Genomic DNA, 115,343 nt, shown 5'->3' on the forward strand with positions numbered 1-115,343 from the left:
CGCAAATGGTCAACTTCGACGTGCTCGGCGCGGTGAATTTCCGCAAGGGCTGCTATCCCGGCCAGGAAGTGGTCGCGCGCAGCCAGTATCGCGGCACGATCAAGCGGCGCACGTCGCTCGCCAACGTGGCCGGCGAACTGGAAACGGTGCAGGCCGGCGCGGAACTGTTTCACTCGGACGATCCGGGCCAGCCGTGCGGCATGGTCGTGAATGCGGCATCGGCGCAGGACGGCGGAGTCGATCTGCTGGTCGAGATCAAGCTCGCGGCGCTGGCAAGCGGCTCGGTGCATCTGGGCGCGGCCCAGGGCTCCGCGCTGCGGTTCCTGGCGCTGCCGTACGGGTTGCCAACCGAGGTTTAAAGCAGAGGAACGAGAGAGAGCGGCGCGGTCAGGCGCCGCTTTTTTCTGGCCTCTTCGACGCCATCGCCCCACCGGGAGACGCCCCCCGATGTGCCTGATCGTTTTCGACTGGCGGCCCGACGCGCTCGACGGCCCGCTCCTCACGCTCGCCGCGAATCGCGACGAATTCTTTCGCCGCACGGCTGAGCCGATCGGCTGGTGGCGCGACGCGCCAGGCGTGCTGGCCGGCCGCGATCTGCTGGGCGGCGGCACGTGGCTCGGCATGTCGCGCGACGGCCGTTTCGCCGCACTGACCAACTACCGCGCGCCGCATGAAATGCGCGCCGACGCGCCCACGCGCGGCACGCTGGTTAGCGATTGGCTCAACGGCTCGCCGCCTGGCTCCGTCAACTCGACCCACGCAACGCCGCTCGAGTATCTGCACCACGTCGCCCGCACCGGCGACATTTACAACGGCTTCAACCTGCTGGTCGGCGACTGGACGCGCCGCGAACTCGGCTGGTATTGCAACCGCTCGAACATCGCGCCCACCTTGCTTGCGCCCGGCACGCACGGCATTTCGAACGCGGTGCTCGATACGCCGTGGCCGAAGCTGGTCAACAAGCGCGCCGAACTGGGCGCGCTGCTCGCCCGCGACTCGATGCCGCTGCTCGAACGTCTGATCGATCTGATGCGCGATCCGCGCCTTGCCCGCGACGACGAATTGCCGTCCACCGGCATTCCGCTCGAACGTGAACGGGCGTTGTCGGCGGCGTTCATCGAGACGCCGGAATACGGCACGCGCGGCACCACCGCGTTGCGCGTGGTCGCGCATGGCGACGTGATCGGCGTGGCCGTCGCCGAGCGCAGCGACGACAACGGCTCGCACCGGATCGTGCGCCCCGGCGACTTCGAGCGCAGTTTCGCGTTCAACGTGGAACGCGAGATTCGCGCCGACGAGACGGTCTAGGCGCGGCAGCGATTACTCGTCCCCAAATGCCCCGCGCAATGCCGCCGCGGCATCCGCATGCGCGTGCGCGACCTCGGGCACGAAGCCGCCCATCTTGAAGAACTCGTGGATCATGCCCGCGTAGCGCCGCAGCGTGACGCGGTTGCCCGCCGCCAGCAATTTTTCCGCGTACTCATCGCCTTCATCGCTGAGCGGATCGTATTCGGCGGTCGCGATCCAGGCCGGCGCGAGGCCGCCGAAAGCGGGCGCGCCGCGCGTGCCGTCGAGCGGCGCGAAACGCCAGTCGTCGCGATCGCTCGTGTCGCGCACGTACTGGTTGAAGAACCATTGAATCGTCTCGCCCGACAGCAGAAAGCCGCTGGCGAGGCGCGAGTGCGAATCGGTTTGCTGATAGCCGGTCACGCCGGGATAGATCAGCAATTGCAGCGCGAGCGCGATGCCGGCGTCGCGCGCGAGCACCGCGCAGACCGTCGCGAGCGTGCCGCCCGCGCTATCGCCGCCCACCGCGAGGCGCTTCGCATCCATGCCATGTTCCGCGGCATGCGCGTGCAGCCACGTCAAGGCGTCGAAAGCGTCCTCGACGGCGGTCGGAAACTTGTGCTCCGGCGCGAGCCGGTAATCCACCGACAGCACCGCGCACCGGCCGTCGCGCGCGAACATCCGGCACAGCGCGTCGTGCGTATCGACGCTGCCGATCGTGAAGCCGCCGCCGTGGTAATACACCAGCGCCGGCGCGGGCTCGGCCCAGCTCGGCTCGTCCGCGTGATAGAGACGCGCGCGAATCGCGGCGCCGTCGCGCGTCGGCACGTGCAGGTCTTCCACGGAGAACATCGGCGCGCTCGCGATGTCCAGAATCGACGCGCTTTTCTCATACGAGGCGCGCGCCTGTTGCGCGGTCAGTTCGTGCAGTTGCGGGCGCTTCGCGCGCACGATCATGTCGAGCACCCGCTCGATCGTTGGATTCAACGGCATGGTGCGTTAACTGGCGCGTGACCGCCGAGGATTGAAAAGAGCGCCGATGATGCCATGAACGCCTAGCCCACGCTCTTCACTTCCGGCTTCAACGACATCGGATCGGTGGGAGCGCGTAATTGCTCGATGTCCTCGTGACGCAGCTTCACCGTCGCCATGATGCCGGGGTGCGTGACGATGTAGAAACGCCGCGCGGCGATCGCGTCGAACGTGATGTCGGCGACGTCGGCCGCGCTCAGTTTGCCCGCCTGCACCGCGCGATGCAGTTGCTTGCCGGCGGCGATCTGCGAGCGCGTCGGGCGGCTGTCGTTGCGCAGATCCGCGGGCCGCGCGCGTTCGGCATCGGCGATGCCGGTCGGAACGAAGGCCGGACACAGCAGCGAACAGCCGACCAGACCGTTCGACGCCTGCCCCCCTTGCACCAGTTGCAGATCGTGATAGAGCGTCTCCGTCAGCGACACGACAGCGTGCTTCGACGCGTTGTAGGCGCCCATCGCGGGCGGCGACAGCAAGCCCGCGACGGACGCCGTGTTGACGATATGCGCGGGCTCGTTCTGCGCGAGCATGATCGGCGTGAAGACCCGCACGCCGTGCGCGACACCCATCACGTTGACGCCGAACACCCAGGCCCAGTCGTTCGCCGAGCTTTCCCACACAAAGCCGCCGGAGCCGACCCCGGCGTTATTGAACAGCAGATGGACCTTGCCGAAGGCGTCGAGCGCAGCTTGCGCAAGCGCTTCGACCTGTGCCGCGCTGGAGACGTCGGTCGGCACGCCGAGCGCCTGCGCGCCGGCGGCACGCAGTGCATCGACGGTTTGCCGAAGCGCTTCGGGGTTCACGTCGGCGAGCACCAGCTTCATGCCGAGCGCCGCGCCCTTCTGCGCGAACGCGCGGCCGAAACCGCTTGCCGCGCCGGTGATCACCGCCACCTTGCCTGCGAATTCGAACATCATGAAACTCCTGGTGTGATCGGCGGTGCTTGCATCCGCAGCGTAAGCGGTGAGCGGTGAGCCATGAGCCGCGATCAGATCAGCTTGACCAACTGCTTGCCGAAGTTCCTGCCCTTCAGCAGACCGATGAACGCCTCGGGCGCGGCGTCGAGCCCTTGCGCGATGGTCTCGCGGTATTGCAGCTTCTTCTGCGCGACCAGCGTGCCGAGTTGCTTGAGCGCCTCGGGCCACACATCCAGATGCTCGGTGACGATGAAGCCTTGCACCAGCAGCCGCTGCGTGAGGATCAGCGACGGATGCCTGAGCGGTACCGGCTGGCCGTCGTAGCCCGCGATATAACCGCACAGCGCGATGCGGCCGGACGGGTTCATGCGCGCGATCGTCGCCTCGAGCACTTCGCCGCCGACGTTCTCGAAGCAGCCATCCACGCCGCCGGGCGTCGCGGCCTTCAGGTCCTGATACAGATTGCCGGCCTTGTAGTCGACGCACGCATCGAAGCCGAGCGTCTCGATCACGTAGCGGCATTTGTCCGCGCCGCCCGCGATGCCGACCGCGCGCGCACCGGCCAGCTTCGCCAGTTGGCCGACCACGCTGCCGACCGCCCCGCTCGCCGCGCTGACCACCACCGTCTGCCCCGCTTGCGGCGCGAGGATGCGGTTCAGGCCGTACCACGCAGTGACGCCCGGCATGCCGACCGGGCCGAGATACGCGGACAGCGGCACGTGCGTGTCGTCGACCTTTTGCACGCCTTCGCCGTTCGAGGTGCCGTATTCCTGCCAGCCGAACATCGCGACGACCTTGTCGCCGACCGCGAACTTCGGATTCTTCGATTCCACCACCTCGCCCACCGTGCCGCCGATCATCACTTCGTTCAACGGCTGCGGCGGCGCGTACGACTTGCTGTCGTTCATGCGGCCGCGCATGTACGGATCGAGCGACAGGAAATGATTGCGCACGCGAATCTCGCCATCGGCGAGCGGAGCGAGCGGCGTTTCGACGAGCTTGAAGTTATCGGGCGTGACGGCGCCTTGCGGACGCGAAGCCAGTACGAATTGACGGTTGATCTGTGGCATGACGATCGTCTCCTAAGTTGCCGATGTGATCGGCGAATGATTCGAACGGCGTCCGCCGAAGCGCGGACCCGGAACGCTAGACGACGAACCGCGACGGACAAGCGCGGCGGCGAGCAAGCGCGGGGCTCGATCCCGGCACGCGCACGCCCGGCATCCGCCGGTCAGCCGTCGCTTGGACCGGGTTTCGCCGACGGGTCGCTGCGCAGACGCTGCCGCGTCACGTCGCGGCCCACGGCGAGGCGCCGCATGTATTTGAAGGTGCCGAGCGCCTTGGCGACGAAGTGGCCTTCGCTGTCGCGGATCTCGCCTTCGCAATAGGCCATCGTGGTCGAGCGGTGCAGCACGCGGCCGGTGGCGCGCAGTTCACCGCGGCCCGGCTGCATGAAATTGACCTTCATCTCGACCGTGACCACGCCGACGCCGTCGCCGGCCAGGCTGCGCGCGGCCATGGCGAGCGCGACGTCGGCCAGGGTCATCGTGACGCCGCCGTGCGCGACGTCCCACGTATTCATATGATCCGGCTGCAACGGCAGCGCGAGTTCGCTGACGCCGTCGGCCGCCGATAACAACCGCACGCCGAGCCGGTCGACGAACGGGCTCTCCGGCAGGGACGCGTTGCTCGCTTTGGATGAGGGCGAATCGGTCATCGCCGCGATCAGATTTCGTAATCGACAGCTTGACGCGCTTCGCGCACCGCGCCGACGAAGCCCTTGATCGCTTCGTGCGTGGGGTGGACCTGATAGGCGTCGAGCGCGGTTTTGTCGGCGAAATCGGAAACCAGCACGATGTCGTAGCTCGATTCGAGGCCCGGCGCCGCGATGCCGACCTCCAGCTTCAGAATGCCAGGGACGATGTCGCGGCAGCTTTCCAGCTTTTCCTTCAGCTTCAGCGCGTTTTCAGCGCGCGAGGCGCCCTCTGCGTGTTCTTTGAGTTTCCACATCACGATATGACGGATCATGGCATCACCTTGTTCGATTCGCTGCGTTGGGCTGCGAAGAGTTTGAATTTTGCATGCGCCGACAGGCGCGCGGCAGTGAGAAATGATAACCGCGATGGCGTTGCCGACGCGCGAGCACCATTGTCGCGTGTGGGTATATAGCCCGGATCACGGCGCATGCGTCGCCATTCGCACCGCCAAACGCCCTAACCTGCGCAGTGCTTCGTCGGCCAGATCGAGGTACGTGCTCGGTGAACTCAGTCGGATGAAATGATCGAAGCGTCCGGCGTTGAGGAACACCATGTCACGCAGCAGCGCGGCGTCGTGTCGATCAGCGCAACGCATGCGCGTACCGACGCGTTCGTCGTGCGGCCTTGGCACGCTGAAAACCCACGTCACGGTTCGATGCGTCAAGCCGTGCGGCATCTGGCGATGCCTCGTCGAAACAAGCTGCGGCGCGCGGCCTGAAACGCATCGTGGCGAGCAATACCGCCCGGTACAATGCATGCCTAACCCGCTTGCTTCGAGGTGCCGGTCATGTCCTTCCATCGCGCGCTGCTGCGCGGCCGTCCTGTTCTGCTGGCCATGCTCGCGGTTTTCATCACGCTGACGCTCAACGGTTGCGCGAGCCTGTTCGGCGATCCGTTGCGCGTGAACGTCGCCGGCATCGAGCCGCTCGACGGCCAAGGCTTCGAGATGCGCTTCAACGTCAAGCTGCGGGTGCAGAATCCGAACGAATCCGCGGTGAGCTTCAACGGCGTGTCGCTCGATCTCGAACTGAACGGCAAGCCGTTCGCGAGCGGTGTCAGCGATCAGGTCGGCACCGTGCCGCGCTTCGGCGAAACCGTCGTCGACGTGCCGCTCACGGTGCCGGCTTTCGCCGCGGTTCGCCAGGCCTTCGCGTTCGCGGGGGCCGCGCAGTCGGGGCAGTTTCCGTACGTTCTGCGCGGCAAGCTGGCGGGCGGCTTGACGGGCACGACGCGCTTCGTCGATCGAGGAACGCTGAGTCTGCCGACTACGGGAATGGCGTTGCCCTGATTGCCGGCAAGCCGCGCAGGCGGCGAATGCCGGACAACGACAACACGGCGTCCGCCTGCCGCCACCCGCGCCGCATCAAACCACTTCGAACAAACCCGCCGCGCCCTGCCCGCCGCCGATACACATCGTCACGACAACGAGCTTCGCACCGCGCCGCTTGCCTTCGATCAGCGCATGACCGGTCAGCCGCGCGCCCGACACGCCATACGGATGCCCAACCGCGATCGCGCCGCCGTTCACGTTCAGACGCTCATGCGGAATGCCGAGCTTGTCGGCGCAATACAGCACTTGCACCGCGAACGCTTCGTTCAATTCCCACAGATCGATATCCTCGACCTTCAAGCCCGCCTGCCTGAGCAGCTTCGGCACCGCGAACACCGGGCCGATGCCCATCTCGTCCGGCTCGCAACCGGCCACCGCGAAGCCGCGGAAAATGCCGAGCGGCTGCAAGCCCTCGCGTTCCGCGAGCTTCGCGTTCATCACGACGCAAGCCGATGCGCCATCCGAGAACTGGCTCGCATTGCCCGCGGTGATCACGCCGCCCGGCAGCGCGGTGCGAATCTTCGAGACGCCTTCGAGCGTGGTGTCGGCACGAATGCCTTCGTCGCCGCTGACGGTCACTTCCTTCGTGTAAAGACGGCCCGTTGCCTTGTCCGCGACGCCGGCGAGCACCGTCAACGGCACGATCTCCTCGTTGAACCGGCCGGCTTCGAGCGCGGCCGCGGCGCGCTGTTGCGAGCGCACGCCGTACTCGTCCTGGCGCTCCTTCGAAATCGAATAGCGCTTCGCGACGTTCTCGGCGGTCTGCAACATCGACCAGTAGATTTCCGGCTTGTTCTCGCTGAGCCAGCCGTCGGTGAGCATGTGCTGGTTCATCTCGTTCTGCACGCAGGAGATCGACTCCACGCCGCCCGCCACGAACACCTCGCCTTCACCGGCGATCACGCGTTGCGCGGCCAGCGCGATCGTTTGCAAACCGGACGAGCAGAAACGGTTCACCGTCATGCCCGGCACGCTGACCGGCAAACCCGCGCGCAAGGCGATCTGCCGCGCGATGTTCATGCCCGTCGCGCCCTCGGGGTTCGCGCAGCCCATGATCACGTCCTCGACGCGCGCCGGGTCCAGCTTCGCGCGCTCGACGGCGGCCCGCGTGACGTGGCCGCCGAGCGTCGCGCCGTGCGTCATGTTGAAACCGCCGCGCCATGATTTAGCGAGACCCGTGCGGGCGGTCGATACGATTACGGCGTCAGTCATGCAAGTCTCCTGCTTTCTGGTGTCGAGGGTGGCGCGCTCGCGCATCGCTGAAGCGCTGAAACGCCCCACCTCATTCATTCGCTCAAGCGGCTGGTTCGGCCGCGTTTCAGCCGCATTTTTCAGCCACGCTTTTCAGCCATTGAACCCACGGCCCTCGGCGGCGAGCCTGGCGATGCCCGGTGCCAGTTGCCAGGCATCGCCGTTCGGCTGCGCCGCATAGCGGCGAATCGCGCGCTCGACGTTGTAGAGGCCGAGCGTATCCGCATGGAGCATCGGGCCGCCGCGATAGATCGGAAAGCCGTAGCCGGTCAGATAGACCATGTCGATATCCGACGCCTTCGACGCGATGCCTTCCTCGAGAATCTTCGCGCCTTCGTTCACGAGCGCGAGCACGAGGCGCTCGACGATTTCCTCGTCGCCGATCTTGCGGCGCGCGACGCCGATTTCCTTCGAATACGCGACGATCATCTCGTCGACCACCTTCGACGGATACGCGGTGCGCTCGCCCGCCTTGTAGTCGTACCAGCCGCCGCCGGTCTTCTGCCCGAAGCGCCCGGTCTCGCACAGACGATCGGCGATCCGCGAGTAATGCATGCCGGGATGTTCCTGATAGCGGCGCCTGCGGATCGCCCAGCCGATATCGTTGCCGGCCAGGTCGCTCATGCGGAACGGGCCCATCGCGAAGCCGAACTTCTCGATGGCCTTGTCCACCTGCGCGGGCAGCGCGCCTTCCTCGAGCATGAAGAGCGCCTGGCGGATGTACTGCTCGATCATCCGGTTGCCGATGAAGCCGTCGCACACGCCCGAGACCACCGCGGTCTTTTTGATTTTTTTGGCGAGCTTCATGACGGTGGCGAGCACGTCCTTCGCCGTCTGCCTGCCGCGCACGACTTCGAGCAGCTTCATCACGTTGGCCGGGCTGAAGAAGTGCATGCCGACCACGTCTTGCGGACGCTTCGTAAAGGCCGCGATCTTGTCGAGGTCCAGCGTGGACGTATTCGACGCGAGGATCGCGCCGGCCTTGGCGACTTCATCGAGCCGACTGAACACCTGTTCCTTCACGCCGAGTTCCTCGAACACGGCTTCGACGATCAGGTCGGCGTTTTTCAGGTCGTCGTAGGACAGCGTGGGCGTGATCAATGCCATGCGCGCCTCGAGCGCCTCCGGTTCGAGCTTGCCCTTGCTGACGCTGGCTTCGTAGTTCTTGCGGATCGTCGCGAGTCCGCGGTCGAGCGCTTCCTGCCGCGTTTCCAGCAGCGTGACCGGAAAGCCCGCGTTGACGAAGTTCATCGCGATGCCGCCGCCCATCGTGCCGGCGCCGATCACGGCCACCTGTTCGATGTCGCGCACCGGCGTATCCGCTGGCACATCGGGAATCTTGCTCGCCGCGCGTTCGCCGAAGAACGCATGCCGCAACGCTCGGCTTTTCGGCGTCTGCACGAGCGCGACAAAGCATTCACGCTCGAACGCGAGGCCTTTGTCGAAGCCGTTCAGCACGCCGGCCTCGATCGCGTCGATGCACTTGTGCGGCGCCGGGAAGGGCTTGGCCGCCGCCGCGACGCTATTGCGCGCGAACTGGATGAAACCGGCTGCGTTCGGATGCGTGATCTGGCGTTCGCGCACCTTCGGATGCGGGCCTTCCTTCGCGCCGACCTTGCGCGCAAACGCGCACGCCGCCTCGGCCAGATCGCCTTCAACGAGTTCGTCGAACAGGCCCGAGCCGGCCAATGTGTCCGACAGCACCGTTGCGCCGGAGACGATCATGTTGAGCGCGGCCTCCAGGCCGATGGCGCGCGGCAGACGCTGCGTGCCGCCCGCGCCCGGCAGGATGCCGAGTTTCACCTCGGGCAGCGCGATCTGCGCGCCGCGCGCGGCGATGCGGTAATGCGCGCCGAGCGCCAGTTCCAGGCCGCCGCCCATCGCGACGCTGTGAATCGCCGCGACCACCGGCTTCGCGCTGCCCTCGACGGCCTTGATGACCGTGGCGAGCGTCGGCTCCCGGGTCGCTTTCGGCGTATTGAATTCGGTGATGTCGGCGCCGCCCGAAAAGGCCTTGCCCGCGCCCGTCAGCACGATCGCCGTGATGGCCGGATCGTTTTGCGCGCGCTCGATTCCCTCGACAATGCCGGCTCGCGTCGAAAGACCGAGGCCGTTCACCGGCGGATTGTTCAGCGTGATGACGGCCACGCCGTCACGGGTTGTGTAGTCCACTGCCATCTGCCTGCCTCCATGCGATCCATTCGATGAGCGACGCATGGGGCGCCGCCCGTCCGGTTCACTGAGCCGTTGCTCGACGCTCATTGTCGAACCAGCGGTCAAACCCAGTGTGCAAGTCTCCCGGCGTCAGCACGCAGAGTACACAGAAAAGCACGCCCGTTCAATTGGAAGGGGTTTCCCTGGCGAGCGGACAATCCTTCTCGTCCGCCAGCGCGGACGGCAGCACGTGGTCGCGGAAGAGGTCGCGCAGCTTCAGCTTCTGCAATTTGCCGGTGGCCGTATGCGGCAGTTCGTCGACGAACACGACGTCGTCCGGTATCCACCACTTCGCGACCTTGCCCTCGTAGAACGCGATCAGTTCCTCGCGTGTCACGTCGAAGCCCGGCCGCTTGACCACCACGAGCAACGGCCGCTCGGTCCACTTCGGATGCGCGCAGGCAATGCAGGCCGCCTCCGCCACCGCCGGATGCGCGATCGCGACGTTCTCGACATCGATCGAACTGATCCACTCGCCGCCGGACTTGATGACGTCCTTCGAGCGGTCCGTGATGTTCAGGAAGCTATCGCGGTCGATGGTGGCGACGTCGCCGGTCGGAAACCAGCCGTCCACCAGCGGCGAGTCGTCGCGGCGGAAATACCGGTCGATCACCCACGGCCCGCGCACGTACAGATCGCCGAACGCGACGCCGTCCCACGGCAGTTCCTGCCCGTCTTCGCCGACGATCTTCATATCGACGCCGTAAAGCACGTGCCCCTGCTTTTCGAGCAATTTGCGCTGCTCGGCGAGCGGCCGCTGGCTCTGCTCCCACGTCAGTTTCGACAAGGTGCCGAGCGGCGACATTTCGGTCATGCCCCATGCATGGATCACCTGCACGCCGTAGTCGTCCTCGAATGTGCGCAGCATGGCCGGCGGGCACGCGGAGCCGCCGATCACCGTGCGATTGAGCGACGAAAACCGCACGCCCGCCTCGCGCATGTAGTTCAGCAAGCCGAGCCACACGGTCGGCACGCCGGCCGAATAGGTGACGCGCTCGCTTTCCATCAATTCATACAGCGATTTGCCGTCGAGATCCTTGCCGGGAAACACGAGCTTCGCGCCGGTCAAGGGCGCGGCGTGCGGGATGCCCCATGCGTTCACATGGAACATCGGCACGACCGGCAGCACGGCGTCGCGCGCGGACAGGCTCATCGCATCGGGCAAGGACGCGCCGAACGCATGCAGCACCGTCGAGCGATGCGAATACAGCGCGCCCTTCGGATTGCCGGTGGTGCCGGACGTATAGCAAAGGTACGACGCCTGACGCTCGTCGAGAAGCGGCCATTCGAAGTTGCCGTCCTGCGCGGTGACCAGCGTTTCATAGCTGAGCGCGGGCGTTTGCATGACCGGCAGATGCGCTTCATCGGCGAGCGCGATCCAGCCGCGCACTTTCGGACACTGCGGCGCGAGCGTGTCGACGAGCGGCGCGAAGGTGGTGTCGAACAGCACGTAGGCGTCGTCGGCGTGATTGACGATGTAGGCGATCTGATCGGGAAAGAGCCGCGGGTTGATCGTGTGGCACACGGCGCCGAAGCCGGTCGTGCCGTAATACGCTTCCAGATGCCGGTAGCCGTTCCAGGCGAGTGTCGCGACTCGTTCGCCGGGCTCGACGCCGAGTGCGATCAACGCCTGCGCCAGTTGCTTCGCGCGCTTTTCGCAATCGCGGTAGGTGTAGCGATGCAGGTCGCCCTCGATGCGCCGCGACACGATTTCCGTGCCGCCGAAATGCCGCGCGGCATGCACGAGCAACGAGGATACGGTGAGCGGCACGTCCATCATCTGGCCAGGCAGCGGCGTCGTCATATAGAGAAGTCTCCTCGCCTTGTTTGCTTCAATGGGATGGCAGTTCGGGGAGCGCATGCGGCAAGCGCCGTTGGCGAAATCCGCCATGCAGGTTAAAGAGCCATGCGGCCGATAGCGGCCCGATAGCACGCCAGCCAGCAGCCCCGCGGGCGCGGACTTACAATATCGGTTAATCCAGAGGCGCTCAACATGTCGTTTTCCCCAAGCATTGCAGGGTTATCCGGGCCGTTGTCGGCCCTTTCCGACGCGCTCACCAGCACCGCTGAAAACGCCTTCGCGCGGCTCGGCAGCACGTTTCTGACGCGCCTGCCCGCGGCGCCGCTCAACGCGCCCTACGTGGTCGGATTCTCCGAGGAAACCGCCGCGCTGCTCGGTTTGGAACCGGGGCTCCAGAACGACCCCGGCTTCGCGGAACTGTTCTCCGGCAACGCCACGCGCGAGTGGCCCGCCGAAGCGTTGCCGTATGCGTCGGTGTATTCGGGGCATCAGTTCGGCGTGTGGGCCGGCCAACTCGGCGACGGCCGCGCGCTCGGTCTGGGCGAAGTCGAACACGACGGCCAACGCTTCGAGCTGCAACTCAAGGGCGCGGGCCGCACGCCGTATTCGCGCATGGGCGACGGCCGCGCGGTGCTGCGTTCGTCGATCCGCGAATTTCTGTGCTCGGAAGCGATGCATCACCTCGGCATTCCGACCACGCGCGCGCTGTGCGTGATCGGCTCCGATCAGCCGGTGCGGCGCGAGGAAGTGGAAACCGCGGCGGTGGTCACTCGGGTGTCGCCGAGTTTCGTGCGCTTCGGCCACTTCGAGCATTTCTATTCGAACGACCGCACCGACGCGCTGCGCGCGCTCGCCGATCACGTGATCGAGCGCTTCTATCCGCTTTGCCGCGAAGCCGACGATCCATACCTCGCGCTGCTCAATGAAGCGGTGCTGTCGAGCGCCGACCTGATGGTCGAATGGCAGGCCGTGGGCTTCTGCCACGGCGTGATGAATACCGACAACATGTCGATCCTCGGCCTCACGATCGACTACGGTCCGTTCGGTTTCATGGACGGCTTCGATGCCGGCTACATCTGCAATCACTCGGATTCGCAAGGCCGTTACGCGTACCGGATGCAGCCGCAGATCGCGTACTGGAATCTGTTCTGTCTCGCCCAGGGCCTGTTGCCGCTGCTGGGCGCCCAGCATGAGGAAAGCGTGCGCGGCGACAAGGCGATCGAAGACGCGCAGCGCGTGCTCGCCGGTTTCAAGGAACGTTTCGCGCCGGCGCTGGAGCGCCGTATGCGCGCCAAGCTCGGCCTCGAAGTGGAGCGCGAGGGAGACGACACGTTGATCAATCGCCTGTTCGAACTCATGCACGCGAACCGCGCGGATTTCACGCTGACGTTCCGCAATCTGGCGCGCCTGTCGAAGCACGACGCGAGCGGCGACGCCCCGGCGCGCGATCTGTTCCTCGACCGCGCGGCCTTCGATGTCTGGGCGAACGACTACCGCGCGCGGCTGTCCGAGGAAACACGCGACGACGCGGCGCGCGCCATTGCAATGAACCGTGTGAACCCCAAATTCGTACTTCGCAATCACCTGGCGGAAACGGCGATCCGCCGCGCGAAAGAGAAGGACTTTTCCGAAGTGGAGCGCCTTGCAGCGGTACTGCGCCGGCCGTTCGACGAACAGCCCGAGCATGAAGCGTATGCGGGGTTGCCGCCCGACTGGGCGAGTTCGCTGGAAGTCAGTTGCTCGTCGTGATGCGCGAAGCGAGCCGCACCCAAAACAAGCCCGAGACAGGAACCCGATCATGAACAATCCCGACGACCTCAAGACCGACGCCCCGGCCGTGCAGAAAGACGACGCCGAGTGGCGCAAGCAACTCTCCGACATCGAATATCAGGTGACGCGCCACGCCGCCACCGAGCGTCCCTTCACGGGCCGCTATCACGACCACTGGGAGCGCGGCATCTACGACTGCGTCTGTTGCGGCACGCCGCTGTTCGAATCCGATACCAAGTTCGACGCCGGCTGCGGCTGGCCCAGCTACTTCAAGCCGATCAACGGCGAAGTGATCGCCGAGAAAACCGACCGCTCGCACGGCATGCTGCGTATCGAAGTGCAATGCAAGAACTGCGGCGCGCATCTGGGCCACGTATTCGAAGACGGGCCCGCGCCCACCGGTCTGCGCTACTGCATCAATTCGGCTGCGCTACAATTCGAATCCAAGTAACGCAGCGCGGAGTTCGGCGCATGGCCGGACGGCGTCCGTGATCGAACGGGCGCCGGTTGCGAGACCTTCGCGTGTGCTTCGTGCGTGCGTCGCGTCTCGCGAACCGGTCGATCGGGTCGACCCGGCGCGGCCATCCCACGATGAACGGCAATGAACGCCGTTCGCCGGCCGCTGTGGCGGGTGGCTATCGCGGGCCGCTGCCTCACTTGCCATCGGGCGCTTCGCACCGCGTCCCTCGTTCTCCGACCCACTCTCCGATTTCCCGGCCAGACATGAAATTCCTGTTCGACCTGTTCCCGATCATCCTGTTCTTCGTCGCCTTCAAGGTATGGGGCATTTTCACGGCGACGGCAGTGGCGATCGCCGCCACGCTGGTGCAGATCGCGTGGGTGGCCTTCCGTCACCGCAAGGTCGATCCGATGCTGTGGGTGAGTCTCGGCGTCGTCACGGTGTTCGGCGGCGCGACGCTCGTGCTGCACAACGACACCTTCATCAAATGGAAGCCGACCGTGTTGTACTGGGCGTTTTCCGTCGTGCTGATCGTGTCGCAACTCGCGTTCAACAAGAACCTGATCGAAGCGATGATGGGCAAGCAGATCAGCTTGCCGCACGCGATCTGGGGCAAGCTGAACATCGTCTGGGCCATCTTTTTCGTGCTGCTGGGCCTGGTGAACCTGTTCGTCGCGTACAACTACACCACCGACCAATGGGTCAATTTCAAGCTGTTCGGCGCGACTGGCTGCCTCGTCGTGTTCATCGTCGGGCAGAGTTTGTGGCTCGCGAAATACATGAAGGAAGAGTGATAATGACCAGCGATGTTTTCATGCACGCCACCACCGCCGAGCGCGCCGCGCTGATCGAAGCACGCCTCAGCGCCGCGCTCGCGCCGGTCGCCTCGATCCAGATTACCGACGACAGCGCGCAGCATGCGGGCCACGCCGGCGCCTCCGCCGGCGGTCATTTCAGCGTCACGATCGTGGCTGCCGCATTCGCCGGCAAGGCCCGCGTGGCGCGGCATCGCATGGTGTATGATGCGCTGGCCGATGCCATGCAGCGCGGCATTCATGCCCTTGCAATCACGGCTTATACGCCCGAAGAATTCGCTTTGTTGTCCCGCTAGGAAAACTTCCGATGACCTTGAAGAAAACCCGCCTTTGGGTATTGCTGGCCGCATGTGCGGCCGCACCTGCATTCGCACAGAACATCGCCGTGGTGAACGGCACACCGATTCCCAAAGCACGCGCCGACGCGCTGATCGCTCAACTGGTTCATCAAGGCCAGCAAGACACGCCGCAACTGCAAATGGCCGTGCGCGAAGAACTGGTGAACCGCGAAATCCTGATGCAGGAAGCGCTGCGCCGCGGCCTGCCGAATCGGTCGGACATCAAGGCGCAAATCGCCGTCGCGCAACAAACCGTTGTGCTGCGCTCGCTGATCGAAGACTTCGTGAAGAAGAACACGCCGACGGACGCCGAAGTCACCGCGCGTTACAACACGCTGATCAAGGACGCGGGCGGCAAGGAATATCACCTGCACCACATCCTCGTGGAGAACGAGCAGCAGGCGAAGGATCTGATCGCGAAGATCAAGGGCGGCGCGAGCTTCGAAGACCTCGCAAAACAATTCTCGAAAGATCTGGGATCGGGCAAGAACGGCGGCGACCTCGACTGGTCGGATCCGAAGGCTTACGTGCCTGAATTCGCAGACGCGGCTACGCATCTGCAGAAAGGCCAGATGACCGACACGCCGGTGCATACGCAATTCGGCTGGCACATCATTCGTGTCGACGACACGCGCGACATCACGCCGCCGCCGCTCGAACAGGTGCGTCCGCAGATCGTGCAGCAGATCCAGCAGGAAAAGCTGCAGGCGTTTGAAGAAGGTTTGCGTAAGAACGCGAAGATTCAGTAAGCGCGTCGGGTGACGGTGAAGAACTGAGCATTAGCCTCGATAAGGCTGTTGGTTCTTCCGTTGAGTAGCGCTCCTCGATTGTGCCCAGGCCCCGGTTAGTCAACGACTGATCGGGGCTTTTTCATGTTCGGTCGCCCAGCCAGTCCTTGTCGTAGGCGAATGACCAGATTCCGCCTTCGTCGCTGACGACACCCACGCGCTGGCCATTCGCGAATGCCGCGAGCGTTCTAGCTGCCATGAGAAGTCCGTCGGCGATGGAGCGCCTTGGTGGCTAACACAGGGGGAATGTCCACGGAGACCTCCGCGTGGAGAGTGATGCCCAATTCGCCGAGAAGATGCAGCACCTTGCCTATCTGGGCTGTCGGCTTGCCCGCCTCGATATGCGTGATGAACTTGGGGGACAGGCCGGTGGCATTGGCGACGTCATCGCGCGTGAGCCCTTGCGCAAGCCGCGAAGCGCGCACGAGATCGCCTAACGCCGACATGCTGCCGATCAAAACGTCGGATGCGCGCACTCCGCTCTCCTGTGTATGTTCGTACCCGCTCGGTAACATTATGCCATGGGAATGCGCGTCGGCTCAGTTTCGTATCCGATCGGGTACGAAATGGGATGTTGGGTGATTCATCGAGCCGTTTCGTACCCGATCGGATACGAAGAGAACCTGCGAAGGCGCGCGCGTCGCGTTATGTACCCGAGCAGGTACGGATCGGACCGGCGGCAATCTTGCTCATTAGCGGCAAGAAACACCACAGATCAAGCCTGCGCGGCCCCAATCTGCGCCGCGGCATCGCAACGCCGTCTGGTGCGCGCTGCCGGCAAGGCCGTCGCGCGCACAGCGGCGACGGCCTTCGCTACATGATTAACCCAGCCAGCGGCGCGCGTTCTGGAATACGCGCATCCACGGACTCGCGTCCGTGCCGCCCTCGCCCCAACCTTCGGGATGCCAGCTCATCTGCACCGCGCGATGCACGCGCTCGGTGTGCGGCATCAGCACCGTGAAGCGGCCATCCGGCGTGGTGACCGACGTGATGCCGTTCGGCGAACCATTCGGGTTGAACGGATACTGCTCGGTCGCCTGACCGCGGTGATCGACATAACGCATCGCCACCGCCACCTTCGACACATCGCCTTGCTGCGAGAAGTCCGCATAGCCTTCGCCATGCGCGATCGCCACCGGAATGCGCGAGCCTTCCATGCCGGCGAAGAAGATCGACGGCGAAGCCTCGACCTCGACCAGCGAGAAGCGCGCTTCGAATTTCTCCGACTTGTTGCGCGTGAACTTCGGCCAGGCTTCGGCGCCCGGAATCATCGACGCGAGACTGCTCATCATCTGGCAGCCGTTGCAGATGCCCAGCGCGAAGGTGTCCTCGCGGCCGAAGAATGCGGCGAACATGTCGGCCAGTTGCGAGTTGAAGCGGATCGCTTTCGCCCAGCCCTCGCCGGCGCCGAGCGTGTCGCCGTATGAGAAGCCGCCGCATGCCACCGCACCGGCGAAATCCGCCAGGTTCGCGCGGCCCGATAGCAGATCGCTCATGTGCACGTCGTGCGCGTCGAAGCCGGCGCGGTCGAATGCATACGCCGTCTCCAGGTGCGAGTTCACGCCCTGCTCGCGCAGGATCGCGACGCGCGGACGCGCGCCCTTGCCAAGGAACGGCGCGGCGACGTCTTCAGCGGGATCGAACGTGAGAACCGGCGCAATGCCCGGATCGGCGGCATCCAGAAGCGCGTCGTATTCGGCATCGGCGCAAGCCGGGTTGTCGCGCAGACGCGCAATACGCCAGCTCACTTCACTCCACGTGCGATGCAGTTCGGTGCGCGGCGCTTCGTAAATCTTCTTCGCGTCGCGATAGATTTCGATCGTGTCGCGCTCGTTGATCTTGCCGATCACGTGCGAGCAGGCCGACAGCCCGTGTTCGCGCAAGGCGACCAGCACCGCGTCGCGGTCGGCCGCGCGCACCTGAATGACGGCGCCCAGTTCCTCGTTGAAGAGCGCGCGGATCGTGCGGTCTTCACGGCGGCCGCTCGTCTGCTTCGCCCAGTCTTTGGCGTCGCCGTAGTCGGATTCGTGGTGCGGATCGAGCACCAGCATGTCCACGTTCAGCGACACGCCGACATGCCCCGCGAACGCCATTTCGCAGACCGTCGCCCACAGGCCGCCGTCCGAGCGGTCGTGATACGCGAGCAGCTTGCCGTCGCTGTTGAGCGATTGGATCGCGTTGAAAAAGCGCTTCAGGTCCTCGGGATCGTCGACGTCCGGCACCGTGTCGCCAACCTGCTGCGTGACTTGCGCGAGGATACTGCCGCCCAGACGATGCTTGCCGCGGCCGAGATCGATCGCGATCAGCACGGAGTCGCCAGCATCGCTCGCGCGGCGCAGTTGCGGCGTGAGGTGGCGACGCACGTCCTCGACCGGCGCGAACGCCGAGATGATCAGCGAGACCGGCGCGACCACTTCCTTCGCCACGCCCTGGTCTTCCCACTTGGTGCGCATGGAGAGCGAATCCTTGCCCACCGGAATGCTGATGCCCAAGGCCGGGCACAGTTCCATGCCGATTGCCTTGACCGTCTCGTACAACGCGGCGTCTTCGCCCGGCGCGCCGCACGCGGCCATCCAGTTCGCCGACAGCTTGAGCTTGTCGAGCGACGCGATCGGCGCCGCCGCGACGTTGGTCACCGCCTCGCCCACCGCCATGCGGCCCGAGGCCGGCGCGTCGATCACGGCGAGCGGCGTGCGCTCGGCCATGGTCATCGCTTCGCCGCGGAAGCCCGCGTAGTCCATCGTGGTGATCGCGACGTCGGCGACCGGGACTTGCCACGGGCCGACCATCTGATCGCGCGCGGTCGTGCCGCCCACCGAGCGGTCGCCGATCGTGATGAGAAACGACTTGCTCGCCACCGTGGGGTGACGCAGCACGCTCACCGCGACCTCCGGCAACGCTATGCCCGTCACGTCCACCGGTTCGAGTTTCCGCTCGACGCGCCTGACGTCGCGATGCATGCGCGGCGCCTTGCCGAGCAGCACTTCCATCGGCATGTCGACCGGCTGATGCGCGGCGGCGTCCTTGAGTTCGGAGTCGATCACCTTCAACTGACGCTCGGCCGTGGCCGTGCCGACCACCGCGAACGGGCAGCGCTCGCGCTCGCACATCGCCTCGAAAGCCGGCAGATCGGCCGGCGCGATCGCCAGCACATAGCGCTCCTGGGCTTCGTTCGACCAGATTTCGCGCGGCGACAAGCCGCTCTCTTCCAACTGGATATTGCGCAGATTGAACACCGCGCCCTTGCCCGCGCCGTCCACGACTTCCGGAAACGCGTTCGACAAACCGCCCGCGCCCACGTCGTGAATGCTCAGAATGGGGTTCTTCTCGCCGAGCTGCCAGCACGCGTTGATGACTTCCTGCGCGCGCCGCTCGATTTCCGGATTGCCGCGCTGCACAGAGTCGAAGTCGAGTTCGGCGGTGTTGGTGCCGGTCGCCATCGAACTGGCCGCGCCGCCGCCCATGCCGATGCGCATGCCCGGCCCGCCGATCTGGATCAGCAGCGAGCCTTCCGGCAGATCGTGCTTGTGCGTGTGCTGATCGGAGATATTGCCGATGCCGCCCGCGATCATGATCGGCTTGTGATAACCGCGCACGAGACCCGCCACGTTCTGTTCGTAAGCGCGGAAATAACCGCCCAGATTCGGCCGGCCGAATTCGTTGTTGAACGCGGCGCCGCCGAGCGGCCCGTCGATCATGATTTGCAGCGGCGAGGCGATGCGGTCGGGACGGCCATACGCTTCGTACCTGTCGTGCGGATTGCGGTGCGCGAGCGGCTGGGCGGCGTCACGCGCGTTTTCCCACGCCTCGACGCCGTCCGGCAATTCGAGGTTCGACACCGTGAAGCCCGCGAGGCCCGCCTTCGGACGCGCGCCGCGGCCGGTCGCGCCTTCGTCGCGGATTTCGCCGCCCGCGCCCGTCGCGGCGCCGGGGAACGGCGAGATCGCGGTCGGGTGGTTGTGCGTTTCCACCTTCATCAGCGTGTGCGTGAGTTCGACGTTGCGGCGATAGTGCTCCGGCAACTCGTGCTCGCCCAGCTCAGCCGGCGTGCGCGGGAACCAGCGTTCGGCCATGCCGCCCGCCATGATCGCCGAGTTGTCCGAATACGCGACGATCGTGCCTTGCGGATTGAGCTTCTCGGTGTTGCGGATCATGTTGAACAGCGAGATGTCCTGCTTCTCGCCGTCGATCGTCCATTCCGCGTTGAAAATCTTGTGGCGGCAGTGCTCGCTGTTGGCCTGCGCGAACATCATCAGTTCGACGTCGGTCGGGTTGCGGCCGAGCCTCGTGAACGCGTCCACCAGGTAATCGATTTCGTCGTCGGCGAGCGCGAGGCCCAGTTCCGTGTTCGCCGCTTCCAGCGCGCCGCGGCCGTGGCCCAGCACGTCGACGGTTTGCAGCGGCTTGGCCGGCAGTTCGTCGAACAGATGCAGCGCGTGGTCGCGCGAAGGCGACACGCTTTCGGTCATGCGGTCGTGCAGCGCCGCGGCGACTGCCGCGCGGGCTTCGTCGGAGAGCGTTTTCTTGCCCAGCAGGCCGCTTTTCAGCGTGACCGTGTACTCGACGCCGCGCTCGATGCGGCGCACCTGCGTGAGACCGCACAGATGCGCGATGTCCGTTGCCTTGCTGGCCCACGGCGACACCGTGCCGAAGCGCGGCACCACGAGGAAGGTTTCGACCGCGCCACGCTCCTTGCCTTCCTCGAACGGATCGCCGTAGTGCATCAGCGCTTCGATCTTCGCGTGGTCTTCGGCGGACAGCGGCGTTTGCGCGTTGACGAAGTGCAGATATTGCCCGCGCACGCCGGTAATGTTGGCGTCGATGCGCGTGAGCGTTTCGAGCAGGCGGGTTTGACGGAAATCGGAAAGGGCCGAAGCGCCGGGGAAACACGAGAAGTGGGCCATGGACTTGACGTTGCGTCGCTAATGATGCCGATGAGTGATGCCGATGAGTCGCGCGTGCAGGCGACGTGAGGCGGAAAGGAAGTCCGGGATTATACCCCGGGAACGCGCTTCCAGCGGGCCTGACGGCATGGCGGCGCGGCCGGCGGCGTGGCCGGTCGGCGCGTTTGGCTGCTATCATTCGCCCTTTCATCAGATCGGCGCGAGCGGCGTGAGTCATGCCGGGCCGCGCGCCGCATGCCACGCTCGAGCGGCACGCGCAGTTTGGCGTCCCGCCGGCAACTCGAATCAGAACATGGATGTCATCGTCATTGGCGGCGGGATAGCAGGCGTCGCCACCGCTTACCAACTGCGCGCGGCCGGTCATCGGGTCTGCGTCGTGGAGCGCCACGCCACCGTCGCGCAGGGCGCCACCTATGGGCACAGCGGCATCGTGCTGCCCACTCCGCTCGACGTATGGTTCGGCCCGACCTTCATGGCGAGCCGTCAGAACGCCAGGAACGGCGTGGTCAACAAGGCCGGCTTCAACGGACCGGCGCGCCAGTTCGTCAAGCAGCTCGCGCGGCTCCAGGATCCGAACCCGTACGGCCATCAATACGGATTGCTGCGCCCGCTGATCGAGATGTCGCGTGAGACGCTGGCCGACATGGAAGCGCGCTTCGGGCTCGAGTTCGAGCAGGCGAGCGGCCTGCTTCATCTGGTGCGTTCGGCGCAGGAGTGGGAGCAGCTGCGGCCCGCGCTCGGTCTGCTGCGCCTGCACGAAATGCCGTACCACGAGCTCACGCCAGCCGAATGCGCGGCCTTCGAGCATTCCGTGCGAACCGAGCCGGAATTCGCCGGCGGCGTGCTGTTCGAGCATGAGCGCACGGCGAACTGCCCGCTTTTCACGAAGCTCGTCAAGCAGGTCCTCGACACCCAGGGCGGCGTGCAATTCATGCTGGGCTGCGAAGTTTCGGCGATCCGTCTGGAAGGCCAGCGCGCCGGCGTGGAACTGGCGCCGGGTCCCGGCGTGGCGTCGCGTTCACGCGAAGTCGACGTGATCAACGCCGACGCGGTCGTCGTCGCCGCCGGGCATGGCAGCTTGCCGCTGCTCGAACGCCTGGGGCTGCGGCTGCCGCTCTATCCGCTGCGCCTGCACACACTGGTCGCGCCGATCGCGCATGAGGAATGCGCGCCGCACGTGACGATCGTCGACACGGTCAAGCGGATCGTGATCAGCCGCATGAATCACCGCCTGCGGATCGCGGGCGGCGCGGTCTTGCAGAGCCCCGCCCTGCTCGACAAGCCGCTCGGCGAAGCGGTGACGAAGGAAGCGCTGGCGCTGCTCGGCCAAGCGACCCACGACTGGATTCCGGGCGCCGCCCGCATCTCGGCGGCCTTGCCGTGGGAAGGCGTCAAGCTGCTGTCGCCGGACGGCTTGCCGGTGATCGGCAACGCGCTGCATCCGCGGCTCTATGTGAACGCCGGCCACGGCCCCGCTGGCTGGGGCCTCGCATGCGGGTCGGGCAAGCTGATCGCCGACCTGATCACGGGCGGGACGCCAGAGCTACCCGTCGACACCCTCGCCGCGCTGCGCGCGGATCGGTTCAAGTAGGAGGCGGTGGGCGCCGCTGTGTTCACGCGCGGCGGAAAGAGGGGCGCCTGGCTGCGGTGAGGCGGCGGGCATCGGGCATCGGGCATCGGGCATCGGGCATCGGGCGTCGCGGGTCGCGGGTCGCGGGTCGCGGGTCGGGCATCGGACACCGGACACCGGACACCGGACACCGGGCATCGGGCATCGGGCATCGGGCATCGGGCATCGGGCATCGGACACCGGACATCGGACATCGGGCATCGGGATGCGTGCACGAGGCGGCACAACGCCAGGCAACCCCATCACGCATCGGCACCCCATAGGCACTACCATAGTGATTCCCGCAGCCTCCTCACCTCGCAACAGGTGCCCGCCCGCCTCCGCCATGACAGAAGCCGACCTCGCGCCGCCCACGCTCACCAGTCCGCACAACCGGGCGCTTCCTCTCCTCACGCTGACCGATCTGCGGATCGCCGAGGCCCAGGCGTCGGCGTCCCTGCCGCCTCATACGCTGATGTCGCGCGCGGGCAAATCCGCCGCGAGCTTTCTGAAGGAGCAGATCACCCGCGACACGTCGATCGGCAAATCGAAGCAGAAGGTCTGGCTCGTCGCGGGGCCGGGCAACAACGGCGGCGACGCCCTCGTTCTCGCGACCGAGCTGCACCAGGCCGGCATCGCCGTCGATCTGTGCATGCCGGTCGAGGTCAAGCCGGCCGACGCCCGCTGGGCGCTCGACACGGCCCGCGCCGCGGGCGTGCCGATCAGCGCGGCGCCGCCCGCCTCGCTCGACAGCTACACCTGGCTCGTGGACGGCATGTTCGGCATCGGCCTCACGCGTGAACTCGAAGGCGTGTTCGCGAGCCTCGCGCGGCAACTCTCGCAACGCGCGAAGGCCAGGCCGAGAAGAGGCGGCGTGCTCGCGCTCGACGTGCCGAGCGGCCTCGACAGCGACACCGGCACGATCGTCGGCAATGGCGACGGCGCCGCGGTCCACGCCACGCACACCATCACGTTCATCGGCGCGAAACCCGGCCTCTTCACCGCGCAAGGGCGCGACCTCGCCGGCGCGGTGACCGTGGCGCCGATCGGCGTCGATTGCAGCGCCCGCACGGCCGTCCAATTGAACGCGCCGGAACTCTTCGCCGCCTTTCTGCCACCGCGCGACTTCGCGACCAACAAGGGCAGCTTCGGCAGCCTCGCGGTGGTCGGCGGCGACACCGGCATGTGCGGCGCGCCGATCCTCGCCGCACGCGCGGCGCTCTACACCGGCGCGGGAAAAGTGCACGTCGCCATCCTGGGCGAAGGCGCGCCGCCCTACGATCCGCCGCATCCCGAACTGATGCTGCATGCCGTCGACGCGCTGCCGCTCGACAAGATGGACGCGCTCGCCGTCGGTTGCGGCATGGGGCATGGCGAGCGCGCCACGCGCGTCATGCACGACGTGCTGCCGCTCGACGTGCCCAAGCTGTTCGACGCCGACGCGCTGAATCTGCTCGCCAAAGACCCCTCGCTCGCCGCCGAGCTCACCGCGCGCGGCGTGCAAGGCGATCCGTGCATCCTCACGCCGCATCCGCTCGAAGCCGCGCGCCTGCTCGGCACCGACGCGCCGGGTGTGCAGCGCGACCGCCTCGCCGCGGCGCGCGCGCTGGCCGCGCGCTTCGCCAGCGTCGTCGTGCTGAAGGGCAGCGGCACCGTGATCGCGGCGCCGGACGGCCGCCTCACGATCAATCCCACCGGCAACGCGGCGCTGGCGACGGGCGGCACCGGCGACGTGCTGGGCGGCATCATCGGCGCGCTGCTCGCGCAGCATCTGCCGCGCTACGAAGCGGCCCTCGCGGGCGTCTATCTGCACGGCCTCGCCGCCGATACGCTGAGCGCGCAAGGCCACGGCCCGGCCGGTTTGACGGCGGGCGAACTGGCGCCGATGGTGCGGACCTTGCTGAACCGGCTGTTCTATCCGGCTACGAGCTGACCACGTCGATCCCGTCGCTTGCGCGGCCCGGCCAAACCGCTGTCAAACCGCTGCCACCCCGCTGCCACCTGTCACGCAACGCCGTTATACTGACCGACTGCGCCGCGGGTTGGATCCTTCGCGGGTTGCGGCGAAACTTCAACGGGCGGCTTCATCGCGAGGCTGCCGGCCCGAAGTTTCAGCGCAAGCCGCGGCGAACCGGCCGCGCGGCATCGCTCTAACAGCATCGTTGCATCATCCTCGGCAGCGCTTCACGCGCACGCCTTTCTTCGTGCCCCTTCGTTAGACGGACGCTATGACGCAGAACTCGCTCCCCTCCTGGTCCTCGCTGCAAACGCATTACGAAAGCATTCGCGATGCGCACCTGCGCGACTGGTTCGCCCCCGAGAACGACCCCGCCCCCACTCGCGCCGAGCGCTTCGCGTTCGCGGGCGGCGGTCTCGCAGCCGATTTCTCGAAGAACCGCATCACCGACGAAACCCTGAACCTACTCGTGCAGCTCGCGCGCGAAGCGGGCGTCGAACAGCGCCGCGACGCGATGTTCGCGGGTGAAGTCGTCAATCCCACCGAAGGCCGCGCCGCGCTGCACACGGCCTTGCGCGCCAGCGACCCGAACGCGCCGTTCCACGCGCAGGTACAGGCCGAGCGCGCGAAGATGGCCGCGTTCGCCGACCAGGTGCGCAGCGGCGCATGGACCGGCTATACCGGCAAGCGGATCCGCTACGTGGTGAACATCGGCATCGGCGGCTCGGACCTCGGGCCGAAGATGGTCGTGCACGCGCTGCAGCATCTGGCCACGCCCGACATCACCACGCACTTCGTATCGAACGTCGACGGCGCGGATCTCTACAACGTGATGCAGAAGATCGATCCCGAGGAAACGCTCGCGATCATCGTCTCCAAGACGTTCACCACGCTCGAAACCATGACCAACGCGCGCTCGCTGCGCGACTGGTTCGTTCAGAAGGGTTGCCCGGAAAATGCGCTGGCGAAGCACTTCGTCGGTGTGTCGGCCAATCCCGCGGAAGTGGTCAAGTTCGGCATCGCGAAAGAAAACGTGTTCGAGATGTGGGACTGGGTCGGCGGCCGTTATTCGCTGTGGTCGGCGGTGGGTCTGTCGATCATGATCGCGGTCGGCCCGCAACAGTTCGGCGAACTGCTCGCCGGCGCTAATGAAATGGATCAGCATTTCCGCGACGCGACGCTCGAAAAAAACCTTCCGGTGCTGCTCGGCATGCTCGGCATCTGGTATCGCAACTTCTTCGGCTCGCAAAGCTATCTGGTCGCGCCGTATTCGGAAGCGCTGCATTACCTGCCCTCATATCTGCAACAGCTCGAAATGGAGAGCAACGGCAAGTCGGCGCGTCTCGATGGCGCAACCGTCGACTATCCGACCTCCGCGGTGACGTGGGGCGAACCCGGCACGAACGGCCAGCATGCGTTCTTCCAGATGCTGCATCAAGGCCCGACAATCGTGCCGATCGACTTCATCGCGGTGCTGACGCCGGAGCATCCGCTCGCGAGCCATCATCCGAAGCTGCTGGCGAACTGCTTCGCGCAAAGCGAAGCATTGATGCTCGGCCGCACGCTCGAGGAAGCGACAAAAGTGGCCGGCGCGGATCAGCCGGAACTCGCGCCGCACCTGGTGTTTCCGGGCAACCGGCCGACCAGCACGCTGCTCGTCGAGGCGCTCACCGCGCGTTCGCTCGGCGCGTTGATCGCGTTGTATGAACATAAGGTGCTGGTGCAGGCGTCGGTCTGGAACATCAATCCGTTCGATCAATGGGGCGTCGAGTTGGGCAAGATTCTCGGCAAGGTGGTCGAGGCCGATCTGACCGCGGCAAGCGTCGATGAGAAGAAGCACGACTCGTCGACTTCGGCGTTGATCGCGCGGGCGCGCGCCGCGTTGAAGCGGTGACATCCAAGCAATGAGCGCGGGCGGCGCGCTTGCGTGGCGCCGCTGATGCGTGAGGCTTGTTCGATTGCACATTGCCGCGGTCGAGCAAGCCGGAACGACAAAGCGGGCTTTCGCGGCCCGCTTTTTTTGCGCTTTGCTCGCTTTGCTGTATCGAACGTTTTAGATCTTCAACGACGCGCCGCCCTGTCAGGCGAGCCGCCCCGCCTCGATCGTCACCGTGGTATCGCAGCGGCGCGCCAGTTCGACGTCGTGTGTGACGAGAATCAGCGTGGCGCCGTTCGCGCGGTTCATCTCGAACATCAGGTCGATCACCGCATGGCCGGTGGCCGCGTCGAGACTGCCGGTGGGCTCGTCCGCGAACAGGATCGCCGGATGCGTGACGAACGCGCGCGCCAGCGCGACGCGTTGCTGTTCGCCGCCCGAGAGCAGCTTCGGATAATGGCCGGTGCGCTGCCCGAGCCCGACCTGCTCCAGCAAGCCGCGCGCACGCGCCGCGGCCTCGCGCGTGCTGATGCCGCCTTGCAGTTCGAGCGGCAACGTGACGTTTTCGAGCGCGGTCAAATGCGGCATCAATTGAAACGACTGGAAGACGAAACCGACCGAGCCGCTGCGCAACGCCGCGCGCTGGTCTTCGTTCAATTCGGCGAGCTCGCGCCCGAGCAGCCGAACCGAGCCCGAGCTTGCGCTGTCCAATCCTGCGAGCAAGCCGAGCAGCGTAGACTTGCCCGACCCGGATGCACCGACGATCGCCACACTGCTGCCGGCATCGATAGCAAGATCGATGTTGTCGAGAATCGTCAGTTCGCCTGTTGCATCCTTAACCTTCTTGCACAAACCCCGCACTTCAATGACTGGATCAGTTTTGTTTAGCATGGTGAAGCGTAGGTTGAAAGTGCGCGCCATAGCGCTGACTACGGCATTCGGCTCGGCCGTCATGGCCGCCGCCCTGTGTTCGCTGCCCTTCGCGGCTCACGGCGCCAACACGCCCGAGCCCGCCAGGCCGGTGATCGTCGTACTCGGCGACAGCATCTCCGCCGAGTACGGCTTGCCCCGCGACACCGGCTGGGTCGCGTTGATGCGCAAACGCCTGAGCGAGGAGCGAATCGATTATAGCGTCGCCAATGCAAGCATCAGCGGCGACACCACCAGCGGCGGCAGGGCCCGCTTGCCGGCGCTCATGCAGCGCCTGAAGCCGAGCATCGTGATCGTCGAACTCGGCGCGAACGACGCCTTGCGCGGCGTACCGCTCGCCACCACCGAAGACAACCTGCGCACGATCATCGAGCAGGCTCAACAAGGTCACGCGAAGGTCGTGCTGGTCGGCATGTATGTGCCGCCCAATTACGGCCCCGACTACACGCAGAAGTTCCACGGCCTCTACGGGCAGTTATCGAAACAGCTTCGGGTGCCGCTCGTGCCGTTCATGCTCGCGGGCATCGCCGACAAGCCCGAGATGTTCCAGGCGGATCAACTGCATCCCACCGTGCAGGCACAACCAGTGCTACTCGATAACGTGTGGCCCGCCGTCAAGCCACTCCTTCGCACAAGTTCGCCGCACTGAACAGTCCGCTAACAACTTGTTTCCAGAACTTCGGGAACATGGATCGGTAAGGTCTATCTGACACCTTCAACTCCATGTAACCCGGCTCGTTTTTAGAGCGAATTCCTGAGGAGATAACGTGAAATACTTACCGTTAATCGCTTTGACCGTGGCAATTTCCGCCTGCGCCGCTCAACCGCCGGCGGGCGTCCAGTCAGTGGGCCAAAGCCAGCAGGCACCGAAGGCCGTCGCCACCTGCATCGCGCAGAAATGGGCTGACGGCTCGCAACAGCAGGTCGTGTCGCAAGACACGCTCGCCAACGATCAAGCCGTCGACGTCTATGTCCCCGGTCAACAGCCGCCGAATGGCGCAGCCGCGGTGGTGCGTCCTTCGTATTCCGGCAAGGGTTCGTGGGTCGGCTTCCGCGCGAGTGGCGCGGCGGGCAGCGATGCCACCAGCGCGATCAGCGCCTGCCTGTAACGCATCGGGCGTCGAGGCGTTTGAAGCAAACCGTTTGATGAGCTTTCATGCTCGGCAAAAAGAAAGCCCCGCATTTGCGGGGCTTTTCTTATTTCACGCGTTGCGGCCGGCTCATTCGCTGCTCGCCTGCGCGTTGCCGCTCTCCAGCGAACCGTAGAACTTCACCTTCGAGCGCGCGCGCAACGCTTCCAGATAAGCCTCTGCTTCAGACTGCGCGTCGACTTGCGCGATCTGCTGCTGTGCGGCGGCGAGGCGTTGCGGATCGATCGGTGCGCCCGCGACGACCGAGTTCACGCGATAGATCGCATAACCGTCGTCGCCGAGATCGACGCCCACGTAGGCCGGCAACTTTTGCGCATCCGCCTTGTAGATTGCACTCAATGCGACCGGCGGCATGCCCTGCGCGTCATTGCGCGAAACCTTCAGCGGCGACGAGAAGCCGGTGGTGGCCTTCGACTTTTCGAACTCGGCGAGCTTCGCGATGCCGTCCTTATGAGCGGCCTCGTTCGATTGAGCCGCGATCACCTTCTGACGCACGGTGTCCTTGACCGCGTCGAGCGCGGGCACGGCTGCGGCCTTGTAGTCGGTGACGCGCGCCGCGATCAGCGTGTTGCCGCCGACGTCGATGGCCTGCGTGTTGTTGCGCGCGGTCACCGCGTCGTTCGCGAACACCGCGGCGAGAAACTTCGCGTTGTTCAGCGGACTGTCAGGCGGCAGCTTCGGGTTCGGCTGCGGCGTGACGGTGGCCGTCTGCAATGGCAGCTTGTATTTGTCCGCGGCCGGTTGCAGGCTCTTCGCTTTTTCATAGACGATCGACGTGAAGCCTTCCGAGTCGTCGCTAAACGCCTTGGCCGCCTGCTGCGTCTTGAGCTCTTTCGCGATCTGTTCTTTCACTTCGTCGAACGGCTTCGTGACGGCCGGCTTCACGTCCGTCGCCTTGACGATGTGATAGCCGAAGTCGGTCTGCACGATGCCGCTGACTTCGTCTTTCTTCAGCGCGAACACGGCGTCGTCGAATGCCTGGCCGCCCGCGATCATGCCGCGGCTGAAGTAACCCAGGTCGCCGCCCTTCGAGGCCGAACCCGGATCCTGCGAATCCTGCTGTGCGATCTGCGCGAATTGATCCGGGTGCGCCTTGATCTGCGCGAGCAACGCCTCGGCTTTCTGTTTCGCCTTGGCCTTGTCGGCCGCGCTCGCATCCTTCGGCGCGGCGATCAGGATGTGGCTCGCGCGCACCTGGCCTTCCGTGCGGTAATGCGCGATGTTGTCCTCGTAGTACTTCTTCAGATCGGCGTCGCTCGGCTGCACCGAGGCCGCGAGATTTGCCGGCGACATCACGAGATACTGGATCGTGGCGGTGGCCGGCGTGGCGAAGTCGTTGCGATGCGCGTCGTAATAGGCTTGCAGTTGCGCGTCGGTGGGCTGCACCTTCGCCGCGTAGTCGCGCGGATGGAACGCGATGCCCTGCACTTCGCGCTGCTGTTCGGCGAGTTCGGTCAGATGCTGCGCGAGGGTTTTCGATGTGAAGGCGCTGCTCTGGATGCTGGCCGGCAACTGCTGCGTGGAGATGTCGTAGCGCACGCGTTCGTCGTACTGGTCGGGCGTCATGCCCTGCATGGCGAGCAACTGCTTGTAACGGTCCACGTCGATCGTGCCGTCGGGTTTCTTCAGCGACGAGATCACCGGATCGTTGAGCAATACGCGGCGCACGGCGTCGTCGGACGCGGTGAGGTGCAGGCGCTGCGTTTCGTCGACCAGCACGCGCTGCTCGATCAGGCCGTCGAGCATCTGACTGCGGCGCTCCGGCGTATCGAACGACTTCATGTCGAACTGTGCGCCGAGCATCTGCCGCGCGCGGTCGAGTTGCTGACGCATCGCGCTGTCGTATTCCGCGCGCGTGATCTTGTGACCGTTGACGCTCGCAACGTTTGCGCTTTCGTCAAAAAAGCCGCGGAAGCCTTGAATGCCCACAAAACCCAACCCCGGCACAATGACGAGGATGAGCATGAACATCATCAGGCGTTTGTGATTGCGGAAAAAATCGAGCATGCGTGAGTGCCAAAAACGGAACGCCCGATATTACAACAGCGGGCAATAAAAAAGGCGAACCGGAGTTCGCCTTTCGAGGATACTGGCGGAGTGGACGGGACTCGAACCCGCGACCCCCGGCGTGACAGGCCGGTATTCTAACCGACTGAACTACCACTCCTGATACTGCTCTACAAGAGCCCGTGATTTTGCCTCATCTGTCGCCACACCGCAACAGAAATCTGCCGAGCGGCCGACGCGAGCAAGCACCCAGGCACGCCCCGCATACATGACATTCACGCGCCCGCTGCCGTGCGAATCGAAGCCGGCCGGCACATGACGCGCGCCCGACCCGCTCGCGAAATCGACCGCGATCTCGTTGTGCAGCGCGGCAGTCCTGCCCTATGAGGACGGACCGATCAGCACGAAAAGCGGCACACGTGTCGCGCGAAACGCTGCATCACGCATGCTTCGCCCCGCTCCCTCTTTATATAAGTAGTCGGCCCAACGCCCTTCATGGGCGCTTCGTCATGCCTTCGTCCATGACTTCCGCCCGATTGTCCGCGACCCGTTAGCCACGCAAAGTGGTCGCTGCCGTTAAGCGCATCTCGCGCCGGACGCCACCCGACACCGGACAGGTCATTCGAATGGACATCTATCGCTTTGCGAAGCGTCTTCGCTTTCATGACGCATCGCGCGCCTCACAGTGTCACGCATCATACGATGGCGCGTCGCCCGGCGCGCTGCTCGCGCAACTGCGCGACGAATGCGAGGCGATGGCGCGTTATGCGTTGCACCACGGCCTGCCGGTCGCGCCCGAAACGATCGCGCTGTTGAGCGCGCTGATCGACGGCATGCCGTCCGATACGCGACCGGCTGTCTTGTCAGGCGCTTCATCGTCCACGGCACCGTCCACCGCACCGTCCAACGAAACCGCGAATGCCACACCGCGTCACTCCACCTCGGCACAGCACGCGCTCGCGTCGATCCACCGCAAACTCGCGGCGCTGATCGCGCCCGCCACGCCGCAAGCCGTCACGTTGCTGGATGAACAGCATCGCCTCGCCCGCCCGCTCGCGTGGCTCGGTCCGGTTCCGTTGATCCGCCTGCTGACCGTCGCGGCGATTTCGTTTCTGATCGCCGTCATCGCAACCGGGCTCTCGCCCGAGGTGTCCGCGGACAACGTCGAGCGCGGCTTTCTCGATTCGCACGGCACGCAGTTGCTGTGGAACGCGCTCTTCCTGCTGTTCTGCGCGGGACTCGGCGCGTCGTTCGCCACGCTGTTTCAGGCGCATCGCTATATCGCGGCGTCGACCTACGACCCGAAGTACGACGCGTCTTACGGCGCGCGGCTGATCCTCGGCGTGATCGCGGGGCTGATTCTGGTCGAGCTGCTGCCGCCGCGGCTCTTCGATCAAGGCGGCATGCACAGCTTCGGCAAACCCGCGCTCGCGATGCTCGGCGGTTTCTCGGCGACCGCCGTGCATCGGCTGCTGCAACGCCTCGTCGATACGCTCGACACGCTCGTGCGCGGCGATCGTTCCGCCGATGTCGACGCCGCGCTGCACACGCGCCGCGCCCAGGCCGCCAGCGAACGCACGCAATGGCAGAGCGAACTCGCCGCCAGTCTGCTCGATCTGCAGCAGTCGTTCGACAAGCCCGATTCCGCCGACACCGCTCGCCGGCGCCTTGCCGAACTCACGCGCGCGATGCTCGCCGGCGATCCGTTCAGCCCTTCATTCCGCCCCTCCTCCACGACATTCTCAAACGACACGGAGTAACCATGCTCTTCCTCTACAACCTGCCGGCCGCCGTGATGGGCATGCTGGTCGTCGGCGCCACGCTCGTTGCGGCGCTCGCCGGCTACCTGCTGTTTCGTCGCTGCTTTCCGATCCGGCTCGACGCCGAGCAGCGCGGCATGACGGTCGCGATGATGTCCGCGGTCACCACCATCAACTCGCTGCTGGTCGCGTTCGCCGCCGTCACCGTATGGGGCACCTACGATGCGGCGGCCGGCACGGTCGCCGCCGAAGCCGCATGCGCGACCGAACTGGCGCGCGATCTCGCGTCGTTCGGCAAGCCCGACGCGCGAGCGGCGCGGCGCGAACTCATCGTCTACATGGAGCACGTCGTACGCGATGAATGGCCGCAAATGCAGCAGCACGCCCGCGCGGACCCCGCCACCGAAGCCGCGTTCAGCCGCATGTTCGCGACCACCAACCGCATCACGCCGACGGGCGACCGCGAACGGGCGCTGCTCACCGAAGTGCTCGCCCGCGTGAATGAAATGACCAAGCTCCGCGAGCATCGCCTGCAAGCGCTCGACGTCGCGATGCCCGCGACGCTATGGGGTGTGATGCTGATCGCGAGCGCGCTCTCGCTCGTGCTGCTGTACGTGTTGCCCGCGACGCGCTTTCACTTCGGCCTCGTCACCATCTGGGCGACCACGCTCGGGCTCGCGTTCTTTTTCGTCCTGGCCGTGGACCGGCCGTTCGCCGGCGAGGTCAGCGTGAGTCCCGCGCCGTTGCGGCATGCGATCGAAACGCTTGCCGCCGAGGACGAGGGGCATCCGGGCGCGCCGGCCTGAGCGCGACGCCGCCGCCGAGGGCGGCGCGCTTCACGCCGATAGCGTGCCGATACAGCCGACGCGCCGCCGCCCGATCGAGTCCCCTTCCGCCGCGCGCGCACGCGTGCGGTCATTCATCCGGGCCGCGAACGGGCGCGGCTTTTATTCATGTACCGCGCATACCGTCGCTTGCAGGTACGCGCTTTCCGGCGTGATATGACGCGACAGCCACAGCGCGGCTTCGGTGCGGTTGCTCACGCCGATCTGCCGGAATAGCGCATACAGGTGGTTCTTGATGGTTCCCTCGGCGACGTTCAGCACGCGGCAGATCTGCTTGTTCGACTTGCCTTCGGCGAGCAGCCGCAACACCTCGCGCTGCCGCGGCGTGAGGCGCTCGAACGCGCGGTCGCCCGAAGGCGATTCCCCGGACGCGACGCCGGCGGCGAGACCGTAACTCGGCGGCACGTAAATCGCGCCCGAGGCGACGCGGCATAGCGCATCGGCGAACTCGTCCGCGCTCGCATGTCGCTCGACGATGCCCGCGGCGCCCGCCATCAGCGCGTCGGCAATCGCCTGGCGGTACACCGTGCGCACGACGAACAGCCACGGCACCGTGCCGAGCGTGTCCTGCAGCAGCTTCGGCCAGCCCATGCGCGCCGCCCGCTCGTCCCATTCGAGCGTCACCGCGCCGACCGTGCCCGGCGGGAATTCCTCACGGATGCGGTAAATGTCGTCAGCGCACTGAGCCGACCACACCTGGCAAGTGCTATCGCGCCGCCATAAGACATCGGCCACTCCCGCCACGAACAACGGCGGACTATCGATCATTAGAACGTTCATTTTGCGCGGTTCCCCTCGGTAGCGAGACGCTCGGGTTCACGTTATTCGCGTCTCTTCGGCTCGCTTTTACCGCTCTTTTCAAAACGACGCACTAGGTCCGTTGATCCGTGACAAACGTTCTAATGCAAAAGGCACATTAATTCTTTACGATTTTCCATGACCGTCACCCCTGTCTACATCCATGACGGCCGGCCTCTCCAAATGGGCCTTCAGATTATGTAACTTGAATAAAGGCAGTGTATTCGCACTGCCCGGTTTTCACCACTGGAGGTTTGTATGGATGCTAATTTCATCGGTTCCGTCATTAACGCGTTGCCAATGGACCAAATGATCGCAGGGCCATTGAAAGCAATGATTACCGCGCAAACCCAGGCGGCAAAAAGTTACGCCGACTTTCTGATGCAGGTTTGCATTCAGGACGGCAAGGCGGTGGCCGTCCAGTTCGACTACGACGAAACCCTCGTCGACGAAAGCGGCGTATCGAAAGGCGTGGTGCAGAAGACCATGCGCATTCCGCTGCTGGCCGCGATCGTCCATCCGATCATCGCGATCGAGGAAGGCACGATCGACTTCGAACTGGAAATCACGCAGTCGGAGAAGTCGTCGTCGTCGACCGAAGCGGGCGGCGAGTTGCAGGTCAAGCTCGGCTGGGGACCGGTCAGCGTGAGCATGTCGGGCCGCGTGTCGCACAAGGCCGAGCAGACCCGCAGCACCGATACGCGCGCCAAGTACTCGATCCACACGCAGGTCAAGCGGCAGCCGCCGCCCGAGGCGCTGATGCGCGTCATCGACTTTCTGACGGATGCGGCCACCAAACCGGTCGTGACGGAGGACAAGTCGAAGGACGTGAAGGCGCTGCCCGCGACGCCGACCGACGGCAAGCTGATCGGCGAGTCTGCGGCCGGCGGCGCGACGCAGGCGGCGGGCGGCCAGCCGCAGCCCGCTCATCAGTAAGCGCGACGGCCACTGACGGCGGACGGACATCATGTTCAATTTTTTCAGGCGGCGCGGCGCGCAACGTTCGCCGGCCCATTCCCCTTCGCATGACGACGCCGCGAACGCGGTTCCGGCCGATGCCGTCGACGGCGAGGCGGCCGCCGCGCACGACGGCGGCGGCGCGCCGCCCGGCGCTCCCCCACCCGGCGACACCCCGCCGCCGCCCAACGCCAACCCACCCCCGCCGCGCGGCCTCGCGCTCGACGAAATCACCCGCGGCATGCAGCACGCCGCGGCCGCCGCGAACCAGTTGCTCGCGCATCAGTACACCGCCGTGCTCGATCAGTTCTTCGATCAGGACGAGGACGGTTTGCTGTCGCCGCGCGTCGTCGAACTCGCGCTCGACGCGGAGCACACCATGCCGGTGCCGCTCGTCGCGCTCGCCACGCCGCGCGGACTCGCGCTCGACAGGATGGTCGTGCATCTGACCGTGCGCGCCGACTTCACCGAAGCGCTGCCCGCGGGCGGACTGGCCGGCGGCGATCAACGCGGGCGCTTCTTCGTCACGCTCGCTCCGCCATCGGCGCGCAAGGATGCCGAGGGCCGGCAGGCGCAACGCGACACCCAGCACATCGACATCGAAATGCAGTTCACGGCGCTCGCGCCGCCCGAGGCGATCATGCGCGTGATCGACGAGTACACCCATCGACTCGTGCCGCGCAAACGTCACGACGAACCGGAGAAACCTCATGACTGACCAACCCACGCGCACCGGCGCGCAAGGCATCGACCTGATCAAACACTTCGAGGGCCTGCGCCTTCAGCGCTATCTCGACGCGGTCGGCAAGCCGACCATCGGCTATGGACATCTGATCCTGCCGCACGAGCATTTCGATCGCCCGCTCAGCGAAGCGGAAGCGCAAGCGCTGCTCAGGCGCGACCTGCGCGGCGCCGAATTGCAACTGTGCAAGCTGGTGCGCGTGCCCATCACGCAGCAGCAATTCGACGCGCTGATGTCGTTCGTGTTCAACCTCGGCGCGGGACGGCTGCGTTCGTCGACCCTGTTGCGCTATCTGAACGCCGGCTCGCCCGCTCGTGCCGCCGATCAATTCCTCGTGTGGAACAAGGCGGGCGGCAAGCCGCTTGCCGGACTCACGCGCCGCCGCCAGGCCGAACGCAAGCTGTTTCTCTCCTAGCGCATTCAAAGGGGTCTTTCCGATGATCTCGAACCATCGTGCCGCAGCCGGCATCGTCACGGCCGCCATCGCGGTTTGCCTCGCGGGCTTCGCGAGTTTTGCTCACGCGCAGCAGCCGCCGCCGCTCACCTGCGACGCCGAAGCCGCGCGCATCAACCAGGCGTTGCAGCTCGCGCATCAGCCGGCGCTGTGCGCGAGGTGTGCCGAGCGGCTCGCGCAAACGCTCGACAGTCTCTACACCCGCGGCGTCCTGCCGAACTTCTATACGTCGGCCGACCGCGCCGACTGGGACGACCCGCAGCGCCGCCCCGCGATGATGAGCGGCCGGAGCCTCGCGCGAATACCCGACGGCACGGACCTCGTCGCGGACATCGACAGCGGCTTCGGGCCGCGCGGCATCCACCGTTTGCGCTACACGCAGGCGAACCGCCCCATCGCCGTCACGACGGTGGACCGCGGCGTGTCGATACCGGTGTCGTTCTGCACACGCGAGGCCGCGCACTGACCGCAAGCAGCGCGGCCCATTGCGTGCGCTATCGGTTCATGGGCCATCCGTTCTATGTCGCATACCGGCCTTCCGCCCCATTCATGCCGATGCGCGGCCCACGTACTCTGCAAGCGTAGTGAGATTCACGCAACGCAAGCCCTACCCGGCCGAAACGCGAACAGAAACGCGAACACCCATGCGCTCGCCGTGCATCCGGCGAACATCAGAACCTACAGGAGCAACGGTATGAATGCGGCAGCCGTCATCGATGATTCGTTATTCAGAACTTTCAGGCAACGCGGCATGCGTCAGCGTCTCGCTCTGCGTTTGCGGCTCGGCGCACTCGTGCTGGCCGCGACGCTCACGAGCGCGAACGCGGCGGACCTCGCCGCGCTGCCCGCGCTCGGCGCGAATCTGCAACAGACGTCCGTCTCCGGGCTGTCATCGGGCGCCTTCATGGCCGCGCAATTCGACGTGGCGTGGTCGAGCCGCCTGGTCGGCGCGGGGATCGTCGCCGGGGGCGCGTTCGATTGCGCCGGCGAGTCCGACTTCATCGCGCCCGCCGTGGCGGCCGTGACGTTGTGCATGCAGCCGGCCGGCGCCGCGCCGTCGGCGGAAGGCGCATGGCGCGCCGCGCAGCGTTACGCCAAGGCGAAACAGATCGACGACCCGGCCAACTTGCGCGAGCAGCGCTTCTACCTGTTCAGCGGCGCGAAGGACACGGTGGTCGCCACGCGCGTGGTCGATCAGGCCGAACGTTTCTATGAACTGGCTCAGGTGCCGAAGCCGAACATCCAGTATCAGCGCCACCCCGAAGCGGGCCACGCGTTGATCACGAACAATCCCGAAGACTCGCCGTGCAGCGCGAATCAAGGCCCTTACATCAACAACTGCGGCTTCGAGCAAGCGCACGAGATTCTGCGCTGGATTTACGCACGGCCGAATGCACCCTTGAACGCGCCCGCCGCCCAGGCCGGCGGCCAGTTGCAGAGCTTCGACCAGCGCGCGTTCGATCCCGAGCGCCGCGCGTCATTGGCCGATCTCGCCTACGTCTATGTACCGGCCGATTGCCAGCGCGTCGCGTGCGGCGTGCACGTCGCGTTTCACGGCTGCGTGCAAAACGCCGCCGCGGTCGGTCAACGCTTCGTGCGCGGCGCCGGCTACAACGAAATCGCCGATACGAACCGCCTGATCGTGCTCTATCCGCAAACCGAAAAATCGGCGGTCAATCCGCTCGGCTGCTGGGATTTCTGGGGCTACACGAGTCCCGATCCGATCCATCCCAACTTCTATTCCCGCGAGGCGCCGCAAATGGCCGCGGTAATGAAGATGATCGAGCGCCTCGGCGGCGCGCGTCAGTGAACAGCGCCCTTGCTTACTCGAACTCGCTCTGAACTCAACCCGAACTCGACCCGAACCCGATCCGAACCAGGAGCCGTCATGCTCTCGACCTTTATCACGCAGTGGGAAAGCGCCAATCTCGCCGCCTTCCGTTTGTTCAGCCAGCTCGTCGCGCAGTCGGCTCATCCCGCTGGACTCGCGGGCGCCGCGACCGATCCCGGCGCGTGGCGCGCGCTCACGCGCACCGCGTTGCAAAGCGCCCAGCAGTACAGCGCCGCATCGCAGTCGGCATTGGACGCCGGCTGGCGCGAGCAGCGCGAGCGCTTCGCGCTGACCGGCGCGGCGGCCGCGATCAAGGAACTGGCCGCGATTCACGCCGACCTCGCGACGCGCATCGCGCAAGGCCACGCGCAACACAGCGGCGCGCTCAGCGACGCCGCCGCGCAATACCTCGACGACCTCTCGCGCAGCCGCAATGCCACCGACGCCGCGATGGCCTTCGGCCGCTTCGCGACCGACCTGCAGGCGCAGAGCCGCGCGCAAGCGCTGCATGCCGCGTCGGTTGCCGGCAGCGTATCGCCGGCGCTCACGCAGTGGGTCGAAAAGCACCTCGCGGACGGCACCACGGACACCACGGACGCGACCGACACCACGGAGCCAGCGCAATGAACATCCAACTGCGCTTCATCAACCGGTCCAACGATCGCGGCAACAGCGAAGTGGTGCTGTTCCAGCGCAACGTGGTGCCCGATTTCGACGAGCTGGCGATCGCGTGGAAAGTGATCCGCTTCTGCGGCCGCGACTGTGTCCATCCGTTCGTCTACTCGACCTCGATCGAAATCGCGCTGGGCGACGAGCACGGCAACTACTCGCCGCGCGCCACCGCGCAGGATGGCGAACGATTCACGGTCGGCGTCCATCCGACCGGCCGCGCCCGGCTCGTCGCCGAGCCGGCGCCGGCGGGCGGCATCGGCGCCGGCGCGGGAATCGAGGTGGTCAACCGCATGACGCGCGGCGCGGTCAACGTCAACGCGTTCAGCGCGGGCAAGCTGATCGCCGCCAAATGGGCCGTCGCGCCGGCCCAGAAGGCCGTGTTCCGCTTCACGCCCGTGCTGTGGATCGGCGCCGCGTCGCAAGTGCAGGAAGGCCGCGCGCTGAGTTCCGCCGTGCTGTCGAGCGACAACACCATGCTGCCGCTCGCGGGCATCGCCGCGGCCGACATCGTGATGACGGGCGGCGGCGGCGGCGCCGACGCGCAGCCCTTCGGCTTCGCGCTCGAAAACGTCGTGCACGTGTAGCGCCTTTCACGCGACGACGCCCGCCGCACGGCGGGCTCCCCTCCGGTTTCGTTTGACGGCCGGCCCGCCGGGCCGGCCGGTGGGAAGGTGCGCGGCAAACCGATTGCCGTATTTCAAACTTCAAGGAGCAGGCAAGTGGACATTCAGCTTAACTTCGTCAACCGTTCGAATGACGCTAACAATTCGAGCATCGTGATCTTCCAGAAAAACGTCGCGACCGACTTCGACGAACTGGCGATCGCGTGGAAGGTCATCCGCAACTGCGGCCAGGGCGACAATCATCCGTTCAAGTTTCCGATGACGATGAACGTGAGCGCGAGCGACAGCTATGGCAACTACATGCCGCAGCAGCCCGCGAGCAACGGCCAGGTGTTCCAGATCGTGCGCTCCACCTCGGGCGACGTGCTCACGCTCGGCACCGAGCCGGGCAACAGCTCCGAGGTGCAGGTCCGCAACGATCTGCCGAACGGCGCGGCGAACGCGACCATCTACAAGGACGGCAGTCCGCTCGCGACCAAGACGTCGATCGCGCCGGGGCAAAAAGCCGTGTTCCAGTTCAAGCCGACGCTGTGGATCGGCGTGGCGTCGCAGATCGAACAGGGCGCGTTGCTCAATTCGGCGGTGATCTCCGACATCAATACCGAGCTTTCGCTGCTCGGCATTGCCAGCGCCGACATCGTCATGACGGGCGGCGGTCCCGGCCCGCGTTCGCTGCCGTTCACGTTCCGGCTCGAACACGTCGTCATGGCTTGACGAGGTCGCGGCGTCCCACACGCGGCAACACCCAGGCAACACCCAGGCGGCGCCGGACCTCGCATGGTCCAGCGCCGTCTCACTCCATTCGGAAAAGGTCAGTCATGGACATCCAGCTCAACTTCATCAACCTCTCCAACGACGTCAACAACAGTCAGGTCGTGATTTTCCAGAAGAACGTCTCGACGGATTTCGACGAACTCGCGATTGCGTGGAAGGTGATCAGCAACTGCGGGCGGGGAGACAATCATCCGTTCGTGTTTCCGATGCAAACCACCCTCACCGCCAGCGACGCCGACGGCAACTACATGCCGCAGCGGCCCGCGCAAAACGGCCAGATGTTCAGCGTCACGCGCGCGGCTTCCGGCAATGTGCTGGGCGTGGCGGGCGCAGCGTCGAGCTCGCGCGAGATCCAGTTGCGCAACGACTTGCGCAGCGGTGCGATCACGGCCGGCGTGTTCAAGGACAACCGGCTGCTCGCGCACAAGACGGGCATCGTGCCGGGACAGAAGGCCGTGTTCGAATTCAAGCCGACGCTGTGGATCGGCACGGCGTCGCAGATCGAGCAAGGCGCGGTGATGAATTCGGCGGTGCTCTCCGATATCAACACCGAACTCTCGCTGCTCGGCATCGCGCGCTGCGACATCGTGATGACGGGCGGCGGCGGCGGCACGACGGCGGTGCCGTATCAGTTCCGGCTCGCGAACGTGGTGATGGCTTGATCGAACGCCGATGCCGTAAAACAGCCGGCCCGCATGTCGCGGGCCGGTTCGCTTTTGAGCGCTCGAAAACACCATCACGCAAGACCTCGATTCATCGCGCATAGTGGCAAGCCCACGGCGACGAGGCTTACGTAAAACTTCCAATCAAGTTGTACAGTAAGGTGCCGTTAATCGCGTCAATGCCATTCCTCCTCGACCTGGAATTACCCATGCGCCGATTGATCGTCTCCACCGCCCTGCTCGCCTGCCTCCCCTTCATGTCCGTGTTGCTCGCCGCTTGCGGCGGCAGCGCCGCGTCGCCGCGCATGGTGGAGGGCAGCGTGTATCTCGGCCCGGTCGCGGGCGCGACCATCAGCGCGTATGCGATCGATGCCGGCGGCAAGATCGGCGCGACGCCGGTCGCGCGCACCATCAGCGATGAAAACGGCCGCTTCGCCTTGCCCGCCGATCTGCATTGGCCGCTGCTGCTGCGCGCGAGCGGCGGGTCGTATCTGGAGGAAGCCACCGGCACGAGCGCGTCGGTCGACGGCGGCACGTTGTCCGCGGCGTATGTGGCGAGGCCCTCGGCAATGCTGGTGTCCGCGTTTTCGAGCGCTGTGGTCGCCGATGCGCAGGCCGCGGGCGGCTTGACGCCCGCGAATATCGCGGCGGCCGCCGCGCGCGTCGCCGCGTTTCTCGGCGGCATCGACCCGCAGCAAACGCCGCCCGCGTTCGTCGCCGCGCACACGCCGACCGGCACGGTCACGGACGGCAACCGCATGGCGCTCGCGCTCGGCGCGGAATCGCAAAGCCGCGGCGACACCGGCGCGACGCTCGCGGCCAGCGTGCAAAACATCGTCGCGCAGTCGGCCAGGGGCGACACGCTGGCCGCTTGCCACGCGGGCGCGGGCAACCTCGCCGCGGACGGCACGCTCGCCGCGCCCGCCGACGAGGCTTGCCCGGTCACGACCGGCGCGGCGAACTTCAGCGTGAATCCGCTGAACCGCTCGGGCATCACGTCGTTGGCGATGCTGAACGCCACCCAGGCATCGGAGAATCAGACCGCCACGGCGTCGGCCGCCGCGTGCGGCGACCGCGTCGCCTTGCTCGCTGAAAACCTGTGGCTGTTCCAGGGCCGCAAGAACGACGTGCAGGCGTCGCTCGCGCCGGGCATGACGAGCAGCAACTGGTCAACCTATCCGACCACCAGCACATGGGGCCCGCACGCCGCGAGCTACGGCAGGATCGCGCCGCCCGCGTCGTGCGCCGACGTCGACACGTTCAGGCGCGAACTCGTGATGGCGATCGAGAACTACTGGGTCGATCAGAACCTGAACTACTGCCACCATCACATTCCGGGCTGGACGCCGCCCGAGAACACCGGGTCGATCGACTATCGCGATTCGTCGGCCGGCAGCACCAGCGGCGGTTCGGCCGACGCGCATTCGGCCAGCATGACCTGCACCGCGCAGCGCGGCGCCGACGGCGCGCAGACCATTCAGACCTCGGCGTCGCAAACGCCCGCTCCGATCACGTCGCAAGCGCTGATGTGGAACGGCGCGGACTGTTCGAATTTCACCTCGTGGGTCTATAACTTCGCGGGGCTCGCCAGCAATCAGTTGTCGGGCGCCATCGGCGCGCAGGCCTGCGCGACGCCCGCCAGCGGAGTCGATCCGTTGACGGGCGTGCTGCTCGACATCAACCGCGGCAACATCGGCGCGATGGAGCAACACCTGTTGCCCGGCGACCTGCTGTACATCACGCAGAAAGACAAGGTCGGCAGCGGCACCTTCGCCGACGACTACAAGCTCGCGCACGTGATTACGTGGACCGGCAAGCGCTTCAGCGATTTGCAGGCCGGCGCCGATCGCGCGAAATACGACGTGAACCGCATCGGCCAACCGGACTCGCGGCTGGGCGGCGACTTTCAGGCGCTGCTCGGTCCGACCGATACGCTCGCGAATCTCGGCCAGCCCGGACACGATCCGTGGATGATCATCGACAGCCACTATGCCGGCCCCGCCTACCGTCCGTTCCTCGGCTGGTACGCGGGCAGCCTCTCGCACGTGCGGCGCATCATCGGCGCGGACGCGGCCGCGGCCGATCCGCAACTCGCCGCGCTCGTGATCCGGCCGCTGCCGCCGACGCGCAAAGGCTGGCTCACGCTCGCGTCGAAACAGGCCAACGCGACGGCCGGCAGCGGCTACCGGCTCGTCTATCAGACCACGGGCACGCAGGCCTGCTATCAGGCCGGCACGCCGCAATGAAGCTCGCCATGCGGCAGCCGCATGGCGACGTCGAATCCCGCCTTCAGCATGTCGACATGATCTCAGGAGCTTTGCCGAATCGATCGATCCCGGTGGCCGCAGGCGAACTCGCCCAAGGCAATCTGGACCTCTCGCGGCGGACCGAGGAACAGGCCGCCTCGCTGGATCGAAGAGCCGCGAGCAGCGCTGCTCTACGCCGCCCCGCCCGCTCATATCCGCGCCAGCACGCGCGGCACTTCCTCGACGAGCGCGTCGATCGCGACGCGCACCTTCGACGGCATGTGACGCGCCTTCGGGCGCACGACGTGCACCTCGGCGCCCAGCACGCTGTTGCTGTCCATCACGAGCACGAGGCGGCCGTCGCGCAGGTAAGGCGCCATCAGCCAGCACGGCAACCACGCGAGGCCCGCGCCGGCAGCGGCGGCGTCCGCGATCGCCTGCAAGTCGTCGTAGCGCAGCCGCGCCGCAAGACGGCACTCGTGCACTTCACCGTCCGCGCCGAGCACGCGCCACGGCGCACTTTGTCCGCCGCGCCCATAGGCGATGCTCACCTGCGAACCGAGTTCGTCGATACCCGACGGACGGCCATGCCGTTCGAGCCACGCGGGCGACGCGCAGATGCCCATGCGCTGCACGCCGAGCCGGCGGCCCACGAGCGTCGCATGATCCGGCAGTGCGCCGATCCGCACGGCGAGATCGAAGCCGTCCTCGACGAGATCCGCATTGCGGTCGCTGAACGACATCTCGACATCGAGCAGCGGATGACGCTCGACCAGCTTCAGTATCACCGGCGCGACGCATTGCCGGCCGAACAGCACCGGCGCGCTGATGCGCAGCCGCCCGGCGGGCTCGCGGCGGCCGGCGTCGAGCGCCGCCTCGGCCGCGCCCAACTCCGCCATCACGCGGCGGCATTGCTCGTAGTACGCATGCCCTTCGTCGGTCAATCCGAGTTGTCGCGTGGTTCGCTGCAACAGCCGCACGCCCAGCCGCTGTTCGAGCCGGGCGACGATCTTCGCGATCGCCGAGCGCGTGACGCCGAGGCGCTCGCCCGCCGCGGCGAAGCTCCCGGCCTCCACCACGTCGACAAATTCGGCAACGCCGCGCAACCGCTCGTCCATGGCTTGCGCCTCCTTTTTTCGCCGCCGCGTTGTGTCCTGGCAGGCGACGGTAAGTCGTCAAAGTCTCGTCAATGCGTCCTTCGCAGCGACACTATCATAGGTGCTCCAATCACATCGGGAGTCGCTATGAACGCATGGAAATTGAAACCCGGCGGCGGCATCGCCGGTTTGCAGCGCGGCGATGCGGCGGTGCGCGCGCCGGGGCCGAGCGAGGTCGTCGTCAAGGTTCACGCGGCGTCGCTCAACTATCGCGATCTGATGTTCGCGCGCGGCGACTATCTCGGCCTGCGCGATGCGCCGCTGATTCCGCTCTGCGACGGCGCGGGCGAGGTGGTCGAGGTGGGCCGCGAGGTGACGCGCTTCAAGCCCGGCGATCGCGTGATCAACACGTATTTCCCGCACTGGATCGATGGCGGCCCGGCGCCGTGGAAGGTGGCCGAGTCGCCGGGCGCGCACATCGACGGCGTGCTGGCCGAACGCTTCGTCGCCGGTGAAACGAGCCTCGCGCCGATCCCGGCGCATCTCGGCTATGAGGAAGCCGCGACGCTGTCGTGTGTCGGCGTGACCGCATGGAACGCGCTGTTCGCGGACGGCGACGCCAAACCCGGCGCGACGGTCGTGCTGCTCGGCACGGGCGGCATGTCGATCTGCGCGTTGCAACTGGCGCACGCGGCGGGTCTGCGCACGATCATCACGTCGTCGAGCGACGAGAAACTGGAGCGCGCGCGCAAGCTCGGCGCGAATGAAACCATCAACTACCGGCGCACGCCCGAATGGCAGGACGAAGTGCTGCGGCTGACCGATGGCGTGGGCGCGGACATCGTCGTGGAGGTGTGCGGCCGGGACACGCTGCCGCGCTCGGTGGCCGCCACGAAAATGGGCGGGCTCGTGTCGATCATCGGCGGCGTGAGCGGCTTCGCGGGACCGGAGCTCGAACTGCTCGCCGTGATCGGCGGCATCAAGCGGCTGCACGGCATCATGGTGGGCAGCCGCTCGATGCTCGACGAAGTCGTCAAGCTCGTCGACGCGCATCGAATCAGGCCGGTCGTGGATCGCGTGTTCGCTTTCGAGGATGCGCCGGCCGCGTATCGGCATCTCGAGTCGGGCCAGCACTTCGGCAAGGTGGTGATTCGCGTCGCGCCGTAACGCGGCGCTGCTCGATCCTTGATGTCGTCGATGTCGTTGATGTCGTGAATGAATCGAAGCAAGGCGGTGTGCATGCCGCGTGTCACGGCACGCACGTTGGCAGCTTCATGCGCGGCGCCCGCGGGCGCCGCGCCAGCACTCAATTGCCATTCGTGCCGTCGAACCGGACGATCTCGATCCAGTTCGCGCCCTTGCCGACCGGATACTGACCGATTGCGCTCAACGCGCCGCTCTTACGGTCGATGCGGTAAGCGCTCAGGCTCGTCGACAACTGCCCGGCCGCCAGCAGGTAACGGCCCGACGGATCGATGTTGAATCCGCGCGGCTGCTTCTCGGTCGGATACGTGCCGATGCGCGTCAGCTTGCCCGAGGCCGTGTCCACCTTGTAGGCCGCCAGCGTGCTGGAGGTGCGCTCCGACGCGTACAGAAAGCGTCCGTCGGGCGTCAGGTGGATATCGGCGCCCCAGGGTTTGTCGCCCGAAAAGTCGAGCGGCAGGATCGAGATGGTCTGAATCGCCTTGACGTTGTCGCCGGCGCGATTGAACGCGAGCACGTGCAGCTTGCCGTCGAGTTCATCGATCAGATACGTGAAGCGCTGATCCGGCGAAAACACGAAGTGGCGCGGACCCGATTTCGGCGGCAGCGAATAGGCGGGCGCGGCGTCGTCGGCGAGGCGGCCGTTGGCGGCGTCGAACTTCAGACGCAGCCACGCATCCGCGCCGAGCACCGAGGCGAACGCGAAGCGGTTGTCGGACGTGGTGCGGATCGCATGCGCCATCGGTCCGGTCTTGACGGTCTGCTGCACGTCGCCGGCCACGCCGTCGCGGCCGATCGGGTTCACCGCCAGCAGGTTGCCGCCGTAGGAGGCCGACAGCAGGTAGCGGCCCGTCGCGTCCGTCGAGACGTAGGCCATGCTGTCCGCGAGCGGCGCTCGCGCGAGTTCGATCAGCCGGCCGTCGAGCGGATTGACCGCGAAGCTCACCACGCGATACGGCTTGGAACGCAGCCCCGCGTACAGCCGCAGATGATCGGGCGACAACGCGAGGGGCATGACCGTGCCCGCGACCGCGACGGTCTGTACCGGCGCGAGCGCGCCGTTCGATTCGTCGAGGCTGAACACCGAGATATCCTGGCTGTCGGCATTCGATACATACGCATAGGTCGCCGCCTGCGAGACGCCGGACACGACAGCGGTGCCCAGCACGAGGGCGGCTACACCCAGGGCGCGTTTAACGCTCATGCTCATACTCCCGTTGGAAAGATTGGAATCGTTGGAATGATCGGAACGACCCGCGTCGGCGAGTCAAGACTCACCGGACGACGGATCCGGCTCGCAGCTTATCTCATCGCGCGGCGCGTGCCTGATCCGGCACGGCCGCGCGTCGCGATTAATGCACGGCTAACGCGCGGTTAATTCGCGGCTAGTTCGCGGCGAGTCGGAATGCGGACACGGCATGCGTCATCGACTGCGCCTGCTGTTCGAGCGCGCTCGCGGCGGCGGCCGCCTGTTCGACCAGCGCGGCGTTCTGCTGGGTCACCTGGTCCATCTGGCTGACCGCCTGCCCCACCTGCTCGATGCCGGCGCTCTGCTCGACGGTCGCCGAGGTGATCTCGGCCATGATCGTCGCGACGCCCTGCACCGCGCCGACGATCTCGTTCATGGTCTGCCCCGCCTGCACGACGAGTTCGTTGCCGCTGCGGATATCGTCGACCGACGCGGCGATCAGCGCCTTGATTTCCTCGGCGGCGTTCGCGCTGCGCTGCGCGAGCGTGCGCACTTCGCCCGCCACCACCGCGAAGCCGCGGCCCTGCTCGCCCGCGCGCGCCGACTCCACGGCCGCGTTCAACGCGAGGATGTTGGTCTGAAACGCGATGCTGTTGATCATGCCGGTGATCTCGGCGATCTTGTGCGAACTGGCCGTGATGGCCGTCATCGTCTGCACCGCGCGCTGCACCACGTCGCCGCCGCGCTGCGCGACGTCGGCCGCGTTGGCGGCCAGCGTGCTGGCCTGACGCGCGTTGTCGGCGTTCTGCTTCACCGTCGAGGTCAGCTCCTCCATGCTTGCCGCGGTTTCCTCCAGCGAAGCCGACTGCTGCTCGGTCCGGCTCGACAGATCGACGTTGCCGGCGGCGATCTCGCGCGCGCCGCCGTGGATCGCCTCGCAATTCACGCGCACGTTCGAGACGGTCCGCGCGAGTCCCGACTGCATCCTCGACATGGCGTTGAATAGCTGGCCGACCTCGTTCTTCCCGCCTTCCGGGATCGACGTGGTCAGATCGTTACCCGCTATCCGGTCGAGCAGCGCGGAGGCCTGCTGCAACGGACGGATCACGATCCCGCGCAGCGCGAAATGCGTCGCCACGATCAAGGCGAGCGCGAGCGCCACGCCCGTCACCACCATGCCGACGACCCACGCGTATTCGCGGTCGCCCTGGGCGGCGGATTCCGTGGAGAGCGCATCGGCGAGCTTCTGAAACTTCTCGACGTTGGCCGAATACGCCGCGCCCGAGGCCGTGACGTCCTTGTCGTTGATCGCGACGTAGGCGTTGGTGTCGCCGCGCCGCAGCGCGTCGAATGCGGTGTTCAGGAGCGCGGCCAACGAGGTCGACGAATCGAGAAGCTGTTGCTTCAACGCTTCGTCCTGGCCGGGAAAGAGCGCTGCCGCGCGGAACGCCTTCGTTTCGCGATCCGCTCGGTCCAACGTGGTCTGCGCGCTTTTGAGCGCGGAGTCGCGCGTCTGTTCGTCATTGCGCTCCTTCAATGCCGAGTAGGCGCGCGTGAGCGCCGCGCGGGTGCGGGTCGTGTCTTTATAGGCGTCGTTGACGAGCACTTCCTGGCTCGCGATCTCGTGCAGAAGCCGGGCGTTGTCGTTGGACCGGCCGAGCGTGAGCACGCCCACTACGCCGCCGAACAGGATCATCCCTGCAAAAACCACCAGCACCGCGAGGAGGCTATGTCTTATTGTCAAATTGCGCATCGAGCCAGAGTCCGTTGGTTATCGTATGACTCGTTAACGACCGGGATGCGCCGACCTTTAATTCCGGCTGAACACCGCTGCCAGCTTCGCGCGCGCTCAGGCCATGTCGAGCGTCGAAGCGTCCCGCGTCTGATCCGACAACTCGGTGAGAACCCGATTGCGTCCGGCACGTTTCGCGGCGTAGAGCAACTGATCGGCGCGCGCCAGCAACGCCGCGACCGCCTCGCCAGGGCGATAGCGGGCAATGCCGGCACTCGTCGTGACGCGCAGCGTTGCGTCGATTTCGTCGAAGCGCGACGACTCCAGCACGGTGCGCAAGCGCTCGGCGATCCGGTACGCGAACTTGCCGTCGGCGCCCGGCAGCAGAAGCACGAATTCCTCGCCGCCGATCCGCCCCACCACGTCTTTCTCGCGCACCGCGCCGCGCAGGATCGCGCCGAACTGGCGCAGCACCGCATCGCCGGCCGCATGGCCGTAACGGTCGTTGATGGACTTGAAGTTGTCGATATCGAACGCGATCAGCGCGAGCGGCTGGCTTCGCTTGTCCGCGACGCGGCGGCCCGCGAGGCGTTCGAACGCGCGCCGGTTCAGGGTCTCGGTGAGCGAGTCGAGATCGCGTTCGAGAACGAGCCGGTCGATCACGTCCGACATCGCCGCGGCCAGCAGCACGAGTCCCAACACGGCGCCCATCAATGCGAGCGACAGTTGCAGCAGAACCCAGAACATGCTCTGCGCGAAGGGCGCGGTGCTATGCGGCAAGGGTTGAATGACGGTGAGCGACGTCCTGATGAAAAAACTCGCGCCGAAAATCAGCAGCACCCAGAGAAGAATGTGATTGATGGTGCGGCCACGGCAGCGTTTCCTGAAACGGAGCGCGGTGAACACCATCAACAGCCCGGCGCTGAAATTCAGAATGTAGATGCGCACCAGCAGGTTCGAGGCGACGTAGGAAAAGTAGTACATGCCGCCCATCACCAGCATGAACATCGACGCATGCGCGGCGAACCGCAACCGAAGCCCGGCCCTGCGCAAGACGCCTTCGGCCAGCAGTTGAATACTGGGCACGTAAAACGCGGCCGATAGCAGCGCGTTCGCTCGCCATTCATCCGGCAAGTGACATATCTGCACCGCCGAGCCGAGTGCGAAAGCACCAAAGGAAGCGGCCAGAAAGCGCAGATAGCGCAGCCGTTTGTCGTAGACCCACGCCCAGGCGAAGCTGAGCGCAAAGACGGCGGTAATGCCTGGGATGATGAGTTGAATCAGTTGATTGGGCGTTATATGAGCGGGCATGTGGCTCGTTCTCCGCTGCGCTGCCGGCCCGGAACAATCGGGCAATCGGGCCTGTGGGCGGCGGTTTCGACAGAGCGTGTATCGTCGCCAGCCGCCATTGACGACTCTGCCAGAAATGGACGTGGCGCCCGGTACGGCCGCACGATTGTACGCTCCAGGTGAGTGAACCGGACGCCTCGCGGGCAAGGCCGGTTCGCTCATAGGCGCTCAGGTCCGTGTTTGGGATTGGGTCTTTCGAGGCCGTATTCAAGGCCGCTCGACGCGGCAAGCTGCGAGTCACGCCGCCGCTACGGCCCGCCATGGCCCGCCATGACCCACTACGGGCCGGGTCTGCGTTCGTCGCGTGCCTGCGCCACGGCTACTGCTTCATCGCGCGAGCCGGCCCCGTGCCCACCGTTTGCAGACCGCCATCCGTCACATACGGAACGATGCCCGCCGCGCTGATCCGGCTCGCGGTCTGGGTCGCGCAGGCGTCGTCCGCGGGCGCGCAATAGTCGATTGCGAGTACCGGCAGCCGGTATTGCTCGCGAATCGTTTTCGCCTGCCCCAGCAGCCATTCGCGATCGGCCGGCGCGATCTCCGTGTAGCGCTGCCCCGCCTGGTCCCAGCCGCGATACAGCGATTCGAATGCCACCGCGGACACCAGCGAATGAACCTGCGGCAGGATCTCGAAGCCGCGATTGAAAATCAGCCGCGCACGCGGAAAGCGCGCCTTGATCGCGCGAACGACCGCGACCAGACCGCGTTCCTGCCGCGCCCTCGCTGCATCCGTCTTGGCGACGAGCTGGTAGGAATCGAGCGTGTCGAGAAAGAAGCCGCGATAGCCCTTCTTCCACAGCGGCGCGATCACATGCTCGACGTAGAACGCGGGCCAGTCCGCCGCGTCCTGATCGATCACCGTCGCGCCCCACACCGCGTTGTCGCCGGCGAGCCAGGCCTTTGGAATCGCCGCGTAATACGAACGCTGCGGCGTCACCTCCCCCACGCTCACATAGGCGAACCATGCGGTGCGCGCGCTTTTGTGCCTGAGCGGCTCGAAGCCGCTGTCCGGTTCGATCACCGCGACATCGAATTCGCGCAGCCGGCTGACCGGCGGCTGCGCGCCGTAAAAGAGCGCAATGGACGGCGCGACGCCCGCGTCGGCCGACGCGCGTTCATGCGCGACCGACGACAGCAAGCCGACGATCACGAGACGCGCCGCGCACACGACACGCCGATAAACCCCGCGCATCGAATCACGCCCGCGCAGCGCATTGCTCATCCGAAATTCTCCCGCCTAGTTGCGCAGCATGTAAGTCTCGTACTCGAGCGACGCGAATTTGCGGTCCAGCAGCATCACCGCGGCCATCACGACGACGAGCAGCGCGAGCGCGAAACCATAGCCGTACCAGTCCGGCCCGAGCCACAGCGTCATGCCGGTGAACAGCCCGTTCAGCACGACGAAGGCCGCCGTGAGCCTGAGCACGGCGCGGCGTCCGTCGAGATAGAAGAACACGTTCAGCAAACCGAGCAGCAACACTTGCAGACTGGCCGAGATCACATCCACGATGAGCAGCGGCAGATACAAGGTGGAAATGCCCAGCGCTTCGAGCACGAGGTGGCCGAACGCGAGAATCAGCAGCAGCACGACAGCCTGGATTTTCACGATCTCGAAGAGCCCCGCGCGCACGCTGCCGACCATCATGTCGCGCATGTCGTTGATGTGGCGCAGCGTCGCGCCGCTGCGCACGGCGTCGTAGAAGCGGTCGTAATACTCGACGAAATCCGCCTCGATCCGCACGAGGAAGGTCGCCATGCCGGGCATCACGCACACGTAGGCGATGAACACGGGAAGGTCGTAGATCACCGATGCATGCAGCGGTCCGATCACGCGCGCGCCCGTTTGCGGCGCGTACCAGAACATGAACTTGTCGATCCACACGCCGAGATTGAACAGCAGCCCGACGAGCGCGAGGCTCGGATACGCGAAGCGCTTTTCCAGCACCTCGAACGAGATGAAGCGCTCGCTTTGGTAGTTGCGGTAAATCAGCCCCGACAGCCCCGCGAGCAGCACGATATGGCCCGCCACGAAGCCGCCGAGCAGGCCCGGAAGCCCATGACGATTCAGCATCAATGCGAACGCGACGGTGCAGCCGTAGCCGAGCGCGAATACATAGAGAATCTGCCGATATTGTTTGACGCTCGACAGAAAGATCACCGCGATCCAGATATTGCTGACGACGACGAAGCCCGCCACCATCAGCAGCCGATAGACGAGCGGCTCGCTGCGAAAGCCGAACGCCGCCGCGAGCACGCCCAGCACGCCCGAGGCCGCCGTCGAGATCAGCACGACGCCGTTGTAGTTGGACAGCACCAGATCGTCGCGCTTTTCGAACAGGCGGTCGGAGATGAAGCGCGTAAACGACAGTTGCAGCGGCCCGGTCAGGATCAGGCTGCAGGCGATCAGATACGTCACCGACACCTGGAACTGCACGATCGCGTACTTCGGTATCACGAACGCGAGGCTCAACAGGCCGATGATCAGAATGCCGAAGATCGACAGAATCAGCGGCCCGGAGCTGATCAGCCCCGCATAGGCGTAGGCGCGCGCGACGCCGAACAGCGTCTGGTGCTTGAGTATCTTGCGGAGTTCGAAACCGATGCCGGCCATCAGCGCACCTCTTGCGGTTGAAGCCGTGCGCCGCCGTCCGGCGCGCCATGATGCATCGGACAGCCGCCGCGCGCGGCGGCGGCCTGGCCGCTCGCGCGATCGGCCCGCGTGGGCGCGGCCGTCAAACGTTCATACAGCACACGGTATTGATCGATCATCTGCTTCTTCGTATAGAAACGCCGCACGCGCGCGAGGCCGGCCTGTTGCGCCGCGAGCCAGCGCGGTTCGTCGCCGAGCAGGTCGAGCACGGCTTGGGCGAACGCGGCCGGATTCGCGATCGGCACGACGCTGCCGGCCGAACCCAACGCGCGATCGTCGTCGCCGTAGCCTTCGATCAACTGGCGGCATGAGCCCACGTCGGTCGTGATCGCCGGCACGCCGGCCGCGAAGCCTTCCAGCACGACGAGCGGCAAGGCCTCGCTGATCGAGGTCAGCGCAATCACGTCCACTTGCGGCAGGATCTCGTCGATGCGCTGAAAGCCGAGGAACTTCACGTTCGCCGCGAGCCCGAGACTTTGCACCAGCGCGCGGCACTCCAGCGCATAGGCCGGATCTTCTTCTTGCGGGCCGACGATCCAGCCTTCGATATCGGGCATCGTCCGCGACGCGATAAAGAGCGCGCGAATGAAGGTCTTGATGTCCTTGATCGGCACCACGCGGCCGATCAGCGCGACCACCTTGCGCGCACGCGCCACGCGTTGCGCGACGAGCGGCGCGAGCGCCTCCACGTCCACGCCGTTCGGAATGTTGCGCGTGCGCGAGGCCTGCGCGCCGTCGGCGATCTGCCGCTGGCGATTGGTCTCGTAGAGCGCGACGATGTCGTCGGCGGCGTCGTAGGCGAGCTTGCCGAGCGCTTCGAAGAAACGCACCCACAGTTCGCGGAAATAGCTGATCCTGGAGATGTCGCGTTCGAACGCGCCGCGGTTGTCGCGGATCCACTGGCTTTGCAGCAGGTCGATCTTGCGTTCCTTCGTGTAGATGCCATGCTCGGAGACGAGCAGCGGCCGTCCGCTCCGATAATGCAGCAGCGCGCCGAGAAAGCCCGCATAGCCCGTCGACACCGTGTGATACATCTTCGCCGGCGGCAACTGTTCGGCCACGCGCGCAAGCTGCCACAGCGGCTTGTGCATGATCCGCACGGTCCAGAAGTAGTCGGTAAACGAAGGGTCCGTGCAATAGCGATGGTACTGGTCGACGATGAAGTCCCACGCCGCGCGGCTGGAGAGAAACTGTTCCTCGTTGAGCGGGCCGTGGTCGCCGATCAGTTGCACCATGTCGGCCATCAGCGCGCCGGGGCTTGAGGCCAGGTTCGAGCCTGAATTCGAGCCGCCGTTGCGCCACGCGTCGTGCAAGGCGGCCGAGCGTGCAAACGCTTGCGCATCGCCGGGAATTTCACGCGACGCCTCCTTGTCGGCGAGCGCCGCTTCGTACAGGTAGTGCGCCTCGAAATGCACGACGTTATCCGGCAGCGCATAGGCGGCGCCTTCATAGTCCTCCTGGCGGCTGCCGACGAACACGATCGAAAAGCGCAGTTCGGGATACGAGCGGATCATGTCGTTGACCCAGCTCGACACGCCGCCGCGCACATAGGGGAACGTGCCTTCGAGCAGCAGGCAGACATCGGCGTCCGCGGCGCGGCGCAGCAGTGATGGTTTCATGTTGACCAGTAACGCGCGACAGGTTTGAGCATCGGCAGCGTCGCGGCATTGCCGAGCGACGCCAGCAGTTCGGACACGCGCGGAAAATCGCCGCGCAGGAATTCGACTTCGGCCAGCCAGGGCACGAGGCGCTCGCGCGGAAAGCCGAGCGCCTGGGCACGCGCCATGTAGGTGGCGGCTTCGTCGGCGGCGCCGTTCGCGAGCGCGAGGCGGCCGCGGATCATCCACAGCGCGGCGTCGCCGTCGTCGATATCGAGCGCCGCGCGGGCGTGGCGATCGGCCTGCTCCAGCGTGTGCCGGTAGACCGCGCCTTGCACCAGGTTCTGATAGATCAGCTCGAAATACAGCTCGGCAAGCTGACGATTGATCGCGTGACGCCGCGCATCGGTGCTCGCCGTTTCCAGGCTTTGCGCGGTCTGGAAGATGCGCTGCGTCACCTCGTTTTCCGCCTGATCCAGCGTGCCGTAGGCGATCAGGCGCACGTCCTCGACCGGGTCGGCAAGCAATTCGCGCAGCAACGTGCCGGTGGTGCGCGTCGGCATGGTTTGAATCGCGACGAGCGCCGACAGACGATCCGACGCATTCACCTGCGTATTCACGATGCGCGCCTGCAAGCGCGCGCCGCCGCCGTGCGAGACGCGCGACATCAGATGCGTGACGAACTCGGGCGCCGGCACGTCGTCCAGTTCCTCGCCGCTGTGCGAGCGCGGATAGCAGGCGGCCCACAGGCAGCTCGCAAGCACCACGAGCCCGCCGAACAGCGGCACGAACGCGCAGCCGAGCCACAGCAGCAGCACGCTCCAGCCGCGCGGCTCGCGATAGCGCACCGGCAGCAGCGCACGCACCAGCAGCGCCTGGAGCGCGCCGCCGAGCCCGTCGATCGCGACGACGGGCAGCAGCGGATCGAACGCGGTGTGCCGGTTCGCGATGCGCCAGATCAGCGCAAACTGCACGAGCGCGATGAGCACGATGCCGGCGAAAGCGGCGCTGGCGCGGAGCACGCTCGACGCGCGGCGGGTGGATTCGGAGCGCATGGCGTCAGACCTCGAGACCGCTGCGCACGAGAAGGCGCTTCAGCGCCGCGCCCGGCTCGCCGCCGCCGAGATGCAGCGTATGCACGCCGATGCGCGCGCCTTCCAGATCGAGATTGAACTGCGCGCGCAGGCTCGCTTCGATCCGCGCGAGATAGCCGTCCACGCCGGTCGCATCGGTGGCGGGCATCAGGTTGATCAGCACCGAGCGCCCCGCCGCCTTCACCGGCCACATCAGATCGAGCGCGCGGCGGCGGCGCATCACATGCTCGAAGAACGAATCGCCTTCGTCGTCGTGCGGAAACACCAGCGCGACCAGCGACGAGGTAATGCCCGCCGTGCCTTCGAGGCGCGTGAGGCGGCTCACGTCGAGTGCGAATTCATACGGGCAGTCGGGCACCGCATGCAGGATCGTGCGCACCTGCCGCGAGTGTTCGACGCCGTCGGCGTAGTAGCCGAGCAGGACCAGCAGCAATTGCAGGTTGTCGAAGTTCAGCGACAGGAACGGCATGCGCCTGATCGCCAGCACGGCGAGCAGGCGCCCGTCCGCCGAGATCACCGGCGCGCACACCAGCAGGCTCGTGTGCGTGGCCGGATGCCCGCCGCTCCTGATATGCGCGACCGCTTGCGTTTCGAGCGCGCGGGCGACGAGTTCGTCGCGCGGTTCCAGTTCGAACGCATCGCCGATGCGCGCGAGCGCTTCATGCGCGAGCTTGCTCTCGTGCACCGCGTACAGCGCGGCCACTTCGATCTGACACGCCTGGGCGACGAATTCGAGCAACGCCTGCGCGCCCGGCAGCGTCCGCGCCGGCGTCATCGGCACGGCGTCGAGCCCGTGCGCGACCGACAGGCGGCGCAACTCGGTGATCGAATCGCGCAGCGTGGTCGGCTTCGACAACAGGTCCTTTTCGAGCCGCTCATGCGACAGGCGCATCAGGTAATGGCTGTTCGTGATCGCGACGAGCCGGTCGTTCAGGTAATCGTTCAACGCGTTCGCGCGCTGCGCGCGGTTGCCCCACGTATCGCCGAAATGCCCCGCGACGATGGTCTGCAACAGGCCGCCGGTGAAGAACAGCGTCGGCCATGCGTCGGCGCTGCCGCGCATCAGGACCTGCCATGCGCCGATCAGCATCGCGCACGCCAGCAGACCGAGCAGCGTGCCGTAGCGCAGCGCGACGATCAGCGGCGCGAACCACAGCCACGGAAAACCCGCGTGCAGCAGGAACGGATCGTTGCGGTCGAGCGCCCAGCTCAGGACGCCGATGGCCGCGACGAACGCGATCGTCTCGACGATGGAAAACGGCCGCGCCACCGCGGGCGCAACGAAACGCCGCAACGCGCTCAGATTGCCGAGCGGATTCGAATGGCGCGGCTTTGCCGCACTGGCGGCGGATTGCGCGGTGACGGTATTCACAGCCGACTCCTCATGACGTGTCGAGATACGGATGACAGCGTGCTTGCGCGACGCGGGACGTGACGCAAGATGTGAAGCAAAACCTGAAGCAACCCGCGCATCAACCGCGCGAGCGCAGCGGCGACAACAGGCTGCCGATCAGCGACGAAGCGACGCTCGCGAGACTCGAACGCGTCCAGCCGCTCTTCGAGCCCGTGGCGCTCCACACGACCTGGCCCGAGGCGACGTCGATCAGTTCGAAGGTGACGCCCGCCACCGGCTCGCCGTCCACGCCGACCTTGTAGCGCCACTCTTCCACCGCGCCGGTCAACACGTATTTGACGTGCTGCTCGCGCGCCCAGGCGAGTTTCTTCTCGCCGAGCTCGCGCTGCGCGGTGTCGAACATCGCGTTCGCCGACGCATCGGCGGGCGCGATCCGCACGTCCGTCAAGCCGTTCGCGCGCAGCGTGTTCGCCGCGATCGCGGCGGCGCTGCTGCCCGCGGCCGGCGTTTCGGTGAAGTTCGCCATCGACACGATCGCCACCGAGTCTTTCACGCCGAGCGCCGGCGAACCCGTTTGACGAATCGAACCGCAGGCGCCGAGCACGAGCGCGGACGCCGCCACCACCGCGGACCATTTGACGAGGCCGCGCCATCTTTTCATGTTGTTCATCGAACCACTCCTCAGTAACGTCGTTATTCATCGCAGGCGCGGTCCGCCTGCGTCGCCAATAGAACGGAAAATCGAACGGAATCAGTAGTACCAGCTATAGCGCGCGCCCAGCACCGTGACCGGCGTGCCGATCTTCGACACGCGCTGGTGTTGCAGGAACACGGCCAGGTGATCGCCGCCGAACACGGTGCCCGCGATACCCACGTTGAACTGCGGCCCCCAGCCCTGTATCGAGTCGTGCAGCAGGCCGACGTCGAAGAAAGGCCGCCAGCGGTGCGTGTACTGTTCGAGCAGATCGTTGCCCGCGCCGAGGAAGAAGCCGTATTGCGTGTAGGTATCGGGCATGAAGTCGCGCGGCGTCGCCGGTTGCAAGGCGACGGGCAACAGCCGCGTGATCAGCGCGTCGGCCTGGCCGCTCGCGCCGTAGCCGCCGTGCGTGATGAGCGCGCGCAGCGTGTAATCCGGGTACTGCGTGCGGATCCGGTAACTCACCTCGCCCGTCGACAGCACGCCGCTGCCCAGATACGTGCGCGCCTGGCTGTAGAAACGATCCGCCTCCACGCTGCCCCTGAACGTGAGGCGCTGCGTCATCCGATACGTGAGGTCGCCGATCAGGTTGTCCTTCATGCCGCCGACCAGCAGCGCCTGGGTTTCGTCGGCGACCTGGTTGCGGCCCGCGCGCAGGCCGAGCGTGAGCGCCGAGTTGCGGCCCACCTCGCCCGCCAGGTCGAGCGTATAGAACGAGGCGGAGGCGACGCGCCGGCCGCCCGTGATCGTGAACGACGTATCGCGCGTGCGCCGCTCGCCGTAGATGTTGAGCCAGCGGTCCACCGAAGGCACGTTGACGAGCTGCGTGATGTCGGTCGAATGCTGGAAATGCTGGACCGCCGTCACGCCGACGAGATAACGCTCGGCGATCTTGCGGCTGCCCGCGAGCGTGGCCTCGACGTAATCGAGCGGATGCTCGACGTAGTTGGTGACGCTCGCGTCGAGCGATTGCGGCCAGTCGAGCGCGGTCTCCGTGACCCGCGTATGCAGTTCGGTGTCCTCGGGCGCGCCGCCGAGCGCGTCGAAGGCAAGCTGCTGCGCGCGGTCGGGATGATCGACGGCGATGGTCGCGTCGATGCGGTCGTAGATCGGCAAGCGCGAGCGTTCCTGGTCGAGCAGGCGCTCCATTTCACCGACATCGTTCTCGGCCAGCGCGATGGTCAGGCGCGCGTCGGCGGGACGCGACAGGCGCTCGGCATACTGCTGCGCGAGCCAGCGCTTCGCCAGCGGATTGCTTTCGTGCGACAGCGCCCATGCGATCGCCACATCCTTCGCGACCGCGCCGCGCAAGCGTGCGTTTTGCGGCAGATCGGCGCCTTGCATCGGCGCGCCGCCCGGCAGACCCTTCACGTGGCCGATCAGCGTGCGGCGCGTTTGCGCGAGGTCGGCGGGCGTCGCGTGCGCCGACATGAGGTCGTCGAGCAACGCGGCGGAGACGTCGCCGGTGGCGAATTCCGTCGACAAGGTCACGCGCCGGCCGCGCAGATCGGCCGCCGCTTCGGCGTCTCGTGCGAGGCGGCCGCGCGTTGATGTGCTCGGTGTGTTCGGTGTGCCCGATGCGTTCGATGCGTTCGACACGCTCGATGTGCTTGATGTGCTCGGTGTGCTTGACGCGTTCGACACCTTCGACACGCTCGTTGCGTTCAATGCGCCCGACACACCCGACTCATCGCGCTCTTCCACAAGCCTGGCCTGTTCGCTCTGCAATTGCAGCCACACCTTCTTGCGGATCGTCCACGCGAGCCCCGCGTGTCCCGACTGTTCCTGGGCGTCGGCATAGGTGAGCAGCCACAGCGGATCGCGCGACATCATGCCCGCCTGGCGGCGCAGATATTCGAGCGCGGCGACCGGCCGGTTCAGGCGCATTTCGGCCGCGGCGAACGGTCCCCACAACGCCGAGCTTTGCGCGGCGCTGCCGCGCCAGCGCTTGAGCGCCGCGCGCAGGTCGGCATCGCTGCCGTAGTCGACGAGCGTCCACAGATAGGCGGCGTTCACGTCGTCGCCCGCGCCCGGCAGATCGACCGCGCGCTTCAGATCGGCGAGCGCGTTTTGCGGTTGACCGATCAGGCGATAGTATTCGGCGCGCACGCCGAGCAAGGCGGGCGACGCTTCGGCGGTTTTGCGCTCGTCGGGCGTGAGGTTCGCGAGCAGTGTGGCGATGCGGTCCAGCGCCTGGGCGTCGAGGTAGTAATAGATCGCGTCGCGCAACGCACGCGCGCTGTGCTCGCGGTGAAAACGCAATTCGGCGATGCGGCCCGCGTCGATCGGATACGGATCGTAGAAGTCCGTCATTTCGCCGAGGTCCTCGCGCGTGGCCGCGCCGCTCGCGAGCAGGTGACGATACGCTTCGTTGGCGTCGCCGTCGCGTTGCAGCAGGCGCGCGAGTTCCGCGTAGTTGCGCCAGAAGATCGGCTCGCTGTCTTTCGCGCCGGCGCGCGCGGCGCTCAACGCGGCCAGCGATGCGCGATAGTCGCCCTGCCGATACAGCACGCTCGCGGTGCGCAATGCCGCCGTTGCGTCGTTCGGATGACGCGCCTGCACCGCGCGGTAGATGGCGAGCGCCTGGTCGTCGTGGCCCGCGCGTTCGGCGAGGCCGCCTATGCGCTGATCGATCGCGTCGCCGTTCGCGCCGTTCGTATCATTCACGCCGTTCGTGCCATTCACGCCGCGCGGCAGCGAGCGCAGGAAGGCGAGACCGTCGTCGGGACGGCCGAGGCGTTCATAGGTCGCGGTGACGCTATCGACCAGCTTCATATCGCCGGGCGTGGCGCGCGCCTGATGAACCAGCGCGACCAGATACGCTTCGTCGTCGTTGAGCATCGGCGCGATGCGCAGCACGTTGCGCCAGCCGACCGGATCGTTCGACACCTGCGCGTATTCGAGCCACGACTTCAGCGCCAGCGTGGGCTCGCGGTTCCATTCGGCCACCTGCGCGAGACGCTTGACCCACAGCGCGGAACGCGGATCGCGCTGCACCTGTTGCGCGGCGATTTTCTGCGCATTCGGCAAATCGCCGGATTCGACGAACGCCTGGAATACGGTGTCGGCGATGGCGAGGGTTTGGGGGATCGCCGCGCTGGATGTGCTACCTGCGCTTGCTTTGTTGCCTGCGATTGCTGCGCTAGCTATGCTTGCTGTGTTAGCTCCGCTTGCTTTGTCGGCCAGGCTGGCCGCGTTAGTTAAGCTGGCTCCGCTAGCTGCGCTGCCTACACCCGCCACCTCCCCCACAGCCGCGACACGAACCACACCCGCCGCGCCCCGCCCCCGCACATCACCGCGCATCGCCGCGCGCAGACTCGCGAGCGCGAAGCCACCACCCTGCGCCACAGGACCATCCCGATACGCGTACTGCGCAAGCTGCTGCCGCGGCGCGAAATCCCTCGCCCCATCGCGCGGCCCGAGCGACGCATAACGCGCCAGCATCTTCGCGTAGCGATCGACGGCTTGCGGACGATTCGCCGCGCGCGCCAGATTCAGCAACACCACCAGCGTGGCCGGGTCGTCGGCGAGCCTGGCGCCATGCGCGTCCGCCGCCGCGAGCGCTTCGTCCAGCAGATTGCCCGACTGCAATGCGCGCACGCCGGCCACGAAACAACGGCGCTGCTCGTCGCGCGTGCGCGCCGCCGCTTGCTCACGGAACCAGGCGTCCGCGGCCGCGCGATAGTCGCCCACTTGCAGCGCGTAACGCGTGATCTGCGTGTCCCACTTCGCGCGGCCATCGGGATCGTGCGCCGACAGCCGCGCGTAAAGCTGCATCGCGAGATCGGGCAAGCCGACGCCGGCCGCGCGCTGCGCGAGCCATTCGAGATCCTTCGGCGCCCATTGCAGCCTGGCCGCCTCTTGCAGATGCGCGCGCAGATCGTTCAACTCGCGGGCGCGCCGCGGATCGTCCTCGGCGATCGCAAAGGTGCGCTGCTCGGCCGCCGAAAGACGCAGCATGGTCGCGCCGCGGCGCATGTCGTCGGTGCCGAGCGCATCCATGCGCGCGGCGATCCGCTCGGTGTCGGCGGTGCGGCCCAGATACGAATACTGCGCGCCGAGCAGGGACAGGAACTCTTCGTTGTCGGGCCGCACTTTCGACCAGGCTTCCAGATACGCGACGCTCAATTCGCTGGGCGCGCCGACCGACGCCACGCGCTGGCGCAAGCCGCCGCGCGGCGACACGCCGTAGATCGTCAGCAGCACGACGCCCGCCAGCAAACAGACGAGCCAGGTCGGTGCGATACGGGGACGTTTAGCGCTCACAGGCAATCTCGACGGGCTGATAGTTCACCTGCAAACCGGCGGAGGCCGGCGTATCGAAGCGCACGCCCGCGCCGTCGCGCGGGGTGGCGACCGCGTGTCCCGCGACGCTCACGCTGCAACCGCGCGCGTTGGCGAGCCTGACGAACGGCTGGTAGTAGCCGCCGAATTCGAACGACATGCCGTTGGCGTTGCGCCTGAAATTGCGCACGAAACCGTTGGCTTCGGCGATGTAGGGCAACGCGCCCGCCTTCGCATCGGCCGGCTTGAACGACACGCGCGCCGCGCCGTCCGCGATGTGGATATAGGTGCCGTCCGGACCCGCCGAATAGCCGGTGACGCCGGCCGACGCGCGCAGATCCGGCGCGCTCGACAGCGGCCAGTGCAGCTCGCGCACCTCGCCGTTGCCGCGCACGATCCAGTCGCCGCCCGCAGGCTTGCCGGCATCTGCGTTTGCATCTGCATCGGTCTCGCCACGCACCGCGCGCGCGACCGCGAACGAACGCCAGTCGAGCACCTTCTGCGTGTAGTCGGTCATCTGCACGGGCAGCACGGCTTGCTTGAGCACCGCCGTGAAGATCTGATCGAGCGCGCGCAGCGAGGCGACTTTCGTGCCGCTGTACATGTGGTAATACAGATCGATCGGCTTGAAGCGCAACGGCTTGTCCGTCATGTCGAAGGTTTCGAGCACGCGCGTGAAGCCGTAGAACGGGCCGAGCCAGTCGTTCGTGTAGACGTTCTCGTCCTGATTCGGCGCATACACCTGGTACGCGCCCGGCCCCTTGTCGACGCCGATCGGCGCGATGTTGGTCCAACTGCTCGCGCTCTTCGTGATGACGGTGTCGCCGCCGTTCACGTTCGCGACGCCCGCCGCATACACCTTGCGCACGACGAGCGCGGGCGGCTTGCAGTTGCCCGGCCATTGCAGGATGGCCGTCTTCTTGCCCGGCGGCGCGAGGCGCGTGTTGATGTAATCGATCGAGCCCGTCACTTCGCGGTCGATGTCGAACGTGTAGTTCGGAATGACCAGCGAAAACGCGGTGTCTCCGCCGCCGCGGTCCACGCGCTCGCCGGTCTTCGCGTCCACGCTGCCCCAGTCGAACGGATGCGAGTACGTGTGCGTGCCGATCGCGACATACGGCAGCGCGAACATCTTGCGCGCGATCTCTTCCAGACGCGGCGAGATCTTCGGATAGAGGCCGGTCGGCCCCACTTCACCCTCGATCACCGAGAGCGTCATCGGCACCTTGTAGCGCGTGAAAATCTGCTGATACAGCGCTTCGCCCGAGTAGTCCGCGCCGGGAAATTCGGCGCGCGACGCGAACCCGTCGCCGTCGACGTGCGACATGAAAAGACGCCGCCCGTTCTCCGTCGTCACGCTCGGCGACGGCATGCGCTGCAGGCGCAACGCGGCGGTGAGAAACGAGATCGGTTGAATCGCCCAGCGTTCCTGGTCGATGCCGTTGAGCGAGACGACCGTGTACGGGCTCATCGCGAAGCCGCCCCACGGCGTGATCGCGATCGGGTCGAGGGTCGCCTGGCCGCTCGTCACGCGCAGCAGCGGCCGGCTCGCCGCGCCGACCCGCACGCCCGTCAGATCGCGTGGGCCGAGCTTCGGATCGATCTCGAAGCCGACCATCGGATCGCGCGAGACCACCTCCACCTTGTCGCTGAACGGACCCGGCACCGCTTGCAGATCGAGCGCGCGTCCTTCGTCCTCGGCCGCGTCGAAACCGAACTGGCCGAGAAACGCGACGGGCACGTGCGACGCGATGCGCGCATCCACCCATGCGCGCCACACCGCGCTGTCCTGCGTGCCGCTGCCCTGCAACCACGCGACGACGCCGGCATAACGGTCGGGCGTGATGTCGCCGGGGAGCGTGTCGTTGACGTTCGCGTACTCGACGTCGTAGCCGAGATAGTTCAGCGGGGTCGCCAGATCGCGCACGCCGGGGGTTTCGTCGAGCAGCAGATCGTCGCCCGTGTCCTGCACGACGAGCACCTTGCGCGGCAGCACCTCGATCGCGCCGATGCCGACCACGCCGCGCGCCACGTCGGTCACGTAGGGCGTGACGCCGGTCGCCGCCACCTGCGCGGCCGTGTTGCGGGCGCAGGCGCGATCGTCCGCGGGGCAGTATTCGATCGACACCACCGGCACGCCGGTCTGCTGCATGAATGCTTGCGCGCCGGCGACGCGCGCCGCGCGCTCGTCCGCGGACACGACGGTCTGCAACGCGCCGTTCGCGCTCACGCCGCTGACGAGCGACGGACCGGCCACCGCGTACAGCGCGTTGGCATGCGGCATCGCGAGTTGCAGCGCGTCGGCGCCGCCGATCACGAGGCGCGCGTCGGGATGCGCCGCGCGTATCGCGTCGATGGCGGCAATGGCGTTCGGCGTGTCGAGCAGGAAGCCGCGAAAACCGCGCTGCCACAGCGGCTCGATCTGGCTCGCGACGAAGGCGGCCGGCGTGCCTGCGGCGGCATCCGCATGCGTGCGCGCGAGCCATGCGGTATGGCGCAACGGATGCGCGGACGGATCGAAACCGTGCGCGGGATCGACGACAACGGCGTCGAAGGCCTGCAACAGATCGACCGGCACGTTGGCGCCGTCGAAGAATGCGAGGTTGACGGACGGCGCGCGATGCGGTTCGGTCGCTTGCGGTTGCGGTTGCGGTTGCGGTTGCGGTTGCGGTTGCGGTTGCGGTTGCGGTTGCGGTTGCGCGGACAACGGCGCGGATTGCGGCTGCGGCTGCGCTTGTGCCGGCTGAGCGATCGCATTCGCGCCGCCCAAAGCGAGCACCGCGACAACCGCGCGGCTCAAGGCGCGCATCACGAAGCGTGGACGGGCCGTTTTCCGCTCTTGCCGCTCTTGCCGCTCTTGCCGCTCTTGCCGCGACGGCCCCGACATGTTCCGAGATGCATCGCAAAGCGCCGGCCGTGCTTCGAATATCGTTTGAATCCCCAAGGTCATGTGATTTCTTCTTCGGTTTTATTGCTTTTACCGATCCGCGTCGAACACGGCCGCCATCGCCCATCTACCCGTTAATGAGCGCCTTTCGTCCAGGCAGCGCATTCTAATAGCTCTTTTTTTCAAGCGCACCACTATTCTGTGGTTGAAAGCATGCCGTTGAGATCGTCAAAACCAGGCAAACTTTAATAACCTGCTGGCTATTTCCAGCAAACAGAACCTCGCAAACGTTTTACCGTTGCGAGCGGCAATGTTTAAGCAAGCCATGGATTTGACAAAAGTTAACGGAGCTGAAAGCATTTGAAATTTTTGGCGGGCGGTCGTGCAAAGCGTGCGGTGCGCAATCCAATTGCAAGGTTCGCGGATCGGCGAAAAAACGTGCATAAAAGCGAAACTCCCGCCGCCTGGGTGGGGCCGTTGACGGCACTTTCCGTCGCCTAGCAAGAGCGAAGCGCGGTGGGCTGTGGCTCGGCTATTCTTACCTCCCTCTATCGAGCAGAATCGTTTTCAGGCAATAATTGCCTGAAACCTGGACAATAAAGCGCGATTTTCCGTAGGCTCTAATGAGACATGGCGCGAGCCGATCGCCCCAATACTTTCTGATCCGCGTTCCTTCTAAAAGCTTTCCGCTTCATAAATTAATTTTGTTTTCGCGCACTGCGCCGGATCGCTTCGCTCTGCCCTTGGACTTCGCAAATTCTGGTGTTTTTCGAATGACGCGATAAAGTCCAAAAAACCTGATTACGGGGATAAACGTTAAATTTTGGCGGGATTTTCGCCGCTCCTCGGCCGACCGGCCAAACATAATAAAAAACCCGCAAAACGTTTGCGGGATTCCAAAACCAGCCCATCGTCATGCGATCGGACCACGCGAGCGGCACTAGCGGTTCGCGCCTCGGGCAAACTCGCCCCGCATCGATCGCGCTTCGGGAGCGAAAAACGGATAATGCATGTCAAGCCGCTTTCATTCGCCTGCCCTTCACCCGCAACCGAAAAATTCCCCATGCGTATCCCACCGCTCAAGGCGATCATCGCGTTCGAAAGCGTGGCCCGAACCAAAAGCGTGAATCGCGCGGCCGAGGAACTGGGCCTGACCGCTTCGGCGGTGAGCCATCAACTCAGCAATCTGGAGTCGATCATCGGCCAGCCGCTGTTTCAGCGGTCCGGGCGCGGCCTCGTGCTCACGCCGACCGGCGAGCGCTATCTCTCCGACGTAACGGGATCGCTGGCCGATCTCAGCCGCGCGACCGAACGTGCGTCCAGCCGCCAGGAAGTGGACATCCTGCGCGTGCATTCGAGCCCGAGCTTCGGCCTCATGTGGCTGCTTCCGCGGCTGTCGTCCTTTCAGGAGGCGAACGGCGACATCCAGCTCAATCTGGCCTGCTCGTACGAGAACGTGTCTTTCTCGAATGGCTACTACGACATCGACATCCGTCACGGCTATGGCAACTGGAGCAATCTGGAAGTGAAAACCATCCGGGGCGAGTTCATTGCCCCGCTGGCCGCGCCGAAGTATCTCGAACGGCATCCCGTGAACACGCCGGCGGATCTGCTGGCGCATCGTCTGATCTATTCGGAAACGCCGCTCGTCCAGTGGAAGCAATGGTTCGGCAGAACGGGCGTGTCCGCGCCTCAAAAGACGTTCGATTTTTCTTTCGACCGCTCGTACATGTCGATCGAAACGGCGGCGCTCGGCCTCGGCATCGCGCTCGAAAGCCTCATGCTCGCGTCGGTGAAAATCAGGGACGGCCTGCTCGTCCCAGTGTTCGACGATAGCTGCGCGGTCGAGGTCGGCGCGCACCACCTGGTTTACCCGAAGCAGAACGCGGAACTGCCGCGCGTCGAACGGTTTCTTGCGTGGATGGAGCGCGAGGCCGCCGCCTCTTCCGCGGCTCGGCGATAGTCGGAGCGCTTCGCGCCCGCCACAGTCGACACACCTGAATACCTGAATTTTTCTCAGCCATTGTTGAGCGTTTCCGCGTTGATGCCGCCGGCCCGCGAGCCGACACTTCAGGCATCAAATCAACACTCAGGAGACAAGCGATGTTGCTGGAGAACAAAATCATCATGGTGACGGGCGCGGCATCGCCCCGCGGTATCGGCAAGGCAACCGCGAAAGCGCTTGCCGCCCAGGGGGCGCAGGTGGTGATCCTCGATCTGCGCGAGGAGGACGCGCAGGCGGCGGCCGCCGACCTCGGCACGCAACACCTCGGACTCGCGTGCGACGTGACCGACAAGACCGCCTGCGTCGCGGCCGCGCGCGCCACGCTGGAGCGCTATGGCCGGATCGACGGGCTCGTCAACAATGCCGGCATCACGCAGCCGGTTCGCACGCTGGAGATCGGCGGCAAGGACTTCGACGCGATCGTCGACGTCAATCTGCGCGGCACGCTCTATATGTCGCAAGCCGTGATTCCCGCGATGAAGGAGCAGAACGGCGGCAGCATCGTCTGCATGTCGTCGGTGTCGGCGCAGCGCGGCGGCGGCATCTTCGGCGGCCCGCACTACAGCGCCGCGAAGGCCGGCGTCCTCGGACTCGCCAAGGCGATGGCGCGCGAGTTCGGTCCGAACCGCATTCGCGTCAATTCCATCACGCCGGGTCTGATTCAGACCGACATCACGGGCGACAAGCTCACGCCGGAGAGGCGCGTCGAGATCATCAAGGGCATTCCGCTCGGACGCCTCGGCGACGCCGCCGATGTCGCGAACGCTTGCCTGTTTCTGGTGAGCGACCTGTCGAGTTACCTGACGGGTGTCACACTCGATGTGAACGGCGGCATGCTGATTCACTAAATCACTAAATAGCGCCGCGTTTTTGCGCGGCTTGGGTTCGCGTGCACCTGGGACAACCCGGGGCCGTGGCAGCTTGGCATGGGATCGGAGTAAGCGCTGAAGCGCCAACTCTGGTCGACCGCGAAGCATGGGACCAGAGTAAGCGCTAAAGCGCCAACTCCGATCGACAGGAGACAACCATGAAATCCAGATACAGCGCGCCGCCCGTCACGGGCGATGCGATTTCCCGTAGCGACTCGCCGACGTTCGAAGCCAAAACCTACGCCAAGGTCAGCCGCCGGCTCATTCCGTTTCTGATGCTGTGCTATCTCGGCGCCTACCTCGATCGCGTCAACGTCGGCTTCGCGAAGCTGCAAATGCTGAGCGACCTGCGCTTCAGCGAAACGGTGTACGGCATGGGCGCCGGCATCTTCTTTCTCGGGTACTTCCTCTTCGAGGTGCCGAGCAATCTGATTCTTCACAAGGTCGGCGCGCGCCGCTGGCTCGCCCGCATCATGCTCACGTGGGCGGTGATTTCAGCGAGCTTCGTGTTCGTCAAATCGCCAACCGTCTTCTACGTGCTGCGCTTTCTTCTCGGCGTCGCCGAAGCGGGCTTCGCGCCCGGCGTCATCCTCTATATGACGTACTGGTTTCCCTCCGCGCGCCGCGCGAAAGCACTGTCGCTGTTCTTCATGGCGATTCCGCTCGCGGGCATCATCGGCGGCCCGCTGTCGGGCCTGATCATGCACTCGCTGCAAGGCGTCTATTCGATGGCGGGCTGGAAGTGGCTGTTCCTGCTCGAAGCACTGCCGTCGCTGGTACTCGGCGTGGCGATCCTGCTGTATCTCGACGACGGCATCGCCCACGCGAAATGGCTCACCGATACCGAGAAGGCGCTGCTCGCGCGCAATGTCGCCGGCGACAACGCGCACAAGACCGCGCATCTGTCGATCAAGGCCTTCATCGGCGACCGACGTTTGTGGCTGATGGCGGCGATCTACTTCTGCGTCGTGCTCGGTCAGTACGGACTGACGTTCTGGCTGCCCACCATCATTCGCAAGTCCGGCGTCGCGGACCCGCTGTGGGTCGGCATCTTCACCGCGATTCCGTATCTGTGCGCGATCGTCGCGCTGCCGCTGGTCGGCATGAGCGCGGACCGCTTTCACGAGCGCCGCCTGCATCTGGCGATTCCGATGCTGATCGCCGCCGCGGGTTTCGCCACGCTGCCGCTGCTCGGCAGTGTCGCGGCGTCGATCGTCTGCCTGAGCATCGCCGCGGCCGGCATCCTCGCGTCGTCGTCGCAGTTCTGGTCCCTGCCGACCGCGCTCCTCGGCGGCATCTCCGCCGCGGCGGGCATCGCGGCCGTGAACTGCTTCGCCAATCTGGCCGGGTTCTTCTCGCCCGCGATCGTCGGCTGGCTCAACGATCTGACGGGCAAGTCCACCGCCGGCCTCATCTTCATCTCGATCGCGGTGACGCTGGGCGCCCTGCTCGTGTTCCTCGTGCCGGCCAGGTCCGTCAACCGCTGAACGACCGGACATCTCTCGATATCAAAGGAGTCGTACATGGACAACGCAACCCTTACCGAGGACGCCACGCTCGCCGAGCGCGCGTACCGGATTCGCAGAAACGCGCTGCTGATGGGTGAAGTACAGGGCCAGGGCTATATCGGCCAGGCACTCGACATCGCGGACGTGCTGGCTGTCGCCTATTTCGGCGCGATGCGCTACCGCGCCGACGATCCCGCATGGGACGAACGCGACCGCTTCCTGCTGTCGAACGGGCATTACGCGATTGCGCTCTACGCCGCGCTCTTCGAAGCCGGCATTCTGCCCGCCGACGAACTCGAAACCTACGGCAGCGACGACAGCCGTCTGCCGATGTCGGGCATGGCGAGCTACACGCCCGGCATGGAAATGTCCGGCGGCTCGCTCGGCCAGGGCCTGACGATCGCGGTGGGCCGCTGCCTCGGTCTGAAGCATCGGGGCTCGGATGCGTTCGTCTACACGCTCTTCTCCGACGGCGAACTCGACGAAGGCGCGATCTGGGAAGGGCTGATGTCCGCCGCGCACTGGAAGCTCGACAACCTCATCGCCATCGTCGATGTGAACAACCAGCAGGCCGACGGCCCCTCGACGCAGGTCATGGCGTTCGAGCCGCTGGTCGACAAGCTCGAAGCGTTCGGCTGGTACACGCAGCGCGTGAACGGCAACGACATCGACGCAGTGAAGCGCGCGTTCGATAACGCCCGCCGTCACGACAAGCCGCAACCGCGCATCATCGTCTGCGATACGAAGATGGGCTGCGGCGTGCCGTTCCTCGAGGAACGCGAGAAGAACCATTTCATCCGCGTCGATGCGCACGAGTGGCAACTCGCGCTCGACGCACTCGAAGCCGGGAGACAAGCATGAGCACGATCCAGAACAAGCCGCGCCTGAAAACCTCCGCGATGATCGCGTCGATCGCGGGCGAAGGCCAGCTCACGCGCTCCGCTCCGTTCGGCCATGCGCTCGCCGAACTGGCGCGCACCAGAACGAACGTGATCGGCATGACGGCCGACCTCGGCAAGTACACCGACCTGCACATCTTCGCGAAGGAATTTCCGGCGCGCTACTACCAGATGGGCATGGCCGAGCAGTTGCTGATGGGCGCGGCGGCCGGCTTCGCGCATGAAGGCGCGCAACCGTTCGTCACGACGTATGCGGTGTTCGCGACGCGCCGCGCGTATGACTTCATCCATCAGGCGATCGCCGAGGACAACCTCGACGTGAAGATCGTCTGCGCGCTGCCGGGGCTCACGACAGGCTACGGCCCGAGCCACCAGGCCGCCGAGGACCTCGCGCTGATGCGCGCGATGCCGAACATGACCGTGATCGATCCGTGCGACGCGCTCGACATCGAGCAGATGGTGCCGGCGATCGCCGCGCACGACGGCCCCGTCTATGCGCGCCTGTTGCGCGGCAACGTGCCCGCCGTGCTCGACGAATACGACTATCGCTTCGAACTCGGCAAGGCGAAGCTGCTGCGCGACGGCAACGACGTGCTGCTGATCTCGTCCGGGATCATGACCATGCGCTCGCTGGAAGTCGCGAAGGCGCTCGAAGCGGACAACGTCGGCGTGGGCGTGCTGCACGTGCCGACCATCAAGCCGCTCGATACGGCGACGATCCTGCACGAAGCGAAACGCACGGGCCGCATGGTGGTCGTGGCCGAAAACCACACGGTGATCGGCGGGCTCGGCGAAGCCGTGGCGGGCACGCTGCTCGGCGCGGGCGTCACGCCCGCGTTCCGGCAGATCGCGCTGCCGGACGCGTTCCTCGCCGCCGGCGCGCTGCCCACGCTGCACGACCGCTATGGCATCTCGACCGGCACGATGGCCGCCACGATCAAAACGTGGCTGGCCTGAGCGAGCGAATCGCGGCGGGGGTCTCGCGCCGATGTCCATGACGGGCGCGAGCGAACCACGGCACGGTTCGCCGCCCCTCTCGCGACTTACGCGCCGGGCCTCACGCGCGCGCGCCGTCGAGACGGAAGAACGCCACCGCCTCGGTCAACTGGCGGCCCTGGTCCTCCAGCGAGGTCGACGCGGCCGCCGCTTCCTCGACGAGCGCGGCGTTCTGCTGCGTGACCGTGTCCATCTGCGTGATCGCCACGTTGACCTGCTCGATGCCGCGGCTTTGCTCGCCCGAGGCCGCGGCGATCTCGCCCATGATGTCGGTCACGCGCGCCACCGCCTGCGTGACTTCGGCCATCGTCTTGCCCGCCTCGCCCGCGAGCGTCGAGCCGTTGTGAATCTTCTGCACCGAGGCGTTGATCAGATCCTTGATCTCCTTGGCCGCGCTCGACGAACGCTGCGCGAGGCTTCTGACCTCGCTCGCCACCACCGCGAAGCCGCGGCCCTGCTCGCCGGCACGCGCGGCTTCCACCGCCGCGTTGAGCGCGAGGATGTTGGTCTGGAACGCGATGCCTTCGATGATCCCGGTGATATCCGCGACCTTGGTCGAACTCTCGCTGATGTCGGTCATCGTCTCCACGACCTGTCCGACCACGGCGCTGCCTTTCAGGGCGACTTCCGAGGCATTGGCGGCGAGCGTGCTCGCCTGCTGCGCGTTCTCCGCGTTCTGCTTCACCGTGGACGTGAGCTCTTCCATGCTCGACGCGGTTTCCTGCAGCGACGACGCCTGCTGTTCGGTGCGCGACGACAGGTCCTGGTTGCCCGAGGCGATCTGGCTGGACCCGGTGGCGATATTGTCCGCCGAGGTCCGCACCTGGGCGATCAGCTTCACGAGGCTCGCCTGCATCTCGCCCATCGAGGCGAGCACGCTGCCGCGCGGCGCGGCCTGCGCGCCCGGCACGGAGCCGAGATCGCCGCCGGCCACGCGCCGGGTCACCTCGCCCAGCGCAGCCGGCTCCGCGCCCAGTGCGCGCGTCACGCTACGGGTAATCAGGAATGCCGCGACGAGCGCCGCGCCGATTGCCGCGAGGCAGATGCCGATCAGCAGCATGCGCTGCGTCGCGTAGTGTTGGGCCGACACCTGCATCAGGGCCTGGGCCCGGTTGCGGGTGAATTCGCTATACGTATTGGTCGCCTTGACGAGCGCCGCGAGCAGCGGACGGCATTGCTCGTTCATCATGGCGATCGCCTCCTCGTGCCGCTTGTTCAACGCGGCGTCGACGATCGCGAGCGCGACCGGCCCGTACTGGGCCTCGACCCGGTCGATGTCGGCCACCAGGGCTCGCGCCGCCTCGTTCGCATCGCCGGCGTTCGCGATCATCTCCTTGAGTCGCTTGAGCCGAGCCTGCACGTCCGCGTGCGCCTGGTTCACGGCGGCCTTTTCGATTTCCAGATCCGCCGGCTTGGTCACGAGCACCAGATTGCGCGCGGCGATCGCACGCCGGTCGACCGCGGTGCGCACCTTCGCGGCCACCTCCGCGCGGGCGCTAATGCCGCTCACGTAATCCGAGAAGCGCTCGTTCGCATCGTTCAATGCAACGAGCGCGAGCACCGATACCCCCAGCACCATCGCCGCTAGCACGCTGAACGCCGTCGTGAGCTTCGCCCGTACGGTCATCTGTCTGGAATTCATGCTTCATACCTCCACCGTTCGCCGGTTTCGTCATATTCGCCGCCCTGCGCGGCCATCACCTGCTGCCCTGGTGCTTGTTGCTATGTCGGCTGCATCACGACGGTCCTTGAATGCCGATGCGCCCGCCAATCGTTTGCGTCAGGGTTCAGGAGCGATGGGGCTTACCCGGCGCCACCCCGCGCGACGGGGTGCGATCTGGCAATGCGGGTTCGTTGCGCTCCCGTATGCGCGGCCGTCTGGGAAAACCCCAGGACAACGATCGGGACCCCGCCGGCCCCGTCCTGTCGCGGTTTCAGCGCCCGGCTCGCCAGATCGTTACCCTTGGGATAACAGACGCGTCCCGAACGTGATTGAACCGGGATACCCCGCTCCCTAGACTCGCCTCATGTCCTGAGCGAGAGCGCACATGTCCGGTCAAAGTCAGTCCTCATCCCGTTGGGCCACCCGCCGCGCGGAAAAACATCGCCGGCTCGCGCGCGTCGCAGCGATCGCGGACGGCGCGGTTCTCCCCGCCGAGCGTATCGTCGACGTCCTGCAAGCCCTGATCGCCCCCGGCGACCGCGTGGTCGTCGAGGGCAACAACCAGAAGCAGGCCGATTTCCTGTCGCGCTCGCTGGCGAAAGTGGACCCCGAAGTCGTCCACGATCTGCATCTGATCATTCCGAGCGTGAGCCGCGCCGAGCATCTGGATCTGTTCGAGCGCGGCATCGCGAGGAAACTCGATTTCGCCTTCGCCGGCGCGCAAAGCCTGCGCATCTCGCAGTTCCTGCAGGACGGCATCCTCGAAATCGGCGCGATCCATACCTACATCGAACTGTATGGGCGGCTGTATGTCGATCTGACGCCGAACGTCGTGCTGGTCGCCGGCTACAAGGCGGATCGGCAAGGCAATCTCTACACGGGTCCGAGCACCGAGGACACGCCCGCCCTCGTCGAAGCCGCCGCGTTTCGCGACGGCATCGTGATCGCGCAGGTCAACGAGATCGTCGACGACCCGAAGGACCTGCCGCGCGTCGACATCCCCGGCTCGTGGATCGACTTCGTGGTGCAGTCGGACAAGCCGTTCTTCATCGAGCCGCTGTTCACGCGCGATCCGCGTCTCATCACGCCGGTTCAGGTGCTGATGGGGATGATGGCGATTCGCGGCATCTACGAGCGGCACCAGGTGCAGTCGCTCAATCACGGCATCGGCTTCAACACGGCCGCGATCGAACTGCTCCTGCCGACCTACGGCGAGAAGCTCGGCCTGAAGGGCAAGATCTGCAAGCACTGGACCCTGAACCCGCATCCGACGCTGATCCCCGCGATCGAAACCGGCTGGGTCGAGAGCGTGCATTGCTTCGGCGGCGAACTGGGCATGGAAGCCTACGTCGCGCAACGGCCGGACATCTTCTTCACCGGCCGCGACGGTTCGATGCGCTCCAATCGCGCGATGTGCCAGCTTGCCGGGCAATACGCGGTCGACATGTTCATCGGCTCGACCTTGCAGATGGACGGCGCCGGCAACTCGTCGACGGTCACGCATGGCCGCCTCACCGGCTTCGGCGGCGCGCCCAACATGGGCCACGATCCGCATGGCCGGCGCCATGCCACCCCGGCGTGGCTCGATCTACTGCAAACGGACAGTCCGCTGGAGCGCGGCCGCAAGCTCGTCGTGCAGATGGTCGAGACGTTCCAGGCGGGCGGGCAGCCCACCATCGTCGAATCGATCGATGCGGTCGACGTCGGCCGCGAGTCCGGCATGCCGCTCGCGCCGGTCATGATCTACGGCGACGACGTCACCCACGTGCTCACCGAGGAAGGCATCGCCTATCTGTACAAGGCGCGCTCGCTCGAACATCGCAAGGAGATGATCGCGGCGGTCGCGGGCGTGACGCCCATCGGCCTCACGAGCAGCGCCGACAAACTCGCGACGCTGCGCCGCGACGGCTTCGTCGCGTTGCCGGAGGACCTCGGCATTCAGCGCGGCGAAGCCACCCGTTCGCTGCTGGCCGCGAAGAGCATGGCCGATCTGGTCGACTGGTCGGACGGTTTGTATGAGCCGCCCGCGCGGTTCAGGAGCTGGTGATGCGCGAGACCCTCGCCATGCCAGTAGCGCGAGCGCCACGCGCGACACCGGATCTCGCCGAGCGTTTGGGCGAGCACGTGGTGGCGGCGCTGATCGAGGAAGCCACGCTCGCGCCGAAGCCGGGACTCGTCGACATCCGCGGCCGCGGCGCGCATCACGATCTCGACTGGGAACTGATGTGCGTGTCGGCGCTTGCATTGCAGCCGACCTTCACCGAACTGGCGCGCGCGGGCCAGGAGATGCAGCCGATGCAGCCGACGCAGTCGCTGCAACGTATGCAGTCGCTGCGCGAGCGCATCGGCGCGATCGGGCGCGACGGCGAAGCCCGCATGCTCGACGCGACGCAGGGCGTGAACACCCATCGCGGTGCGATCTGGGCGCTCGGGCTGCTCGTGACCGCCGCGGCGGCCGGCCCCGCCGACCCCGCCGACCCCGCCGACCATACGCCACACGCCATCGCCGCGCGCGCCGGAGCGCTCGCGCGTCTGCCCGATCGCCACGCGCCCGCGCTGACCGGCAACAAGGGCGAGCGGGCATGCCTCGACTACAACGTGGGCGGCGCGCGCGGCCAGGCGCAAGCCGGCTTTCCGCATGTCGTTGACGTGGCGCTGCCGGAACTCTCACGCTCGCGCCGGCGCGGCGACAGCGAGACGGCCGCACGCCTGAACGCGCTGCTCGCGATCATGGCGAGTCTCGACGATACCTGCGTGCTCGCACGCGGCGGGCCCGGCGCGCTCGTCGAGTTGCAGGACGGCGCGCGGCGCGTGCTGGCGCTCGGCGGCGCCGCGTCGCTTGCCGGCCGCCGTCATTTGAAGCTGCTGGACCGGCGGCTCGTCGAACTGCACGTGTCGCCCGGCGGCGCGGCCGATCTGCTCGCCGCCGCCCTCTTTCTCAACCGGCTTCACCGCGAAGCCGCTCCTACGACGAAGGCTTAGGAACGCATATGGAAACCATCGTCCTCGAATTCCCGGCGGGGCAACCCGCGCCAGGCCGCGCGCTGGCGGGCGTGGTCGCGTCGGGCGACCTCGAAGTGCTGCTCGAGGCGAACGGCTCGCCGCGCACCGTGGTGAACATCACGACTTCCGTCGATGGCATGGGCCGCGTCTGGGAAGCCGTGCTCGAACGCATCTTCGGCGACGGCACGCTGCCGGCCGCGAAGATCGAGATCAACGATTCCGGCGCGACGCCGGCCGTCGTGCGCATGCGCATCGGCCAGGTGCTGGAACAACTGGCGACAACCGGCGGAGCATGACGATCATGGACACACAGGCATTGCTGGAACGCCAGAGCTTCATCGAACTCGACGCGCGCAGCCGCGCGAAACACCTGCTCGACGCCGGCACCTTCAGCGAACTGCTCGATCCGTTCGAGCGTGTGCGTTCGCCGTGGCTCGCGCGGCAAGGCATCGTGACGCAGGCCGACGACGGCACCGTGGTCGCGCGAGGCGAGCTCGACGGACAGCCCGCGGTCGTGCTCGCCATCGACGCCGGCTTTCAGGGCGGCAGCATGGGCGAAGTGTCCGCGGCGAAAATCGCGGGCAGCCTCGAACTCGCCGCCGAGGACAACCGCAACGGCATTCCGATGCGCGCCGTGATTCTCTTCGAGACGGGCGGCGTGCGCTTGCAGGAAGCGAATCTCGGGCTCGCGGCGATCGCGGAGATTCACGCCGCCATCGTCGACTTGCGGCGCTATCAGCCGGTGATCGGCATCACGGCGGGGCCGATCGGCTGCTACGGCGGCATGTCGATCGCGGCGGGCCTGTGCAGCTACCTGATCGCCACCCGCGAAGCGCGCCTCGGACTCAACGGACCCACGGTCATCGAGCAGGAGGCCGGCATCGCCGAATTCGATTCGCGCGACCGTCCGATGATCTGGAGCTTCACGGGCGGCGAGCAACGCCATCGCACGGGGCTGGTCGACGTGTACGCCGCCGACGACGCCAGTGCGATCCGCGCCGCCGTCATCGAACGGTTTCGCGCGGGACGTCCCGAAGCGTGCCGCAGCGAATGCGTGGCCGGCTTTCTGCAACGGCTTGCCGAGGTCGATCCCGAAGCGCAAGCCACTCCGCAACAGGCGGCCGCCATCTACAGCAAGGGGTTCAGGTCATGAGCACACAGGAGCTTTCGAAGCGCGGCGCGGTATGGCTCGACGCGCTCACTTACAGCGCGCCGTTGCAGGCGGGCTATCCGCCTTCGGTGCGGGTCGTCGATGCGCGGCTCGGCGAGCATCCCGCGCGCTTCATCGCGGTGGTGCCCGACCCGGATAACGCGTTCCCGCGCGCACGCAGCGGCGAAGTCGGACTGATCGAGGGTTGGGAGATCGCGCGAGCGGTGCGCGAGGTGATCGACGCCGATGCCGGGCGCGAGGACCACGAGAAGCGCGCGATCGTCGCCGTGATCGACGTCGCGAGCCAGGCCTACGGACGGCGCGAGGAAGCCTACGGCATCCACCAGGCGCTCGCCGGCGCCGCCGATGCGTATGCGAGCGCGCGCCTCGCCGGTCATCCGGTGATCGGGCTGATCGTCGGACGGGCGATGTCGGGCGCGTTTCTCGCGCACGGCTATCAGGCCAACCGCCTGATCGCGCTCGCCGATTCGCAGGTCATGGTTCACGCGATGGGCAAGGAATCCGCCGCGCGGGTTACGCTACGCTCGGTAGCCGATCTGGAGGCGTTCACGGCACGCGTGCCGCCGATGGCCTACGACATCGACAACTATGCGTCGCTCGGGCTGCTGTGGAAGCTCCTGAGCGTGAGGAACGCCGATGCGCCCAACGGCGCGGATCAATCCGCTGTCGAAAAGGCGTTGCAGGAAGCTTTCGACGAGATTCGCGCCGACCCGTCGCGCGGCCTCGGCAGCCGGCTCGGCAGCGCGCATCGCGCGAGTTCGGTGACCGTGCGCCGCAAGCTGCGCGAGCAGTGGCGCTGAACCGCGCCGACCCCATCCCCGCCCATCCCGCTTCACGCACCGGCTCGTAAGAAGCCATTAAACGTATGACAGGAGACACGAAATGATCATCTATGGAACCGCGCTGCTTGCGTTCTGCCATCTGGCGGGACTCTTCCTCGGCGACCTGCTGGGGCTCGCGATCGGCGTCAAGACGAATGTCGGCGGCGTCGGCATTGCGATGCTGCTGCTGATTTTCCTGCGCCTTTATCTGCACGGACGCGGGCTGTTGCCGAAGGAAACCGAGGCGGGCGTGGGCTTCTGGGGTGCGATGTACATCCCCGTGGTGGTGGCGATGGCCGCCAATCAGAACGTGGTGGCCGCGCTCAAGGGCGGTCCGGTCGCGCTGCTGTCGGCATTGGGCGCGGTGGCTGTCTGCGCGTGCTGCATTGCCGTTCTTTCCCGCACCGGGAGCGACAGCACGTCGCTCGTCAGCGCGCCGAAACTCGAAGAAATCTGAGGCAGGAGACCATCATGTTGCATATGCTCGATAAAGTTCTGATCCAGAACGGCCTCGTGACTTCGTTCGCGCTGGTCGGCCTCATCATGTGGGTGTCGTCGCTGATCTCGCGCAAGCTGACCTTCGGGCGCGTGCACGGCTCGGCCATCGCGATCGTGATCGGCCTCGTGCTGGCCTATTTCGGCGGCGTCTTCACCGGCGGACAAAAAGGCCTCGCCGACCTGCCGCTCTTCACCGGCGTCGGCCTGATGGGCGGCGCGATGCTGCGCGACTTCGCCATCGTCGCGACCGCCTTCGAGGTGCAGGCCACCGAGGCGCGCAAGGCCGGGCTCATCGGCGTGGTGTCGCTGCTGCTCGGCACCGTGCTGCCGTTCATCGTCGGCGCGAGCATCGCCCACGCGTTCGGCTACACCGACGCGGTCAGCATGACGACCATCGGCGCGGGCGCGGTCACCTATATCGTCGGACCCGTCACCGGCGCGGCCATCGGCGCAAGCTCCGACGTGATCGCGCTCAGCATCGCGACGGGCTTGATCAAGGCGATCATCGTGATGGTCGGCACGCCGATCGCGGCGGGCTTCATGGGACTGAAGACGCCCCGCTCCGCGATGATCTTCGGCGGCCTCGCCGGCACCGTCAGCGGCGTGAGCGCGGGACTCGCCGCGACCGATCGGCGGCTCGTGCCGTATGGCGCGCTGATCGCGACGTTTCACACGGGCATCGGCTGCCTGCTCGGACCTTCGCTGCTGTTCTTCGCGACCCGAGCGCTGATGGCCGCGTGAAACGCGCGAGCGAGCGCGGCGTGCAGAGTGCGGCGTGCATGATGCGCCACGGAGAAGCCTCATGAGCGTGCTGTTCACCTTCCCCGGCCAGGGCTCGCAGCGAAGCGGCATGCTGCACGCGCTGCCGGATCACGTCGCGGCCACTCACGCGATGGAGGAGGCCAGCGACACGCTGAGCTACGACGTCCGCGCGCTCGACACCGCCGATGCGCTGCGCTCCACCACCGCGGTGCAGCTTTGCCTGCTGATCGCGGGCGTCGCGCAGGCGCGCGTGCTCGCCGCCCGCGGCCACGAGCCCGACCTCGTGACGGGCCTTTCGATCGGCGCCTATCCCGCCGCCGTGAGCGCCGGCGCGCTTCATTACGCCGACGCCGTGAGGCTCGTCGCCTTGCGCGGACAGTTGATGGAGCGCGCCTATCCGGGCGGCTACGGCATGACCGCGATCGTCGGCATGACACAGCGCGCGCTCGAACCTTTGATCGCGCGAGTCAACAGCGCGGCCATGCCGGTGTTTCTGGCGAACATCAACGCGCACACGCAGATGGTGGTGGCGGGCAGTCACGCCGCCATGCACGAACTCGCAACGCTGGCGGGCGAACACGGCGCGCAACGCTGCGAGCGTCTCGACGTGGCGGTGCCGTCCCATTGCGCGTTGCTCGACGAACCCGCGGCCGAACTCGCCGATGCGTTCGCCAGGGTAGCCGTGCAAGCGCCTCGCGTCGTGTATCTGAGCAGCAGCGTCGCGCGGCCGCTGTTCGACGGCCCGCGCATCGCGGCCGATCTTGCCGGCAACATGGCGCGGCCGGTGCGCTGGCACGACACGATCAGGCTCGCGTGGGAGCGAGGCGCGCGGCTCGCGGTCGAGATGCCGCCCGCCAACGTGCTGACGCGGCTCAGTTGCGCGATCTTCGGCGAAGGCATTGCGGTGAGTTGCAGCGAGACGGTGCTGCGTGACGTTGAAGCGCTGATCGAACGGGAACGGGCGCGCGAATGACGTGAAGCGTCGGGCGACGCCTCGGTTGCCGCCTCAGTTTTCTAACCTCAGATGACGCTTCTCGTGCGAAGCCGGCAAACGGCCATCAGCGCGAGCAGGTTCGGATCGCGTTCGCGCGCGCGCAGAAAGCTCACGCCGATGGTCTGACGCATCAAAAATTGCGGCTTGAGCGGAATGAACTGCACCTGGTCGCCGAACACGCCGCGCACGCGGCCCGGCAACAGCGTATAGCCGACTCCGCCGCTCACCAGGTTCATCAACGAAAAGATATCGCCGACTCGCATGGTCACGTTCGGCGTGAAGCCCGCGACGCGAAATGCCTCCAGAAAACCGCGATACGTGACGAAGCCCTCGCCCAGCGAAACGAAGGTCTCGTCGCGGCAGTCGCACAAATCGACGGCCTCCTGATTCGCATACGGTGACCCGGCCGGCGCCGCGAAAAAGATGTCGTCCTCGAAAAGCGGAATGGACTCGATTTCCGGATCGGCGTCGGGCAAGGCCATCAACGCCGCATCGATCGCACCCCGCTTGAGCTTGTCGAGCAGTTCCGCGTTCGAGCCGAGCGCGAGTTCGACCTGGAGTGTCGGCCGCCGCACCTTGATGTCGATGACGATGCCGGGCACGGCCCGGATGGTCAGCGAGTAAAGCGAGCCGATCTTCAGACGGTCCGACGAATAGCCCGCCGCCTCGCGCGTCGCGCGAATGCCGTCGGACATCGTGGTGAGCACTTCTTGCGCGACGTCGGCCAGCATCTGCGCCGCTTCGGTCGATTTCAGATTACGGCCTTCGTGCCGAAAGAGCGCGCATCGCACACCCTGTTCGAGCGAATGCAGCGCGCGATGAACACTGACGGTACTGACGTTCAACGCCTCGGCCGCCTTCGACAGGTTGCCCGTCTCCATGAAAGCGAGCAGGACTTCCAGCTTGCGAAAAGTGATCTCCTCGTCGATTCGGTCGCGCATCTCGATGCTTCGGCAGGTGGAAACAGGCCATTATCGGCTCGCGCCAGCGCTGCACAAATAGCGTTAACCCCGCATTCGCCCGCTCGCGCGAACACCGGATCGCGGCGTTCCCGGTTGATCCATCTCAATCCGATGACGATTGCGAAGCCCGCTAGTTCTTTCGAACTACGGCCAACCGTGACGGCATAGTTCCAATGCCTCGCGCGTGACCCCCACTCGACGGATATTCATCCGCACCCCCGCCGCCCACAATCGTGCTCAACCATTCGAGCGGCGTCACATCATGAATCCCTTGCCTAACCCGATTTTCGACCAGAGCTGGCCACTGCAGGACGCCGCCGTGCTGATGTTCTGCCTGTCGGTGGCGATCTGGCTCGCGTGCTTCGTGATGGACCTGCGACAGCACGCAACACGGCCGCGCCCGGACACCCCCGGGCGGGCCGACCGTCCAACAGGAGAATTGCAATGAACTCCCGGCCGATAGCATCGCGGCCAGGCCGCACGCTCGCGATCTGGTCCCCCGAAGACAAGGCGTTCTGGGAACGTGAAGGCGAAGCGATCGCGAGGCTCAACCTGTGGATCTCGGTCCCCGCGTTGTTCCTCGCGTTCGCCATCTGGCAGGTGTGGAGCGTCGTCGCGGTGAACCTGCCGACGCTCGGCTTCCGCTACTCGACCAACCAGTTGTTCTGGCTCGCGGCGGCGCCCGCGCTGAGCGGCGCGACGCTGCGCATCTTCTATTCGTTCATGGTGCCGCTCGTCGGCGGCCGTCGCTGGACGGCGATCTCGACGGCCTCGCTGTTGATCCCCGCCATCGGTATCGGTTTCGCGGTGCAGGACAACACCACCACCTATCCGACCATGCTCGGGCTCGCGTTGCTGTGCGGCCTGGGCGGCGGCAACTTCAGTTCGAGCATGGCGAACATCAGCTTCTTCTTTCCGAAGGAGCGCAAGGGCTCGGCGCTCGGCGTCAACGCGGGACTCGGCAACCTGGGGGTGTCGGTCGTGCAGTTTCTGAGTCCGCTCGTGGTCACCGCCGGCATCTTCGGCATCTTTGCCGGCGACCCGCAAAGCGTCGTCAAGGCCGGACAGACCACGCTCGTGTGGACGCAAAACGCCGCCTTCGTGTGGGTGCCGTGGATCGCCCTGGCGTCGCTCGCCGCATGGTTCGGCATGAACGATCTCGCCGAAGCGAAGGCGTCGTTCGCCGAACAGGCGGTGATCTTCCGGCGCAAGCACAACTGGCTGATGTGCGTGCTGTACCTCGGCACCTTCGGCTCGTTTATCGGCTATGCGGCGGGCTTTCCGCTGCTGATCAAGAGCCAGTTCCCCGGTGTGAATCCGCTCGCCTACGCGTGGCTGGGACCGCTCGTCGGCGCCGCGGTGCGCCCCTTCGGCGGCTGGCTCGCCGACAAGCTGGGCGGTGCGCGCGTCACGCTGTGGAACTTCGTCGTAATGGCATGCGCGGTGGGCGGCGTGCTGATGTTCCTGCCGAGCGGCGCCTCGGCGGGCAGCTTTGCGGGTTTCTTCGCCAGCTTTCTCGTGCTGTTCCTGACCACGGGCATCGGCAACGGCTCGACGTTCCGCATGATCCCGGTGATCTTTCTCACCTCGAAGCTGCGCGAGGTCGACCCGGCGAACCGCGAAGCGGTGCAGCGCGCGACGCGGGAAGGCAACACCGAGGCCGCGGCCACGCTGGGATTTTCCGCGGCGATGGCGGCCTACGGCGGCTTCTTCATCCCCAAGAGCTATGGCAGCGCCATCGCCCTCACCGGCGGCCCTCAAGCGGCGCTGTACGTGTTCATCGCCTTCTATCTCGTGTGCATCGCCGTGACGTGGTGGCACTACGCCCGCCGCAACGCGCCGATGCCCTGCTGAAACCGGAGCCTGTTCCATGAGCCATTTTCTCGACCGACTGACCCACTTCGCGCTCCCCAAAGAGCGGTTCGCGGACGGTCACGGCGTCACCACGGGCGAAGACCGCACGTGGGAAGACACTTACCGTAATCGCTGGGCCCACGACAAGATCGTGCGCAGCACGCACGGCGTGAACTGCACGGGCTCCTGTTCATGGAAGATCTATGTGAAGGGCGGCATCGTCACGTGGGAAACGCAGCAGACCGATTACCCGCGCACCCGCTGGGACATGCCCAATCATGAACCGCGCGGCTGCGCGCGCGGCGCGTCGTACTCGTGGTATCTGTACAGCGCGAACCGCGTGAAATACCCGATGGTGCGCGGACGCCTGCTCGAACGCTGGCGCGCCGCCTTGAAGGCGCAGGGCGATCCGGTCGCGGCGTGGGCCTCGATCGTCGAGAACGCCGAGGCGCGGCGCGATTATCAAAAGGTGCGCGGCATGGGCGGCTTCGTGCGCAGCAGTTGGGACGAAGTGAACCGGATCGTCGCCGCCGCCAATGTCTATACGATCAGGAAGCACGGCCCGGACCGCATCATCGGCTTTTCGCCGATTCCCGCGATGAGCATGGTCAGCTATGCGGCAGGCAGCCGCTACCTGAGCCTGATCGGCGGCGTCTGCATGAGCTTCTACGACTGGTATTGCGATCTGCCGCCGGCCAGTCCGCAAATCTGGGGCGAGCAGACCGACGTGCCGGAATCGGCGGACTGGTACAACTCGTCCTACATCATCGCGTGGGGCAGCAATGTTCCGCAAACGCGCACGCCCGATGCGCACTTCTTCACCGAGGTCCGCTACAAGGGCACGAAAACCGTCGCGGTGACGCCCGACTATAGCGAAGTGGCGAAGCTCTCCGATCTCTGGCTGCACCCGCGGCAGGGAACCGATGCGGCGCTCGCGATGGCGATGGGTCACGTCGCGCTCAACGAGTTCTACTTCAAGACGCGCAGCGAATACTTCGACGGCTACGCGCGGCGCTACACCGACCTGCCCATGCTCGTGATGCTCAAGACGCATACGTTGCCGGACGGGCGCGAGACCCTGGTGCCGGACCGCTATCTGCGCGCGAGCGACTTCAACGGCAAGCTCGGGCAATCGAACAATCCCGAATGGAAGACCGTCGCGTTCGACACGAACGGGCGTGCCGTGCTGCCCAACGGTTCGATCGGTTTTCGCTGGGGCGCGGAAGGCGGCGAGGACGCCGGCAAGTGGAATCTGGAGGACAAGGAAGCGCGTCACGGCGAGGCGGCCACGCTCAAGCTCTCGGTGCTGGAAGACGGCTCGCAGCCGTATGAGATCGTCGATATCGCCCTGCCCTACTTCGGCGGCGTTGCTTCACCGCATTTCACCGCCAATGAACTCGACGGACAGATCAATCACGTCAAGGCGCCGGCGGTGCGCCTGCGTCTCGGCAAGGAAGGCGACACGCGCGAAGCGCTGGTCGCCACCGTGTTCGATCTGCAAGCGGCGCAGTACGGCATCGACCGCGGCCTCGGCAGCGGCGCGGCCAGTTACGACGACAATGCCGCGTACACCCCGGCCTGGGCGGAGTCGATTACCGGCGTGCCGCGCGATCAGATCGTTACCGTGGCGCGCGAATTCGCCGCCAACGCGGACAAGACGCACGGCCGCTCGATGGTGATCATCGGCGCGGCGATGAATCACTGGTATCACGCCGACATGAATTACCGCGGCGTAATCAACCTGTTGATGATGTGCGGCTGCATCGGTCAGAGCGGCGGCGGCTGGGCGCACTACGTCGGCCAGGAAAAGCTGCGCCCGCAAACCGGCTGGACCGCGCTCGCCTTCGCGCTGGACTGGATTCGTCCGCCGAGGCAAATGAACGGCACGAGTTTCTTCTACGCGCACACCGACCAGTGGCGCTACGAAAAGCTGAACATGGAGGAAATCGCTTCGCCGCTCGCGGACAAGCGTCTCTATGGCGGCAGCATGATCGACTACAACGTGCGTGCGGAGCGCATGGGCTGGCTGCCCAGCGCACCGCAGTTGAAAACCAATCCCTTGCAGGTGGCGAAGCAGGCGGCCGAGCACGGCATGGAAGCGAAAGACTATGTCGTGCAGGGGCTGCGCGACGGCAGCTTGCAGATGAGCTGCGAAGATCCCGATGCGCCGCAAAACTGGCCGCGCAACATGTTCGTGTGGCGCTCGAATCTGCTCGGCTCGTCGGGCAAGGGCCATGAGTATTTTTGCAAGCATCTGCTCGGGACGGAAAACGGCGTGCAGGGCAAGGACCTGGGCCGCGACGACGCGCGCCCTGTCGAGGTCGAATGGCACGACGAGGCGCCGGAGGGCAAGCTGGATCTTCTGGTGACGCTGGACTTCCGCATGAGCACGACCTGCCTGTACTCGGACATCGTCCTGCCGACCGCCAGCTGGTACGAGAAAAACGACCTCAATACGAGCGACATGCACCCGTTCATTCACCCGCTCTCGGCGGCGGTCGATCCGGTTTGGCAGGCCCGTTCCGACTGGGAAATCTACAAGGGTTTCGCGAAGGCTTTCAGCGAGGTCTGCGTGGGCCATCTCGGCGTCGAGCGCGATGTCGTGCTGACGCCGTTGATGCACGATTCGCCGGCGGAACTCGCGCAACCCTTCGAGGTGAAGGAGTGGAAGAAAGGCGAATGCGATCTCATCCCCGGCAAGACGGCGCCGCAGATCGCCGTGGTGGAGCGCGACTACCCGAACGTCTTCAAGCGCTTCACCGCGCTCGGTCCGTTGATGAACAAGATCGGCAACGGCGGCAAGGGCATTGCGTGGAAAACCGAAACCGAGGTGACGCAACTCGGCCAGTTGAATGGCCTCACCCAGGACGACGGCCCGACCAAAGGCATGCCGCGCATCGTCACCGATATCGACGCCTGCGAAGTGATCCTGCAGCTTGCGCCTGAAACGAATGGTCATGTGGCGGTAAAAGCCTGGGAAGCGCTGTCGAAAGCCACCGGCCGCGAGCACAAGCATCTCGCGCTCTATCGCGAGGACGAGAAGATCCGCTATCGCGACGTGCAGGCGCAGCCCCGCAAGATCATCAGTTCGCCGACCTGGAGCGGCATCGAAAGCGAAACGGTCAGCTATAACGCCGGCTACACCAACGTTCACGAACTGATTCCATGGCGCACGCTGACCGGACGCCAGCAGTTCTACCAGGATCATCCGTGGATGATCGCGTTCGGCGAGGCCTTCTCGAGCTACCGTCCGCCGGTGGATCTGAAGGCGACGGGCGGCATGCATCACGTCAAGCCCAACGGTCACCCGGAGATCGTCCTGAACTTCATCACGCCGCACCAGAAGTGGGGCATTCACAGCACCTACAGCGACAACCTGCTGATGCTCACGCTGAATCGCGGCGGCCCCGTGATCTGGCTCAGCGAAGACGACGCGAAGCGCGCCGGTGTCGAGGACAACGACTGGGTCGAACTGTTCAACATCAACGGCGCGATTGCGGCGCGCGCGGTGGTCAGCCAACGGGTCAATTCCGGCATGGTGCTGATGTATCACGCACAGGAAAAGATCATCAATACGCCGGGTTCGGAGATCACCGGGGTACGCGGCGGCATTCACAACTCGGTCACCCGGATCGTGCTCAAGCCCACCCACATGATCGGCGGCTATGCGCAACTGAGCTACGGGTTCAACTACTACGGGACGATCGGCACCAACCGCGACGAATTCGTCGTGGTCCGCAAGATGAAAGACGTCGACTGGCTGGACACCCCACGCGGCGATGAGCTCGCGCGCGCCTATCAGTCCCAGGGCGAGAACCCCTGATCGATCGCCGGTCCTAAGGAGCCAAATCATGAAAATACGCGCACAGATCGGCATGGTGCTGAACCTGGACAAATGCATCGGCTGTCATACCTGCAGCGTGACCTGCAAGAACGTGTGGACGAGCCGGCCGGGCGTGGAATACGCCTGGTTCAACAATGTCGAAACGAAGCCGGGCATCGGCTACCCGAAAGAATGGGAGAACCAGGACAAATGGAACGGCGGCTGGGTGCGCCACGCCGATGGTTCGATCGCGCCGCGCCAGGGCGCGAAGTGGAAGCTGCTGATGCGCATCTTCGCCAATCCGAACCTGCCGCAGATCGACGACTACTACGAGCCCTTCACGTTCGACTACGACCATTTGCAGAGCGCGCCGGAAATGAAAGCGGCGCCGACCGCCAGGCCGCGCAGCCTGATTACCGGTCAGCGCATGGAGAAGATCGTCTGGGGGCCGAACTGGGAAGAAATTCTCGGCGGCGAGTTCAGCAAGCGCAGCAAGGACCGCAATTTCGACGACATCCAGAAGGACATCTACGGCCAGTTCGAAAACACCTTCATGATGTATCTGCCACGCCTGTGCGAGCACTGCCTGAACCCGGCATGCGTCGCATCGTGCCCGTCCGGCTCGATCTACAAGCGCGAGGAAGACGGCATCGTGCTGATCGATCAGGACAAGTGCCGCGGCTGGCGCATGTGCGTGAGCGGCTGTCCGTACAAGAAGATCTACTACAACTGGAAGAGCGGCAAGGCCGAGAAATGCATCTTCTGCTATCCGCGCATCGAGGCCGGACAGCCGACGGTGTGCTCGGAAACCTGCGTCGGACGCATCCGTTATCTCGGCGTGCTGCTGTACGACGCGGACCGCATCGAACAGGCCGCGAGCGTCGAGCACGACAAGGACTTGTATGAGGCGCAGCTCGGCATCTTTCTCGACCCGCACGATCCTGAAGTGATCGAACAGGCCCGCAAGGACGGCATACCGGAGAACTGGCTCGACGCCGCGCGCGCGAGCCCGGTCTACAAGATGGCGCTCGACTGGAAGGTGGCGTTGCCGTTGCACCCCGAATACCGCACGCTGCCGATGGTCTGGTATGTGCCGCCGCTCTCGCCGATCACCGCTGCCGCGAACGCGGGCCACGTCAGCGCGAACGGCGAAATCCCCGACGTGAACCAGTTGCGCATTCCGGTCAAATATCTCGCAAACCTGCTTACCGCGGGCGACACAAAACCCGTGGTGCGCGCGCTCGAACGGATGCTCGCCATGCGCGCCTATCAGCGCGGCAAACAGGTGGACGGCTGGGAAAACCACGCCGCGCTGCAACAGGTTGACCTAAGCACCCAGGAAGTGGAAGACATGTACCGCACGATGGCGATCGCCAATTACGAAGACCGTTTCGTGATTCCGACCACGCACCGCGAGTATGCGGAGAACGCCTTCAACGTGCGCGGCGGTTGCGGGTTCAGCTTCGGCAACGGCTGCTCCGATGGCGTGACGGAAACGAGCCTGTTCGGCAGCGAGAAGAAGCGCACCATTCCCATCAAGGCCGAGGTCTGAACGATGTCCACTCAAGCCCTTCATTCCGCCGCGCATGCCACGACGCTACGCGTGCTCGCGCATCTGCTCGACTATCCCGACGCGGCGCTGCGTGAACATCTACCCGACCTGCGCGCGGCCTTGCACGGACAGCGCACGCTGAGTGCCGCGCGGCTCGCCGAACTCGATGCGTTGATCGATCAGCTTCTGCACGCCACGGGCTTCGACGCCGAGGCCGCCTACGTCGACCTCTTCGACCGGGGACGCGGCACCGCGCTGCACCTGTTCGAGCACGTTCACGGCGATTCGCGCGACCGCGGCCCGGCGATGATCGATCTGCTCAAGACCTATGAGGAAGCGGGTCTGTATCTCGCCTCCGGCGAACTGCCCGACCACCTAACCGTGGTGCTGGAATACGCGTCGACGCAACCGCCGCTAGCGGCCGCCGATTTTCTGCGGGAGATCGCGCACATCCTGCGCAGCATCTTCAGCGCGTTGACGAGGCGCGAGAGCGCCTACGCCTGCGTGCTGGCCGCGCTGCTCGATCTGGCCGGCGAACCGACGAAGCTCGTCGAGGTGGCCGCCGAGCCCTTGCTCGATGAGACGTGGAGCGAGCCCGCCGCCTTTGGCGGCTGTTCATCCGAGGGGCAACGCAGTCCCGGCGAATCGCAACCCGTGCGTATCGTCAGAACGCCACGCCAGCCGCAACACGGTCAATCCGCGCATGGAGCGTCCACATGAACATCGCCGCGCACACCTTCTTCTTCAGCGTCTATCCGTACATTTGCCTCGCCGTGTTCCTGCTGGGCAGTCTCGCGCGCTTCGACCGTGATCAGTACACGTGGAAGAGCGATTCATCGCAGCTTCTGCGCGCCGGCCAATTGCGCTGGGGCAGCAACCTGTTTCACATCGGCATCCTGTTCCTGCTGTTCGGGCACACGGTGGGCCTGCTGACGCCGCATTTCCTCTACGAGCCGTTCATCAGCGCGCAGCACAAGCAACTGCTGGCGATCATCTCGGGCGGGACGGCCGGCCTGATCTGCTTCGCCGGTCTGAGCGTGCTGCTGCACCGGCGCATCTTCGATCCGCGCATCCGTCTCACGAGCCGGCGGACCGATCTGGCGATCCTCGTGATTCTCTGGGTGCAACTCTGCCTCGGCCTGTTCACGCTGCCCTACTCGTTCGCCGACCGGGGCGATGCGCATACCATGCTGGCGCTCGCCGACTGGGCGCAGCGCATCGTGACGTTCCGCCCCGACGCGAGCGTCCTGCTCGCGGTCGAGTGGCCGTTCAAGGTGCATATCGTGCTCGGCATGACGATCTTCCTGCTGTTCCCGTTCAGCCGGCTGGTCCATGTGTGGAGCGGCTTCGCATCGGTCGCGTACCTGGTGCGCCCTTATCAACTGGTGCGCTCGCGGCGCCTGAACGTGCCGGCCGGTCATCAACAGCCGCGTCGCCGAATCTGACTCGCAGGAGGATCGAAACATGCAAGAGAATCTGTCCGCCGTCGCAACCGTCAATGGGGTTGCGCTGCATGGCGGCAGCGACATGCTGTCCGCCGAGGATTTACGCCAGCGTGCGTGCATCGAACTGCTGCGCCAGTCCGCCATCGAGGCGGGTCTGCTCGCCGCGGACGACCCGCTGCCCACCGACGGCGCCATCAGCGTCGCCGCCTCCGAGGCGATCGACGCCTTGCTGGAGCGCGCATTGCAATTGCCTGAACCGACCGGGGACGCCTGCCGCCGCTACCATGCCGCGCATCGGAACCGCTACGCCGTCGGCGAGCGGGTGCGTGCGCGTCATGTGTTGTTCGCCGTCACGCCCGGCGTCGATATCGGCGCGCTGCGCAAGCGCGCCGAAGCGTGCCTGCTGGATCTGCGCTGCGACGATGCGGCAGCCGACGACCGCTTCGCTCGCGTGGCGCGGGATCTGTCGAACTGTCCGAGCGGCGGCGCGGGCGGAGACCTCGGATGGCTGCGCGCCGACGAATGCGCGCCCGAGTTCGCCAAAGAACTGTTCGGCCGACCGGACATCGGCGTATTGCCGCAACTCGTGCACAGCCGCTTCGGCCTGCACGTGGTCGAGATCATGGAGCGGGACGCCGGCGCCGTGCCCGCCTTCGAGGCGGTGCGCGAGGCGGTCGCGCAGGCGCTGCGCCAGCAGACCTTCGCCACGGCGCTGCGCCAGTACGTCAGCGTGCTCGCGGGCCGGGCCGCTATCGCGGGAGTGGCTCTCGATGCCGCGGCCACGCCCCTCGTCCAGTAGTCTTTTCAGTATCCGTCCGGCTGTCGCGGCTGTCGCGGTTATGGCGGTTGTGCCGGCTCTGCATTTCGCCGGAGGAGCGGCATGCCGTTGATCGACGTCTATTCGCTGCTTAAATTCAGCCATGTCTCGCTGGTGGGTTGCAGCGGCGCGTTTTTCGCGGTGCGCGGCGCGGCCGTGCTGACGCGCCGGGGCTGGCCGATGCGCAGTCACTGGCGAATTCTCAGCTATGTCATCGACTCGCTGTTGCTGGCCGCGGGCGTCACGCTGTGGCTCATGCTGCGCCTGAACCCCGCGCGCGACGTGTGGCTAGGCGCGAAGCTTCTGCTGCTCCTGCTATACATCGTGGCCGGTTCGCTCGCCGTCAAGCGCGGACACGCGATGGTCGTGCGCGGCGCCTTCTACGGAGGCGCGATCAGCCTGTACCTGCTGATCGCGTCGATTGCGCTCACGCACGATCCGCTCGGTTTGCCGGGGCGCTGGTAGTCGTGATTTCCTTTCCGGTTCTCCGCGCATCGCCCGGCGCGGGGTTTCGCAAAAGCATCGACGAAGGCGGCGCGGCGTCTCGCCATACCGGAACCGTGGAACACGCTTCGAATTGATCTGGATCAGTTCTTTCAGGTGCACCGCCGGTGACTATATCGCCTAAGCTTTCGGGCGCTGGGCGACCCGTTTCAACCGTCTGGAGCGATCCAGGAACCCACATGAGCAGATTCCGGACACTCGCCGCCAAGCTCGGCATCATCGGCGGCACGCTGCTGCTGGTGGCGTTCGCTTCCATCGGCTACACGCTCTGGGCAAGCTGGCAACTGGAGGGCGGCGCGGCCGCCGTCAACGAAGCGGGACGCATGCGCATGCAAACGTGGCGGCTCGCGCAGACGCTTGCGCGTGGCGACACGCTGTTGGCGAAGACGCAGGTCGACCAGTTCGAGCAAAGCGTCGCCCTGTTGCGCGACGGCGATCCATCGCGGCCCTTGCTCGTGCCGCGCGATGCGGGCTCGACGGCCGCCTTCGCCGACGTGCAGCGCACCTGGCAAATAGTACGGGCGGCATGGACCGCCTCGCCCGCGCCGGACCCGAGCGAGGCCGCGCAGCAGGCCGCGAAGCAGGCCGAGGCCTTTGTCGGACACATCGACGTGCTCGTCTCCGCGATCGAAGTGCGCCTCGCCTATCTGACCACCATCCTGAACCTGCTGCAGGTTCTCATGGTCGGTCTGACCATCGCCAGTGCGGTAACGCTGCTCTACTCGGCGTATCTGTTCGTCTTCAATCCGCTTGAGCGGCTCAGATCCGGCCTCACGCGCGTGCGCGAGGGCGATCTGTCGGCGCGGATCGCGGTGGAGTCGAGCGACGAGTTCGGCGCCGTCTCGGAAGGCTTCAACCAGATGACGGAAACCTTGCAGGAGCTCTATCAGAATCTCGAAGTCAAGGTCGAGGAGAAGACGGTGCGGCTCGCCGCACAGCATGCGCGATTGACCGCGCTGTACGAAGCGAGCGCGTTCGCGGCGCACGCCTCGACGCTCGATGAACTGGCCGATGGTTTCGCGAGGCAGGTGAGACGCGCCGCGAAGGCGGATGCATCGGCGATTCGCTGGTCCGACGAAGCGAACCTGCGCTATCTGCTGGTGGCGTCGGACGGCCTGCCCCGCCACGTGATCGACCGCGAACAGTGCATTCCGACGGGCGATTGCCATTGCGGCCAGGCCGTGGCCCACGCGGACACGCGCGTGATCCCGATCCGGCTTGACGCTGCGGGACTACTGCGCGACTGCGGACAAGCGGGCTTCACGACCGTCATCAGCGTTCCGGTGCAACTGCAGGACCGCATGATCGGCGAGATGGATCTGTTCTACCGCGCCCCCACCGCGCTCAGTGGCGAAGACCGCACGTTGCTGGAGACGATGGCGAGCCATCTCGCTGTCGCGATCGAAGGGCTCAGGGCCGGCGCGCTCGAACGCGAAGCCGCCGTTGCCGCGGAGCGAAGCCTGCTCGCGCGGGAAATGCACGACTCCATCGCGCAAAGCCTCGCCTTCATGAAAATCCAGACCGCCCTGCTGCGCGGCGCGCTCAAGGACGCCGACGCATCGCGCACGGAACGCACGATCGGTGAGCTCGAGGCCGGCATTCACGAAAGCCTCTCCGACGTGCGGGAATTGCTGATGCACTTCCGGACCCGCACCAACGCCGAGGACATCGTTCCCGCGCTGCAAACCACCCTGAAAAAGTTCGAGCACCAGACGGGGCTGGTTACGCATCTGTCAATCGAAGGTACGGGTGTTCCGTTGCCCGCCGACGTGCAAGTGCAGGTGTTGCATGTCGTGCAGGAAGCGCTGTCCAACGTGCGCAAGCATGCGCACGCGCGCGAGGTATGGCTGGACGTCCAGCAGACGCCGCAGTGGCGCGTGGAAGTCCGGGACGACGGCTGCGGCTTCGCGACGGAGGCCACCGCCCAGGACGAAACACATGTGGGCTTGCGCATCATGCACGAACGGGCCGAGCGCATCGGCGCCGGCGTCGACATTGCGTCGGTGCCGGGCTCGGGCACCTGCGTCGTGCTGACGCTACCCGAACGCAGGAGACTGGCAGCATGACCGAACATAAACAGATTCGCGTTCTCGTGGTCGACGACCACTCGCTTTTCCGGCGTGGCGTGATTGCGCTGCTGACGGTCGATTCGCGATTCGTCGTGGTGGCCGAGGCCGGCGATGCGGGTGAAGCCTATCGACGCGCCGCCGAGACGCAACCCGATGTCATTCTTCTCGACAATCATCTGCCGGGCGTGAATGGCGTGGACGCAATCGCGGGATTGAGGGAAGCGGCGCCGCGGGCTCAGGTGCTGATGCTGACTGTCAGCGAGGACGAACGCGATCTGGCTGCCGCGCTGCGCGGCGGCGCGCGCGGCTATCTGCTCAAGACGGTGGACAGCGACGGCATGGCCGCCGCGATCGTCAGAACGATGGCGGGCGAATCGGCGATCAGCCCCGAGATGACCGGCAAGCTGGTGACCGCGTTTCAGTCGCTGCAAAGCGCAGCAAAGGTGGATGAAGCTTCGGCCGAGCAGGACCCGATTCATAGCCTGTCCGCGCGCGAGGACGAAATTCTTGGCTATATCACGCGGGGTAAAACCAATAAGGAAATCGCACGAGCGCTGAACATTGCCGAAGCGACGGTGAAGATCCATGTGCAGCACATCCTGCGAAAGTTAAAGCTCAGTTCGCGCGTGCAAGCGGCAGCCTATGCGGTCGCTCGGGCAGCCTGATCGCGGCGCGTGTGGGACATGCTGACACGCGCGCGTTCCTCGGGAATTCGCGGCGATCTCATCACTTTCTGACGGCCTCCGAGCCATGCGGAAATCAGCGTCTACGACGCTTCGACGTGTCCACCTGAGTCATGTCAACAATCTCAGCGTGGGAACACGAAATCCGAACGGAACGCGCTTTAAGATCTGCGCAAGGTCTATCTTTGGAGAAGCATGATGAAGATCGGTGAACCCGCTTCATTGAATGCGTCGCGCGATGCCGACGTTCTGCCGGTTCTGCGGCTCGGCTTTCGGCCGTTCTATCTGGGCGGCGCCGGCTTTGGCGTCATCGCCGTCGTGCTGTGGCTGCTCGCGCTGCACGGCTATCCCGTCGCGGGCCGCTCGACCGTGATGAACGGGATGATGTGGCATGTCCACGAAATGATCTTCGGCTTCGTCGCCGCGATCGTCGTCGGCTTTCTGCTCACGGCGGTACGCGCGTGGACCTCGCTCGATACGCTGCGGGGGCCGTCGCTCGGATGGCTTTGGCTGCTGTGGGCCGGCGGCCGCGTGCTGATGTGGTTCGGCCCGCAGCCGCTCGCCGCGCTAATCGACACCGCCTTCTTGCCTGTTGCCGCCGTCGTGCTGCTGCGCGTGCTGCTCGCCGCCCGCAATCGCCGCAACCTGTTTCTGCCCGTGGCGCTGGCCGCGCTCGGCTTGCTGAATGGACTTTTCCACTGGTGGCTGTGGCACGGCCGCGCGGACCTCGCGTTGCGCGCCGCGTATGCGGCAACCGGACTCGCGATCATGTTCGTGACGGTCATCGCCGGACGCGTGATTCCGATGTTCACGATGAACGCGATGCCTGGATTCGCGGCGAAACGCTGGAAGTTCGTTGAAATGCTCGCCACGCCCACCGTCATCGTGGCGTTGCTCGCGGATGCCTTCGCCGCGCCCTCCGCGTTGATTGTCGCCAGCGCCGGCGTCGCCGCCGCGGTCCACGCGGCGAGAATCGCGGGCTGGCATTCGTGGCGAGTCCTTTCACGGCCGATTCTCTGGATTCTTCACGCAGCCTATGCATGGATTCCCGTCGGCCTCGTGATGCTCGCCCTGGCGGCAATGGGCGTCGTGCCGCACTCTCTTGCGATTCATGCGCTAACGGTCGGGGCTATGGGATGCGCGATCATCGCGATGATCACGCGCACGGCGCTCGGTCATACAGGGCGCATGCTCGTCGCGGGCCGCGCGGAGATCGCGAGCTACTGGCTGATGATCGCGGCCGCCCTTCTGCGTGTCTTTGGGCCGTGGTTAGCCAATAGTGCAACGGCCGCGTGGGTCGACGCAGCGGGCGTGTGCTGGGCCGCGGCGCTGGTCGTTTACCTGCTCAAATACGTGCCTTATCTGACTTCGCCGCGTGTGGATGGAAAGCCCGGTTGACATGCGTTCTCCGGCCATTGGCATGCGACAAAATGCACGTCGATCATCGGATCGAAACAACTACTATGAATATACGTTTATTGAAGCCGATGATCCCGGTTTCGGCCGGGTTCCAGTGGCGCTCGTCGACGGCGTGCCGATGCGCGCAGTCGAACACTGCCACGTTCGGCTTCAATGAGATTCCTTGTCTTCGAGGAGAAGTCCGTGCTCAGTCCGCATGAAGTTGCCGCGCTCATTCTGGTCGGCAGCGCAACCGATCACCATGATCTGAGTCACGCCGACCTCGAAGCACTACTCGAACGCCGGCTCGCCACGTTCGAACAGATCGCGCCGAACACGCGGCGCGTTCATTTGACCGAACATGGGCAAGCGATCCTGCAAGCGGTGGCGCGGTATGGACTCCATTGATCCGGATGGCCTGGCTCGCCACGGAGATCGATCCTGACAATGTCACACGATGCTGGTTCTCTAGATCAGCTTCGAATAGGACGACGCGGTCGGCTGGCCGAGATACCGGTCAAACACCATTCCAATGGCGCGCACGAACAGACGTCCTTTTGCCGTAACCGAGATTCCATGCGCATCCGTTTTCAACAGTCCGGCTTCCTCGTAGGGTTGCAGCCTCGCCAGTTCATGCGAAAAATACTGGGCAAAATCGATTCCGTGAACCCGATTGATCCGGTCGAAGTCTAGCGGCATGCTGCACATCAGCGTCATGATGACTTCCCGGCGCAGAAGATCGTCGGCGCTCAGCGCCCGTCCTTTTTCAACGGGCAATCGCCCTTCTTCCAGATGCTGATAGTACGTTTGCAGAGAGCGCGTCGACTGGCTGTAGGAACTGCCGACCTTCCCGATAGCGGATACGCCAAAACCGATCAGATCGCATTCCGCCCTGGTGGTATAGCCCTGGAAATTGCGATGCAAGCTCTTGTTTTGTAGCGCGCGACTCAGTTCGTCTTCCGGCTTTGCAAAATGATCGAGGCCGATGTAAACATATCCGGCCTCGAGGAGCCGCCGCGTGGACAGGGCGAATATGCCCAAACGCTCTTCCGCCGAGGGCAACTCGCTATCGACTATCAGCCGTTGCGCCTTGAACCGTTGTGGCAGGTGTGCATAGTTGTACAGCGCGATACGGTCCGGCGACAAACGAATGATATGGTCGAGCGTGCTATTGAAACTCGCAAGCGACTGTCGCGGCAGCCCATAGATGAGATCGACATTGACCGACTGGAAGCCCGCATCGCGGCTTGCGGCCAGCGCCTTCTCCACCATGCCGAGCGGCTGGATGCGATTCACCGCCTGCTGGACCGCAGGATCGAAATCCTGCACGCCGAAGCTCGTGCGGTTGAACCCCAGAGCGGCCAATGCGGACAGCGTGGCGCCATCCACGGTGCGGGGGTCGATTTCCACACCGAGTTCGGCCTCCGGTGCGAAATCGAAATGGCCTCGCAGCATATCCATTAGCTGCGCGAGTTCCGCGAGACTGAAAAACGTCGGTGTACCTCCGCCTAAATGCAATTGCTGCATGCGGCGGTCGCGGCCCAGATGCGGCACGACCAGATCCATCTCCCGGCCGAGAAAGCGCAGATATTCCGCCGCCCTGCCGTGGTCGCGGGTGATGATCTTGTTGCAGGCGCAGAAGTAACACAGCGACTCGCAAAACGGCAGGTGCACGTAGATCGACAGCGGCGGATTGCTGGCGGCCTCGGCTCGTTCGCCCAGGTACGTTCGGTAGGACCGTTCGTCGAAATCGCTCGTGAACCGGTCAGCCGTCGGGTAGGACGTGTAACGCGGACCCAGATTGTCAAACCGGCGAATCAGCGTTTCGGAGATCTCGATGTCGAGGGCGGAGCCGGCAAGGGGCAGCGGCGCGTTCACGGGAGCATTCCCCTCTCTGGAGGTTGTGGCATATCGATTCCTGTTGACGGGAACATATCCGCGCATACGGCATGTGCGGCAATCGTTGCCTGATTGTCCGGTCTGGAATCTGGACAGCCTTGATTTATGTCAGCGAAGGGCGGTTCCGGCAACGCTGCTGCTCTACTCGTCGTCGCCGCTGTCGTGTGGAAGCGCGAGGCGGACGAAGATATGGAACTGGCCTACTTTATAGGTACGTTATGCGACTTACAGACTCCACGGACTACAGCTTGCGTGCAAGCGTGCCGCCCGCGCGTACGTGGTGGATCCAAAAGGTTTAGCGGTTTGATTCCGCCGCGAAATGCGCGAGGACGTCTCGCAGCACGATGGCCTGGTTATGCTCCTCGTCCTTCGCGCCGTACACCAGCGTAATGGGTTGTCCCTTCGCATCAGCCAGGAGCGACCGCATGCGTCCTCGAAGTTCCTCAGCATCGAGTTCGTGCCGATAGCGTTGCTGGAAGACTTCCCATCGCTCCGGCTTGTGTCCGAACCATTCGCACAAGGCGGTGCTTGGCGCGATGTCGCGCGCCCATTGGTCGAGCGCCAATCTCTCCTTGCTGCGGCCGCGAGGCCAGAGCCGATCCACGAGGACGCGATAGCCATCACCCTGCGCCGCATCCTCATACGCCCTCTTGATGAAAATCCTCAACCCGTCGCGGTTCGAGTGCGGCATTCCTTGCTCCGTTCGAATAGGTGTGTCCATACAGATTACCCGGCTCGTCTCAGATCATGTTCGTATGAGTTGCGCGATCCTCTCGTGCAACATCGGAAGCACTTCGCTTTCGAACCACGCATGCCGTTGAAACCACGGCTGGTTGCGTGGCGACGGGTGCGGTAGCGGAACGAAGGCCGGCGCGTATTCGCGCCATGCCCTGACCGTTTCAGTCAGCGAAGCCTTGCGAGGCGCCGAGAAAATGCCGTTGCGCATACTGGCCGATGAGCAAGGTCAATTGAATGTCCGGCAGTTTTCCCAGCAGGCTGTCCAGCCAGAGTTGCGCACACTCGCGACGCGGCGGTTTGTCGCCGCCGTTGCCCCGTCCCGGATAACAGAATCCCATCGGAATGATCGCGAACCGCGACTCGTCGTGAAATGTGGCGGCGTCGATTCCGAGCCAGTTTCGAAGACGGTCGCCGCTCGCGTCATCCCACGGAATGCCCGATGCGTGCACGCGCGCGCCCGGCGCCTGTCCGACGATCAGAATGCGCGCGTCGGCCCCGGCTCGCACGATCGGGCGAGGACCGAGCGGCAAGTGCGGCGCACATGCCCGGCAGGCACGCACGTCAGCCAGAAGCGAATCGAGCGAGGAACACGAGTCTTTGTTCATTGTGCGGCCACGTCATTTCCAGATTGGCGTGATGCATGGTGTTTGCCACGCGTATTGCAGTAGCATACGCCGCGCGATGCTGCGGACTGGAGACGCCCGGTCACACCCGCTGATGCCGGGTCCGATCGCATATCGTCGAGCCCGCGGCCGTAAGTATTCGATATGGTCGATGCAACGATCAACATCGGGATCATTCATCGTGACGGGAATCGACTCCACTGTCGGCGTGGTCCGCGCCGGCATTCAACGGACCATCGCGAGATCCAGCGACGACAAAAAACCCGCGGAGCCAATAGCCACGCGGGTTTTAGAGTACTGCAGCGGATAGATCGCGACTTGGTCGGCGCGAATCGCGAAACGGTATGGTGGGTGCTGAGAGGCTCGAACTCCCGACCTACGCCTTGTAAGGGCGCCGCTCTACCAACTGAGCTAAGCACCCGCTTCGCTATTCATTACTTCCGTAGGCTGCCTGATTTTACAAAACCTCAAGCAGCGAGCCCGCTAGTTTAGCGCATCCTTCAGGGCTTTGCCAGGCCTAAATTTGGGAACCTTGGCTGCCTTTATCTTGATGGCGTCACCGGTGCGCGGATTGCGCCCTGTGCGCGCCGTACGCTTACCGACCGCGAAGGTGCCGAAACCGACCAACGTCACTGAACCGCCCTTCTTCAACGTACCTTTGACCCCACCGATCACCGCATCGAGCGCACGGCCTGCCGCAGCCTTCGAAATATCGGCCTGCTGTGCAATGTGATCGATCAATTCCGTTTTATTCATTCCAACCCCCGAGAATGTTCATGGCAATCGTGACGGCGCTCTACAGCGCCTGACATCACGCGGGCCGGCGGGCAACGCCGGGCGGACTCATTAGAATTGGCCGAAAGCCTTGTGTCAAGCGGGGTTGAGCCTGATTCGGGCGGTTCTCGAAGCTCACCGAATAAGCGGATTTTGCATTGGACCGATGCGTACGCAACCGTTGGAAGGCGCAACCTGTCGTTTGCCCAAAAGATGGGAAAGCGTGCGCTCATGAGCCGAGCCGCAGCCTGTTTGGGCAATAAAAAACCCGCGGACAAGTCCGCGGGTTTCTGCTCCACCAACCAGCCTTTCGCTGCTGGCTTTTGCCTTAGTGCTTCACGACTTCCGTCGCGCCGGCGTCTTTGCCGGGCTCCGCCGCAACCGGCGTAGCGGGCTTCGCCTCTTCTTCCGGCAATGCCTCCGGCACACGTTCGAGCGCCAACTCGAGCACCTTGTCGATCCAGCGGACCGGCACGATTTCGATCGCGTTCTTCACGTTGTCCGGAATCTCCGTCAAGTCCTTGACGTTTTCTTCCGGAATCAGCACCAGCTTGATGCCGCCGCGATGCGCCGCCAGCAGTTTTTCCTTCAAGCCGCCGATTGGCAGGACTTCGCCGCGCAACGTGATTTCGCCCGTCATCGCGACGTTGGCGCGCACCGGAATACCGGTCAACACCGACACCAGCGCGGTTGTCATCGCGATACCGGCGGACGGACCGTCCTTCGGCGTCGCGCCTTCCGGCACGTGGATGTGAATGTCCCGCTTCTCGAACGCCTCGTCCTTGACGCCCAGACGACGCGAGCGCGAGCGCACCACCGAGCGCGCGGCTTCGACGGATTCCTTCATCACGTCGCCGAGCGAACCCGTGCGGATCACATTGCCCTTGCCCGGCATCACCGCGGCTTCGATGGTCAGCAGATCGCCGCCCACTTCCGTCCACGCAAGACCCGTGACCTGGCCAACCTGGTTTTCCTTGGCGGCCAGACCGAAGTCGTACTTGCGCACGCCGAGGAAAGTGTCAAGGTTGCTGCCGTCGACCTTCACCGCGCCTTCCGCCTTCTTCAGCAGAAGCATCTTCACGACCTTGCGGCAGATCTTCGAAATTTCACGTTCGAGCGAACGCACGCCCGCTTCACGCGTGTAGTAACGAATGATGTCGCGGATCGCGGTTTCCGTTACATCGACCTCGCCTTCCTTGAGGCCGTTGTTCTTCTTCTGCTTGGGCAAAAGATAACGTTGCGCGATGCTGACCTTCTCGTCTTCCGTGTAGCCCGACAGACGGATCACTTCCATCCGGTCAAGCAACGGCGGCGGAATATTCAGCGAGTTCGATGTCGCCACGAACATCACGTCCGACAGATCGAAGTCGACTTCGACGTAGTGATCGGCGAACGTGTGGTTCTGTTCCGGATCGAGCACTTCCAGCAAGGCCGACGACGGATCGCCGCGGAAATCCTGGCCCATCTTGTCGACTTCGTCGAGCAGGAAGAGCGGATTGCGCACGCCGACCTTGGTCAGGCTTTGCAGAATCTTGCCCGGCATCGAACCGATGTACGTGCGACGGTGACCGCGAATCTCGGCTTCGTCGCGCACGCCGCCGAGCGCCATACGCACGAACTTGCGATTCGTGGCGCGAGCGATCGACTGACCCAGCGACGTCTTACCGACACCCGGAGGCCCAACGAGGCACAGGATCGGCGCTTTCACCTTGTCGACGCGTTGCTGGACCGCGAGATACTCGAGAATGCGTTCCTTCACTTTCTCGAGACCGAAGTGGTCCTCGTCGAGCACGCGCTCCGCATTCGAGAGGTCATTGTTGACCTTGCTCTTCTTGCGCCACGGCAAGCCGATCAGCGTATCGATGTAGTTGCGCACGACGGTCGCCTCAGCCGACATCGGCGACATCAGCTTGAGCTTCTTCAGTTCGGCGTCGGCCTTCTTCTTGGCTTCCTTCGGCATGCGAGCAGCCGTGATGCGCTTCTCGAGTTCCTCGAGATCCGCACCTTCCTCGCCTTCGCCGAGTTCCTTCTGGATCGCCTTGACCTGTTCATTCAGGTAGTACTCGCGCTGGCTTTTTTCCATCTGGCGCTTCACACGCCCACGGATGCGCTTTTCCACCTGCAGGATGTCGATCTCGGCTTCGAGTTGCGCGAGCAGATGCTCGAGGCGCTCGATCACCGGGAACATTTCGAGGATGTGCTGCTTCTGGTCGAGCTTGAGCGGCAAATGCGCCGCGATGGTGTCGGCCAGACGCCCCGCCTCGTCGATACCCGACAGCGACGTCAGGATCTCGGGCGGGATTTTCTTGTTCAGCTTCACATACTGGTCGAACTGCGACACGATCGCGCGGCGCAGCGCTTCGGTTTCAGCGCTGTCGGCGTGGTCGGGTTCGAGCGGCATGACTTCGCACGAAAACTGCGTTTCCTGTTCTTCGATGGAAAGCGTCTTCGCGCGCTGCAAGCCCTCGACCAGCACCTTGACGGTGCCGTCGGGCAGCTTGAGCATTTGGAGGATGTTGGCAACACACCCTACTTCGTACATGTCCTTTTCGGTCGGCTCATCTTTCGCAGCCGTTTTTTGGGCGACGAGCATGATGTGCTTGCCGCCTTCCATCGCTGCTTCGAGAGCCTTGATCGACTTCGGGCGGCCTACGAAGAGCGGAATCACCATGTGCGGGAAGACGACTACGTCACGCAGCGGGAGCAGCGGGAGCGTAATGCGTTCCGGCGGAAGGAGTTGGGTTCCTGACATTTCATTTCCCCATGAGTGGAATCAGTTCGTTCGATAGGTGAGGCCGGCAGAAAATATTGCAAGCCTCCGCGTGTGGGAAAAGTTCAGTGACTCCGAAGGTTCAGTGACTCCATAGTGAAAACTAGCATCCTGACCACACGATAAACGAAAAAGCCGTTCACGTCGCCATGAACGGCTTTTTGCAGAACCCGAAGCCGATCAGTTCGAACCCGCCACTTTTGGCGCGTCTTCGTAGATCAGCAGCGGTTTGCCGTCACCGTCAATAACGTTGTCGTCGATGATAACCTTGCTAACACCTTTCATCTGCGGTAGATCGTACATGACGTCAAGCAACGCCTGTTCCAGGATGGAGCGAAGACCCCGCGCGCCCGTTTTGCGACGGATCGCTTTGCGGGCGACAGCCTGCAAAGCGGCCGGACGAATTTCCAGCTCGACGCGCTCCATATTGAACAGCTTGTGATACTGCTTCACCAGTGCGTTCTTGGGTTCGACCAGAATTTTCATCAGCGCCGTTTCATCGAGCTTGCCGAGCGTGGCGACCACCGGCAGGCGGCCAATCAGTTCCGGAATCAGACCGAACTTGATCAGATCTTCCGGCTCCACTTCGCGCAGCACTTCGCCCGCGTCACGGTCCTGCTTGCTCTTCACGCTTGCGCCGAAGCCGATCCCGGTTTTCTCGGTGCGATCGACGATGACCTTCTCGAGTCCGTCAAATGCGCCACCGCAAATAAACAGAATGTTGGTGGTGTCGACCTGGATGAAGTCCTGATTCGGATGCTTACGTCCGCCCTGCGGCGGCACCGACGCCATCGTGCCCTCGACCAGTTTGAGCAAAGCCTGCTGCACACCTTCGCCCGAAACGTCGCGGGTGATGGACGGGTTGTCCGACTTGCGGCTGATCTTGTCGATTTCGTCGATGTAGACAATGCCACGCTGAGCCTTGTCCACTTCGTAATTGCAGTTTTGCAGCAGCTTCTGGATGATGTTCTCGACGTCTTCGCCGACGTAGCCGGCTTCCGTCAGCGTCGTGGCATCGGCAATGACGAACGGGACGTTAAGAAGGCGCGCGAGCGTCTGCGCGAGCAGGGTCTTGCCGGAACCGGTCGGGCCGATCAGCAGGATGTTGCTCTTGGACAGCTCGATCTCATCCTTCTTGTCGAGATGCTTGAGGCGCTTGTAGTGGTTGTACACCGCCACCGCGAGGATCTTCTTCGCGCGCTCCTGACCGATCACGTACTGATCGAGGATTTCACGGATTTCCTGCGGACTCGGCAGATCGGACTTGGACAAGCCCGCTTCGATGCCGGCGCCTGCAGCTTCATCGCGGATGATTTCGTTGCACAGGTCGATACATTCATCGCAGATGAACACCGACGGGCCTGCAATCAGTTTTTTGACTTCATGCTGGCTCTTGCCGCAGAACGAGCAATACAACAGCTTCTCGCTGTTAGAACCTTTCTTGTCCGCCATAGATGTGTGAGCCTCCGGACACTCGATTACATGATACGCCGTTTGCCCCCGCCTCGCAGTTGGGCGCGGCAGGGCTAATGAGCCAGATGACGGCGTTTGCCGCAGGCGCTCGGACGAGTCTTGATTATTTCACAACCGGTCCGATGACGATTTTGCCCCATTTCGGGGCAAAATCGCACCGGTTCAAGGCCGCTTATGCGCCACCTGATCGACCAGACCGTAAGCTTGCGCGTCATCGCCGGACATGAAATTGTCACGGTCGGTGTCGCGCGCGATACGCTCGACCGGCTGGCCTGTGTGGTGCGCGAGCAGATGATTCAGCCGCTCCTTCAAATACAGAATTTCGCGCGCCTGGATTTCGATGTCCGACGCCTGACCACGCGCGCCGCCCAGCGGCTGGTGAATCATCACCCGCGAATTCGGCAGCGCGAAGCGCTTGCCCTTCGCACCCGCCGCCAGCAGGAACGCGCCCATGCTAGCCGCGAGTCCCATGCACAACGTAGACACGTCCGGCTTGATGAACTGCATCGTATCGTAAATCGCCATGCCGGCCGAAACCGAGCCGCCCGGACTGTTGATGTAGAAGCTGATGTCCTTGTCCGGATTCTCGCTTTCGAGAAACAGCATTTGGGCAACCACGAGGTTCGCCGTCTGGTCGTTCACTTCACCGACCAGAAACACGATGCGTTCCTTGAGCAGACGCGAATAGATGTCATACGAGCGCTCGCCCCGGCCGCTCGTTTCCACCACGATCGGCACCAGTCCGAGCGCCTGCGCTTCGAGATCCCGGGACGACTGGGAGGTCAACGTGTCCAGCATTTGGGCGCGAAAGGTCATGCAATGGATCCTTGTCTGGAAATATTCTAACTATGGATGCTAGACAGGTTGTGGTGAGTCAGCCCGTATTCAAGCATGCGGTCAGTGCAAGGCGAAGCGCACGCCAGTACAGACATCATGCAGGACGCAACGCACGTTCACAGCACGAAAAAACGGCGTGCGGGCCGTCGCTCCGACAGCCGGCACGCCGTTGCAGCGACGCTTACGCTTGCGCCGTTGCGCTTGCCAGTTCTTCGAAGCTCACTTCCTTGTCCGTCACCTTGGCCTTGCTGAGAACGAAATCGACGACGTTGGCTTCAACGACGTACGCTTCCATTTCGGCAAGACGTTGCTGGTTGGAATAATACCAGCGGACGACTTCCTTCGGGTCTTCATAGCTTTTCGCGAACTCGTCCACTTCGGCGCGAATCTGCTCCGGCTTGGCTTGCAGATCGTTGGCCTTGACCAGTTCGGCCAGCACGAGGCCCAGCTTGACGCGGCGCTCCGCCTGCTCCTTGAACATGGCAGCCGGGATCGGCGCATCTTTTGCGTTCGGCACGCCGCGCTGCTCCAGATCCTGACGCGCCATCGCGACGAGGCGTTCCTGATCCTGTTCGATCAGCGCGTTCGGCACCTCGAGTTCCGAAATCCTCAGCAGCGCGTCCATCACCTGGTTCTTGACGATCGCTTGCATGCGGCGCTTGGCTTCACGCTCCAGATTGTCCTTGATCTCAGCGCGCATCTTGGTCAGATCGCCGTCTTCAATACCGAGCGACTTCGCGAAGTCCGCGTCGATTTCCGGCAGATGCGGCCATTCGATCTTCTTCATCGTGATCGTGAATTGCGCCGTTTTGCCCGCCACTTCCTTGCCGTGGTAGTCGTCCGGGAACTTCAGGTCGAATTCGTTCGATGCGCCGACGGTCAAGCCCAGCGCCGCCTTTTCGAATTCCGGCAGCATGCGGCCCTCGCCCAGCACGAACGCGAAGTCTTCCGCGCTGCCGCCCTGGAACACTTCACCGTCGATCTTGCCGACGAAGTCGACCGTCACGCGATCGCCTTCCTTGGCCGCCGTATCCGCGCCGCCGTCGCCATGCTCGCCGGCTTCGCCGCGAGCGTGGAAATGCACGCGCTGCTTGCGCAGGATTTCCAGCGTGCGGTCGATTTCCGCTTCGCTGATGGTGGTGGTGGTGCGTTCGATTTCAGCCGTGGCGACGTCGCCCAACTTCACTTCCGGGTACACCTCGAAGGTCGCGTCGAACGCGTAGTCGCCTTCGGCGACGTCGGACTTCGGCGCAAAGCTCGGCTGGCCGGCCACACGCAGGTTCTCGGCGCGGCTGATGTCGAAGAATTCCTTGCCGACCTTGTCGCTCAGCACTTCGGCTTCCACCTGGCCCGAGTACTGTTGCGTCACCATCTTGAGCGGCACCTTGCCCGGGCGAAAACCCGGCATGCGCACGTTCTTCGCGAGTTGACGGATACGCGAGTCCACTTCCTTCTGCACGGCATCCTTCGGCAGGGAAATCGTTACGCGGCGTTCGAGCTTGCCGAGGTTTTCAACAACGTTAGCCATGGCTTCAATCGTCCTAAAATTATTCGAGCGAATCAGTTATCTTCTCCGTGCCGCTTTTCGACGTCGCTTCGCGTCGATTGCGCGCCTGCGCCGCGGGCTTGCAGGCCGCCGGCAGCACGGTTGGGTCCAAAGAGCCGAATATTTTAGCAAACTATTTGTGCGATCAACCGGGATTCGATGATTGCGCGCCTTTTTCTCGGTGTTCGGGCCGCTTTCCACGCTGTTTCGAGCCAGTTTTTATTTCGGCTCCAACTTGCCGCCGGCACCACGCGGCCATGCGAAAACAAGCCCGACAGGCGCCATGACAACCGCTTGCCGCGGCGATTCCGCCTATGCCTTTCGACATATTCAGTCGGCGCGCCCATGCTGATAAGCTTACGGACGCACTCGGGGTTCGCCTCCGGTTTCCGCCTGTTCCCCGTCTTCGCAACGATTCCAACCATTCAGAGACACCATGCCGAATTCGCCGTCCTCGCCTGTCGTCGTCATCGCTCCCGATTCCTTCAAAGGCTCGCTTGGCGCGGAGCAGGTCGCGCAGGCGATCGCGTCCGGCATCCTGCGCGCGCGTCTTGACGCCGACGTGCGCATCTGTCCGATGGCCGATGGCGGCGAAGGCACGCTCGACGCCATGCTCACGAGCGGCGGCGAACGCCGCAAGCTGAACGTGCGTGGCGCGGCCGGTCCGCTGCGCGAAGCGCTTGTCGGCCTGCTGACCGACGGCAGCGCGATCGTCGAAACGGCCGAGGTCGTCGGCATTACCGATCCCGTGGGCATGGGCGTGCCGGTCGAGGCGCGCAGCACGCGCGGCATGGGCGAAGCGATTCGCACGCTGCTGGACGCGGGCGTGCGGCGCTTTTTCGTCGCGCTCGGCGGCAGCAGCACGAACGACGGCGGCGCGGGCCTGCTAGCCGGCCTCGGCCTGAAACTGTTCGACGCCCAGGACAAGGAACTCGACGCCTCACCCGAACAGTTGGCGCGCGTCGCGCGCCTTGATGTCTCGCAGTTGGACGCACGACTCGCGGACACCGAGTTCGTGGCCATGTCGGACGTGGACAACCCGCTGACCGGTGCGCACGGCGCGACGGCTGTGTTCGGTCCGCAAAAGGGCGTGAAGCCGGAGCAGATTGCGCCGATCGACGCCGCCCTCGCTCATTTTGCCGATCTGCTGGAAGGGGCGCTCGGGCGATCGGCGCGCGATCAGCCAGGCGCGGGCGCGGCCGGCGGCCTCGGCTTCGCGCTGCATATGCTCGGCGCGCGGTTCGAGCCTGGCGCGGAAACCGTCGCGCGGCAAATCGGTCTGGACGCAGCGCTTGAAGGCGCGAACTGGCTGATCACCGGCGAGGGCCGCTCCGACGTCCAGACGCTGCACGGCAAGGCGCCCTTCATCGCCTGCCGTCATGCAAGGGCGGCGGGCGTGCCGGCCACGCTGCTCTCCGGCGCGGTCGACTCGGCGGCACTGCCCCGGCTTGCCGAGTACTTCAGCGGCTGCTTCTCGCCGGCGCCCGGCCCGATCACGCTCGAGGCCGCGATCAACGACGCGGCGCGTTTGCTCGCCGACGAAGCCGAACAGTTGACGCGCCTGAAGTACGGCGCGCGCTGAGTACGGTCCGCAGTGGCCGTCGGGCACGGTCGCCGCAACGATCAAGGCACACTGATCGAACGACTTGGGTCAGCCGAAGCACTCGCGCCACTCATTACGGGAAGACCATGAAGGACTCCGCCAAAGCCGGGCTCGAACAGTTCCTCACCTACCGTCTGCATGTGCTGAACAAGCTCGCCGAGCGCGGCATCAGCGAGCGCTACCAGCAGAAGCTCGGCGTGACCTTGCCCGAAGCGCGCGTGATTGCGTCGGTGGGCTCGTTCGGACCGTTTTCGATCATGGAACTGGCGCGGCACGCCAATCTCGACAAAAGTCAGGCGAGCCGCGCAGCCGAGGCGCTGATCAGGCAGGGGCTCGTGAAGCGCGAGCCGAGCGCGGACGACGGCCGCGTCGTGCTGGTGTCGTTGACCGCGGAGGGGCGTGCGCTATATCGGAAGGTGATGCCGATCGCGCGTAAATGGAACGACGACCTGTTCGACTGTCTCGGCGAGCAGGAAAAGATCGCGTTCGGCTACGCGCTGGATAAGGTCATCCATACGATGACGGCAAACGACGGGTGAGCGCCCGGTGCCGGTCGCACGCACTGATTCCTGGTGGCGCAATGCTGTAGTGGTTATGCGCTACCCGTACTGTGCGATCCATCTGCTGTGCGCGGCGCTCATCTTCCGTTGCGCACACCGCGTCTCTAGGTGTGGCGCGGTGTGCACAACGCCGCGCGTACCGCCTGGCACTGCGCGCGCCGAAGTCGGGCGACTTCGCGGTCCGCGCGATTCTTCGTCCCTGATTCCCGTGCCTGCGCTCATGCCTTGCCGTCAAGGTGACCGGGGACGTCGCTCGCGCTCGGCTCGCCAGGCGCAACGCTCGCCGCGCCGGACCCTCCGGGCGCCGCTTCACTGCCCCTACCGGCTGCCGCGCCCACCTGAGCCTGAGCCCGCGCTCCGCGCGCAAGCCGCCACGCAATCGCACCGAGCGACCCGACAGCCAGCAATAACGCCGCCCACAACAAATAGCGGCGCGACGCTTCCGGATGCTTGCCCGCGGATTGCGCATCGCGTTGCTCAGCGGACAACGCGCTGCCCACCCGCGCTGTCGCGGTAACCGAGGAGGCGCCCATTCCCAGCGCTTCCGTGCTCACCGCCGACGACACCTCCGCCGCGCTGCCCACCGCCAGCGCGTACGGCGCGCCCCCGCGCGCGGCGAAGGTCAGCGTCGCGGGACGCCAGCCCGCGGCGACAGTCAACGCGCCGCTACCCAGGCCGCCGCCGCGCGTATCGACCACCACGCGCCATTGACGATCCGTGTCGGACGCCAGCTCCAGCGGCGGATTGCTTTGCTCGACCGCCTCGTTATGCAGGCGATACAGCGTCGCGCTGGAAACCTGGCGCCAGGCCGACCCCAAACCCGCGCGCGAATAGACGACGACCGGCGCCACCGTATTAGGCTGCGGCAAATTCAGGCGCAAACGGTCGATGGGATAAGGGCCGCCCGTGTCGAAGAAATACTCGCCGGCTTTCGGGCCCGCGTGGGCGACGATGCCTTCGCGCCACATGCGCTGCGCGTTCGCGCGCCGCGCCTCGGCGGCGCCGCCCGCCTGCACTTCGATGTCGATCGATTCGACGTAAGGCGAGCCGTCGAGCCAGTGCAAACGCAGATAGCGCGCATGCTCGCTGTCCAGTTCGATACGGTCCTGGCTCAGCGTGCCGCCGTTGTAGCTGACCTTGAGGAGTTGCGCATCGCCGGCCGGTTGCCAGTTGCGCAAGTCCTCGCTCGATTCGACGGTGACGCGCCCCTGGTAATTGTCGTCCCGCACACGCACGACCAACGCGTCGACCCGCCCTGTGCGAGGCGCGTGTCCGGCATCGATCAGGTCCGTGTCGTGTTGCGCGCGGCCGGGCGGCGCCGCGGTCGCGCGCAGTGAGCCGTCGGACGCGATCGTGACGCCGAGCGGCGCGCCGGTGCTGCCTCGAGCGGCTGTCCGCAACGGAAACCAGCGCGCCGGACGCAACACGGGCGGTTTGCGGGCAGGCTCGCGCGGCGCGTCGAGCGCATACGGCACGGATTCGCCCGCTCCGTCGAGCACGCGCAGGTCGCCGAGATCATTACGCTGGCTGGCCGCGTAGACGGCGGCCGGCAGGGTCACGCTGTAATACGCGGCGCCCTCTTCGAGATCGAGCGCGAAATGCCGCGCAAAATGCTCCGCCGCGTTCGCTTGCGCGGGCGCGTACACGCACGCGATCGCAAGACACCAGCCCGTCAGGATCAAAACACGCTTCATTGCTCGGTTTCCAGAACCACGGCATTGGGCGGCATCGGCAAGAGACAGCCGATCGGCAGCCACGTCAAGCCAATGCCGATAAACGATACGATCCGCTCGACTCCCCGCCAGAGGCGACAATTCGAACAGAAACAGTTTGACGGCGACCGCCGTAAGCAGCGCGTCGCCCGGATCATTATGCCGGGTGCGCAGGCTGTTGACAGTATCGATACCGAAGCTTGCGTGAGCGTCGCGTTCGACATGACATCGGACCGGTACGGCAGATGCGCTTACTTGATAGCCAGCCATCTATCGCTCGCCGGATCGAGCAGCCGGAAAACCCTCGCCACCATCTCGAACGCCGCAAGCACGGGAACCTGCCACGTTCGCGGCAACCGGCCAGGCATGTCAAAATTCCGGAACCGGCCCCCGAGCCCTTCAATCTCCCATCTTCATCCAAGGAAGTTTTCAGTGGACATCAACAAACAGGTCGCCGCCCTCACCGCTTCGGAACTCCAGACCGCGGGCGCGAGCCAGGCCGCGGCGATTGCCGTGAGCGTATTGCTGCGTCATTTGCGCTCGCCCGAACTGGCGAAACTACTGTCGTCGGCGTTCGAAAACCATCAGGCGGTCATGCTGCAAACGCCGTGGCCGGAGCCGATGCTGCAGGCGTTCGAATCGACGCGCCGTTTCCTCGAAGGCGCGGCGCAGGCTGAGTTGCCGGGCACGCAAGCACAGCCGCCGGGCGTCTGAGCGGCGCGCAAAGCGCACGTAAAAACAAAAAACCCCGCCGGTCCAAAGACTCGACGGGGTTCTCCGCTACATCCGCTTCACATACCTGGTGCGAGGGAGGGGACTCGAACCCCTACACCCTTGCGGGCGTCAGGACCTAAACCTGGTGCGTCTACCAATTTCGCCACCCTCGCAGCCGGACAAGCCGCTGTGCGCCCTGCCCGATGTCCTGCATGCTCTGTGCGCATAAAAACACGCGCCCAAAAGCGTAAGCGCGAGATTCTAACCGATTGATTCGCGCTTGTCTGCATCTGGCCGGCCGTCCGCATGAAGGGCGCCGATGCTACAATTTTTGGCTTGGCGCGCGCACGCCGTGCTCCAGTCGCATCCCCCTTCGCCCGCTCTTCCCCACATTCCAATCCAGTGAATTTCGACGAATATTGCCAGCAAAAAGCGGCGCCGCCCGGATCGAGCACTTACTATGCGCTTCGGCAGGGGCCCGCCACAAGCCAGCCGCTTTTGACCGCGCTGTTCGCGCTGCGCCGCGAGTTCGAGGAAACGGTGAAAGAGGTAAGCGATCCCGCCATCGGCCGCACCAAGCTCGCATGGTGGCAAAACGAAATCGCCGCGCTGGCTTCGGGCGCGCCGTCGCATCCGGTGTCCAAGGCGCTCGCGGCCTATCTGCCCGACGTGGAGAACGAGTCCCGCGCGTTGCAGGCGCTGCTTGCCGGTTTCGAAATGGACCTCGACCAGGCACGCTACCTCGACTACCCGAACCTGCGACGCTATGTACAAGGCGTCGGCGGCACCTTCGCGTCGCTGGTGGCGCGGGCCACGGCGAAAGACGCCGCGCAGGCGTCGACGTGGTCGGCTCCGCTCGGCGAGGCGCTCCTGCTCGCGCAGTTGGTGGTCGAAACAGGCAATGACGCACGCCACGGCCGCATCTACATTCCGATCGACGAAATGCAGCGCTTTAACGTCACCGCCGCCGATCTGATCAACCGAAAGTATTCCGACGCGTTCACCGGGTTGATGCGCTTCCAGACGAAGCGCGCCCGCGATGCGTTGCATGCCGCACTCGCCGCGGTGCCCACCGGCGAGCGCCGCTCGCAGCGCACGCTGCTCGCGCAAGCGGCGCTCGCGTTGGCGCTGCTGGATGAAATCGAACGCGACGGCTATCACGTGCTGCATCAACGTATCGCACTGACGCCGATTCGCAAGCTATGGATCGCGTGGCGCGCCAGATAGCTTGAACCTTGCAACGGCCGCGGGTTGAATCCGATCAAGCGCGTCCGTCATCGTCAGACGCGCAGCAAGGGCAGCGGCTCGAAACGCTGCTGCAGAATCGCCGACGCGTCGAGCCCCCACCACGACCCGAGCACGGTCGCGTAAAGCTGTCGAAAATCGACGCCGACCGGCAAATTACCATTGCCGTCGAGCCGCCCGAGTTCCGGCGGTACACCGTATAGACCGCCCCGCACTCGTCCGCCCGTGACGAAATGCGGCGCCACGGTGCCGTGGTCCGTGCCGTTGCTCTGATTCTCGCGCGGACGGCGGCCGAACTCGGCATAGGTCATCACCAGCGTATCGTCCCAACGGCCCAGTTCGACGAGTGCCGACTTCATCGAAGCGAATCCCTCCGCGAGTTGTTTGAGCAGCGCCGCCTGTTGAGCCGGCTGGTTCTGATGCGTATCGAAACCGTTGAGCGTCAGGCGGATCACCGCGACGCCCTGCCCGTTGCCGGGCTGTCCTTGCCGCGTGCCGCCAAAGGCGGCTTCCTTCGGGGCGCCCGCGGCGGCGAGCACCTGCATCGCCGCTTTGATCGAACTGCCGAACGCGCCGCCTGGGAACGCGGTCTTCATGGCCGCCAGGCCTTGAGTGGGACGCAGGCGGTCGGCGGCTTTCACGATGTCGTTCTCGACCTCGAGAATGTGCGCCAGTTCGGGATTGCGCTCGTGCAGCGATACCGGCGTGGCGAGACGCGAGGCCTTCACGAACTGCGCCGGATTGACGAGCGCGATGGCGCGCGCGCCATTCGCGAGCGGTCCCATTTCGGCGCTGCCGATGACCACGCCGTCGGCGGCAAAACCCGCGGGCACCGGCGTCCGCGCGAATGCACGCGTGAGCCAGCCCTCGCGCAGATATTGGTCGGAACGCGACGCGGTGTCCCAGATCTCGATCGAGCGGAAATGCGAGAGGTTCGGCTGCGCATAGCTGACGCCTTGCACGATCGCCAGTTGCCGGCTCTGCCAAAGCGGCATCAGCGGCTGCAACGACGGGTGCAGCGCGGTGCGCTCGTCGAGTTGAATCGCCTGCTCGCGTTTGATGCCGATGTTCTTGCGCAACTGATAGTAAGTGGAATCGGCGAACGGAATCACGGTGTTCAAACCATCGTTGCCGCCCTTCAGCTCGACGAGGATCAACAGGTTGCCGTAGCCGCGATAGGGCGACGCGTCCGGCGCGGCCATTTGCGCGCCGAATGCGCTCGGCAGCCAGAGCGACGCGCCGGCGGTTGCGGCCATCGAGAGAAAGCTGCGTCGTTTCATACTGCACCTCGTTCGATTGTCACGGCGCGTCACACTCTCGCCGCCGGACCGTTCATTTCAGCGGTTCGCGCTCACTTGAGCTGATACGTCGGGTCCATCAGCAGCGCTTCCAGATAAGCGCTCGCGGTGGAATCGGTGTCGATCGCGTTCACCGGCGCAAGCGGCAAGACCGCGTGCTGAAGTTGTAGCTCGGCCGATAGCCCCGGTTTCGCCGTCGGCGCGGTGTTGTACTGTGCGAGCCACCTATCGATGTCGAAGCGCACGCCGCCCCTGGCATCCCGAGCGCCTCGCGCCGTCGCGCGCTGCATCGGCGGATTCGTCCGCATGTCGCGCGGCGCGGCGCTGCCGCTCGCCTCGCCGTTTGCGTTCATCGAATCGCTCATGCGCCGCGGACCGGCGGTTTCAGTGGCGCGAAACAGTTGCTCGACGAATTGCTTGCGCGCGAGCAGCGTCGAACTGTTGATCCATGTCGCGCCGCCGGGCCATCCCTTGACGTTCGGCGGGTATAACAGGTTTTCGCCGAGCGTGCGGATCTGGGCGGCGAACGGCGCGGTGTTGTCGTAACCGATGTCGAACGCGCGCAGCGTGCCGACCACGAATTCCGCCGGCGACTTCACGAGCACGCCGCGATCGCCCTCGTCCCAGAAAGCGTCGCTCATGAAGAGACCGCGCAACGCCACCTTAACCTCGTAATGACTCGCGCGGAACTGCGCGGCGATTGGCGCGATAAGCGCCGGATCCGGCGTATCGGAGACGAATTCACGCCACAGCCCGGTCGCGACGAACGTGGCGGTTTCCGGCCGTGCGAGCAGAATGTCGAGCACCTGATCGCCGTCGAAAGAACCGGTTTGGCCGAGCACGGTCTTCTCGCCGTCGTCGTGCTGGCTGGCGCGCCACAGATACGCCTGCGTGTCGGGATCGAGGCTCCATCCCGTGTAGGCGCGCGCCGCTTCCGAAACGTCGCGCTGCGTGTAATGCCCTTCGCCGAGCGTGAATAGCTCCATCACTTCGCGGGCGAAATTTTCGTTGGGCTTGCCCTTGCGATTGCTGGCGCCGTCCAGATACTGCAGCATCGCCGGGTCTTTCGCGACCTCGTGCAGCAGCGTGCCGAAGTTGCCGAGCGCCTCCCGGCGCAGCAGCAGGTTCTGCCGCGCCATCAGTTGTGGAAACTGAACCTTGTCCTGGCCCGACGTGAAATGGTTGTGCCAGAAGAGCGTCATGCGTTCGGTCAGCGGCGACGGCGTGACCAGCATCTCGCGCACCCACCATGCCCGCAATGTTTCGTAACGCTGCCGACGCAAGCGCTGCTCGTCGCGACGCTGCTCGGCGGTCCACGCCTTGCGCGCTTCACGTGTCGGGACCGGTTCGAAGACCCACTCAGGCAACGGCGTGACAGCTTCGGTTCGTGCTGTTGCGAGCACCTTGTCGACGGCCTGGGCTCGCGTGAGTCCGACGTATTGCGCGAGTTCAGCGCTGTCCGGCGCGAAGCCGACGCGCGTCAGAAAGAAGCGCGCGTCGTCCACAGCAAGGATGTTTTGTTCAATGCCGGACGCTGCGGAGGCCTGGGCCGGCGTGCGATGTTTGACGTGCGAGACACGAGGCGGGCTCTGCTGCGCGACGGCTACCGTCTGCAAACCGTACGTCGCCGCCAGCGTGATGACGGCGATGGCAAACCATCCGCGGCGATTTCCACCTGTGAGTAATTGGGTCATCGGTCATCCGGGTTGGCGGAATGTCAAGTAGCAGCAATCGCGCAGGCAGTCAGGTGCCGCGTCCTCGCCACTCAACGGTAGAACGGATGACAAAGTTGACGAGAGAAGTGCAACGAAATTTTTCGCGCGGGCCAAGGGCTGGAGAACCCCGACGTGAAAGCCGCGCGGCAGCCAGGCGGCGACCGTCACATAAACTGACTAACGCTTATACAGCTCGCGCACGGCGTCTTCGATATGCTGCCGTAGGAGGCGCCGCTCGTCGGGCGTCATATGGCCGTCGCGGCGATGTTGATCGAGATCGGAAGGAATCGCGGTGCGCAACATCGCGTCTGAGGCGGGGCGTTCGGCGTTACTCGCGTTGCGGCGGTTTGCCCGCGGATTGGCGGGTCTGGACGCGTGCTCACTCGCAGCTCTGTCGGCGGAAGGCTGGGCATGGGCGAGCGTTGGTGCCAGTGAGCCTGCAATCGTACCGGCTACCGCCAGTGCAATCACCCGTAGACGCACATTCGGCCAAACCCCTCCCTTCATGTTGTTCCCTTCGTGGCGCGGCAACCGGCTACCTCAATGCGTATACAACCCGGTAACGAGCCGGGCGCGTGAGTTTTAGTCGAGTGAAGTATCCACCGAACAGCCGCATTCAGTAAAGGAGTCTAACTGTCGATGCTTTACGTCGTGCCACATGGCGGGTAAATTTTGTAACTGACTGTAACCCGATAAATGATGCAACCGCGCACCACTTTCTAATCGCGCTAAGATGCCGACCATGGAAACCAAAAACCCTTCGAAAATCCTCGTCGTCGACGACGATCCACGCCTGCGCGATCTGCTGCGCCGTTACCTCGGTGAACAGGGCTTCAACGTCTATGTTGCCGAGAACGCGCCATCCATGAACAAGCTGTGGGTGCGTGAGCGCTTCGATCTGCTGGTGCTGGATCTGATGCTGCCCGGCGAGGACGGCCTGTCGATCTGCCGCCGCCTACGCGGCAGCAACGACCGCACGCCGATCATCATGCTGACGGCCAAGGGTGAAGACGTCGATCGTATCGTCGGTCTCGAGATGGGCGCCGACGACTATCTCCCCAAGCCCTTCAATCCGCGCGAACTGGTCGCACGGATTCATGCGGTGCTACGCCGCCAGTCGCCGTCGGAGTTGCCGGGCGCACCGTCCGAAACCACCGAAGTGTTCGAATTCGGCGAGTTCGCGCTGAATCTCGCCACCCGTACGCTCACCAAGGCGGGCCAGGAAATTCCGCTGACCACCGGCGAGTTCTCCGTGCTGAAAGTGTTTGCGCGCCACCCGCGTCAGCCGCTCTCGCGTGAGAAGTTGATGGAACTCGCGCGCGGCCGCGAATATGAAGTGTTCGACCGCAGCCTCGACGTGCAGATTTCGCGTCTGCGCAAGCTGATCGAACCCGATCCGGGGAGCCCGCGTTTCATCCAGACCGTCTGGGGTCTCGGCTACGTGTTCATTCCCGACGGTGCAGCCTGAGTTTGTTCTCGCCTCCCGTGTCGACTGGAGTTGGCGCTTTAGCGCTTACTCTGGTCCCATGCAAGATAGTTCCAGATAAGAAGGGCCCATGCGGATCGACCGGCGCCTCCTGACGCTCGCGTTCGGCGGCCTTTTCTGGCGGACCTTTCTGTTGATCGCGCTGTTGATCGCGGTCAGTCTCGCCGCCTGGTTTCAGAGCTTTCGCGTGATCGAACGCGAACCGCGCGCGCAGCGCGTGGCGTTGCAACTGGTCGCGATCGTCAAGCTCACGCGCACCGCGCTCCTCTATTCCGATCCCGACCTGCGGCGCGCGTTGCTGCAGGATCTGGAAAGCAATGAAGGGGTCCGCGTGTATCCGCGCGAAACCACGGACAAGTACAAG

General features: G+C 65.2%; 94 protein-coding genes, 3 tRNA genes and 2 pseudogenes (2 of these 99 cut by a window edge). 57 read left to right on the top strand and 42 right to left on the bottom strand.

Annotated elements, in window-relative coordinates; genetic code table 11:
- A protein-coding gene (gene ygfZ / locus BUE39_RS00240; protein WP_073426660.1) for a CAF17-like 4Fe-4S cluster assembly/insertion protein YgfZ crosses the window boundary here: on the top strand, positions 1 to 359 show its end. 742 nt of this gene lie to the left of the window's left edge; the window shows 359 of its 1,101 coding nt (coding positions 743-1,101); its start codon lies beyond the left edge, outside the window; it ends in the stop codon at positions 357 to 359.
- Between the two features lie 88 nt (positions 360 to 447).
- On the top strand, positions 448 to 1,308 hold the full coding sequence (locus BUE39_RS00245; protein WP_073426661.1) for an NRDE family protein: 861 nt from the start codon (positions 448 to 450) through the stop codon (positions 1,306 to 1,308).
- Positions 1,309 to 1,320: 12 nt separating this feature from the next.
- On the opposite strand, the gene BUE39_RS00250 is transcribed toward BUE39_RS00245, so the two are convergent.
- The 5 genes from BUE39_RS00250 to BUE39_RS00270 all read right to left on the bottom strand — a co-directional run bounded on the left by BUE39_RS00250 (position 1,321) and on the right by BUE39_RS00270 (position 5,261).
- Positions 1,321 to 2,280 (bottom strand): alpha/beta hydrolase, encoded by a 960-nt coding sequence (locus BUE39_RS00250; protein ID WP_073426662.1) that lies wholly within the window; start codon positions 2,278 to 2,280, stop codon positions 1,321 to 1,323.
- Between the two features lie 62 nt (positions 2,281 to 2,342).
- On the bottom strand, positions 2,343 to 3,230 hold the full coding sequence (locus BUE39_RS00255; protein WP_073426932.1) for an SDR family oxidoreductase: 888 nt from the start codon (positions 3,228 to 3,230) through the stop codon (positions 2,343 to 2,345).
- A 74-nt stretch (positions 3,231 to 3,304) separates the two neighbouring features.
- Complete coding sequence (locus BUE39_RS00260; protein WP_073426663.1) at positions 3,305 to 4,303, bottom strand: NADP-dependent oxidoreductase; 999 nt, start codon at positions 4,301 to 4,303, stop codon at positions 3,305 to 3,307.
- 161 nt (positions 4,304 to 4,464) lie between these two features.
- Positions 4,465 to 4,950 carry a PaaI family thioesterase gene (locus BUE39_RS00265; RefSeq protein WP_073426664.1) on the bottom strand — a complete coding sequence of 162 codons (486 nt, stop codon included), beginning with the start codon at positions 4,948 to 4,950 and terminating at the stop codon, positions 4,465 to 4,467.
- 8 nt (positions 4,951 to 4,958) lie between these two features.
- Positions 4,959 to 5,261, bottom strand: a complete 303-nt coding sequence (locus BUE39_RS00270; protein ID WP_073426665.1) for a Dabb family protein — start codon at positions 5,259 to 5,261, stop codon at positions 4,959 to 4,961.
- A 516-nt stretch (positions 5,262 to 5,777) separates the two neighbouring features.
- Here BUE39_RS00270 and BUE39_RS00280 point away from each other — a divergent pair.
- Positions 5,778 to 6,278: an LEA/WHy family protein gene (locus tag BUE39_RS00280; RefSeq protein ID WP_073426667.1), complete on the top strand. Its 501-nt coding sequence runs from the start codon at positions 5,778 to 5,780 to the stop codon at positions 6,276 to 6,278.
- Between the two features lie 75 nt (positions 6,279 to 6,353).
- Here the strand turns inward: BUE39_RS00280 and BUE39_RS00285 are convergent, their stop codons facing one another.
- The 3 genes from BUE39_RS00285 to BUE39_RS00295 all read right to left on the bottom strand — a co-directional run bounded on the left by BUE39_RS00285 (position 6,354) and on the right by BUE39_RS00295 (position 11,589).
- The gene (locus tag BUE39_RS00285) at positions 6,354 to 7,532 is read right to left on the bottom strand and encodes an acetyl-CoA C-acyltransferase (protein WP_073426668.1); all 1,179 of its coding nucleotides are present in this window, start codon (positions 7,530 to 7,532) and stop codon (positions 6,354 to 6,356) included.
- Positions 7,533 to 7,664: 132 nt separating this feature from the next.
- The gene (locus tag BUE39_RS00290; protein ID WP_073426669.1) at positions 7,665 to 9,749 is read right to left on the bottom strand and encodes a 3-hydroxyacyl-CoA dehydrogenase NAD-binding domain-containing protein; all 2,085 of its coding nucleotides are present in this window, start codon (positions 9,747 to 9,749) and stop codon (positions 7,665 to 7,667) included.
- 160 nt (positions 9,750 to 9,909) lie between these two features.
- Positions 9,910 to 11,589, bottom strand: a complete 1,680-nt coding sequence (locus tag BUE39_RS00295) for a 3-(methylthio)propionyl-CoA ligase (RefSeq protein WP_073426670.1) — start codon at positions 11,587 to 11,589, stop codon at positions 9,910 to 9,912.
- Between the two features lie 189 nt (positions 11,590 to 11,778).
- Between BUE39_RS00295 and BUE39_RS00300 the strand changes: the two genes are divergently transcribed.
- The 5 genes from BUE39_RS00300 (at position 11,779) to BUE39_RS00320 (ending at position 15,718) form a co-directional block, all read left to right on the top strand.
- Positions 11,779 to 13,335, top strand: coding sequence for a protein adenylyltransferase SelO (locus BUE39_RS00300; protein ID WP_073426671.1), 1,557 nt, complete (start codon positions 11,779 to 11,781; stop codon positions 13,333 to 13,335).
- A 49-nt stretch (positions 13,336 to 13,384) separates the two neighbouring features.
- Complete coding sequence (msrB, locus tag BUE39_RS00305; RefSeq protein ID WP_073426672.1) at positions 13,385 to 13,807, top strand: peptide-methionine (R)-S-oxide reductase MsrB; 423 nt, start codon at positions 13,385 to 13,387, stop codon at positions 13,805 to 13,807.
- Between the two features lie 272 nt (positions 13,808 to 14,079).
- Entirely contained in the window at positions 14,080 to 14,610 is a 531-nt protein-coding gene (locus BUE39_RS00310) for a septation protein A (RefSeq protein ID WP_073426673.1), read from the top strand.
- A 2-nt stretch (positions 14,611 to 14,612) separates the two neighbouring features.
- Positions 14,613 to 14,927: a BolA family protein gene (locus BUE39_RS00315; protein WP_073426674.1), complete on the top strand. Its 315-nt coding sequence runs from the start codon at positions 14,613 to 14,615 to the stop codon at positions 14,925 to 14,927.
- An 11-nt stretch (positions 14,928 to 14,938) separates the two neighbouring features.
- Entirely contained in the window at positions 14,939 to 15,718 is a 780-nt protein-coding gene (locus BUE39_RS00320) for a peptidylprolyl isomerase (protein ID WP_073426675.1), read from the top strand.
- 227 nt (positions 15,719 to 15,945) lie between these two features.
- Here BUE39_RS00320 and BUE39_RS00325 read toward each other — a convergent pair whose 3' ends face one another.
- Both BUE39_RS00325 and purL read right to left on the bottom strand, forming a co-directional pair.
- The gene (locus BUE39_RS00325; protein WP_227470809.1) at positions 15,946 to 16,203 is read right to left on the bottom strand and encodes a helix-turn-helix domain-containing protein; all 258 of its coding nucleotides are present in this window, start codon (positions 16,201 to 16,203) and stop codon (positions 15,946 to 15,948) included.
- A gap of 375 nt (positions 16,204 to 16,578) precedes the next feature.
- Positions 16,579 to 20,661 (bottom strand): phosphoribosylformylglycinamidine synthase, encoded by a 4,083-nt coding sequence (purL, locus tag BUE39_RS00330; protein ID WP_073426677.1) that lies wholly within the window; start codon positions 20,659 to 20,661, stop codon positions 16,579 to 16,581.
- 292 nt (positions 20,662 to 20,953) lie between these two features.
- On the opposite strand from purL, the gene BUE39_RS00335 reads away from it, so the two are divergent.
- The 3 genes from BUE39_RS00335 (at position 20,954) to pgi (ending at position 26,121) form a co-directional block, all read left to right on the top strand.
- Entirely contained in the window at positions 20,954 to 22,252 is a 1,299-nt protein-coding gene (locus BUE39_RS00335) for an FAD-dependent oxidoreductase (protein WP_073426933.1), read from the top strand.
- A 364-nt stretch (positions 22,253 to 22,616) separates the two neighbouring features.
- On the top strand, positions 22,617 to 24,203 hold the full coding sequence (locus tag BUE39_RS00345) for a bifunctional ADP-dependent NAD(P)H-hydrate dehydratase/NAD(P)H-hydrate epimerase (protein ID WP_073426678.1): 1,587 nt from the start codon (positions 22,617 to 22,619) through the stop codon (positions 24,201 to 24,203).
- A 295-nt stretch (positions 24,204 to 24,498) separates the two neighbouring features.
- A complete protein-coding gene (gene pgi, locus BUE39_RS00350; RefSeq protein ID WP_073426679.1) occupies positions 24,499 to 26,121 on the top strand; it encodes a glucose-6-phosphate isomerase in 1,623 nt (540 codons plus the stop codon).
- 186 nt (positions 26,122 to 26,307) lie between these two features.
- Here the strand turns inward: pgi and BUE39_RS00355 are convergent, their stop codons facing one another.
- Positions 26,308 to 26,994: an ABC transporter ATP-binding protein gene (locus BUE39_RS00355; protein WP_073426680.1), complete on the bottom strand. Its 687-nt coding sequence runs from the start codon at positions 26,992 to 26,994 to the stop codon at positions 26,308 to 26,310.
- On the opposite strand from BUE39_RS00355, the gene BUE39_RS00360 reads away from it, so the two are divergent.
- Both BUE39_RS00360 and BUE39_RS00365 read left to right on the top strand, forming a co-directional pair.
- Positions 26,993 to 27,682, top strand: a complete 690-nt coding sequence (locus BUE39_RS00360; RefSeq protein ID WP_073426681.1) for an arylesterase — start codon at positions 26,993 to 26,995, stop codon at positions 27,680 to 27,682. The two genes, BUE39_RS00355 and BUE39_RS00360, sit on opposite strands and share 2 nt — an antisense overlap.
- 118 nt (positions 27,683 to 27,800) lie before the next feature.
- Positions 27,801 to 28,142, top strand: a complete 342-nt coding sequence (locus BUE39_RS00365; RefSeq protein ID WP_073426682.1) for a hypothetical protein — start codon at positions 27,801 to 27,803, stop codon at positions 28,140 to 28,142.
- Positions 28,143 to 28,253: 111 nt separating this feature from the next.
- Here BUE39_RS00365 and BUE39_RS00370 read toward each other — a convergent pair whose 3' ends face one another.
- Together BUE39_RS00370 and BUE39_RS00375 are read right to left on the bottom strand one after the other, a co-directional pair.
- On the bottom strand, positions 28,254 to 30,191 hold the full coding sequence (locus BUE39_RS00370) for a SurA N-terminal domain-containing protein (RefSeq protein WP_073426683.1): 1,938 nt from the start codon (positions 30,189 to 30,191) through the stop codon (positions 28,254 to 28,256).
- Between the two features lie 83 nt (positions 30,192 to 30,274).
- Positions 30,275 to 30,351, bottom strand: a tRNA-Asp gene (locus BUE39_RS00375).
- Positions 30,352 to 30,946: 595 nt separating this feature from the next.
- Here BUE39_RS00375 and BUE39_RS00380 point away from each other — a divergent pair.
- Positions 30,947 to 31,951 carry a hypothetical protein gene (locus tag BUE39_RS00380; protein WP_412534833.1) on the top strand — a complete coding sequence of 335 codons (1,005 nt, stop codon included), beginning with the start codon at positions 30,947 to 30,949 and terminating at the stop codon, positions 31,949 to 31,951.
- 2 nt (positions 31,952 to 31,953) lie between these two features.
- On the top strand, positions 31,954 to 32,757 hold the full coding sequence (locus BUE39_RS00385) for a bestrophin-like domain (RefSeq protein ID WP_073426684.1): 804 nt from the start codon (positions 31,954 to 31,956) through the stop codon (positions 32,755 to 32,757).
- Positions 32,758 to 32,898: 141 nt separating this feature from the next.
- On the opposite strand, the gene BUE39_RS00390 is transcribed toward BUE39_RS00385, so the two are convergent.
- Positions 32,899 to 33,576 carry a LuxR C-terminal-related transcriptional regulator gene (locus BUE39_RS00390; protein WP_073426685.1) on the bottom strand — a complete coding sequence of 226 codons (678 nt, stop codon included), beginning with the start codon at positions 33,574 to 33,576 and terminating at the stop codon, positions 32,899 to 32,901.
- A 276-nt stretch (positions 33,577 to 33,852) separates the two neighbouring features.
- Here BUE39_RS00390 and BUE39_RS00395 point away from each other — a divergent pair, with 276 nt between their 5' ends.
- The 10 genes from BUE39_RS00395 (at position 33,853) to BUE39_RS00440 (ending at position 42,555) form a co-directional block, all read left to right on the top strand.
- Positions 33,853 to 34,530 (top strand): DUF2589 domain-containing protein, encoded by a 678-nt coding sequence (locus BUE39_RS00395; protein WP_073426686.1) that lies wholly within the window; start codon positions 33,853 to 33,855, stop codon positions 34,528 to 34,530.
- A gap of 31 nt (positions 34,531 to 34,561) precedes the next feature.
- The gene (locus BUE39_RS00400) at positions 34,562 to 35,269 is read left to right on the top strand and encodes a DUF2589 domain-containing protein (RefSeq protein ID WP_073426687.1); all 708 of its coding nucleotides are present in this window, start codon (positions 34,562 to 34,564) and stop codon (positions 35,267 to 35,269) included.
- Positions 35,262 to 35,708 (top strand): lysozyme, encoded by a 447-nt coding sequence (locus BUE39_RS00405; RefSeq protein ID WP_073426688.1) that lies wholly within the window; start codon positions 35,262 to 35,264, stop codon positions 35,706 to 35,708. Before BUE39_RS00400 ends, BUE39_RS00405 begins: the two co-directional genes overlap by 8 nt.
- A gap of 22 nt (positions 35,709 to 35,730) precedes the next feature.
- Positions 35,731 to 36,213: a hypothetical protein gene (locus BUE39_RS00410; protein WP_073426689.1), complete on the top strand. Its 483-nt coding sequence runs from the start codon at positions 35,731 to 35,733 to the stop codon at positions 36,211 to 36,213.
- 285 nt (positions 36,214 to 36,498) lie between these two features.
- Positions 36,499 to 37,557 carry an extracellular catalytic domain type 2 short-chain-length polyhydroxyalkanoate depolymerase gene (locus tag BUE39_RS00415; RefSeq protein WP_073426935.1) on the top strand — a complete coding sequence of 353 codons (1,059 nt, stop codon included), beginning with the start codon at positions 36,499 to 36,501 and terminating at the stop codon, positions 37,555 to 37,557.
- A 78-nt stretch (positions 37,558 to 37,635) separates the two neighbouring features.
- Positions 37,636 to 38,205: a hypothetical protein gene (locus BUE39_RS00420; RefSeq protein WP_073426690.1), complete on the top strand. Its 570-nt coding sequence runs from the start codon at positions 37,636 to 37,638 to the stop codon at positions 38,203 to 38,205.
- On the top strand, positions 38,202 to 38,834 hold the full coding sequence (locus BUE39_RS00425; RefSeq protein ID WP_073426691.1) for a hypothetical protein: 633 nt from the start codon (positions 38,202 to 38,204) through the stop codon (positions 38,832 to 38,834). The genes BUE39_RS00420 and BUE39_RS00425 overlap by 4 nt, the downstream gene beginning before the upstream one ends.
- 135 nt (positions 38,835 to 38,969) lie before the next feature.
- A complete protein-coding gene (locus BUE39_RS00430) occupies positions 38,970 to 39,587 on the top strand; it encodes a hypothetical protein (RefSeq protein WP_073426692.1) in 618 nt (205 codons plus the stop codon).
- A gap of 104 nt (positions 39,588 to 39,691) precedes the next feature.
- Positions 39,692 to 40,309 (top strand): hypothetical protein, encoded by a 618-nt coding sequence (locus BUE39_RS00435; protein WP_073426693.1) that lies wholly within the window; start codon positions 39,692 to 39,694, stop codon positions 40,307 to 40,309.
- A gap of 218 nt (positions 40,310 to 40,527) precedes the next feature.
- Positions 40,528 to 42,555, top strand: coding sequence for a hypothetical protein (locus tag BUE39_RS00440; RefSeq protein ID WP_073426936.1), 2,028 nt, complete (start codon positions 40,528 to 40,530; stop codon positions 42,553 to 42,555).
- 209 nt (positions 42,556 to 42,764) lie between these two features.
- On the opposite strand, the gene BUE39_RS00445 is transcribed toward BUE39_RS00440, so the two are convergent.
- Positions 42,765 to 43,673, bottom strand: a complete 909-nt coding sequence (locus BUE39_RS00445; protein ID WP_073426694.1) for a LysR substrate-binding domain-containing protein — start codon at positions 43,671 to 43,673, stop codon at positions 42,765 to 42,767.
- A gap of 126 nt (positions 43,674 to 43,799) precedes the next feature.
- On the opposite strand from BUE39_RS00445, the gene BUE39_RS00450 reads away from it, so the two are divergent.
- Entirely contained in the window at positions 43,800 to 44,819 is a 1,020-nt protein-coding gene (locus BUE39_RS00450; protein WP_073426695.1) for a zinc-dependent alcohol dehydrogenase family protein, read from the top strand.
- A gap of 139 nt (positions 44,820 to 44,958) precedes the next feature.
- Here BUE39_RS00450 and BUE39_RS00455 read toward each other — a convergent pair whose 3' ends face one another.
- The 11 genes from BUE39_RS00455 to BUE39_RS00505 all read right to left on the bottom strand — a co-directional run bounded on the left by BUE39_RS00455 (position 44,959) and on the right by BUE39_RS00505 (position 63,612).
- On the bottom strand, positions 44,959 to 46,059 hold the full coding sequence (locus BUE39_RS00455; RefSeq protein WP_412534829.1) for a lactonase family protein: 1,101 nt from the start codon (positions 46,057 to 46,059) through the stop codon (positions 44,959 to 44,961).
- A 181-nt stretch (positions 46,060 to 46,240) separates the two neighbouring features.
- On the bottom strand, positions 46,241 to 47,797 hold the full coding sequence (locus BUE39_RS00460) for a methyl-accepting chemotaxis protein (RefSeq protein ID WP_073426697.1): 1,557 nt from the start codon (positions 47,795 to 47,797) through the stop codon (positions 46,241 to 46,243).
- A gap of 96 nt (positions 47,798 to 47,893) precedes the next feature.
- Positions 47,894 to 49,087, bottom strand: coding sequence for a GGDEF domain-containing protein (locus tag BUE39_RS00465; RefSeq protein ID WP_073426698.1), 1,194 nt, complete (start codon positions 49,085 to 49,087; stop codon positions 47,894 to 47,896).
- Between the two features lie 358 nt (positions 49,088 to 49,445).
- A complete protein-coding gene (locus tag BUE39_RS00470) occupies positions 49,446 to 50,348 on the bottom strand; it encodes an endo alpha-1,4 polygalactosaminidase (RefSeq protein WP_073426699.1) in 903 nt (300 codons plus the stop codon).
- Positions 50,349 to 50,363: 15 nt separating this feature from the next.
- Entirely contained in the window at positions 50,364 to 51,737 is a 1,374-nt protein-coding gene (pelG, locus tag BUE39_RS00475; protein WP_073426700.1) for an exopolysaccharide Pel transporter PelG, read from the bottom strand.
- Positions 51,737 to 53,395, bottom strand: coding sequence for a GT4 family glycosyltransferase PelF (pelF, locus tag BUE39_RS00480; protein WP_073426701.1), 1,659 nt, complete (start codon positions 53,393 to 53,395; stop codon positions 51,737 to 51,739). The genes pelG and pelF overlap by 1 nt, the downstream gene beginning before the upstream one ends.
- Positions 53,392 to 54,429: a hypothetical protein gene (locus tag BUE39_RS00485; protein WP_073426702.1), complete on the bottom strand. Its 1,038-nt coding sequence runs from the start codon at positions 54,427 to 54,429 to the stop codon at positions 53,392 to 53,394. Before BUE39_RS00485 ends, pelF begins: the two co-directional genes overlap by 4 nt.
- A gap of 4 nt (positions 54,430 to 54,433) precedes the next feature.
- Positions 54,434 to 55,840 (bottom strand): PelD GGDEF domain-containing protein, encoded by a 1,407-nt coding sequence (locus BUE39_RS00490; RefSeq protein ID WP_073426703.1) that lies wholly within the window; start codon positions 55,838 to 55,840, stop codon positions 54,434 to 54,436.
- A gap of 100 nt (positions 55,841 to 55,940) precedes the next feature.
- Positions 55,941 to 56,492: a penicillin-binding protein activator LpoB gene (locus BUE39_RS00495; protein WP_073426704.1), complete on the bottom strand. Its 552-nt coding sequence runs from the start codon at positions 56,490 to 56,492 to the stop codon at positions 55,941 to 55,943.
- Positions 56,493 to 56,573: 81 nt separating this feature from the next.
- Complete coding sequence (locus tag BUE39_RS00500) at positions 56,574 to 60,785, bottom strand: tetratricopeptide repeat protein (protein WP_235004782.1); 4,212 nt, start codon at positions 60,783 to 60,785, stop codon at positions 56,574 to 56,576.
- Entirely contained in the window at positions 60,775 to 63,612 is a 2,838-nt protein-coding gene (locus tag BUE39_RS00505) for a polysaccharide deacetylase family protein (protein ID WP_412534830.1), read from the bottom strand. Before BUE39_RS00505 ends, BUE39_RS00500 begins: the two co-directional genes overlap by 11 nt.
- A gap of 1,141 nt (positions 63,613 to 64,753) precedes the next feature.
- Between BUE39_RS00505 and BUE39_RS00510 the strand changes: the two genes are divergently transcribed.
- From BUE39_RS00510 to BUE39_RS00530, 5 genes are all read left to right on the top strand, one after another.
- Positions 64,754 to 65,653 carry a LysR substrate-binding domain-containing protein gene (locus tag BUE39_RS00510; protein ID WP_073426707.1) on the top strand — a complete coding sequence of 300 codons (900 nt, stop codon included), beginning with the start codon at positions 64,754 to 64,756 and terminating at the stop codon, positions 65,651 to 65,653.
- 140 nt (positions 65,654 to 65,793) lie between these two features.
- Positions 65,794 to 66,543 carry an SDR family NAD(P)-dependent oxidoreductase gene (locus tag BUE39_RS00515; RefSeq protein WP_073426708.1) on the top strand — a complete coding sequence of 250 codons (750 nt, stop codon included), beginning with the start codon at positions 65,794 to 65,796 and terminating at the stop codon, positions 66,541 to 66,543.
- A 179-nt stretch (positions 66,544 to 66,722) separates the two neighbouring features.
- Positions 66,723 to 68,051, top strand: coding sequence for an MFS transporter (locus BUE39_RS00520; RefSeq protein WP_073426709.1), 1,329 nt, complete (start codon positions 66,723 to 66,725; stop codon positions 68,049 to 68,051).
- Between the two features lie 36 nt (positions 68,052 to 68,087).
- A complete protein-coding gene (locus BUE39_RS00525; RefSeq protein WP_073426710.1) occupies positions 68,088 to 68,933 on the top strand; it encodes a transketolase in 846 nt (281 codons plus the stop codon).
- Positions 68,930 to 69,928: a transketolase family protein gene (locus BUE39_RS00530; protein ID WP_073426711.1), complete on the top strand. Its 999-nt coding sequence runs from the start codon at positions 68,930 to 68,932 to the stop codon at positions 69,926 to 69,928. The genes BUE39_RS00525 and BUE39_RS00530 overlap by 4 nt, the downstream gene beginning before the upstream one ends.
- 103 nt (positions 69,929 to 70,031) lie before the next feature.
- On the opposite strand, the pseudogene BUE39_RS00535 reads toward BUE39_RS00530, so the two are convergent.
- Positions 70,032 to 71,609: pseudogene (locus BUE39_RS00535) on the bottom strand (methyl-accepting chemotaxis protein); the annotation flags it as partial.
- A 406-nt stretch (positions 71,610 to 72,015) separates the two neighbouring features.
- Here BUE39_RS00535 and mdcA point away from each other — a divergent pair.
- The 8 genes from mdcA (at position 72,016) to mdcH (ending at position 78,858) form a co-directional block, all read left to right on the top strand.
- Positions 72,016 to 73,677 carry a malonate decarboxylase subunit alpha gene (gene mdcA / locus BUE39_RS00540; RefSeq protein ID WP_073426712.1) on the top strand — a complete coding sequence of 554 codons (1,662 nt, stop codon included), beginning with the start codon at positions 72,016 to 72,018 and terminating at the stop codon, positions 73,675 to 73,677.
- On the top strand, positions 73,677 to 74,612 hold the full coding sequence (locus tag BUE39_RS00545) for a triphosphoribosyl-dephospho-CoA synthase (RefSeq protein ID WP_073426713.1): 936 nt from the start codon (positions 73,677 to 73,679) through the stop codon (positions 74,610 to 74,612). Before mdcA ends, BUE39_RS00545 begins: the two co-directional genes overlap by 1 nt.
- A gap of 8 nt (positions 74,613 to 74,620) precedes the next feature.
- A complete protein-coding gene (locus tag BUE39_RS00550) occupies positions 74,621 to 74,929 on the top strand; it encodes a malonate decarboxylase subunit delta (RefSeq protein WP_073426714.1) in 309 nt (102 codons plus the stop codon).
- Positions 74,930 to 74,934: 5 nt separating this feature from the next.
- Complete coding sequence (locus BUE39_RS00555; protein WP_084561344.1) at positions 74,935 to 75,786, top strand: biotin-independent malonate decarboxylase subunit beta; 852 nt, start codon at positions 74,935 to 74,937, stop codon at positions 75,784 to 75,786.
- Entirely contained in the window at positions 75,783 to 76,604 is an 822-nt protein-coding gene (gene mdcE, locus BUE39_RS00560) for a biotin-independent malonate decarboxylase subunit gamma (protein WP_073426716.1), read from the top strand. Before BUE39_RS00555 ends, mdcE begins: the two co-directional genes overlap by 4 nt.
- A gap of 82 nt (positions 76,605 to 76,686) precedes the next feature.
- Positions 76,687 to 77,082, top strand: a complete 396-nt coding sequence (madL, locus tag BUE39_RS00565; protein WP_073426717.1) for a malonate transporter subunit MadL — start codon at positions 76,687 to 76,689, stop codon at positions 77,080 to 77,082.
- A gap of 14 nt (positions 77,083 to 77,096) precedes the next feature.
- Complete coding sequence (madM, locus tag BUE39_RS00570; RefSeq protein WP_073426718.1) at positions 77,097 to 77,864, top strand: malonate transporter subunit MadM; 768 nt, start codon at positions 77,097 to 77,099, stop codon at positions 77,862 to 77,864.
- A 61-nt stretch (positions 77,865 to 77,925) separates the two neighbouring features.
- Positions 77,926 to 78,858 carry a malonate decarboxylase subunit epsilon gene (gene mdcH, locus BUE39_RS00575; protein ID WP_073426719.1) on the top strand — a complete coding sequence of 311 codons (933 nt, stop codon included), beginning with the start codon at positions 77,926 to 77,928 and terminating at the stop codon, positions 78,856 to 78,858.
- Between the two features lie 47 nt (positions 78,859 to 78,905).
- Here the strand turns inward: mdcH and BUE39_RS00580 are convergent, their stop codons facing one another.
- Entirely contained in the window at positions 78,906 to 79,820 is a 915-nt protein-coding gene (locus tag BUE39_RS00580) for a LysR family transcriptional regulator (RefSeq protein ID WP_073426720.1), read from the bottom strand.
- Positions 79,821 to 80,103: 283 nt separating this feature from the next.
- On the opposite strand from BUE39_RS00580, the gene BUE39_RS00585 reads away from it, so the two are divergent.
- The 12 genes from BUE39_RS00585 (at position 80,104) to BUE39_RS00640 (ending at position 94,394) form a co-directional block, all read left to right on the top strand.
- Complete coding sequence (locus BUE39_RS00585) at positions 80,104 to 80,289, top strand: hypothetical protein (protein ID WP_073426721.1); 186 nt, start codon at positions 80,104 to 80,106, stop codon at positions 80,287 to 80,289.
- Positions 80,286 to 81,695 carry a NarK family nitrate/nitrite MFS transporter gene (locus tag BUE39_RS00590; protein ID WP_073426722.1) on the top strand — a complete coding sequence of 470 codons (1,410 nt, stop codon included), beginning with the start codon at positions 80,286 to 80,288 and terminating at the stop codon, positions 81,693 to 81,695. The genes BUE39_RS00585 and BUE39_RS00590 overlap by 4 nt, the downstream gene beginning before the upstream one ends.
- A 16-nt stretch (positions 81,696 to 81,711) precedes the next feature.
- Positions 81,712 to 85,518, top strand: a complete 3,807-nt coding sequence (locus tag BUE39_RS00595) for a nitrate reductase subunit alpha (protein WP_073426723.1) — start codon at positions 81,712 to 81,714, stop codon at positions 85,516 to 85,518.
- Positions 85,519 to 85,546: 28 nt separating this feature from the next.
- Complete coding sequence (gene narH / locus BUE39_RS00600; RefSeq protein WP_073426724.1) at positions 85,547 to 87,070, top strand: nitrate reductase subunit beta; 1,524 nt, start codon at positions 85,547 to 85,549, stop codon at positions 87,068 to 87,070.
- 3 nt (positions 87,071 to 87,073) lie between these two features.
- The gene (gene narJ / locus BUE39_RS00605) at positions 87,074 to 87,790 is read left to right on the top strand and encodes a nitrate reductase molybdenum cofactor assembly chaperone (protein ID WP_073426725.1); all 717 of its coding nucleotides are present in this window, start codon (positions 87,074 to 87,076) and stop codon (positions 87,788 to 87,790) included.
- Positions 87,787 to 88,515, top strand: coding sequence for a respiratory nitrate reductase subunit gamma (gene narI / locus BUE39_RS00610; RefSeq protein ID WP_073426726.1), 729 nt, complete (start codon positions 87,787 to 87,789; stop codon positions 88,513 to 88,515). The genes narJ and narI overlap by 4 nt, the downstream gene beginning before the upstream one ends.
- Before the next feature lie 19 nt (positions 88,516 to 88,534).
- Positions 88,535 to 89,314: a peptidylprolyl isomerase gene (locus BUE39_RS00615; protein ID WP_073426727.1), complete on the top strand. Its 780-nt coding sequence runs from the start codon at positions 88,535 to 88,537 to the stop codon at positions 89,312 to 89,314.
- A gap of 81 nt (positions 89,315 to 89,395) precedes the next feature.
- Complete coding sequence (locus tag BUE39_RS00620) at positions 89,396 to 89,797, top strand: SirB2 family protein (RefSeq protein WP_073426728.1); 402 nt, start codon at positions 89,396 to 89,398, stop codon at positions 89,795 to 89,797.
- A gap of 218 nt (positions 89,798 to 90,015) precedes the next feature.
- Positions 90,016 to 91,902: a type IV pili methyl-accepting chemotaxis transducer N-terminal domain-containing protein gene (locus BUE39_RS00625; protein WP_073426729.1), complete on the top strand. Its 1,887-nt coding sequence runs from the start codon at positions 90,016 to 90,018 to the stop codon at positions 91,900 to 91,902.
- On the top strand, positions 91,899 to 92,570 hold the full coding sequence (locus BUE39_RS00630) for a response regulator (RefSeq protein ID WP_073426730.1): 672 nt from the start codon (positions 91,899 to 91,901) through the stop codon (positions 92,568 to 92,570). Before BUE39_RS00625 ends, BUE39_RS00630 begins: the two co-directional genes overlap by 4 nt.
- A gap of 216 nt (positions 92,571 to 92,786) precedes the next feature.
- On the top strand, positions 92,787 to 93,986 hold the full coding sequence (locus BUE39_RS00635) for an NnrS family protein (RefSeq protein ID WP_073426731.1): 1,200 nt from the start codon (positions 92,787 to 92,789) through the stop codon (positions 93,984 to 93,986).
- Positions 93,987 to 94,160: 174 nt separating this feature from the next.
- Positions 94,161 to 94,394, top strand: coding sequence for a hypothetical protein (locus BUE39_RS00640; RefSeq protein WP_235004783.1), 234 nt, complete (start codon positions 94,161 to 94,163; stop codon positions 94,392 to 94,394).
- A gap of 60 nt (positions 94,395 to 94,454) precedes the next feature.
- Here BUE39_RS00640 and hemN read toward each other — a convergent pair whose 3' ends face one another.
- The 9 genes and pseudogenes from hemN to tig all read right to left on the bottom strand — a co-directional run bounded on the left by hemN (position 94,455) and on the right by tig (position 104,628).
- The gene (gene hemN / locus BUE39_RS00645; protein WP_084561339.1) at positions 94,455 to 95,930 is read right to left on the bottom strand and encodes an oxygen-independent coproporphyrinogen III oxidase; all 1,476 of its coding nucleotides are present in this window, start codon (positions 95,928 to 95,930) and stop codon (positions 94,455 to 94,457) included.
- 250 nt (positions 95,931 to 96,180) lie between these two features.
- Positions 96,181 to 96,576, bottom strand: a complete 396-nt coding sequence (locus tag BUE39_RS00650; protein ID WP_073426733.1) for a DUF488 domain-containing protein — start codon at positions 96,574 to 96,576, stop codon at positions 96,181 to 96,183.
- 54 nt (positions 96,577 to 96,630) lie between these two features.
- Positions 96,631 to 97,228, bottom strand: a pseudogene (locus BUE39_RS00655) (uracil-DNA glycosylase family protein).
- A gap of 363 nt (positions 97,229 to 97,591) precedes the next feature.
- Positions 97,592 to 97,667 (bottom strand) — tRNA-Val (locus BUE39_RS00660).
- A gap of 62 nt (positions 97,668 to 97,729) precedes the next feature.
- Entirely contained in the window at positions 97,730 to 98,002 is a 273-nt protein-coding gene (locus BUE39_RS00665; protein WP_027796408.1) for an HU family DNA-binding protein, read from the bottom strand.
- 346 nt (positions 98,003 to 98,348) lie between these two features.
- Positions 98,349 to 100,772: an endopeptidase La gene (gene lon, locus BUE39_RS00670; protein WP_073426734.1), complete on the bottom strand. Its 2,424-nt coding sequence runs from the start codon at positions 100,770 to 100,772 to the stop codon at positions 98,349 to 98,351.
- 198 nt (positions 100,773 to 100,970) lie between these two features.
- Positions 100,971 to 102,242 (bottom strand): ATP-dependent Clp protease ATP-binding subunit ClpX, encoded by a 1,272-nt coding sequence (gene clpX / locus BUE39_RS00675; protein ID WP_020065906.1) that lies wholly within the window; start codon positions 102,240 to 102,242, stop codon positions 100,971 to 100,973.
- A gap of 183 nt (positions 102,243 to 102,425) precedes the next feature.
- Complete coding sequence (gene clpP / locus BUE39_RS00680) at positions 102,426 to 103,079, bottom strand: ATP-dependent Clp endopeptidase proteolytic subunit ClpP (RefSeq protein WP_007182010.1); 654 nt, start codon at positions 103,077 to 103,079, stop codon at positions 102,426 to 102,428.
- 202 nt (positions 103,080 to 103,281) lie between these two features.
- Positions 103,282 to 104,628, bottom strand: a complete 1,347-nt coding sequence (gene tig / locus BUE39_RS00685) for a trigger factor (RefSeq protein WP_073426735.1) — start codon at positions 104,626 to 104,628, stop codon at positions 103,282 to 103,284.
- Between the two features lie 454 nt (positions 104,629 to 105,082).
- Between tig and BUE39_RS00690 the strand changes: the two genes are divergently transcribed.
- Together BUE39_RS00690 and BUE39_RS00695 are read left to right on the top strand one after the other, a co-directional pair.
- A complete protein-coding gene (locus BUE39_RS00690) occupies positions 105,083 to 106,228 on the top strand; it encodes a glycerate kinase (protein WP_073426736.1) in 1,146 nt (381 codons plus the stop codon).
- Between the two features lie 107 nt (positions 106,229 to 106,335).
- Positions 106,336 to 106,788 (top strand): MarR family winged helix-turn-helix transcriptional regulator, encoded by a 453-nt coding sequence (locus BUE39_RS00695; protein ID WP_073426737.1) that lies wholly within the window; start codon positions 106,336 to 106,338, stop codon positions 106,786 to 106,788.
- A gap of 239 nt (positions 106,789 to 107,027) precedes the next feature.
- Here the strand turns inward: BUE39_RS00695 and BUE39_RS00700 are convergent, their stop codons facing one another.
- The gene (locus tag BUE39_RS00700; protein ID WP_073426738.1) at positions 107,028 to 108,503 is read right to left on the bottom strand and encodes a DUF3999 domain-containing protein; all 1,476 of its coding nucleotides are present in this window, start codon (positions 108,501 to 108,503) and stop codon (positions 107,028 to 107,030) included.
- A gap of 450 nt (positions 108,504 to 108,953) precedes the next feature.
- Here BUE39_RS00700 and BUE39_RS00705 point away from each other — a divergent pair, with 450 nt between their 5' ends.
- A complete protein-coding gene (locus BUE39_RS00705; RefSeq protein WP_073426739.1) occupies positions 108,954 to 109,235 on the top strand; it encodes a hypothetical protein in 282 nt (93 codons plus the stop codon).
- A gap of 86 nt (positions 109,236 to 109,321) precedes the next feature.
- On the opposite strand, the gene BUE39_RS00710 is transcribed toward BUE39_RS00705, so the two are convergent.
- Positions 109,322 to 109,408: transfer RNA gene (locus tag BUE39_RS00710), tRNA-Leu, on the bottom strand.
- 229 nt (positions 109,409 to 109,637) lie between these two features.
- Here BUE39_RS00710 and BUE39_RS00715 point away from each other — a divergent pair.
- A complete protein-coding gene (locus BUE39_RS00715; protein WP_073426740.1) occupies positions 109,638 to 110,462 on the top strand; it encodes a squalene/phytoene synthase family protein in 825 nt (274 codons plus the stop codon).
- A gap of 53 nt (positions 110,463 to 110,515) precedes the next feature.
- On the opposite strand, the gene BUE39_RS00720 is transcribed toward BUE39_RS00715, so the two are convergent.
- The 3 genes from BUE39_RS00720 to BUE39_RS35305 form a co-directional block, all read right to left on the bottom strand.
- Positions 110,516 to 111,760 (bottom strand): DUF1501 domain-containing protein, encoded by a 1,245-nt coding sequence (locus BUE39_RS00720; RefSeq protein WP_073426741.1) that lies wholly within the window; start codon positions 111,758 to 111,760, stop codon positions 110,516 to 110,518.
- Positions 111,761 to 111,831: 71 nt separating this feature from the next.
- A complete protein-coding gene (locus tag BUE39_RS00725; protein WP_084561340.1) occupies positions 111,832 to 113,472 on the bottom strand; it encodes a DUF1800 domain-containing protein in 1,641 nt (546 codons plus the stop codon).
- Between the two features lie 198 nt (positions 113,473 to 113,670).
- Positions 113,671 to 114,000 (bottom strand): hypothetical protein, encoded by a 330-nt coding sequence (locus tag BUE39_RS35305; protein WP_073426742.1) that lies wholly within the window; start codon positions 113,998 to 114,000, stop codon positions 113,671 to 113,673.
- A gap of 226 nt (positions 114,001 to 114,226) precedes the next feature.
- Here BUE39_RS35305 and ompR point away from each other — a divergent pair, with 226 nt between their 5' ends.
- Both ompR and BUE39_RS00740 read left to right on the top strand, forming a co-directional pair.
- Positions 114,227 to 114,961, top strand: coding sequence for an osmolarity response regulator transcription factor OmpR (gene ompR, locus BUE39_RS00735; RefSeq protein ID WP_006048917.1), 735 nt, complete (start codon positions 114,227 to 114,229; stop codon positions 114,959 to 114,961).
- 88 nt (positions 114,962 to 115,049) lie between these two features.
- Positions 115,050 to 115,343 carry the beginning of an ATP-binding protein gene (locus tag BUE39_RS00740; RefSeq protein WP_073426743.1) on the top strand. It continues 1,056 nt past the right edge of the window, so 294 of the gene's 1,350 nt are visible here — the first part of the coding sequence; it begins with the start codon at positions 115,050 to 115,052; its stop codon lies off the right edge, out of view.

Source organism: Paraburkholderia terricola (genome assembly GCF_900142195.1).
Lineage (GTDB): Bacteria > Pseudomonadota > Gammaproteobacteria > Burkholderiales > Burkholderiaceae > Paraburkholderia > Paraburkholderia terricola.

Coding starts and splice junctions, on each gene's coding strand:
- BUE39_RS00245 (WP_073426661.1), top strand. CDS start 448: ATGTGCCTGATCGTTTTCGACTGGCGGCCCGACGCGCTCGACGGCCCG.
- BUE39_RS00250 (WP_073426662.1), bottom strand. CDS start 2,280: ATGCCGTTGAATCCAACGATCGAGCGGGTGCTCGACATGATCGTGCGC.
- BUE39_RS00255 (WP_073426932.1), bottom strand. CDS start 3,230: ATGTTCGAATTCGCAGGCAAGGTGGCGGTGATCACCGGCGCGGCAAGC.
- BUE39_RS00260 (WP_073426663.1), bottom strand. CDS start 4,303: ATGCCACAGATCAACCGTCAATTCGTACTGGCTTCGCGTCCGCAAGGC.
- BUE39_RS00265 (WP_073426664.1), bottom strand. CDS start 4,950: ATGACCGATTCGCCCTCATCCAAAGCGAGCAACGCGTCCCTGCCGGAG.
- BUE39_RS00270 (WP_073426665.1), bottom strand. CDS start 5,261: ATGATCCGTCATATCGTGATGTGGAAACTCAAAGAACACGCAGAGGGC.
- BUE39_RS00280 (WP_073426667.1), top strand. CDS start 5,778: ATGTCCTTCCATCGCGCGCTGCTGCGCGGCCGTCCTGTTCTGCTGGCC.
- BUE39_RS00285 (WP_073426668.1), bottom strand. CDS start 7,532: ATGACTGACGCCGTAATCGTATCGACCGCCCGCACGGGTCTCGCTAAA.
- BUE39_RS00290 (WP_073426669.1), bottom strand. CDS start 9,749: ATGGCAGTGGACTACACAACCCGTGACGGCGTGGCCGTCATCACGCTG.
- BUE39_RS00295 (WP_073426670.1), bottom strand. CDS start 11,589: ATGACGACGCCGCTGCCTGGCCAGATGATGGACGTGCCGCTCACCGTA.
- BUE39_RS00300 (WP_073426671.1), top strand. CDS start 11,779: ATGTCGTTTTCCCCAAGCATTGCAGGGTTATCCGGGCCGTTGTCGGCC.
- msrB (WP_073426672.1), top strand. CDS start 13,385: ATGAACAATCCCGACGACCTCAAGACCGACGCCCCGGCCGTGCAGAAA.
- BUE39_RS00310 (WP_073426673.1), top strand. CDS start 14,080: ATGAAATTCCTGTTCGACCTGTTCCCGATCATCCTGTTCTTCGTCGCC.
- BUE39_RS00315 (WP_073426674.1), top strand. CDS start 14,613: ATGACCAGCGATGTTTTCATGCACGCCACCACCGCCGAGCGCGCCGCG.
- BUE39_RS00320 (WP_073426675.1), top strand. CDS start 14,939: ATGACCTTGAAGAAAACCCGCCTTTGGGTATTGCTGGCCGCATGTGCG.
- BUE39_RS00325 (WP_227470809.1), bottom strand. CDS start 16,203: ATGTCGGCGTTAGGCGATCTCGTGCGCGCTTCGCGGCTTGCGCAAGGG.
- purL (WP_073426677.1), bottom strand. CDS start 20,661: ATGGCCCACTTCTCGTGTTTCCCCGGCGCTTCGGCCCTTTCCGATTTC.
- BUE39_RS00335 (WP_073426933.1), top strand. CDS start 20,954: ATGGATGTCATCGTCATTGGCGGCGGGATAGCAGGCGTCGCCACCGCT.
- BUE39_RS00345 (WP_073426678.1), top strand. CDS start 22,617: ATGACAGAAGCCGACCTCGCGCCGCCCACGCTCACCAGTCCGCACAAC.
- pgi (WP_073426679.1), top strand. CDS start 24,499: ATGACGCAGAACTCGCTCCCCTCCTGGTCCTCGCTGCAAACGCATTAC.
- BUE39_RS00360 (WP_073426681.1), top strand. CDS start 26,993: ATGGTGAAGCGTAGGTTGAAAGTGCGCGCCATAGCGCTGACTACGGCA.
- BUE39_RS00355 (WP_073426680.1), bottom strand. CDS start 26,994: ATGCTAAACAAAACTGATCCAGTCATTGAAGTGCGGGGTTTGTGCAAG.
- BUE39_RS00370 (WP_073426683.1), bottom strand. CDS start 30,191: ATGCTCGATTTTTTCCGCAATCACAAACGCCTGATGATGTTCATGCTC.
- BUE39_RS00380 (WP_412534833.1), top strand. CDS start 30,947: ATGGCGCGTTATGCGTTGCACCACGGCCTGCCGGTCGCGCCCGAAACG.
- BUE39_RS00385 (WP_073426684.1), top strand. CDS start 31,954: ATGCTCTTCCTCTACAACCTGCCGGCCGCCGTGATGGGCATGCTGGTC.
- BUE39_RS00390 (WP_073426685.1), bottom strand. CDS start 33,576: ATGAACGTTCTAATGATCGATAGTCCGCCGTTGTTCGTGGCGGGAGTG.
- BUE39_RS00395 (WP_073426686.1), top strand. CDS start 33,853: ATGGATGCTAATTTCATCGGTTCCGTCATTAACGCGTTGCCAATGGAC.
- BUE39_RS00400 (WP_073426687.1), top strand. CDS start 34,562: ATGTTCAATTTTTTCAGGCGGCGCGGCGCGCAACGTTCGCCGGCCCAT.
- BUE39_RS00405 (WP_073426688.1), top strand. CDS start 35,262: ATGACTGACCAACCCACGCGCACCGGCGCGCAAGGCATCGACCTGATC.
- BUE39_RS00410 (WP_073426689.1), top strand. CDS start 35,731: ATGATCTCGAACCATCGTGCCGCAGCCGGCATCGTCACGGCCGCCATC.
- BUE39_RS00415 (WP_073426935.1), top strand. CDS start 36,499: ATGCGTCAGCGTCTCGCTCTGCGTTTGCGGCTCGGCGCACTCGTGCTG.
- BUE39_RS00420 (WP_073426690.1), top strand. CDS start 37,636: ATGCTCTCGACCTTTATCACGCAGTGGGAAAGCGCCAATCTCGCCGCC.
- BUE39_RS00425 (WP_073426691.1), top strand. CDS start 38,202: ATGAACATCCAACTGCGCTTCATCAACCGGTCCAACGATCGCGGCAAC.
- BUE39_RS00435 (WP_073426693.1), top strand. CDS start 39,692: ATGGACATCCAGCTCAACTTCATCAACCTCTCCAACGACGTCAACAAC.
- BUE39_RS00445 (WP_073426694.1), bottom strand. CDS start 43,673: ATGGACGAGCGGTTGCGCGGCGTTGCCGAATTTGTCGACGTGGTGGAG.
- BUE39_RS00450 (WP_073426695.1), top strand. CDS start 43,800: ATGAACGCATGGAAATTGAAACCCGGCGGCGGCATCGCCGGTTTGCAG.
- BUE39_RS00455 (WP_412534829.1), bottom strand. CDS start 46,059: ATGAGCGTTAAACGCGCCCTGGGTGTAGCCGCCCTCGTGCTGGGCACC.
- BUE39_RS00460 (WP_073426697.1), bottom strand. CDS start 47,797: ATGCGCAATTTGACAATAAGACATAGCCTCCTCGCGGTGCTGGTGGTT.
- BUE39_RS00465 (WP_073426698.1), bottom strand. CDS start 49,087: ATGCCCGCTCATATAACGCCCAATCAACTGATTCAACTCATCATCCCA.
- BUE39_RS00470 (WP_073426699.1), bottom strand. CDS start 50,348: ATGAGCAATGCGCTGCGCGGGCGTGATTCGATGCGCGGGGTTTATCGG.
- pelG (WP_073426700.1), bottom strand. CDS start 51,737: ATGGCCGGCATCGGTTTCGAACTCCGCAAGATACTCAAGCACCAGACG.
- pelF (WP_073426701.1), bottom strand. CDS start 53,395: ATGAAACCATCACTGCTGCGCCGCGCCGCGGACGCCGATGTCTGCCTG.
- BUE39_RS00485 (WP_073426702.1), bottom strand. CDS start 54,429: ATGCGCTCCGAATCCACCCGCCGCGCGTCGAGCGTGCTCCGCGCCAGC.
- BUE39_RS00495 (WP_073426704.1), bottom strand. CDS start 56,492: ATGAACAACATGAAAAGATGGCGCGGCCTCGTCAAATGGTCCGCGGTG.
- BUE39_RS00505 (WP_412534830.1), bottom strand. CDS start 63,612: ATGCGCGCCTTGAGCCGCGCGGTTGTCGCGGTGCTCGCTTTGGGCGGC.
- BUE39_RS00510 (WP_073426707.1), top strand. CDS start 64,754: ATGCGTATCCCACCGCTCAAGGCGATCATCGCGTTCGAAAGCGTGGCC.
- BUE39_RS00515 (WP_073426708.1), top strand. CDS start 65,794: ATGTTGCTGGAGAACAAAATCATCATGGTGACGGGCGCGGCATCGCCC.
- BUE39_RS00520 (WP_073426709.1), top strand. CDS start 66,723: ATGAAATCCAGATACAGCGCGCCGCCCGTCACGGGCGATGCGATTTCC.
- BUE39_RS00525 (WP_073426710.1), top strand. CDS start 68,088: ATGGACAACGCAACCCTTACCGAGGACGCCACGCTCGCCGAGCGCGCG.
- BUE39_RS00530 (WP_073426711.1), top strand. CDS start 68,930: ATGAGCACGATCCAGAACAAGCCGCGCCTGAAAACCTCCGCGATGATC.
- mdcA (WP_073426712.1), top strand. CDS start 72,016: ATGTCCGGTCAAAGTCAGTCCTCATCCCGTTGGGCCACCCGCCGCGCG.
- BUE39_RS00545 (WP_073426713.1), top strand. CDS start 73,677: ATGCGCGAGACCCTCGCCATGCCAGTAGCGCGAGCGCCACGCGCGACA.
- BUE39_RS00550 (WP_073426714.1), top strand. CDS start 74,621: ATGGAAACCATCGTCCTCGAATTCCCGGCGGGGCAACCCGCGCCAGGC.
- BUE39_RS00555 (WP_084561344.1), top strand. CDS start 74,935: ATGGACACACAGGCATTGCTGGAACGCCAGAGCTTCATCGAACTCGAC.
- mdcE (WP_073426716.1), top strand. CDS start 75,783: ATGAGCACACAGGAGCTTTCGAAGCGCGGCGCGGTATGGCTCGACGCG.
- madL (WP_073426717.1), top strand. CDS start 76,687: ATGATCATCTATGGAACCGCGCTGCTTGCGTTCTGCCATCTGGCGGGA.
- madM (WP_073426718.1), top strand. CDS start 77,097: ATGTTGCATATGCTCGATAAAGTTCTGATCCAGAACGGCCTCGTGACT.
- mdcH (WP_073426719.1), top strand. CDS start 77,926: ATGAGCGTGCTGTTCACCTTCCCCGGCCAGGGCTCGCAGCGAAGCGGC.
- BUE39_RS00580 (WP_073426720.1), bottom strand. CDS start 79,820: ATGCGCGACCGAATCGACGAGGAGATCACTTTTCGCAAGCTGGAAGTC.
- BUE39_RS00585 (WP_073426721.1), top strand. CDS start 80,104: ATGAATCCCTTGCCTAACCCGATTTTCGACCAGAGCTGGCCACTGCAG.
- BUE39_RS00590 (WP_073426722.1), top strand. CDS start 80,286: ATGAACTCCCGGCCGATAGCATCGCGGCCAGGCCGCACGCTCGCGATC.
- BUE39_RS00595 (WP_073426723.1), top strand. CDS start 81,712: ATGAGCCATTTTCTCGACCGACTGACCCACTTCGCGCTCCCCAAAGAG.
- narH (WP_073426724.1), top strand. CDS start 85,547: ATGAAAATACGCGCACAGATCGGCATGGTGCTGAACCTGGACAAATGC.
- narJ (WP_073426725.1), top strand. CDS start 87,074: ATGTCCACTCAAGCCCTTCATTCCGCCGCGCATGCCACGACGCTACGC.
- narI (WP_073426726.1), top strand. CDS start 87,787: ATGAACATCGCCGCGCACACCTTCTTCTTCAGCGTCTATCCGTACATT.
- BUE39_RS00615 (WP_073426727.1), top strand. CDS start 88,535: ATGCAAGAGAATCTGTCCGCCGTCGCAACCGTCAATGGGGTTGCGCTG.
- BUE39_RS00620 (WP_073426728.1), top strand. CDS start 89,396: ATGCCGTTGATCGACGTCTATTCGCTGCTTAAATTCAGCCATGTCTCG.
- BUE39_RS00625 (WP_073426729.1), top strand. CDS start 90,016: ATGAGCAGATTCCGGACACTCGCCGCCAAGCTCGGCATCATCGGCGGC.
- BUE39_RS00630 (WP_073426730.1), top strand. CDS start 91,899: ATGACCGAACATAAACAGATTCGCGTTCTCGTGGTCGACGACCACTCG.
- BUE39_RS00635 (WP_073426731.1), top strand. CDS start 92,787: ATGAAGATCGGTGAACCCGCTTCATTGAATGCGTCGCGCGATGCCGAC.
- BUE39_RS00640 (WP_235004783.1), top strand. CDS start 94,161: ATGAGATTCCTTGTCTTCGAGGAGAAGTCCGTGCTCAGTCCGCATGAA.
- hemN (WP_084561339.1), bottom strand. CDS start 95,930: ATGCGCGGATATGTTCCCGTCAACAGGAATCGATATGCCACAACCTCC.
- BUE39_RS00650 (WP_073426733.1), bottom strand. CDS start 96,576: ATGCCGCACTCGAACCGCGACGGGTTGAGGATTTTCATCAAGAGGGCG.
- BUE39_RS00665 (WP_027796408.1), bottom strand. CDS start 98,002: ATGAATAAAACGGAATTGATCGATCACATTGCACAGCAGGCCGATATT.
- lon (WP_073426734.1), bottom strand. CDS start 100,772: ATGTCAGGAACCCAACTCCTTCCGCCGGAACGCATTACGCTCCCGCTG.
- clpX (WP_020065906.1), bottom strand. CDS start 102,242: ATGGCGGACAAGAAAGGTTCTAACAGCGAGAAGCTGTTGTATTGCTCG.
- clpP (WP_007182010.1), bottom strand. CDS start 103,079: ATGACCTTTCGCGCCCAAATGCTGGACACGTTGACCTCCCAGTCGTCC.
- tig (WP_073426735.1), bottom strand. CDS start 104,628: ATGGCTAACGTTGTTGAAAACCTCGGCAAGCTCGAACGCCGCGTAACG.
- BUE39_RS00690 (WP_073426736.1), top strand. CDS start 105,083: ATGCCGAATTCGCCGTCCTCGCCTGTCGTCGTCATCGCTCCCGATTCC.
- BUE39_RS00695 (WP_073426737.1), top strand. CDS start 106,336: ATGAAGGACTCCGCCAAAGCCGGGCTCGAACAGTTCCTCACCTACCGT.
- BUE39_RS00700 (WP_073426738.1), bottom strand. CDS start 108,503: ATGAAGCGTGTTTTGATCCTGACGGGCTGGTGTCTTGCGATCGCGTGC.
- BUE39_RS00720 (WP_073426741.1), bottom strand. CDS start 111,760: ATGAAACGACGCAGCTTTCTCTCGATGGCCGCAACCGCCGGCGCGTCG.
- BUE39_RS00725 (WP_084561340.1), bottom strand. CDS start 113,472: ATGACCCAATTACTCACAGGTGGAAATCGCCGCGGATGGTTTGCCATC.
- BUE39_RS35305 (WP_073426742.1), bottom strand. CDS start 114,000: ATGAAGGGAGGGGTTTGGCCGAATGTGCGTCTACGGGTGATTGCACTG.
- ompR (WP_006048917.1), top strand. CDS start 114,227: ATGCCGACCATGGAAACCAAAAACCCTTCGAAAATCCTCGTCGTCGAC.